A 114,467-nucleotide genomic window follows, 5' to 3' on the forward strand; every position below is an offset into this window, starting at 1 on the left:
GACCCAACCGGCTATGGGATCAGAACCTCATGGAAGTTTCGACAAAAAAATGTGGGGGCTAGTACTGATAATCCAAAATAGTTGAAAACAGCTGTAAGGAATTTTACACAATAATACGGACTTGACTAATATATTAATATTCATAGAACTTCATCAATTATTATTGCGCCAGTTTAAGAATTATTGCGCATCTTTTCGAATATTTGCGCCACTTTTTAAATAATTGCGCAAAAATCTAAATTATTGCGCCACTTGTCGAATTTTCTTGTTTCACTAACCAAAACCCCTAATTTGTCAAATCCCATTTTCTAACTAAACCCCCTACACCTTAAAAAACTCCTCACAAAAAAAAGAACCCGCCATCCCCAAGCGGGTTCTCCTCCACAAAATAAACCTTATTTCCCTTTAAACTCCGGCTTCCTCTTCTCACTGAATGCAAGCAGTGCTTCCACGCGGTCCTCGGTTGGGATAGTGATTTCGTATGCTTTTCGTTCGATTTGCAGGCCGGTCTGGAGATCGACGTTCATGCCGTTCTTCACGGCGAATTTTGCCTGTTGGAGGGCGACCGGTCCGTTCGAAAGCATAGGCTCCACAAAGGCATGGACTTCTTCAAGGAAGTTGTCTTTACTTACGACCTTTGTCACCAGTCCGATTTCGCGGGCTTCCTCCGAGGACAGCCGCTTGGCGGTGAGGATCAGTTCGAGGGCCTTTGATTCCCCGATCAGACGCGGCAGGCGCTGTGTGCCCCCTGCACCGGGGATGATGGCAAGGCTTGTTTCGGTGAGGCCCATTGATGTGCCTGCTGCCGCCAGTCTGAAATCACAGGCAAGGGCAAGCTCCATCCCACCGCCGAAAGCGTAGCCGTTCATTGCAGCAATCGTCGGCTGCGGAAGTGTGGCAACTGATTGAAAGACTTCGCCGATTTTATACACGTTCCGGAGCACTTGGGCTTCTGTCAATGTTTTGCGCTCCTTCAAGTCGGCCCCGACGCTGAAGGCTTTCCCGCCGCTCCCGGTGAAGATCACGACCCGGATGTCGGGGTTCAGGCGGAGTGAATCCACTACCTGCTGCAATTCGTTTAACGTATCATAGTTAAAGGCATTCATTGCCTCCGGCCGGTTGATCGTGACCAGGGCAGCGTGTCCTTTTTGTTCTAAAAGAATCGATTCCAAGATGGTTCTCCCCTTTGTGCGTATAGTTTCTCCATATGTATGTTTCGACAAATACCGTGAAAACCCTTCCAACAAATAAAAAAGATGTCCAGTGAACGACACTGGACACCTGGAAAGTCAAGACTGTAAGACTTGCTCTTTCAATGCGCGTCTCAGTATTTTCCCTGTTGTATTCTTAGGCAGCTCCTCGAGGAATTCGATATGTGAAGGGAGCTTATATTTAGCCAGATGTTTTTCACAATATTCTTTTACTGCATCCTCCGAGAGTGATGGATCATTTTTGACCACATAACAGCTCACCGCTTCGCCCATTTCGGGATCAGGCACGCCGATGACTGCCGCTTCAACGATCTGAGGGTGGTTATAGAGCACCTCTTCCACTTCACGTGGATAGACATTGTAGCCGCCCACGATAATCAATTCTTTTTTGCGGTCTACGATAAAGAAGTAGCCTTCTTCATCCATGCGGGCAAGGTCACCTGTATACAGCCAGCCGTCACGGATGGCTGCCGCTGTTTCCTCTTCCATTTTGTAATAGCCCTTCATGACATTCGGTCCCCTGACGATCAGTTCCCCTACCTGACCGACAGGTACTTCATCTCCAAGTTCATCGACCACTTTATTCTCGATATTCATGATGGAAGTTCCGATCGAGCCGGGTTTTCTCGGACGGTCAAGCGGGTTGAAACATGTGACCGGTGATGCTTCCGATAATCCGTATCCTTCGGAAATCATGACGTTGAACTTTTTTTCGAAGTTCTTCAGGAGGGCTACCGGTAAGGAAGCACCGCCCGAGATACAAAGACGGAGCGAAGATAAATCTTCTGGATTGCCTTCAGGAAATTGATATAGAAAGTTGTACATCGTCGGTACACCGGCAAATACAGTCGGCTGAAATTCTTTTGACAGTGCAAAAATCTCCTTCGGACTGAAGCGCGGGACGATCAAGAGCGTCGCCCCCGTCAACAATGGTGCATTCAGTACGACGGTGAGGCAGAAAACATGGAACATCGGAAGGGCGGTGATGACCCTGTCCTCTTCGTTCATCTTCAGGTAGCTGCCGACATCATGTGCATTCGTGTAAATATTCTTGTGAGTCAGCATCGCTCCTTTCGGCTTTCCGGTCGTTCCTGATGTGTAAAGGATGATTGCGACTTCTTCTTCATCGATTTCCGGTTGTCCGCTGAAGCTCACGTCCCCTTTCGACAAAACCCCTGTAAACGATTTCAATTTTGGGTTTACTGCAGCAATTTTTTCTACATCTACCCCTTTCGCACGCTCGTCACCTGATTCACAAAGAATGAAATGCTGCACATCAGGCAGTAAGTGGTGCATCTTTTCAATCAACGGAAGAAGCAGGTCCAGTGTAACAATTGCCTTTACATCCCCGTTTCTCAGGATGTAGCCGATTTCGTCCGGTGTATAGATCGGATTGACCGGTATGACCTTCAATCCAAGGCGCAGTGCCCCGTATAACCCAATGACGAAATGCGGTGAATTTCCCAGAACGAGTGCGATATGATCCCCTTTTTTCAACCCCAGCTGTTCTAATCCACTGGCAAATTTAGAGACGGCACCATTCAACTCTCCATATGTACTCGATTGATCCAGGAAATGATAGGCTGTCTTGTCTGCTTTTTCAGAAGCAATTTGCTCCAGCCGCTTTGAAATATTCATTGTAATCCCTCCCCTTTGTAAAATGAATGAATGGTCATTCATCTAATTATTAAAAGTATTCAAAATATATTTTATATAAAGAATAGTATTAATACAAGTCCCCCGCATTATAAAACCTTTGATAGAATAAGAGAAAGACTGCCCTGTATCAGGGCAGTCTTTCTTAATATGATGATTAATTTGATCCGGCAAAAATGGCGTTTGATACCAGTCGGAACAGATAATCCGTATGATCTCGGAAGGTTGGTTCCAATCCAATGAATAAGAGATTCCCGTCTTTCACTATGACCGGTTTGCCCTGCGCTTGTGCTCTGTCTTTCCAGTGACCGGCCATAAAGAAATTTTCACTATCTTTATAGCTTGATAACACTTCCTTGTTTTCGGTATTTGAATACCAGGCCGGCTGGTAGACAAACCCGATATCCGCGGCGTCATAACCGGCTGTATACGTTGAATCACCGTGTGCCAGATGAACGATGCCGTTGCTGTTTGAGCCGCCCGTTTTCACTTCTATATCACTCAGGCCAAGTTTGGTTGCTGCTTGGGAAGCGCCAGCTCCGATAGCCAGATAGTTTCCGCCTTCAGCTATAAAGCTTTTCACGTTTGCCTTAAACGCTTCATATTGAGCGGCGTCCTGCAGTCCGAACTCCTTATTTGCCGTACTGTTTTCAAAGGAAATTAAGTTTGATTTTCCATTATAGATGAATACATCACTTTCTCCCAATCCTTCTTCAGCTACCTGCACAGGAGTTTTCTCAACAACTTGGAATCCCAGACGCTCCAACGCCAATTTTGTTCCGGAATGAGATTGAGCTTTGTTGATTCCGCCATCTTTGAGGATTGTCACTTTCTTGGAGGATATTTCTTTTGCCTCCTCAGGGATGTCTGCAGTAGTAATGTTCACAGCTGAATCTTTTATGAAGGTCTGAAGCTCAGACTTAGCTGAACTGCCGGCATATAATGTGCCATCGCTGCCCCTGTATAGCGTGTGTCCTTTATTTAGTAACTGATTTGCCATAGAGAGTGATTCCACCGATGAATTCGGGATGGCATAAGGTCCCTCTCCAATCACTTCCCCTTTCGAATCAAGTACGCGTACTTCATTGGACTTCACATTCAGTTGGTCCTCACTGCTTACCTCAACTGCCTGGAATCCCCATAGTTCCGGCAGATTCCATGCGGAAATGTCATACATGCTAGGCGTGTCTTCCGTTATGTCTTCACCATCCCAAAGCATCGTATTGGCAAGCCCCGCTTTTGCCTGATCCATTGGTACAATATAGGTGCCTTTCGGATACGTCACACCCTCATACGTAAACTCTTTTTTAGCTTCTTCCACGGTTATGTCATTATCTTGAAGGTGTGCGACAGCTTTTTGAGTGGCTGTTTGATCTTGTTTGTCATTAGGCAAAATATACGCTGACGGGAAATGACCTTCTTTATGGAATGGATGATCGAATTGAACGCCGCGCTTAAACACTTCAATTTGATCCTTTACCATTTCTGCCTTGTTTTCACTGGCAAAAGTTAAGGCACCCATCACAGCATCATACGTCCATTTGACACCATCCCAATCATTTGTAGGTGCTTCAAGCGTATAACCGTATGCACCATGATACATTGCATACATCGGTGTGAAGATCGGCGGATAATCGTCCCATCCTGCCGAATCATCACGCTGCGGGATATAAGTCCCCTCCATATTCTGATAATCCACTTTGGACGTTTCTGTATTCGTATTTTCATAATCAGCCTTATTGCCTACAATGCTTGCTTCCATCGCTTCAGCTTGACTCATGGCCCATTTGGAATACAAATCATATTCATAATTGGGGTTATGCGGTGGAGTGCATGGTTCAATAAGGCCCGGTTTTGAAGGACCGCCATATCCCTTTACATATCCATGAAGATCAAGGAATACCATTGGATTCCATTCAGTGATCAAATCTACCATATGTTCTGTTTCAGGCTGTGATTGAGTGATGAAATCGCGGTTAAGATCAATCCCATTCCCGTTGAAACGGGTTGCACCAATGCGCCCGTCCGGATTCGCTGTAACATTGAAAATGAGGATATGGTCTTCTAAGATTGATTTGGTCTCCTCGTCATTGTCTGTTGCGAATCGTTCAATTAATTGGAGAACTGCATCAGTGCCTGCAAACTCGGTACCGTGGATGGAACCGTTTATCATGACCGGTACTTTTAAATCGGGGTGCTTTTCAATGAAATCCTGAGCTTTTTCAGGAGATTTGATCATTTTTTTGCGAAGGCCCTTATAATATCCGAATTTTCCTTTTGCGGAAGGGTCGGACACTGTTACGACATACATGTCCTGGCCGAGAGCAGACTTCGTTTCACTCTTTTCGACGGAAATCCGGCTGCTTTCTTTGGCAAGAGCATCCAGCTTTCCTTCTATTTGCGAGTACTTCACAAAATCATAGTGCTCACTATTGAATAAGCTTTTCTCCTTTTCCTCAAATTGAGAGTTTTGAATGACCGTTTGAGGAGAATCGGCCAATACGTTAAAGGGGGTGGAAGCCAGCAGGGTAAAACTGGCGATTCCTGCAAGTAACTTGTTTTTCATGTATGTACCTCCAAATTATGTAATACTATAATGATAGAATAATAATTCAATACGGTACATAAATATTTAGTTCTAATTTCACACTGGTAGAATACTACCAAACATACCACTGAACGGAATGCCTGGCTCACCCCCAAAAACCCATCCTATAAAAAAGCACCCCCAAAACCAGGGAGTGCTTCTTCACGCATATCAATACACCAAATCAACGAATTCTTCTTTTGTTATTTTCCCAAAATAGTGCGGGATCTCTATTCCTTCCAATGCCTGTGCAATTTCTTTTCTTTCATAGCGGGTGCCGGTGAGCTTCTCCTCTACGTCCTCTACATTGCCTACGCCAAAGAAATCTCCGTATATCTTGCAGTTTTCAATGACACCTTTATTGACTTCCAATCGGACATCGATCCCGCCAACTGGGAATCTGTGTGAGTGCTGGAGATTGAATTTCGGGGATTTCCCGTAATTCCAGTCCCAGTTCTGATAACGCTCTTTGGATAGCTCGTTAATGTTTTTCCAATCCTCTTCAGTCAAGACATATTCTTCGACTTCGCTTCCATCAAAAATATAGTCCAGGAGCGTGGAGCGGAATTCCTCGATCGTCATTTTTTCAGGAAGGAATTCCGATATGTTTGCGACACGGCTGCGGATGGATTTGATTCCCTTAGATTCAATTTTGTCCTTTTTCACTTTAAGTGCAGAAACGACATTTTCCATTTCCGAATCAAACAGCAGTGTTCCATGGCTGAACATGCGGCCTTTTGTAGAGAATTGTGCATTCCCCGAAATTTTACGTCCTTCTGCCATCAAATCATTCCGTCCGCTCAGCTCGGCATTGACTCCAAGCTTATTCAGGGCTTTGACCACCGGTTCTGTGAATTTCTTGAAGTTATGAAAACTTTCCCCGTCATCCTTCGTGATGAAGCTGAAGTTCAGGTTTCCGAGGTCGTGGTAAACGGCCCCGCCCCCTGAAAGACGCCTCACTACGTGCAGCCCTTCTTTTTCAACATATTCTGTATTGATTTCTTCTATTGTATTTTGATTCTTTCCGATAATGATGGATGGCTCATTGATATAGAACAGTAAGTAACTTTCGTTTATGTCAAGATTCTTCAATGCATACTCTTCGATTGCCAGGTTGACCCTTGGATCTGTGATCCCTTTATTATCAATAAATAACATCGTGTTCCTCCTAAATGATGATTTCCATTCCCTGTCTTGCAAGCTCCGTGTCTCCTTTAAAGAAAGTGTTTGCTTCGGAGACCAGTTGTTCAAGATTGCCAAAGTGAGGAAGATGGGTGAGTATCAGTTTCTTTGCCCCCGTTCCTCCCGCAAGCTTCCCGGCATCAAGGCTTGTCATATGCCCGGCTCCCGATGCATCCATATCCCCATAGAAATTGCATTCACAAAGCAGCAGGTCTGCATTTTTCCCAAACGGCACAAAAGATTCTTTGTAGGCTGAATCCGCTGTGTAAAAAATGGATTTCCCATCGGCTTCAATCCTCATTCCGTAACACGGAACCGGATGCTTTGTCTTTACAAATGTAACCGAGAATGGACCGATTGTTAATTTGGACTGCTCGTTATAAGCATGAGCTTTCATTAAGTCCCTATATGTAAGCGATTTGAAACCATGTGTATCTTCGTTATGGGCATAAACCGGCAGCGTACCTTTTGAGTTTCCTAAGAAATACTGTATTAATAAAGCATGCTGCAGCACACCGACATCTGCAATGTGATCCGGATGGTAATGGGAAATAAGTAAGGCATCCAAATCAGTGGGCTCGATATATTTTTGTAGTTGTGAGAGGACCCCGCTCCCGCAATCCAACAGTAATGTAAAGCCATTGTGTTCAAGCAAATACCCTGTGCTGGCTTCGCCTGCTTTCGGATATCCGCCCCAATGACCAATGATGGTCAGTTTCATGCTGCACCTCCCAGGCGAAATTAATTACAACCTTACTATACTTCATTTTGCCTATTTTTTCATTTTTCGAGCCTAATTTTGAATAAAACGTTGACGAACTCCATACTGTTATAATACAATAAAATAAATTAACACACCAGTTATATAACACGAACAAATGACGGGTGAAATTAAAATTACGGAGGGTGATGAACATGGTAAAAAATATTATGGAATTCTTTCGAAATTTGCCGCCTAAGTCTTGTGCACAGTGTGGGGAAGTCATTGAAGAGCAGCATGAATGCTACGGAATTTATTGTGAAAAATGTACAACTGATCACGAATATTAATCGCTTTATTAAGGGGTAATAAAAAAGGATGCTCTCGGTTTAAAATGAGAGCATCCTTTTTTTATCATTGGACTTCCACTGTCTGCATGGTGTGTTCGTGTATTTCTTCCCCTTTGGTGACATGTACCTGGACATTATAAGAACCTTTCTCCGGGAAGGCGTATGTAACACCGTATTCACCGGGTTCTCCAGCCTTCATATCCACCCATTCATGCTTTTCCTGGCCTTCTTTATAGATTTCCAGCCGCAGCTCGGCTCCTTTAAGTGGTTCGCCTTCATTTTCCACGTGAACCTTCCATTCGGCTTTTTCTTCCGCTTTTATAGTGTCAGGCTTCTTCAGATGAATAGAGACGGTACTTTCATGGTGGCCATGGTGGTCATCCCCGCCTTCTTCCCCGTGTGCCTCTGCCTCTGCATTGCCGACGGCAATCTCTGCTTTAGGCATGGTATGCATATCGCGGGCAGTCACATGGACCTGTACGGTGTAAATTCCATCTTCATCAAATGATTTTTCTGCTGTATACACGCCGTCCTTCTTTTTTTCTGCCTCGATCATTTCACTTTCGTCTTTATGGCCGTTTTTCCAGATTTCATATTTCACTTCATCTGCATCATCAACGTTTTCATCACCTTGAGTGACTTTTGTGGAAAGCGCCACGGCTTCTCCTTTACCGATTTTTTCCGGTACATCAAGCTTTGCCTCAATCGGTTCCATGTTGTTGTCTTTTTCAGCCGGCTCATCTCCGCTTGAATTCCCGCAAGCCGAAATAAACAGTGCAAGGATACCCCATGTTAAAAATATCAGAGTCTTTTTCATTACCATTCTCCTTCAATCTACTGAATACTAACCATTATGAACTTCTCACCACATAGTATACACCCTTTCACCCTTTAAGGGTTTGTCCATTTTATGAATGAAAACGATCTCGGGACAAAACTTAAAAACTATTCCCTTAAGACGAACAACTTGGTGTAGAGTCAAATCACCGTTATTGATTTCCGTGCAAGACTTCGCTTTCCGCGGGTAGCCCGAGAGCCTCCTCGAAGCTGCGCTCCTGCGGGGTCTCACATCAGCTACTCTTCCCGCAGGAGTCTTCGTCTTGCACTCCAATCAACCGCTGGAAAAAGCTAAAACCTTATTATCAGTACCATAAAATAAAATACCCGAACTAATTTGCATTTAATAACGCAAATTAGTTCGGGTTAATTCAAACAAAAATCCTAATGTTATAGCCTTTTTTCTATCAAGCTGCTTCTGCTGTTTTTGAATATTGTTTCTTGAACAGTCCCACAAAGAAAATGGATGTGAGGGCGATGAGCACAAGGAAATATCCCATCAGGATGAATAGATTCTGCCACATGAAACCGAAGTCTCCGCTTGAGATGACCGCTTTGAAAGCTGATACTGAGTATGTCATCGGCAGCAGGGCGCTGATTGGCTGCAGGGCGTTTGGAATCAATTCCAGCGGGAATGTACCTGCACTTGTTGTAAGTTGCAGGATCAAGATGATGATTGCAACGAAACGTCCAGGATCTCCAAGGATCGTGACGAGCATTTGAATCAATGCAAGGAACGTGAGACTTGTAATGATGGTTGAAAGCAGGAACAATGGTACGCTTTCCACTTCAAGTCCCAATCCGAACAGCAGAATTGCTGCTGCGATCAAGGATTGAATGATTCCCACTGTTGTCAAGACTGCGAATTTACCCATGAACCAGTTCATTCCACTGGACGGGCGGTCTGCAGGCTCTTTTAGTGGGTAGACAATAGAGATCAACAGTGCCCCCACGAACAACCCGAGGGATAGGAAGTACGGGGCAAACCCGGTTCCGTAGTTCGGCACATGGTTGATTTTTTCATTCTTCACATCGACCGGACCGGCCATCATGTCATACGTTTCCTTATTTGGTTCCACACTGTTTGCTTCTTTAGCCGCATCATTTAATTTCTGTTCATATTCGGTTGTTCCATCAGCCAGTTTTGTGGAACCGTCTGCTAATTGGACTGAACCGTCTGCAAGCTTCTTCGATCCATCTGTCAATTGAGCCGATCCGTCATACACTTTGTTGAGGCCAGAATTTAATTCACCGGCCCCAGACGCAAGGCGGACCGTTCCTTCATAGACATCCCTCATCTTTTCAGTTAACAGGCCGAAGTTTTTGACGATTTCAGCCTGGCCTGCCTGGAGTTGATTGGAACCCTCGTCAAGCTGGACTGAGCCGGCAACGAGCTGGTCGACACCGCCCTGAAGTTTTTTCTGACCTTCATTCAATTGGCCGATACCTCCCGCCAGTGTGCCGGCGCCTTTCTGCAGTTCACCTGCACCTGTGCTCAGCGAACCTGTGCCTGTCTCGAGGCCTGAAGCGCCTTGTTTAATCTGATTGATGGCAGCCTGCAGCTGTGCCTGCTTTTCTTCAGGAAGACTGCCCATGAACGGAGCCAGTTGTTCTTCGAGTTCAGCGGCTCCGCTTCCAATCTCTTTGGCTCCGGCCTGGGTACGATCAGCCCCAGCCTGAAGCTCTCCGATTTTCTCTGCAAGCGTTTGAGAACCGGCGTACAGTTTAGCTGTATTGTCTACAGCACTGTCAAGGCCGGCATCGACTTCTTCAAGACCGGCCCTGCTCTTGTCGATCCCGCGGGCAAGGGCGTCCACACCTGATTGAACATCCTGTGTGCCTTTATACAATTGGTTTGTTTTATCCGTCATGCCTCCTACACCGTCAGAGAGTTCCTTAGAACCGGATGCCAGTTCCGCAGCACCGGCTTTCGTTTTCGCAACGCCGTCAGTCATCTCAACATTTTTTTCAGCGAGAACCGTTAAGTTATCTTTCAGTGCCTTTGCCCCTTTGGATAAGTCAAGGGCCCCATTATTGATTTCCCCGGCTTTTTCACTTGCTGTCTCATAGCCGTCACCCATCTCCTGGATTTTATCGAACATCGTTTCGGCGTATGTTTCTGAGACCGATTTAGAAAGGCTAGCCTTGATTTCTTTCATGGCAGTATCACCGATCTGTGCCGACAGGAAGTTGAAACTTTCATTCGGTACATATTTCAGTGCAAGCTTTTTCGGGTGTTCCTCAAGAAGGGTGGTGCCGTTCTCCGAGAAATCCTCAGGAATTTCGACTAGCATGTAATAGTCCTGCTTCTCGAGGTTTTTATAGCCTTCTTCCTTATCCACAAAGTGAAAATCGAATTGTTCGCTTTCTTTCAGCTTCTCCACGAGGTCGTCGCCGATGTGGAGATTTTCTCCGTCAAACTCCGCTCCCTGGTCACTGTTTACAACCGCTACTGGTAAATCGGTAAGCTGTTCATATGGGTCCCAAAACGCCCAAAGAAACATTCCGCTGTATAATACAGGGATGAAAAGAACAGCAAGGATCGGAATAAGCAGTTTCTTATTGCGGAAAATCGCTTTGAATTCTGAACCTGTAAATGATTTCTTCATATTATCCTCCTATGTTAGATTGCTTGGAATAGAATAATTGACCATATCTCTCAAATGGTCAATTCCGTTCAAAAAAATAAATGACCATTTTGTTCTATTGGTCATTCCCGGCCAAAAATGAAGGACTATCCGGCAGATAACCCTTTAATAAGATAGAGTTCGAACAGATTGGCAATCTCATCTTTTTCCAATGGACCGTGAAGACGTTCCCAATCAAAAATCAATGAGACATAAAGCTTCAGCATGATAAAAGCAGTCATTTCCGGGTTGCATGGCTTGATCGCGCCAGAAGCAATCGCTTTTTCTATGCGGTGGCTTAAAAATTCGACTACCACTTTTTCCATACGGTCGATTACTTCCGAAACAGCAGGCGTTCCCATTTCCCTTGCCTCTTGATAGAGCTTGATTGTCAGCTGATGCTCTTTCCGGAATTCAAGCAGGCGAAACAGTGCCCGATGAACATTTGTTGAAAAAGATTCCCGGGGATCAATCACTTCCTCAGCTTCCTTTTTCATTTCATTGAGCAAGGAAGTGACAATTTCATCAAATAGTTCTTCTTTGTTTTTAAAGAACGTATAAATCGTCCCTTTCCCTACGTTCGCAAGCTTTGCGACCTGGTCCATGGTGGTGGCTTTATAACCAAATAAAGAAAATGACTTGGAGGCCGCCTCCACGATTTGTCGTTTCCGATTAACCGCCATTGCCTCACTCCTCTCTTGACTGAATGACCGAAAATGAATTTTAGTCAAAGACACATTTATTAATTTATCATATCCATAAAAAATAAACAACTCTTTTCTTTTTACATACTGGCTGTTTTCTAAAAGATTGTTGCTTTCGTAAAGGGCTTGCAGCCTGTAATATAGCTTGTGGGCGTGCTCTTTTAGAACTCCAGTTCAAAAGGACGTACTAGCCGAAAATACCCGAGTTCCGGTATTTTCTTATGTGCAAAGCAACAAAATATGCGAAAAGAGCCTACATATTAGATAAGCCCTTAAGAATAAGCTATATAGAACACTCTGACAAGGAGGTGCCCCATGAATATCTATGTTGTCAAAAGCGGTGATACGCTTTGGTCGATATCAAAGCAATTCTCTGTTGACACGTCCCAGATTTCATATGCAAATCAGTTGAAAAATAATGACATACTCATTATCGGACAGAGTCTCCTTATCCCGGAGCCAAATAAAGAATATATCGTACAGCCGGGTGATTCCCTCAATACAGTCAGCACCAGAGTCAATATCAGTCTGCGCGAGCTGATTGCCTTCAACCAGATATCGAACCCTTCCCAGCTTTACATCGGACAATTGATCGTCCTCCCGTCATTTGTTCATACAGTAAAAGCAGGGGATACTTTATACACCATTTCCTATAACTATAAAGTTGCTTTACAGGACATTTTAAATGCAAACCAAATACCTAATCCTTCACTCATTTATCCGGGTCAGAAAATCCGCATCCCAAACAAAAGAAAGACCGCTGAAATTAATGCCTATATCACACAAACCGGAAGCGAAGGGGTCGGGGAAGTAAGAGGGCTCGGGAATTACTTCACTTATTTGTCTCCATTTACTTATTCCATTACTAAAGAAGGAACCCTCACGTCCCTGAATGACGAAGGGCTGATAGCTGCTGCTTATGACACAAACGTCGATCCTCTGCTGGTCTTGACGAACTATTCAGGCTCAATGTTTGATTCTGATCTGGCAGCTGGACTTCTGCGGAATGAAACACTTCAAAATAAGCTTATTTCAAACCTGACAAATACGATGAAAACGAAGGGTTATAAGGGTGTGAATTTCGACTTCGAATATGTCTATCCCGAAGACCGGGAAAATTATAATCAGTTTCTCCGGAAAGTAACCTCGGAATTAAAGCCAAAGGGTTATTCAGTGTCCACTGCACTGGCACCTAAAATCAATGGAGACCAAAAAGGATTGTTGTACGAGGCTCATGATTATAAAGCACACGGCGAGATAGTCGATTTTGTTGTGATCATGACCTATGAATGGGGTTGGGCAGGGGGAAGACCGTGGGCGATTGCCCCAGTCAATGAAGTAAAAAAGGTACTCGATTATGCCGTTACAGTTATACCGCGCAGCAAAATTATCATGGGTGTGCCCCTTTACGGGCGGGACTGGAAGTTACCTTGGGAGGAAGGGACTTTCGCAAAGACCGTTTCACCCGTTTCTGCAGTTGACTTAGCAGGAAAATATGGAGTCCGGATCCAGTATAACAATGAATATCAGGCTCCCTTCTTCAAATATTGGGATGAATCCGGTCAGCAGCATGAAGTCTGGTTTGAAGATGCGAGAAGCATATTGGCCAAACATATGTTATTAGATGATTATAAATTGAGAGGAATGAGTTATTGGGTGCTCGGGAACGCTTTTCCCCAAAATTGGGTCTTGCAGCACGCCCGATATCGGGTCGGGAAATAGGAGAAGGACCCCTGTTTTTTCAGGAGGTCCCTTTTTTATCTTTCATGTACTTCAGTGTTTTTTCGACCACTTTTTCTCCCTGCTCTATGCATTCGGGAATGCCAAGGCCTTCATATGAACTGCCGGCGATAAACACTCCAGGAAGTCTCTCTTCCAAATTACGGTAAAGAGTTTTTGTACGTTTCTTATGTCCTACTGTATATTGCGGCATGGAATCCTTGTAGCGGGTAACGACTGTAAATTCAGGCCGTCCTTCAAGATTGACGATTTTTTCAAGGTCTTCAAGCACAATCTGCTCAATTTGATCATCGGATAAGTCCACGATTGTTTCATCACCTGATTTACCCAGATAAACGCGGATCAGCATCTTGCCGTCAGGGGCACTGTGGGGCCACTTTTTATGGGTCCATGTACAAGCCGTTATGGAATAATCGCTGTTTCTCGATACGATGAATTCGTTGCCGTCGATATTTTTCTTTATCGCTGACTGATCAAAGCCCATGGCGACGGTCGCAACTGAAGTTGCAGGCATCTCCTTTAAATAATCCATGAATGAACAGGAAGGGAACATGGATTGAAGACAATGGTGAGGTGTGGTGATCACGACACTGTCGGCGTCCAGCACTTTTCCGTTTGTGAACTCAATCGTATAACCCCGCTCCTCTTCTTTATTTATCCGTGAAACCTTCATCCCTTTTTGAACCGTTCCGGGTTCCAGGGCTTCTTCCACTCCGTCAACGAGCGTTTGAAGGCCTTTGGTAAACGTCATGAATCTTCCATTCTTTTGTTCGCCTGCGGTCTGGGCAGCGGCTTTTTTAATGCCGGCGATCAAACTGCGGTGCTTTTGTTCAATTTGATGCAGTTCAGGAAATGTCGACATGAGGCTCATTTGATCGATGTCACCTGCATAGATCCCTGTCAGTAATGGTTCGATGAGGTTATCCACTACTTCATCCCCCATCCTTCTCCTGAAGAATCTTCCGAGTGACTGATCATCAGCGACAGCTGAACGCGGAAGGATGAAATCGGCGGCTGCCCTCATTTTACCCGTGATTGAAAATAAGTTCGTTGTAATAAAAGGGGCAATCTGAGTCGGGATCCCGATTATGGACCCTCCCGGCATCGGATATAATTCCCCGCCGGCAATGACAAATGATTTTCCCCAGGTACTGCTGACGAGCATATCATCTATGCCGATCTCTTTCGCGAGATTAATAGGGCCTGCTTTGCGCGGTACAAAAGAATCAGGGCCTCTTTCAATGACATACCCGTCTTTTATAAGGGTTTGGATTTTTCCGCCCATACGGTGAGAACCCTCTACTAATGTCAATTGAATGGGAAGGTTATTTTTTTTGATCTCTTTTTGCAAGTAATAAGCAGCCGTCAGACCCGTGATCCCCCCGCCGATGACCACAACCTTTTTAACTTGCTGTCCCCTCATAAACATCGCCTTCTTTGTCTAAATAGTATCCTCTTCTTTTCCCCACAGACAGTTTGCTTATTATTCAGAAAACTGATCTTGCACCATGTCATCCCGTTTCAATAAATAGAAGGACTGAGCTCCTGAGTATGTCCTCATCAGCTGCAGTCCTTCACATCCCCATCAATCGACAGCAGGGATGATTTATTTAATCAAATGCTTTAAAATGACATCCGCCATTGCGTCAATGAATTCAGGCTTGGCATTCGGCATTTCAGGGCGATAATAGCTTGCACCAATTTCGTCCGTGACTACTTTACATTCATAGTCATTATCATATAATACCTCCAAATGATCGGCAACAAAACCTACAGGAGTGTAGACAAATGTTTTATAACCTTTCTTCTCATGGAGTTCCCGGGTCAGGTCCTGGACGTCGGGACCAAGCCAAGGATCCGGGGTATTCCCTTCACTTTGCCAGCCGACTGCATAATGCTCCACGTCTGCACCTTCCGCAATCATCTTTGCGGTTTCCTCAAGCTGCTGAGGATACGGATCTCCATATTGAAGGATTCGCTCAGGAAGACTATGTGCAGAAACGATGAGGACAGCGTTTTTGCGTTCTTCTTCACTCATGCGGGCAAATGTATCTTTTACTTTTTCAACCCAGTAATTGATGAATTTAGGTTCCTCATACCAGCTTTCCACTGATGTAATCGCCGGTCCGCCCAATTTCTCGGCAGTTTCTTTCGCTCGTCCATTATAGGATTTAACACTGAACGTCGAGAAATGCGGAGCTAGGACGATGGAAACAGCTTCTTCTATACCATCTTTATGCATTTGTTCCACTGCATCTTCTACAAATGGTTCAATATGCTTCAAACCCAGGTACATATGAAATTCAATTTCATCCTGAATGGAATTCAGATGCTCTTCCAGGCCCTTTGCCTGATCCATCGTAATCTTGGCAAGCGGTGAGATGCCGCCGATTGCTTCATACCTTCCACGGAGGTCTTCAAGCATCTCTTCTGAAGGTGTTCTGCCATGACGGATATGAGTATAGTATCGTTCGATATCTTCTTCTTTATATGGGGTCCCGTAGGCCATGACCAACAGACCCATCTTCTTTTTAGTCATTCTATTCACCTCTTATAGTGGTCGGTTATGTTACACCGTGTATTCATTACTTCGCACTGTATTCATGAACAAAAGCAGTCAAGCGTTTAAGGGTGTCGGGATTGACTGACGGAAAGACACCGTGTCCCAGGTTAAAGATATATCCAGGCAGTTCCATGCCCTGATCCAGTATGGCTTTCGCTCTTTCCTCAATCACTTCCCAAGGCGCCAGAAGGATAGCGGGATCAAGATTCCCCATAACCGTTTTTGAGATTCCCATTGTGCGTGCTTCTTTAATCTGCAGACGCCAGTCGAGACCCACTACATCAAGTGGAAGTTCATGCCATTCTTTCGCCAGATGGCTCGCCCCCACACCAAACATGATCAAAGGTACATTCTCTTCCTTGAGTTCAGTAAAGATTTTTTCCATTACCGGTTTAATGAAAGTTCTATAATCCTGTACATTCAGTGCTCCAACCCAGGAATCAAAGATTTGGAAAGCAGAAGCACCGGCTTTGATCTGGGCTTTCCCGTACGTGATGGTCATATCCGCAAGCTTATCCATCAATGCAAACCAGGCTTTCGGTTCTGAATACATGAATGATTTTGTTTTGTTATAGTTCTTGGAAGGGCCTCCCTCAATCATATAGCTTGCCATTGTGAAAGGAGCTCCTGCAAACCCGATCAACGGCACTGAAAGTTGTTCCTGTGTGAGGAGTTTAATCGTATCCAGAACATACGGAACGTCGCTTTCAGGATCGATTTCCCCAAGCTTTTCAACGTCTGCCGCAGAACGGATCGGATTATCGATTACAGGACCGATGCCGGACTTGATCTCCACGTCCACTCCGATTGACGGCAGCGGTGACATAATATCTTTATAAAGAATCGCAGCATCCACGTCATATTGTTCGACCGGAAGTCTCGTTACATACGCACAGAGTTCAGGCTGATGCGTAATTTCGAAAAGGGAATACTTTTCCTTGATCTTTCTATATTCAGGCTGTGAACGGCCGGCCTGTCTCATAAACCATACCGGTGTATAATCAGTCTGTTCACCTCTCGCAGCTTTCAAAAATGTCTCATTCAAATGTTTCATATCAAACGGCCACCTTTCACTCATCCATTGGTTCTATTGTATTATAAAAGAATAAAATTCTAAAATTGTTTAACCGTACAAACTGTAACCCTTATAAACTATAGACTTTTATGGATAAAATGTATAGTTATCAACAGTAAATGTCATAAATTTGCCGATTTTCTATTCCGAAAGAAATATTCATTAAAAATAAGGTTACAGTTTATCAGGATTAGGGAAGATATACGTATATTACTTTTACGAGGTGAAGGAAGATGAACATGTATATGACAACAGGCACCCTTGAATTCTTAAAGAAGATTTTAAATAAGCACCAGGATAAAAAGATGATCTTAATGCATGAGGGGGATGCCCTGCTCGTACATGAGACGGAAGGTGAAACGGTGTTCGAATCACCGAGGAGCTACGAAATCGTCGATCAATCCGGTGCCCTTGAAAAAAAGGGATATGCGGTTTTTAATAATATCCCCGTCTCGGATGAAGGACGTCCCCTGTTCGAATACCGTTTCAAGAATCGTGCAGGCCTGATCGAAGAGGTGCCGGGCTTCATCGCCATCCGGGTGCTCCGTCCACTCGAAAGTGATACATATGTCATCATGACATTATGGGAAGACCGCCAAAGCTTTTTGGGTTGGCAGGAATCCAGACAATATCAAAAAGCCCATGAAAAGAGGGGTACAGAAGAAGGAATCGACGCCAAGAAAGATATCTTCCCCCGTGCCTCCTACGTGACAGAATATATCGTGAGCGAAGAATAAGTCCACGGTATCAGGATTTGAAAGGCGCATGAAACTTACAAAAAGGCTGACAGGAAATCCTGTCAGCCTTTTTCCTTCTACTTCTTATAAATAATCCCGTTCCTGTTTGCATAAATCGCAGCCTGCGTCCGGTCCGCCACTCCCAATTTGCTCAGGATATTACTGACATGCGTCTTGACCGTTTTGATCCCTATGAATAGCGTATCCGATATTTCCTGGTTGGTCATCCCTTCCCCGAGGCATTCCAAAACTTCAAATTCACGTGAGGTCAATTCCTCATGCGGCTTTCTTTCCTGCGGCCTGAATCGTGTCATCATTTTATCAGCGACCTTGGAGGCGATGACGGATTCCCCTTTTGCAGCTTTATAAATAGCAGAAGTGACTTCCTCTGCACTTGCTGTTTTGAGCAAATAACTGTGTGCACCAGCCTCTATCGCCGGAAATACTTTCTCATCATCATAATAGCTTGTGAGAATGATGATTTTGCAGCCGTTTAGATGGGATAGAATTTTTTCTGTCGCTTCGATTCCGTTTCCGTCTTCCATCAGGAGGTCCATTAATATCACGTCAGGCTGATAGATTTCAGCTAGCTGGACCGCTTCATTTCCGCTCTTTGCTTCACCAAGGAAATCGATTCGTTCTTCCGTGAGCAGATAGGTTTTCATCCCTAACCTGACCATTTCGTGGTCGTCGACAATCATTACTTTAATTTTTTCCACCATGCTCTCCCCCTTCATCAGACCGGGATTCTCAAATTGATATATGTACCTTCGTTTTCTTTCGACCTGATTTGAAAGTGCCCCCCTATTTCTTCAGCCCGTTCTTTCATCGTTTGAAGTCCATAAGAAGTCATTTTGTTTTCAAAAGGATTGAACCCAATTCCGTTATCACTTATATAAAGTGTCAGGAAGCCCTCTTTTTTCTCCGTCATGATTATTACTCTGGTTGCTTTTGAGTGCCTTAGGATATTTGAAAGGCTTTCCTGGATGATTCTGAACAGATGTGTTTCTGTCCCTTTTGAGAGATCTTCCATCCCCTCGAATTTTGATTCGATTTCAAGCTGCGTCTTTTCTTTCAGTTCCCTGATGAGAGTAATCAAAGCTTCGCGAATATCCTCACCCTTTAAGTCCACCGGCCTTAAATGAAGAAGCAGCGCCCTCATTTCCCCCTGTGCCTTTGAAGCAATTTCTGCCACCTGCTTCATGATTCCTTCCGCCTTGCCTGAATCGTGCACAATGCTTTTAAGTGCTGCTGAAGAAAGCATATTGAGTGCAAACAGCTGCTGACTGACCGAATCATGTAAATCCCTGGCAAGTCTCTGGCGTTCTTCCATGACGGCTGCACCGTGAGCTTTTTCGGCCAGCTCGGATTTTTCATCTGCCAGACGCTGCAAAGACTTCACCTGTTCCTGAATATAAGTGGCAAGATGATTCATCTCATCTGCAAGCACCCCAAGCTCATCATGTTCACCTGATTCCACCCTTGCCGAGAGCTTTCCGCTTCTAAGCAGCGTGACAAACGTAGACAGATCATCGATCCGCCCTTTAAATGCATAGCTTGTACGGAATCCGAAATACACACTCAGCAGCAGGAGAATCAGCAATAAAGCAAGAGTCAGGTAAATGGAAAGACTTAATGAAACCCCGTCGTTATGGGACAAAAACAAATAGACTTGAAGGGAGACAAATGAGATCAGGCTTGCCATGACAGCCATCATAAAAAAACTTTTAATGATCATATTTCTGATAGCAGAAGTATGGTCCAATCTTCCCGCCCCCTTCTATTTCCGACTCCATCTTTTATACTTCACTCACTCGGATGGAAGCTACTTTAATGTTAATAAGCAGTTTAATTTTCTTACTCGATTCTTCATATCCCGGAGACCGGTAGTAGAAATCAGATCTGATTTCAGCAGACTTTTGATCAAACAGTTTCACTTCCCCGACTTTCACATCAATCTCGATGTCGACTGGAATATTTTCCGGGATGATGACTTTTACATCCCCAACCCACCCCTTAATGACGATCGGGGTTTCACCTTCGGGGATAAATGCTTTACTGAAATCGAAATAATAATCGCCTACCACGTTTTGAAAATTCATAGGCTCTAACGCCCAATTCGGTTCGGAATATTTGATTTCCCCTATAATGAAGTTTTTTCTATGGTTTTTTTTGACGGTTTTTAAACTGCCTTCCTCCCGCCCCTTAAATGTCTTATCTTCATTCCTATCTGAAGAGCGGTCAACCGTAACAGTCAGATTCAAAGACTTATTCATTACGGTTCGAATGGCAATTGCAATGATGAATAACGGCCAAAGTTTCCACCAGCTCCCATAGTCAAAGTTCACTTTATTCCATTTATCAAGAAAGATAAGCGATCCGTAGACGAGACTAAACAGACCGAAGAGCAATTTACCGAAACTTTTATTCGAAAAGCTGTCAACCAGCCATTTCAACCCGATCAGAACCAGCAATATTGGGATTATATTGACAAAATCCATCGTTATTTCCAAGGAAATGACACCAAGATTCAACAGTAACAGCATAACGCCGGATATTAATAACAATAGTGAAAAAAACCACCGCTTTCTTCCTCTGCTGCTCACTCCTCCACCACCTTCACTCCTATATAGTTTCTAGAAAAGGATAAAAAATCCTGTTCCTGACTACATATTAATCCTAATTGATGGTGAAGAAGAGCCGCATACGTCCGATTTCTTCTCCGTCTCAAGACTGAAAATGCGGTATCACACCTTTATTCATTTTTCATAATCTATAGTACAGATTCGGGGCTTTCACCCAATTTGAGAGAGGATATGTGAAGGGGGTAATCTTTTGGGGATCGACTTAACGGCGCTTCATTGGATCTACTTGGTGTTTATTGGATTGATAATATTATTTATGGTTTTCAGGAAGGATACTACGATTGTATGTATAATCGGGATCTTCAGTATTGCTTTGACTGCGACTGGTTCATTGAGCGGATCGATAAGCTCTGTATTTAACAGCTTCATATTTGCCATCACTGAATTGTTGTCGACAATCCTGGTCATTTCGATCATAGTGGCAATGAGCAAGGGGCTGACTGCAACCGGTGTCAATGATGTCATGATCCGGCCATTCACGAAGTTCATAAAAACTCCCGCTCTTGCATATTGGACGATCGGGATTGTCATGATGCTTATTTCATGGTTTTTCTGGCCATCACCTGCAGTGGCACTGCTTGGGGCAGTCCTTGTCCCTGTGGCATTAAGGGTCGGGCTTCCGGCACTTGGTATCGCGATGGCAATGAACCTTTTTGGGCACGGGATTGCCTTATCAGGGGATTTTGTCATCCAGGCAGCTCCCAAACTTACAGCCGATGCTGCGGGGATTCCGGTAGGAGATGTTATCGCAGCGAGTGTGCCGCTGGTAATCGTCATGGGGCTTGTCACGACAATCACTGCTTTTATCTTTATTAAACGGGATATGAAAAAAGGAATCTTAAAGGTAGAGCAATCAACTTACCTTGAGGATGAAGCCTCGCCATCAGAGCAAGACTTGCTATCTGCGGGATGGAGAAATGTGATTGCCCTTCTGATTCCCGTATTATTCGCCATGAATATTGCTGCAATGGTTTCGTTTGACCTTCAGGGCGGGGATGCGACAGCATTAATCGGTGGAACATCCATCTTTATTTTGTTGATCATTTCCCTGGCTGCTTATAAAGGAAAAGGATTGGAGCGTTCCACCAGTTTTCTGATAGACGGATTTCAATTCGGCTTCAAGGTTTTCGGTCCCGTCATTCCGATTGCTGCATTCTTCTACCTGGGGGATGCCGGGTTCGGGACCATCATCGGGGATTTCCTCCCGGAAACGTCCCACGGGATCGTCAATGACCTGGGTGCATCCCTTGCTGCAGTAGTTCCTCTCTCGAAGGCAGTCGGGGCTGTTACACTTACGGTTGTCGGTGCCATAACCGGACTTGACGGTTCAGGATTCTCAGGTATTTCACTTGCCGGTTCGGTGGCAAACTTATTTGCCCAAAGTATAGGCACGGGTGTTGCGACCCTGACAGCACTCGGCCAGATTGCAGGTATATGGGTAGGGGGCGGGACCCTTGTACCGTGGGCCATCATTCCGGTAGCTGCCATCTGTAATGTAGATCCGTTCGAGCTTGCCAGGAGGAATATGCTGCCGGTCATCATCGGACTTACCGTCACGACCATAGTGGCCATTTTTATCCTGTAAAATGAAAAGGTCCATCCTCAGTGCGTTTAGGCACCAGAAGGACGGACCTTTTTATATGGATTTTTTTCGTACAGGAAGGTGGTCAAGGTAAAGATGGAATAGCCGATGAGCAAGCCCGCAAGAACGTCCGACGGGTAATGTGCCTGCTCCGCCACCCTGCTCATCCCTGCCAGGAATGCTGTTGCCGCTGCAAGGATGTAAATGCCCCATTTCACTTTGATTGAGGAGAACTCCCTGCTGATAAAGTAAGAAGCTGTCAGCAAGAACACAATCCCGACCATAGCATGCCCGCTCGGGAAACTGAAACTCTCTTCCCCATGCGGAAAAGGCGGTCTGTCTCTTTCCATCAAGTTCTTTATGCTTTTATTCAGGACATTGCTGCCTGCAACGGCGACCACTACAGTTAAAATGCCGGGAAAATCTTTTTTGGCCCACCATAAGTACAGGATAAGCAAAATAGACCCTCCCCCGATGGCGAGTTCAGTCCCCATTACCGAAAAGATCTTAATGAATCGCATATGATTCATGTTCCCCAGCAAATAGGGATCCCATGGAATGGACAAATCATAATAAACAAAATGTGCAATCGTCATAAATAGAATGAACGTAATGATTCCGGTTATGTAAAATCCCTTTTTCATCTAATCCCTCCTTTCATTAGGATAGTCAAAGATTAAGTTATTTTTCACTCCCGTTTAATGTTATAATATTCTAAATCTTCAACATTATAAGGGGGTTTTAACTTGCTGAGTGAATTATATCAGAAATTGGAGCAGCGATGGAGGGAAATGGTAGAAATAAGAAGGCATCTGCATAAACATCCGGAACTTTCTTTCCAGGAAAAAAACACGGCCAAATATATCTCGGAATACTACCGTCAACTTGGGATCGATGTCCGGGAAAGAGTAGGCGGTAACGGTGTAGTGGCAACGATCAAAGGCCGCCTCCCGGGAAAAACGGTCGGGTTGCGCGCCGATTTTGATGCACTTCCCATCCAGGATGAGAAGGATGTGGAATACAAGTCGACCGTACCCGGAGTGATGCACGCATGCGGACATGATGGCCACACCGCTGCTCTCCTGGTTCTGGGGAAGACATTGAATGAATACCGGAGTCAACTTCAGGGAACGGTCAAACTCATTCATCAGCATGCCGAGGAATATGCTCCGGGCGGCGCCAAGCCGATGATAGAGGACGGCTGTCTAGAAGGCGTCGATGTAATCTTTGGCACACATTTGTGGGCAACGGAAAAGCTCGGGAAGATCCTGTTCAGGACAGGTCCGATCATGGCCGCAGCCGATCGATTCGAAGTCGTGATCAAAGGCTCCGGCGGTCACGGTGCACAGCCTCATAAAACAAAAGACGCAATTGTCGCGGGTGCCCAGCTGATAACTGATTTGCAGCAGATCGTAAGCAGACGGGTAAACCCGATTGATCCGGCTGTTGTAACAGTGGGGTCATTTGTCGCTGATAATGCATTCAACGTGATAGCAGACAGCGCTAAACTGATCGGTACCGTCCGAACGTTCAATCCGGAAGTAAGGGATTTCATCGAAACGGAGATCGAGCAGATCATAAAAGGGGTTGCCCTCTCCGTCGGATGTGAATACGAATACCGTTTTGAAAGGGGCTACCCTGCGGTTGTAAATCATTCGGAGGAAACTCAGCTTCTCATTGAATCTGCCGCAGAGATCGATGAAGTTCACAGTGTGGAAGAGATTGAACTTCAAATGGGAGGAGAAGACTTCGCCTATTATCTCGAAAGGGTGAAAGGGACATTCTTCTTCACGGGGGCGGCCCCTGAAAACGCCGATACCCTTTATCCCCATCACCATCCAAGGTTCGACATCAATGAGAAAGCGCTGCTGATTGCTGCCAAGACTCTGGCCTCCGCCACCCTGCACTATCAGAAAAAACATGCCGAGCCGGGAATCACTGCCAGGAAGTAATACAAAAAGATCGGCCTCGGCCGATCTTTTTTATTTCCCACTTTCATTAAAATACCTGATACGATACGCATATTTCGCCGTTTCTCCCAGCTGGTCCAAAAGCTGATAATTTGCGTAGGCACCCACTACCGCCCCTACTCCGGGAATGAGCTGGAACATCTTTACGAAATCAATATAATCACGGTACTCTTGTTGGAAAGTACGCCAGTCCATGTCCATCAGTTCTTCCTTCTTCTCATTCCAGTTTTCGATTACCATCAACGTTTCTTTTTTGTGCTCATCGCTTGAAAATGCAAGTTGAAACACATATAGGAGAAACAGTCTTTCTTCATATTTCTTTACATCCAGGCCGTGGATGGCGGAGCATTCGCTCAGGAAATTCATCTTGATGGAAAGCAGTAAAGGGAAATCCGCGAGCCCGAGAAAAATGCCTCCTGCCCCTGTCCCCGCTCCTTCGATGACAGCAGCTTTACGGTGGGCTTCCAACTTTTCTCCCATCCGCTCTTCTCTGTTTCCCAGAGAAAGATGAACCCCCGCTTTGGACGTATTCGCCCACTCACTGCCCTTTAAGGTGACTTCCACCATTTTCTTTATGCTTTCCGTGATCATCATATGGGCTTTCTCAGGAATAAATTGATTTATCTTCTTTTGAGCCTGCTTTGAAACCCGGTGAAACACCGAAGAGCGTTTAAATATTTTACGTTTCCAGGATTCCAGTTCTTCTCTTTCCTTATTCATTCTCCATCCCGCCTTTAGGTTTCCTCAACTTTCTATACCCAAGAAGCACCCCCCGAGGTTTCAAAGATATAAACTGCTGTCCATTTTTCTGAGCCTCTGAACCACATAGTATTGACTGAATAATAAAGAGAAAATGAATCCAGCCAGGAGAATGATGACTCCTTCCACCAACATACCTTTCATAAGGAGCGGAAGGGAAAAGATGACTGCCTGGATCATCATCGATTGATTTAATACTTTCTTGAACGACGATGTTTTCAACTGGGGCGGAACCGGATAGATCAGCACCCATATTTTGTAGTCAAACCGGTTATAGAGCGGTACGAGCTGAAATCCTGTCAGATACAGGAATAACAGAGCGGTCAGGATATTGACTATAAAAGACTGATTTGTATAGATCAAGATGGCACCGATCAATGTCAGCCGGATGTATAATCCCGAGAATTCACTAGTCCTGACCAAAGAGCGGAGATAAAGATTCCTAAAGGTCGATGATTGGGAAAAATCCGTTTTGACTAAGAAATCCAGCCACTTCCTTCTGTGCACCTTCCCTTTTAATTTCGGTACATCGGTGAACATATTGGCGATCCGGTAGAACATCAGCATCCTCTGCTGCTCTAGGTGAATCAGCAGATCCCATTTCAAATTTTTCTTTTTTGCAGCGTTGAAAAAATAAAATAAATAACCTGCCATGACCACGGCCACTGCCAGGATCAAGACAATGGAGGATCCGGATAACACCAGGAGCAGCAAGGAACCGGACAGCAGAAATCGAATGATGCTGTCGATCCAGTGAGCTTCTTTTTCCTGAAACCTGAGGAGGAACCATCGTACATAAAGATTCCATACCTTTATGGCGAGGACGAGTGCAAGCAGCGGAAAAAAGCTTTTAAATCCATTCCCTGTCACAGCTACATACATGGGCATCATGGCCGCAAGTATGAGGAGCTGGATATACGACTGAAACATGAAGCTGATCCATATGCACTTCCTGAAATAAGAGCCCAGCCTGTTTTCAAGGGGGAGGAGGAAAACCGCATCCGCTTCCTTCAAAAAGGTGTATACCGGGCTCCATGCAAGGACCAGCCCAAAAATCACTGCCATAATATAGGCTGCCGGAAACGAAGGATCGAGCGTCTTCACCCACTGGTTATATGTGAAGGCAGCACCGCCCAACGCAAAAATCAAAACGAAGAGCAGATGATCATTGAACATATACTTGAGATATTTCTGAAGTTCCTGATTGTATTCTAAAACACGTTTCTTCCAGATACTCTCCACGTTATTCATCATCGGTTTCTTCCTTTGTCAACTGGATGTATATATCATCAAGGGTAGCGCCTCTCATGGAGAATTCTGTTTGCAATTCTTTTAATGTCCCCCTGGCCCTGATCCTGCCTTCATGAAGGATGATGAATGAATCACAGTACCTCTCAGCTGTCGCAAGGATGTGTGTCGACATTAAAATACCGGCACCGTTCTTTTTCATTTCTTCCATCCAATCCAATAACGACTGGATGGCGAGCGGGTCCAGGCCGACAAACGGCTCATCGATAATATACAGGCTCGGTTCGATAAGAAATGCGCACATGATCATCACTTTCTGTTTCATTCCTTTGGAGAAATGGGCAGGGAACCAGCCCAGCTTCTTCTCCATCCGGAACGTCTTCAGCAGCCTTCCTATTCTTAGATTGTATTCGTCCTCGGTGAGGCCATATGCCATCGCCGTCAGCTTAAGATGTTCCTCAAGAGTCAATTCATCATAGAGAATGGGTGTTTCCGGTATGTATGAAAACTGTTTACGATATTGATCGGCATCTTTCTTTAATGTATGTCCGTTAATGGCAACCTTTCCCTGCTTCGGCTCCATCAACCCGATGATATGCTTGATTGTCGTACTTTTACCGGCACCATTCAAGCCGATAAGCCCGACAATCTCATTCGAATTAATTGAAAAACTGATATCCTTCAGAACAGGCTTTCGGGTGTAGCCTCCAACAAGATGATCTATTTCTAATAACGCCATGGGCAGCAACGTCCTTTCTCTTCTACATGGTTTGACTCTATTTTAGCAAAATTCCGTCCTAAAGGCATCGTGATTTAGTGAGCTATTCCAATAATTAGTATTCATACATATTGCCGCTTCTGCACATTCTAATTTTTGAAGGGGCCAGCAATAAGTAAAACGGGGTGGTTGTTAAAGACCAGTTTACCGATTTCACTATTGTTTGCGACTTAAAGGATAGTCGTCTTCCATAGTGAATGACACACTCACCGATTCATTTCATCACAAACTTGATAAATGAGGTGTTTGTTAAAGAACATTTTGACTAAAATCAATTATCTTGTACAGCTTTTCAGCTAGAAAAGATAAGGGGATGGTCACTTTGAACAAAGTCATTCATTTTCCAGATTGCACAAATCATGCTTAAAGCTAAATGAGGTGTTTGTCGCAGACCACATACAGTTTCTATTGTCTTAAGCTTACCAGCTGAAAGAATAGGGGATGGTCGCATTGCAAAAAGTTCATTCTTTAAATGAATGGATTCTCTGATTACGCTGACAAGCAAATGAGGTGTTTATCAAAGAAAGGAAACTTGACGTATAAACCTTTAGAAGTACCCCTTCAAAGAGAGGCAGGAAAACCGTTCCTGTCTCTTCTTTCCTTTTCTTTCTTTTTCCATTCGTGATAAAATAATCTCAACAAATCACATGATTGAAAGGTGGAAATATTGTGAGCGATTGTATTTTTTGCAAAATCATCAATGGCGATATCCCTTCAATGAAAGTATATGAAGATGATCATGTTCTGGCATTTTTGGATATCAGCCAGGTTACGAAGGGTCATACCCTGCTGATTCCAAAAGTACATAAAGAAAATATTTACGAACTGTCAGCTGAAACAGCAAGTCACCTGTTCTCCGTCGCACCGAAGATCGCAAATGCACTTAAAGCGGAATTTGAACCGGTCGGATTCAATTTATTGAATAACACTGGTGAGCAGGCCGGCCAATCCGTCTTCCATTTCCACATGCATTTCATCCCCCGCTACGGCCAGGGAGACGGCTTCGGAGCTGTCTGGAAGACACACAACGACGACTACAGCACAGATGATTTAAAAGGAATTGCAGAGTCCATTTCAAAACATATTTCATAATTAGCTGAAAAACATCCGGGAACATTTCTACGGATGTTTTGTGCTTTTTGGTAAGAACCGTGTATGAATTATTATTGGTTAATGTTTGTTGCCAGCGGTTGATTGGAGTGCAAGACGAAGACTCCTGCGGGAAGAGTAGCTTATAAGAAAAGCGGAGGCGGCTCTTTCAGAGACGACAAGCATAAGACAGGGCATCCGGAAAGGCGGGTTTTTGCCTTTTTGGATGGCATGGCTTATGTCTCGAGTCTCTAGCTGCCGGAGCTGGACAAGTGAGACCTGTCTAGCTGCGGGGCTTAGAGTCACATGTCATAAGACAAACCGACCAAGAAGGCAAAGAACGCCTTCGTGGCCGATTTGTCTTATGCCACCCGCCTCTCTTCAAAGCCCCTCCGCTTTTCTTCCCGCAGGCTTGCCGAGGAGGCTCACGGGCTACCCGCGGAAAGCGTAGTCTTGCACGGAAATCAATAGCGGTAATAAGAAAGTTAAACAAATTAATTCTTTTACACAATATCCACCTGTGTTATAATGTACCTATCTTTTCGCTGATGGCAATGAGTGCACATCAGGAGGGGACAAAAGTTAGATTAGTTGAGGAGAGATGAGAAATGAATACAAAAACATTAGTATCCCTATCATTATTAGTGGGGATCGGAGCCGTCCTGCATACGGTCATACCGGGATTCTTCCTAGGAATGAAACCTGATATGATGCTTACCATGATGTTCTTGGGCATCATCCTGTTCCCAGCCAAAAAGAATGTATTACTGCTTGGAGTGCTGACAGGAGTAATCTCAGGGTTAACGACCCAATTTCCAGGCGGATTCCTGCCAAACCTGATTGATAAACCAATCACAGCCTTTGTGTTCTACGGATTATTCCTGGCTACCCAAAAGGTCACACGTTCAGTCATAGGTGCTTCCGTGCTGACTGCTGCCGGTACCCTTGTATCCGGAAGTATATTCCTTCTTTCGGCATATGTAATCGTAGGACTTCCAGGAGCATTCTTTGCATTGTTTGCAGCTGTCGTACTGCCTGCAACACTCGTGAATGCCGGTGCCATGTTTGTCGTTTATCCAATCATTCATTCCATTTTGAAACGATCAAACCTGAAAGAAGTAAGAACTTCTGAACAACTTTCATGAAATAAAATGCCTGTGTTGCATCTGCAATACAGGCATTTTTTTGTATTATACCTTCGAATCTTATGGTCGCCGGGGCTGAACGAGCCGCCTCCGCTTTTCTTTTTGTCCAGCTCCCGCGGCTAGAGGCACATGTCATAAGCCAAACCAGCCAAGAAGGCAAAGGACGCCTTCCCGTCCGGTCCGTCTTATGCCACCCGTCTCTGAGCAAAACCCTTCCGCTTTTCTTTCACGCAGCAAACCAGAATAAGATACCGATCAAGAAAGAAATCACCCCGCCAGATCCAAGCATTGCCGCTCTCTTTTTCAACATATTCTTAGGGGGATACATACCGGGCCTCTGAATTCCGATGAAATTATAAACCATACTTAAAAATAAAACACCGCTAAGTGCAAAAAAACCGAAAATGATCCCGTCCATTTCCTCACCCCTCCTCTGCACCGCCTCTTAACATTCATTTTATGCGGCATGGAACGGGGATATGAAATTACTTGTTTCCTTTCCTTTTCATTAGGGAAAAGGATTATACATGTTTTTTGTAGAAGGTAGTATTATAGAATAACGAGGTGATTCTAATGAAAGTAAAATCTCTTACTTATGGATTAATTATCGGCGGTGTGGTCGGGGGTGTTGCTTCCCTCCTTTCAACCCCATCTTCCGGCCGGGAACTGAGAAGCCAGATCAAAAGCAAGAAAGAAGACTGGAGCCAGGTTTTTGAAGAAATGAAAGTACATCTGGGGGAACTTAAGGATTCCATAAGCACCCTTTCCCAGGAAGGCAAAGAAACGGTCCAGCAGATCTCCAAAGATCTGCAATCCTCTGTCAAACAATGGCAGGCATCAACCGAACCAAACAACCAAAAACTTCAACAGGAAATCAAGCTCATCCAAACCAAAATCGAAGAACTCGAAAATTCACTTAACACGAGCAACAAAAACTAAACCGCAATATAACCCAAAGAAAGAAGACCTTCAACGCTGCACGGTAAACCAATGCAGCCAGGGTCTTCTTTCTCATTACATAACTGAATTTTATTAGGTTGAATTTATTCTGCCTTAGAGATTACCACCCCTTATAAGTAAAAATGTTTTTCCGGATCCAGCAGTTGAATTGTAGTGGAAGACGAAGACTCCTGCGGGAGAAGTGACTGATGTGAGACGTGTCCAGCTCGGGGGGCTTAGAGGCACATGTCATAAGCCTCTGAACAAAGCCTTCCTCATTTCTAACCCGCAGGAGCGCAGCGACGAGGAGGCTCACGGGTCACCCGCGGAAAGCGAAGTCTTCCACGGAAATCAACTTCGGAATGAAAAACCGGCAAAAGAAAAACACATACTTCAAAAAATTTTGTCAATTTATCCTTTATTAATTTTTATTTTATTGGCATAATAATATAAAAGCGCTTTCTTATAATCGGTAGCTGTTAAAGTAAGAATAAGGGGCATGCGCAAACAAAGAAAAAGATTTTCTAACAAAGTGGGTGTAAGGGATGGAAGAAAGAGAATATTCATTGAAAGAGGCGATCATCTTCAGTCAACGCATGGCACAGCTGAGCAAAGCTCTGTGGAAAGCCATTGAAAAAGACTGGCAGCAATGGATCAAGCCCTATGATTTAAATATCAACGAACACCATATCCTTTGGATTGCTTATCATCTTAAGGGTGCATCGATTTCAGATGTGGCAAAATTCGGGGTCATGCATGTATCAACAGCATTCAACTTTTCAAAAAAACTTGAGGAACGGGAACTGCTACAATTCTCCAAGCGGGATAATGACAAAAGGAACACTTATATCCAGCTTACGGGTAAAGGGGAAAAAATCCTTCTCGAACTTATGAAAAACTATAAACCGGAGACACATTCGATTTTCCAGGGAGTTGCCCCATTGAAAGAACTGTATGGTAAATTTCCTGAAATGATAGAAATGATGTCTGTTGTCCGTAATATTTACGGTAATGATTTTATGGAGATCTTTGAAAAATCATTCCATAACATCGATAGTGAATTCGGTGAGGATAATTCAAAGCTAAATGAATTATTTGAAAGCAACGAAGAACTTGCTTAATTATTTGCCTGTTGTCTACTAGGTAGGTGCATATCAGTAATTGATTGATTCCCAGGGCCATGCAGCTATCCAACTTCCAGAGCCCCTGCAAAAAGATTAATCAGTCTGAACATTCAACAAAAAGCGGAGTACATATAAAAATCTTTCCGCTTTTTTGCTTTTCTCCGGCATTGTTCAACACATCACATAGACACTTCACTCATCTCCTTTTTATTTCCTTTAAAAAATCTCGAATTATGTGTTGATTTTTCACCATAATCGTAATAAAGTATGTAAAGCGTTCATATTAAACACAAAACCATCGTCTACGGAGGCGATTTTTTTATGCATTGTTGGAAATCAATCAATCTAGAGAGACAATTTGGCTTTTACCGAGTCTTTTTACTTTCATCAATAATCATGATGATGGTATTCTCATTTATATACGTACCTATTACATTAATGTATTCGAGTTCGTTTTATGATAATCATTTGCCCGGTTTTCTATTGGGACTGATAAGCATATATCCACTGCATAAGCTCATTCATTTGGTGCCAATATTCCCATATGTGAAAATGATGAGGTGGAGATGGGACCGTAAGCTGATATTTCTTCCGATCGTCACCCTGAGAGTCAATCGTCCGATTTCAAAATACTTGTATATAGCGGCTCTGTTTGCACCATTCCTGGTCATTAACGGCGTCCTGCTTTACGGGTGTATCCATTTCCCGCATTACTCTCATTACTTTGCAATTTTATTGGCATTTCACTCTGGAATTTGTGCCATTGATTTTATTTATGCAAAACAACTGCTGGACTCACCACGGAATGCTTTGATTGAAGAAAATGAAGACGGATATGAAATTCTCATTTATCAGTAAGGATGATAAAAGTCCCTTGCCTGACTGGCAAGGGCTTATGATCATCCATCACCTTTACTGATTAAACATGTTGGACCAATCTGCCGAAGCCTGCATAAATGCTCTGCACGTTTACTCATTACCAATATTCCGGCAATACTCGCTCTACCATTCTGTTTCATATTTTGGTATCGTATAATTTATAGGAGATAACGGGGAGGGGTTAGAATGATCTCCATGTTTTTAGTCTTTGCGGTGTTTATCTTGTTTTATATAAACAAGATGACAAACGCATTATGCCTGCAGAAAGAAATACCTGAAGATCGCCAGCCAAAGGTATTTAGAACCATAAACATTCTAATCACCATACTATTGGTATCTTCATACGTAGAAATACTTTATACATAATAAGAAATGCGGAAGGGCTTTGCCCAGAGGCGACAAGCATAAGATGAGCCGGCCAAAAAGGCGTTTTTTGCCTTATTGGCCGGCTTATCTTATGTCTCGAGCCTCTAAGCCCTGCAGCCGGACAATTAGAAATGCGGAGGCGGCTTGCTCAGCCCCGACAAGCATAACTGGGAAATCCCCTAAGGCGCTTTTTGCCTTCGGGGATTTTTCAGTTATGACCTCGAGGGGCTAGCCGCCGGAGCTGGACAATAAGAAATGCGGAAGGGCTTTGGTCAGAGGCGGGTGGCATAAGACGAACCGGACGGGAAGGCGCTCTTTGCCTTCTTGGCCGGTTTGGCTTATGACATGTGCCTCTAAGCCCTGCAGCCGGACAATTAGAAATGCGGAGGCGGCTTGCTCAGCCTGCGCACACTAAAAAACCAGCCCGATACCAAACCGGACTGGTTTTTATCATTAAAGATTGATTAGCAAACGTACGCTGCGCCGATGATAATCAACAAAATAAACAACACTACAAGTAAAGCAAATCCTCCGCCGTAAGCACCAGACATAATGTGCTCCTCCTTTCATTTATGGAAAGCACCGGTGAAAAGAATTAGTAAAAGGGGCTTCCTTTCTGAAAGTACGCCCCTCCTATTTGTTCTTATCCGGTGAAACACTGCACTATTCCGAGGCTAAATTATAGCCAAGCTGCACCTACAATGATTAACAAGATGAATAGTACAACAATTAACGCGAAACCTCCGCCGTATGCGTTACCCATAACTTTCCACCTCCTTTGAAGCGCTAATTTATCTTATTCAAGTTAGTCGCCTTTTGTTTTAGGCATTTGTCATATTTCTGATTTTTTTAATATAGATACGCGGCACCAACGATGATTAATAAGATGAACAGCACTACGATTAAAGCAAATCCAGAATTGTATCCACAGCTCATATTTATTACCTCCTTTTCTCTATTCGCTTTTATCATATGAAGGAACCTGGGAAATGGGTGTGTAAAATGCCCATTTTTCTAAAGTTAAATTTGGAAAAGATTTTTTTAAATGGAAAAAGTGTGATATAGTATGGGTTGTAGAATTTTGACAAGTCGTAACAATCTATATACTAGGAGATGTTCAGCATGAAAAAATGGATTATTTCAGTGACCCTTGCAACCGGGATGATCGGACTTGCAGGCTGCAGCGGAGACGGTGCAGACAACAATGACGTAGTTGCAACGACGAAAGCCGGAGATGTCACCAAAGATGAATTATACAAATCTATGAAGCAAAAATTCACCCCTCAAATGGAGCAGGCACTTCAGGAACTCGTTTACACTAAAGTCCTGTCTGATAAATACGAAGTCAGCGACAAAGAAGTCGATGAGAAATTGAATGAAGCGAAAGACCAGCTCGGACCGCAATTCGATATGTTCCTGCAGCAGTACAATCTTGATGAAAAATCATTCAAAGATTACCTGAAACTGCAGCTTCTTCAGGAAAAAGCCGCTACCTCTGACGTGAAAGTTTCTGAAAAAGAACTAAAAGAATATTATGAGAAGTGGAAACCAGAAATTGAAGTCCGGCACATCCTTGTAGATGACGAAAAAACTGCAAAGGAAGTAAAACAAAAACTGTCTGACGGCGGTAACTTTGAAGAACTTGCTAAGGAATATTCAAAAGATCCCGGTTCTGCCGAAAATGGCGGAAGCCTTGGATGGGTAGATTATGCGGGACGTCAAAATTTTGTGCCTGAATTCTCAAAAGCTCTTGATACTTTAGAAAAAGGGAAAGTCAGCGAGCCAATCAAGACGGAATACGGCTACCATATCATTGAAATCACTGATAAAAAAGAAAAGAAGTCATTTGATGAAATGAAGAAGGAGCTTGAGAAAGAACTGAAACTTTCAAAAGTGGATCCTCAAAAAATCCAGGAAGCGATGAAGCGCGAGATTGAAAAAGCTGACCTGAATATTAAAGACAAAGATCTGAAAAAATCATTTGATCAAGTATTGAATCCGCCGGCAGCACCAGAAAACGGTGAAACACCTGCTCCTGCTCCTGAGAGTGAAGAGAAGCCGGCTGCTGAATAATAATATATAAAAAAGAAGCCTGAAGGAGATATACACCCCTTCAGGCTTCTTTTTTATTTTAAGAAAATTGACGTCTCCGTTCTTTCTCATCCTGCATCCGGGAGATGTACACTTCCCCTTCTTTTTCAATCCATTCTACTTCCATCTGTTTTTCTTCCTTAGCTGATTTGATTGTCATAAAGGCGCTTGCGAAGATTCCTGCCACAACGAAGTACATCCAAATTGGTAGAGTCATTTATTTCATCTCCTTATAGTTTGTCCTCTCTTATTGATACTATATGAGCTGCCTGTCGGAAACATAACCTATTATTGAAGATTAATATGGAAGCCAGGGATATAGACCCCATATATGCCGGGAAACCAGTCCTTTTTGTTCCGGGAGTCAAGAGGTAAAGAGATAATTTAACAAGTGGCACAATTATTTGGATTCCGGCACGATTATCGAAAAGGCGGCACAATAAATCATTCGCATTGTCATACACTTGGTTATAGAGCCTCTACAGAGCTGTTCGAAGTGATTTTTCAAAAAATATTTGGACTTGTGATGTAAAGAGGTTTCCCTTTTAAAAAGCAGTATTCCATCAAAAAAATAAAGCAGTCCGGCTAGCAAGCTGGACTGCTTTTTTACACAACTATATTATTTATGAAAAGTAGGTTTGTAGAAAGAACGATTATCCAACGGGAAGATTCTTTCGGTATATTCACCCGGTTTGACGCGTTCAAGGGCACGGTCGAGCATATTCATCTTTGCATCGACGTTATCGATGTAATGAAGGATTTCTGCTTCACGAATCATCGGCGGTTTCGGGCTTCCCCACTCCGCTTTTCCATGATGGCTCAATACCATATGCTGAAGGATCATCACTTCTTCCCCTTCGATTCCTAACTCCTCAGCTGTTTTCCCGATTTCGTTGACCATAATGGAAATATGCCCGAGAAGATTCCCTTCTATCGTGTAAGTAGTGGAAGTGGCTCCTGACAGTTCCATAACCTTCCCTAAATCGTGCAGAATCACTCCTGCATACAACAGGTCGGTATCCAGTGAGGGATAAAGGCTTCCGATTGCCTTCGATAAGTCCAGCATCGAGACGACATGATAAGCAAGTCCCGATACGAATTCATGGTGATTTTTTGTGGCCGCCGGATACTCAAGGAACGGTTTTTGATATTTCTTAAGCAGGTGCCTGGTGATGCGCTGTATATTTGGATTTCTCATTTCAAAAATATATTGTGTGATTTTGCTCGTCATCTCATCGATCGACAACGGTGCAGTTTGGAGAAAATCTGAAATTTTATGTCCATCTCCCGGTGATGCAGGACGGATCTGCTTTATTTTCAGTTGATTTTTTCCCCGGTAGTTATGGACATCCCCAATTACTTTTACAATGGTTTCCGGCTGGAATGCTTTTTCATCCTGATCCGAGGCGTCCCAAAGCTTTGCCTCCATTTCCCCGCTTTTATCCTGGAGAATAAGCGTCAAAAATGGCTTTCCGGCATTTGTTGTACCTTTTGTCATCTGTTTTATGAGCAGATGCAGGTCGACCGTTTCCCCTGCATTGAATGTCATGATTCCTGTCATCGTAATCCTCCGTCCTCTTTTTAATCAGTCTCAGTATAACATATATGATAGATTCATTGTCTTCCTTGCTTAAACCACCACGGCTTTTTCTAATAGAATCACTTCATTTTCTTTAAAGTAACTTCTGATATGAGGGTGGCAAGTAAATAGGATGATTTGATGTTCTTTTTCCATTGTTCTTAACAGTTTTTGAAATGCATTCGTTCTATCACGGTCGAAATTTACCGCTCCATCATCAATCAGCAGCGGAAGTTTATAGATGTCTCTGAAGGAACGGACCAGTGCAAATCTGATGGAAATGTAAAGCTGCTCCTTCGTTCCCTGACTCAGCTCGACAGCCTGGAAACGCATGCCATCCTTTCGCTCTACTTCTATTGTTTCATCGCTGACATGAATGGTGTGATAAATCCCTTCGGTCAATACAGAGAAATTCTCTTCAGCCAGCGCGATGACATTCGGCATCTTTGTTTGCTGATAATGATCAATGGTTTTCTTGAGGCTTTCCCGGGCAAGGGTAAACTTGGACCATTTCATCACATATTCACGCAAATCAGCCTTTTTCTCTTGAAACTCCTGGAGAAGCCTCGAATAGCCCGTGCCCTCTTCCAGCAGATTGATTTCATGCTCAACCGATGCCATCCTCTTCCTGCACGAGGACACTTCTTTAATCAGTTCATTTATCCTTTGTCCCAATCCATTAAGCCTTTTGGTTACGTCTTCTTTGAATTCGAATCCAATGAATGTGTCCAACGTTTGTTGATTGACTCTTGTCTTCATTCCTTCATAGCTAGCAAGCAGCACTTTCCTCTCTTCAGACTGCAGTGAAAGTGCGCGGAATTCTTCTTCATCCCTGCATCCTGCCTCTTCCAACAACGAATGGATCTCATCATCGATTTTTTTCACCTGGGATAAAGATTGCTCTCTTCCCAGACGAAGCGATTCTATTTCACTCTGAATTTGCTCGTGAATCAATTTATTTCTTTCAATATCCTGAATGATGCTTTTCATCTTCGTGAATGCTTCTTCCACCGTTGTAAGGGTGATTGAATGCCGGATGAACCATTCTTCACATCTGGTTGAGAAGTCATCAATCTTCTCTTGAAGAATCTTTTCTTCCTCTATTAATCGCTGTAATTTTTCATGCGAATTTACCAGCTCTTTCAGTTTCCCGAATGCGTCTCTCAGCCACTCAGCAGGAAATTCAGCTGGGAGATATAACTCCGATTTCATTTTTTCAATTGATTGATGTTCTGCGGTCAATCTCGCCTTGATGGATTCTGCCTGCCTATTCAATTTTTCTATTTTCGCACCTTGTTCTTCCATCTGAAGGATTCGCTGCTTCCATTCACTTCGAATCTCCATTTGTTCCCTTATGACTTTTTCTGAAGTTTCAAGAGAAGCGTCTTCATCCATAACTTCGATGGCCCCCCCGGAGAATTCACGGATTTTCCGCCTCAAATTTGCAAGATGGGTCAGCTTTTCATTTACATACTGTCTTGTTTTCCATAGATTAATGGCCAAAAGGGCAATGACCATAATACTGAAGGTCCACATAGAAGAATCATTCAAGATGGCCCATGCACTGAAACCCGCCATTAGGAGAGTTATGATGGAGCTGTACAAGAGCTGACTGGAAAAAGATTTGCGTTTTTCCTTAACTTCTTTCTCTCCTTCCTCAAGCTGATTTTCGACCCATATTTTCTGCTGCTGGGAAACCCGGCTGTAAGACTGCTGTTTCACTTTTCTCTGCAAAGCCTGATACTCTTCTTCTTCCATAAGAAGCTCTTCAAGTTCATCACACTTTCGTTCAATGATGTACATGGCTTCTTTTTCTTCTTGAAGCTGGTTTAAGAGGGTTTCCCGTTCATTTTGACACTTTGTTTTTTCCCGCAGTGCCTTTTCGATCCGATCCCCCATCACCATGCCGGTATTGATGGTAGGAATATCCTTTTCCGCTGCATTCAAATCGAGTTCTCTCATCGATTCCTTTATTCCGCCGTGCAATGCTCTGATTTCCAGGTTTAACTCACTCAAGTCATCCTTCCACTTAATGAAGACAGGCTGCTGTGCCAGCATGGATTCGACTTGATGGCTTTCAGAAATGAATTGAGAAGACTGCTGTGTATCTTCAAGCTTTTCAGAGAGCTTCCTTTGTTTGGAATCGAGGGTTTCCAGATAGGAGGAAACCTGCCTCCACTCTGCTTTCAAAGCATTCAGTCTTTCTGCCCCCTGAGGAGGGAAATAAACATCTTCGAATGCCTCCAATTTAGTGGCTGTGGCAACTAATTCAGTAAGAGGCTCCCATTGTTCTTCAATTACTTGTAAAACTTCTTTTTCTTTTAAAAGGGCTTCTTTTTCTTCTTCCATTGAAGAAATGGCAGACTCCAATGACTGCTTTTCCTCCTGGAGCGGTCCATATTGTTTATTTTTTTCTCTGGCTTCCGCAACGTTCTTTTCCAAAACTTTCAATTCGCCCAGTTTTGTATTGATTAAAGGCTTTCTTCCCGATCTTTTGAACAATAGTTCCCGTTCTTTTTGCCAGTGTTGTTCCATTTGCAGCAGTAGGTCGGTACCGGTAGAGCCAGCACTGAATAAATAACGATTCAGTTCTTCTTTCTTCAATTTATGTATATCCTGCAGCCCATCAAGATTAAATGAAAAGATATTCCGATAAGTCGTTTTGTCCACACTGCCCAACAAATCCAGCAGTGCCTCTTCCCCTCCTGAGGTTCCATCTTCAAATTGAACGGTTACATCACCCGCTGCTTTCCCTTTTATCCGTTCAACGCTGACTTTCCCATGCTTTTCCGAGGCACATAGGATCTTTCCGCCATATTCCGTGGATTCCTTCGGTTCATAACGAAGCTCAGATTGCTGCCTGGTTGGGAACCCGAACAGGATACTATGGATGAATGACATGATGGTCGACTTCCCCGCCTCATTTTCACCAAAGAATAGTTGAAGATCCTCTATAGCATAAACCTTGTTTATCAACTTTCCATATCCGTAAATATGTAACTGAGTGATTTTCATCATGGCACCTCTTTTCTTACTGCACCCGCGGGGGGTGAAGGATTAATTCTACTGCTTCCTGAACCAAATCTGACATTTCCTCTTCTTCCAAAGGATCCATGAACCGATACAGGCCAGGATGCTCAATTAGTTCAGCTAATGCCTTCCTTCCGTCATCGGCATCCATATTTGTAATAGTATGCAGAACATCCTTAATGAATGGATCTTTACTATCGATGTCTGTTTCAGGAGGGGCTGATTTAATGGAGTGAATCCACTTGACGGTCTCTCCTGCCGCTGAATCCGCCTGCAGGGCTTGAAGGAGATCACCGTTTTCGATTGCTGCCAGTATATCTGGGGATAAGCCGCTCACGTCTCTGACGTGTATTTGAAGCAAACAATCACACTGTGTTTCATACTCCTCAGCTGCCCTTTTGATATGCTGATAAATTTCACCGAACCGCTCAAACCCGTCCAGTGACACTTCCACTTCCCCCCAAATAATTTCCTGTGTCGGTATGAACGTAAGAAAGGCATCATGTTTGTCTAACTCGACAAGGTAACATCCCTTTTCACCCGTCTCTTTGCGGTGTCTCCCTTGAATATTGCCGGGGTAGACAATAGGGGGTTCCGAGTTCAGGATCTGCCGCTGGTGGATATGGCCCAGGGCCCAGTAATGATAGTTCTTTTCTTTTAGTTCACTGATTGAAAAAGGGGCATAACTTTCGTGTTCGGAGTGGACACTCCCCTCACTCCCGTGAAGCAGGCCAATGACATAATCCGCCTCAAGCTGCTTTGGATATTCCGAGATCCGCCGGTCACGGATATGCCTGGTGCCATAGCTGAAGCCTGTTATTTTAACCACAGCACCATATTTGGTGTTCAGCTCTTTCACTTCCGTTTCATCACTGAAAACATGAATATTATCGGGCATATCAAGCCGAAGCCGGAACCCGCCCAGATAGTCATGATTTCCATGTATGATATAGACGGGAATTTCATTCTTATGTAACAAGTTAAATTGATTCAGCAATCTGGCCTGCGCCCGGATACTTCGATCTTCCTCATCAAACAGATCTCCGCTTATGACCATAAAGTCAACCTGCTCATGTATCGCTGCCTGTACCAGCTTTTCAAATGCGGCAAATGTGCTGTTCTGAATGCGTGCAAATAACTCTGCCGGCAAATGCTGCAGACCTTTGAACGGGCTGTCCAGATGCAGATCGGCACAATGAATAAATCGTATTTTCTCCATGCGATCCCTCCTCGTTTGCGAATGTACGTTCTGTATTTTCATTATATCCTAAAAGGAGCCGTTATTTCAGCCTGTATCAGGAAAAGTATAAGAAAAAATAAAAAAACTGCCTCCCTGTTCAGGAGACAGTCCACAAATTATTTATTATTTGTAAGATCAATCGCTTTCTTGATGTCCTTATAAGAATTTGATTTCCCGTAAAGCAGCACACCACCGCGATACACACGTGCTCCAAAGACTCCCAGCAGAATAATCGTTGCTACCAGGACCAGGATGCCTATGATTGGTTCATATACAGGTAAATCAAGCATTCCGGCCCGCAGGAACATGACCATTGGAGTAAAGAATGGTATATAGGATGTGATCGTGATAAAACTTGATTCAGGATTGCCAAGACCGAACATGGAGATAAAGAAACCGATCATGATGAGGAACGTCATCGGCATGATCATCTGCTGAACATCTTCGATCCTGCTGACAAGCGAACCCAGGAGAGCCGCAAGCGTAGCATAAAGGAAATAACCAAGTAAAAAATAAACGACTGCAAACAAGATCACACTTACTGACAGGGATTCAAATCCGAATGACTCAAAGAATCCCCCTGCAAAATCATCTTTTCTGTTAAGCAGAGTAACATAACCCACTGCAAGGATGACTGCCAGCTGAGTCAATCCGACAAGCCCGATCCCGATGATCTTTGCAAACATCTGCTTCACAGGCGACACACTGGAAATCAGGATTTCCATCACTCTTGAACTCTTCTCCGTCGCCACTTCCATTGCCGTCATATTGGCATAAGCGATGACAGAAAAATAAATGAAGAACAGCAGCACATAGACAATTCCCCTTGCCTGACTTAATTCTTCTTCCGATTTCGCCCCTTCAGACAATGCCTCTTTTTCAAACGTGACAGGACCGCTCAATCCTGCCAATTCCTCACTCGAAAGCTCAAGCTTATTTGCAGCGAGGGAAGATTTTATGTTTTGAAGTGCCAGCTGCAGATCAGACGACACCGTTGAATCAGATAAGGAGGCTGATTTGTAAAGAGCGCTCGGCAGACCGTCTTTCCCCTCTGTCAATATAAGCTGGCCCTTGATCTCTTCCTCTTCTATTTTCTTTTCTATTTCTTCATTTGTATCATCAGAAGGCGATAACTTAATATCTTTATTTAAAACGGTTACCTGTGCCTTCAGCATGGAATAAAGATATCCCGTTTCATCCTTTACCACAATTTTCTCTTCATCTTCCCCACCGAAACTCGACAGGATTTGATCGAAATTCGTCAACAATACGAGTGCGCCTGCAATGATAATGGTTGAAATGATAAAAGATTTGGCTTTAAGCTTGGAAAAGTAGGAATGCGCAAGCATGATAAAAAATTTATTCATAAGAAGTCCCCACCTTTTCTATGAAGATATCATTCAATGACGGGTCTTCGAGTTCAAATTTACGCAGGAAACCTTTTCGGGCTGCATGATGGAAGATTTCTTCCGCAGCTTTCTCCGATTCCACCTGCAGCAGGATTCCTTCTGTCGTTTCCCTGAATTTGGTCACACCATTGAAACTTCGCAGCTCAGCTAAATCTACATCAGCATTAATGGCCACATTCTTTTTACCAAAGGAACGCTTGATGTCCTTCAGCCCCCCGTGTACGACAGGACGGCCATGGTGCATGATGCATAAGCTCTCACACAGTTCTTCGACATGTTCCATACGGTGGCTTGAGAACACGATGGTAGTTCCTTCCCTTTTCATATCTCTGACTGCCTCTTTCAACAGTTCAACATTTACTGGATCAAGTCCGCTGAACGGTTCGTCGAGGATCAACAGCTTAGGCTTATGTATGACTGAAGAGATAAATTGAATTTTTTGCTGGTTCCCTTTCGAAAGCTCTTCTACTTTTTTATCTGCATATTGCGGTATATTGAATCGCTCCAGCCAGTAAGTTAATTCTTTTAGGATTTCCCTTTTGTCCATCCCCCGGAGCCTCGCCAGATACACGATTTGATCCTTCACTTTCATCTTGGGATAAAGGCCTCTTTCTTCGGGAAGATATCCAATCTCCCCGCTTGTAGAATAATCAATCTTTCTTCCATCCCATGTTATTTCCCCTGCAGTCGGATCCAAGAGACCAAGTGTCATCCTGAACGTGGTCGTCTTGCCGGCTCCATTCGCACCCAGGAATCCGAACATCTCGCCTGTATCAATGGTAAGGGACAAGTTGTCCACTGCCGTGAAGCTGCCAAACTTCTTGGTGACATGCCCAATAGATAAACCCATTTGAAGTTTCCCCTCTCATCTTTTCCTTTTCTCATTACATACGATTCTGCCAGAAAAAGGTTTCATTTTCCAGGCTTTTAATTATTATCACTAAATACTTTTAATTTTTTCAATAGTATGGAAAAATAATAAGAGTGAAAGATTTTTAGACAAAGGGGTATCAATTATGCCAACGTATAAGCTCACGGTCTTTGAAAAAGACGGTAAAAAGATTCTTGATGAAACATTTGAAGCATCGACTGACAACGAGGCAAAGAAAACAGGGGAATCATTATTGGAGGACAAGGGATACCTTGACCACACTCACCGATGCACTTCCCCGCTTGGCAAGCTCGTTTTATTTCATGCCTGAAAATAGCCGGTATCCCTGAAACTTTTTGCTCAGGGGTACCGGCTTTTTTTATTTCAATAGATCCAGCCTCTCTTGAATGTTTTTCTTTTGAATTTCCATTTCTGCAAGTGCATGATCCAGGTTTCTGCTGTAAACGCTCAATATACTCTGTCCGTAAGTGGTTCCGGGGACTGCCCATTTTCCGTTCAATTTAGTCCAGTAGTCCGCACTCCCCCTGCTGACGAGTGAGAACCTCGGGTCAACAAGCGGATGTGACGGAGGAAGCTTTTCCTTGGACGCATAGGCATACAGGTGCTGAATATGGGCAAGGACGCCTTCTTCCGGAGATTTAAAGGAAGCACCATCAACGCCGGGTCCTGTAGTCCCGAGCCCCGCAAAATTGTTCTGTTCCGGCTTGACCTGACCGGTGAACCTGAAATAATTGGTTTCATGGATCGCTTGTCCAAATGCTATATCCCCGCGGATTCCATAGTCCTTTCCATACTTAATATAATAGTCTCCGAGCAATGGAGCTCCCGGATTGATGATTTTGACAAACTCATTCAGCTGATGGGGCTTCAATAGAGATTCTCCCAGGATGGTCACGTCTTTTTCAGGGGGTGCAGGAGAAGGCGAAGGAGAAGGTCCATTCCCTGTCCCTTCCGTTAAAATAAATGCCTCTATCTTTTTCCTGTTTAGCTCCGCCGCTAACTTCTCGGCATTGGCCTTATCTGTAAACGCACCTGCCTGTACTCTGTAATATGTCTTACCAGAGATCACCACCGTCGTGATGAACGCATCATAGGATTTTTGCTTCAAGAGGGCAGCCCGGTCTTCGGCATTTTTCCGGTCAGTGAATGAGCCGGCTATTACCTTGTATAACTGTCCCCCTGGAGATTCCTTTTTCTCAGGAAGTGATAACGCTTTGGCGACTCCCTCAGCTATGAGCATTGCGGTGTCGTTCCTGAATCCTGTATTGTTTAGGAGCGACACGTCTTTATCATTATCGATGAATAAGATTTCCACCAGCAGTGAAGGCATTTTGGTTTCCCTCAATACGTGGAAATCCGCTCTTTTCTTCCCCCTGTCAATGACAGGATATTTCTTTTTAATTTCATTTATGAATCCATTATGAATGACAGTTTGGTATGTGAGGGTTGCGGCAGGAACGCTGCCGTTGAACGTATAACTCTCGAATCCTGTACCGCCTCCTGCATTGTGGTGAATGGATAAATAGAAATCGGCATTTGTGCTGTTCGCAAAATTGCTTCGTTCCGTAAGTGGCATGGTTTTATTCTCGCTTCTGGTCATGAGTATCCGTACTTCATACTTGTCGATCAAATATTCCCTGACTTTCAGGGCAGTCAGCAAATTGAACGTTTTTTCTTCATTCCCTTTATAAGCTGCGCCGGGATCACTTCCTCCGTGCCCGGGATCTATTATAATCGTCTTCATAGTATTCCCCCTTTATAGGATATTAATAGTCTATGCATCGAGAATATAGATTGTCTGGACAAATTCCTCTTAACTCTAGTAAATTCTCTATTTATTAGGCTCCGCCTTGAGTTATTCCTTTACCACGCGGCTCTTGATTTGTAACTGTCAAAATAAGAAAAAGATCCACTACAGCCGATGGCAGCCGTAATGAACCTTGTAAATTTGTTAGGTAATCTATGCGTTTAGTTCCCTTTGAATTCAGGTCTTCTTTTTTCAACGAATGCCCGGATGCCTTCTTGGTGATCACCTGTCTGGCGCATGAGCCATTGTCCTTCTTTTTCCAGATCAAGTGCGTGCTGCAGTCTTTCTTTATTCAGTGACACGTACACTTCCTTTGTCTTGAGCATCGCTTTGGTCGGTGCGGCCAGGCATTGTTTAATGTAGCGTTCGATACCATCTTCCAGCTTTCCGGATGGAAGTGCCTCATCGACGAGCCCTTTCATCAAAGCTTCCTGCCCTTCGAACACTTTTCCATTCCAAATCAGTCTTTTTGCTTTATGGGTTCCCAGTCTTTCTTGTAAAAGGAAGTGGCTGCCCCCATCTGGGATCAAGCCGATTCCGATGAAGTTCATCGCAAGCTTGCTGTCTTCTTCACATAAAATATAATCGGATGCAAGTGCCAGGCTGAATCCAAGACCTGCAGCAGCCCCGTGAATGCCGGTTACCACCACTTTCGGCATCGAATACAGAGTCATGACCAGTTCACTGATTGTATCCATGATCCCTGAGAATTGTTCTTCTCCGCTCAGCATGAGCATCGATTTGATATCCCCTCCTGAAGAAAACCCTTTTCCCTCCCCTGTCAGGACCAGGATGGAGACTTCAGGGTCTCCTTTGACTTCCTTTAATGCACCGAGAAGATCTTTCATAAGTCCTGCATCCAGAGCATTCAGAGATTTCGGGCGGTTCAGCTGGAGCCTCGCCACCCTTCCTTCTTTATGTAGCTTGACCGTTTCATAATGGTTTGACACTGTCAATGTAATCCCTCCCCTTCATTCTAGGATACCTCATCAAAAATGAATAGTGAATCATTTTTTTGAATAGTTTTACTATTCGATAAGTAAACTTCTTTCCAGCGCTGTTGATTTACCTAATATCATATATATCATTTAACTGCTTCACCAACGAAAAAAGAGGTCAACCTATCGAGCAGCTGACCTCTCTCATTTCACACCTGTTTGATTTTATTCTGCACTTGGTCCCTGAGTGTCCGTTTCAGGAATTTGCCGACGGATGTTTTCGGGATCTCATTCATGAACAGGACATCGTCAGGGATCCACCATTTTGCAAATTGGGGATTGAGGAAGTCGAGTATATCCTCTTTTGTCACTTTTCCCCGGGAGGATTCCTTTAAGACGACACATGCAACCGGACGCTCCTGCCATTGTTCATGCGGAACTGCCACCACGGCTGCTTCAAAGATATCTTCATGGGCCATTAATGCATTTTCCAAATCGACTGAAGAAATCCATTCACCTCCGGATTTAATCAAATCCTTCGTACGATCCACAATCTTTATATAACCCTCTTCATCGATGGTCACGACGTCACCGGTATAGAGCCATCCGTCGCGGAAAGCATCCTGGCTCCTTTCGTCCTGATAATATTCTGAAGCGATCCATGGACCTCTCAGGGCAAGCTCCCCCATTTCCTTCCCGTCCCAGGCTGCTTCTCCGTCTTTTCCGATGATTTTCATTTCCAGCCCGGGGACGAGGATCCCCTGCTTCGCTTTCAAGTCCAGCTTTTCATCGGCTGACAAATCAGCATGATAGCTTTTCGAAGAAGCGATGACGGCAAGCGGGCTTGTCTCTGTCATGCCGTATGCGTGCATGAAAGGGATGCCGAATTTTTCTTCAAAAGCTTTGATCATTCCCCTCGGTGCAGCAGATCCCCCGCATAAAATCGAACGCAGGCTGGATAAGTCGTACTCATTCTGTTCGATCTCATTCAGGAGCCCGAGCCAAATCGTAGGGACTCCGGCCGTGATGGTCACTTTCTCATCCTGCATCAGCTTTGCAAGGATGCCCGGTGTAAAATAAGGACCTGGAAGGACCTGCTTCGTTCCAAACCACACTGATGCAAAAGGAAGGCCCCATGCGTTCACGTGGAACATCGGTACAACCGGAAGGGCAGTATCCTTTTCACAAACTCCCGTGGTATCAGCAAGGCCTAGCGCCATGGCGTGAAGCACGATCCCCCGGTGGGAATATATGACTCCTTTAGGATTTCCGGTCGTCGCGGAGGTGTAACACATCCCTGCTGGAGCATTCTCATCAAGATCCGTCCGGAATGGGAATGACGGATCGCCTTCGCTCAGTAATTCTTCATAATGATAGACGTTTTTGAGCGAGGTTTTCGGTACTTCTCCATCCGTCATGACGATGAAGGCTTCAACATCCTGTATGCTGTCTTTGATCTTGTCGATGAGCGGCAGGATATCAGGATCGATAAGCAGTACTTTGTCCCCGGCATGATTGATGATATAGCTTATGTGCTGCGGGGACAGGCGTATGTTGATGGTATGCAGGACTGCTCCGCTGCATGGAATCGCAAAATAGGCTTCAAGGTGGCGGTGATGATTCCAGGCGAGTGTACCTACCTTGTCTCCTTCTCTCACTCCTAATTTATGCAGTGCACTTGCAAGGCGCCTTGTCCGTTCGCCCCATTGTTTGTAGGTTAAGCGCTGGACCCCTGATTCTGTGCGGGACACAATTTCTTTCTTTGGAAAGTATTTTTCGGCTCTTTCTATCATTTGTGTCAAAAGCAGAGGTGTTTGCATCATATTCGATCTCTCCCCTCAAATAGTAAAACGCTTTCATTTTCTGTCTATTAGTACTATTCTCCTCATCGGCTGAATTCTCCTTTAAGTAAATGAATAGTTCAGTCCATTTAGTATCAAGTTTAAACACCGCTTTTGATTTCCGTCCAAGACTTCGCTTTTGATCAGAAATGCGAAAGGGCTTTGGTCAGAGGCTTATGACATGTACCTCTAAGCCCTGCAGCTGGACTAAATTTGCCGAGAGAATGGCAAACGGGATGCCCGCGAAAAGCGGATAGTCCCAACATCTAAAATGTACTATCAAACTAAAAACCCGGACTAAATTGACTCTAGCAGGCAATTTAGTCCGGGTTTTAATTTGCCTGAGACACTTTTGTCTCAGGCTTTTTTGTTAGGAGAAGAGTTCATCCAATATCTTGATTTTCTTTTCGGTGTATTCTTTGAATCCAAGGTTATATGCGTTTGGTTCTTTGGGGTTTGCGAAGTGGGTGATCTTCCCTGTCTTCGGATCGATGAATTTGCTTGCTGCTCCGCAGCCGATTCCGATTATGGTCTGAACCTCTTCCATGATCATGATGTTATAAATGCTGTCCTGTCCGGGAAGTGCATACCCGACGTTCTCGAGGTTCCCTAGGATATTTTTCTGGCGGTAGAGATAGTATGGTTCGTATCCGTGCGCGCTCGTCCACTCCTCTGCAAGATTCATCATCCGTTCAATCTCAAGCCTGCCGGCGACCTTGTACTTTTCTTTATTTTTAGTCATTTCCGATGCGCGTTTGAATGACAAGGTGTGGACCGTCAATGATTCCGGCATGAGCTTTTCCGTTTCATCCAATGAATGTTGAAGTTCGGGAATCTCTTCATTTGGAAGCCCGATGATCAAGTCCATATTGATATTGTTCATTCCCATTTGACGGGCAAGATGGAACTTGTCGATTGTTTCTTCCACTGTATGATGACGCCCGATCGCCTTTAGGGTTTCCTGTGTATAAGACTGCGGGTTGATGGATATCCGGTCGATATTCCACTTATTCAACACTTCCAGTTTCTCCACTGAAATCGTATCCGGACGGCCCGCTTCCACCGTCACTTCCCTTACCTTGTCCACATCCGGGAAGGATCGGTACATTTCTTCGTATAAGGCATCCATCTCTTCGGCAGTAATCGACGTAGGTGTCCCGCCGCCGTAGTATATAGTTGTAATTTTGATTCCTTTTTCCTTCAGCCAGCGTCCCATTTCCTGAATTTCATAATGCAGACCTGCAAGGAACGAGTCGACACGTCCCTGTTTGCCGAGGATCGCATACGCCGGAAATGTACAGTACGCACATTTTGTCGGGCAGAATGGAATTCCGATATAAATGCTCACTTCATTCTGGACATCATAGAGATCCGGTACCACTGAGAGCTGGCGGTCGACAATGTTCTGCATAAGCTCTATTTTTTCATCCGTAATCAGATATTCTTCCTTCAGCTTTGCATGAACTTCTTCCCTTGGCGTGCCAAGCTGGTTCTGTTTATGGATAAGCTTGGTTGGGCGGATACCGGTGAGGATCCCCCATTTTTGCCTGATTCCTGTGAGATCCTGAAGCACATTCAAGTATACATGGGAGAGCGCAGTCTTCACCTGGCGGAATCCTTCTTTCTCCGTTTCATATGGTTTCCATCCCCTTGAATACTCAGAGCGGATTTCCTTTTTGGTTTCCGGATCCTCTAAAGCCGCTTTTGCTTCAATTCTATTTTCAGTATTCAAGTCTATATGAACTTTTAAATCAACGGAATTGCATTCAGTAAAATAAATGCTTGTCTCTTCAAAAAACAAATTGGCTATCAATCGCAGAGGACGTTCAAAACGTTCATCCTCAACTCCTGTTATTAAAATATTCACCCTTATAATCACCTTTCAATAAAACTAGCTTTTTCTAGTGTACAGAAAGGGATGAAAATGGTCAATGAACCTGTAACCGGCCTGTATGATGCCAGTTCACCTGCTGTAAAAGAGAACGGGCCGATAAGGCAGCATCCGCCTTATTGGCCCGTTTCCTGTTCATGACCTGATGATGTTCATTTTCTTAAGAAATGGAATCGGGTGCTGTTTCCTGAAGAGTTCTGTGATGAAGTAAGGGAGCCCTTTCAGGTCTTGACTCCTGGTAACCCAGTCCGCATGTGCCTTTACCTCCCGCGGCGCCTCACCCATCGCCACCCCGAGTCCGCAGCATCTGATGGCGTCGACATCATCTATACCCGCCCCTACCATGACAATCTGCTCTTTCCTTATGCCGAGTCTTTCAGACAGGTACAACAGCCCCCTGAGTTTTGAGACCCCTTTAGGGAGAATATCGAGGGTATGATCCGATGTAGGGACCGCATCCACTTCCTCGTACATTCCTTTCAGTGAAGCAGCAATATCCCATACATCTTCTTTATGCTGGAGCAACACTGAAATTTTCGGCACAGCAAGAGGATTTTCAAGCAGATGTTCGCTCACCACATTCACGTATTGCTTGCTGTATAAAAATCGTGAATCTCTGTCCCAGGACACAGTGGATGTCAATTTAGACTGGTTATTTGCTTTGCCGACAATGCTTTGTTTTTCATGAGACAGCTGAACCTGTCCGGGGAAGCCTTCGAGGAATTGTGTGATCTCATAAGTGAGTGCTTCAGAAATTTTCCTCACATACAGCGGCCGGTCCCGCTCAGCAGCTATATAAGCCCCGCCGTGGGTGATGATCGGACAGTCTATCTTCAAGGCTTTTGCAACCTTTCTTGCAGAAGCAAAGTTTCTGCTTGTGACAAGAGTGACCCGCACTCCTTTATTTTGGACGTACTCAATCGCTTCTTTAGTTTCTTTTGCGATTTTTCCGTTTTCATTAACAACAGAGCCGTCGATATTAAGTGCCATCATTCTATAAATCATTGGTGTCCCCCCTAAATGTTGTCTACTTCCTTTCTTAAGTTTTATGAAGAGATATAGACAAATATGACAAGAGGGTGATATTAGGCAGGAGGATAAAAGTCCGCTTCTATTGATCACATGGATTCCCACAAAATATCCGCCTGAATAAGGCGGCAAAAATTAAAAGTTGTTCAGTTATGACCTGGGAATTAGTGATTTTAACAGAGGGAGCAATCTGGCGTTCTATTGAACATTGGGGTTATCAACAAAAATTCGGATTTACCAACGTTTTTTTGAAATTACCAACAAATATGATGTCTGTTTCAACGTTTTTCAGGATTCACCAACAAAAATAAGGCACTTACCGACAATTCGACACTTCTCAACAAGTTTCACGAATGCGTATCCCGTTGTTCATCTGACTTTTAGAACAAGTAAATACAGGAGCAGGTTTTCCCTTTCAACCGAGGCATTCATATCGGGAATAATTCATATTTCAAACCCCTGGTTCCGCCCCTGATTGCCTTCAGGACGGTTTCTTTAATATCTGCCCGATAAGCTTCCAGAAAAGAGAAGCATTCAAATTCAATAACCCATCGAAATGGTCTTTAAGAATGCATTTGATAACCCCGCTGTTTGACTTCTCCATAGCGTCTCCCTAAAACAGACGAACACTCAAGTACAGTATTTTATAATTTCCTAAACAATAAAAAAATACCCGGATCAGATCCGGGTACCTTCTGTGATTATGATTATTGCTGCATGGAACCATAAAGCTCTTCAAGAGGCCTCATGATGACTTTGTTCAAGTCCTGGATGACCATGCTCATACGTTGTTCAGCTTCCATCAGCTTGCCGATTTTTTCGTGCTGCTGCACAAGCTGTGCTGTTTTTTGAGCCTGTTCCACTTCTTCCTGAGTGATTTCTTCACCGTTCATCTGCTTTTGCTGAAGTGTCATTTGAATATTTCTGAAGTTTTCAAACATCTTGTTTGCTGATTCGTCGCTGTTTACTTCGTCGTACATTTTTTTAAGTTCCAAGAATTCGTCGCTTTGTCTAAGCGCTCTTTCCAGTTCATTTGCCTGATCGTATAAGTTAATTGCCAAAATACGTACCTCCTAATATTTTCACTCTTTGTTTCCTCCACCACTATAACAAACTATGAGGAAGAATTCTAGGAAGTTCCCTTTTACGCTGCAAGCATAAATGTACCTTCAATCAGGAAACTAAGAAAATATCATCACAAATATACTTTGGATCAACCCTATGATCCCTCCCAGCAGGGCACCGAGATATGTGATCATCTTGAATTCACGCCGGGAAATGCCAAGCACTAAATCTTCGAGTCTTGCAACCGAGAAGGATTCCACCTGTTCCTGGACGATTTTCTGAAGATGCAGCTTTGTCATCAGGTTAGGAATCTTTGCCGATAAGAGGTCAGTACCTTTTTCGACCCATTTAGGAAGGAGTGTATCAGTAAATGTACCCTCATGGGGTGCAAGCCAGTATGACAATGGTTTTGAGAGATGTCCGTCGATATCGACAATCCTGATCAGGGATGTGTGCAGCTGGGACATGATGTCCTCTTCCGGAAGCTTATCGATCACTTCATCTACTTGCATGAGTTTCAGTTTTCCCCATTCCTTCCGCAGAAGATTATGAAGGATCTCCTGCGTTCCTTCATGTTTGATGAATTTGACGATTTCAGGCTGGACCTTATCAGCTATTGATGTATTTCCAAGGAACATCCCCAGCATGTTTCCAAGCCTGCCCCGCTCTTTCAGGAAATCATCGATCATGATCTTCACTTTCGCTTTTCCTTCCGGACTTGTGAAGTAGCTTTCAGCACGTCCCGCAATCATGTCGACCAGTTTCGGGATCGCATCTTCGATTTTCTCCTGCCACTTTTCAGGCAGCGCTTCTCCCACGCGTTTTGAACTGTACTCCATTTTGGATCGGGTGACTTTGTCTTCCACCCATTCTTTCAGCCACCGGTTCAATACGTCGGATGATACCGGGATGTGAAGGATCTCAAGCCATTCATTGATCGTCTTATCCGAACGGAAAACAGGGGCGGATTCCTCCTGCAGCCACTCGGTGACGTCTCTTTGAAAATCATCATTCATGATTTTCTTCTGAAGGCTTTCCGGGGTGATTAAGTGATCGACCACCATGTTCCCGAGCTGCTGAGCCAGTTCTTCCCTCCGTTTCGGGATGAGGCCCGGTGTGAAAGGAACTTTGAATCTTCCAATATAGTAAGCCTTGTAAGGCCGGAAGAGCATTTTGATGGCAAGTGAATTGGTGACGCCTCCGATGAGTGCTCCAATAACGACCATGAATACAATAAGGATGAACACATCCAGCATAATGGCACCTTCCTTTTCTGCTTTGAACATTTTGCCAATTTTCACATACAATGCAATATGTGCATTAGCCCAATAAATAATTATAGAGTTTTTCCATCTCCGTATGCAAATGAGGAATGTATGATGATGTTTAAAAGTTCCTTTTTCAATTTAGAGAATCATAGAGAAGTAAATGAATTAATAGTACCTGATTCCATCTTTCATAAATTTGACTTTACAGAACAGTGGGTCTTAAAAGCAGGGGCTTCCTTTATTCATATCGTTTGCTCTCCTTCCGGTACGAGTGATCCAAGGATCACACTGAAAAGCACCGACCCGTTATTTTCCTCTCTTCCCCGGATGGATCATGCGCTGGTAAATATAGACCAGGAACGCAAAATCATCTCAATCGGACCGATCACAGCGCTGTTAATTGATTCGTTTCAGGAAGATACAATAATTAAACACTCTTTAAAGGAATATTTTACAGAGTGTCAGCGGTGGTTTCAACAACAAGGCGGGCTTTTTTTCCTCATGACAGTTTCTTCATTCGTCAATGATGAAGCGGAGGGGTATCTATTCGATCAAGGTGATTGGCAGAAAAGGCCCCTCCCGTACCCGGATGTGATCTATAATCGGAGTCATTCACGCAAACTCGAAAACCATAAACAATTCGAGGCTGCTTTGAACAGGACCAGAGAACGATCCATACACTTGTTCAACTCTTCTTTTTTATCCAAGGATGCAGCGTATTCACACCTTAAAACACACTCCTCAATCCAGCCCCATCTGCCCCAAACCGCTTTAGGACTCGAACGACTGGAAGAAATGCTCTCTATTCATCACGTTGTTTTTGTAAAAAGAGTTAACGGAAGTAAAGGCCGATACATTATCCGCATCCAAAAAAGGGCAAAGGATTATCTTGTCTCACAAAACTCCTTTTCTTCTAAACCTACTCATGTATTCCATACTTATTCATCTCTTTACAGGCAGCTTCAGTGCTGGTGCCGCAATTCGCGGTATATCGTCCAAGAGACCATCCCTTTCTTGACTGTTAATGGACACACGCTTGACTTTCGCTTTTTATGTCACAGGAACCACCGGGGAAGCTGGTCCGTCATTTCGACTGCAGCCCGTATCGCTTCAGAAGATCAATTTGTTGCGAACATCGATCAGGGCGGGTGCATGGAACCACCCCTTGAGATATTGAGTGATCTTTTTCCCAGCGGGCACAGAGAAATTTATTCAAATATGAAGGACTTATCACTGTCCGCTTCATCTTACTTATCAGAACATCTGGAAGGGAACTTTGCCGAATTCGGCATCGACATCGGAGTGGATTCAGCAGGTAAGCCATGGATCATTGAAGTGAACTCCAAACCTTCCAAGAAGACGTTCATTGACAATGAACGCATCAGGCCTTCTGTTAAAGGCTTATACGAGTACAGCTACAACATCTGGAAAGGAAAAGGAGGAATAATATGAAACAAACACTCGGCATCATGACACTCAAACCCGATACTGCCCATTCGCATTTCAGGGAAATCGGCATCCAATCTTCCCCCTATTCAATGGATCTTTACCTATTCTCACCTGCTGATATCTCCCCTGTCGATGAGACAGTGAAAGGATTTGTTTTCAATAAGGAAAGCAGTGCGTGGGAAGAGAATACCTTTGAGATTCCCGGGTACATTTATGACCGGACCTATTATGATGCCAGCCTGCCGTCCAGGCAGGCAAAAGCGGTCGTACAGTGGCTGAAAAATCAGCCCCATATACGCTTTCTCGGCTATGGACTTCCGAACAAATGGAAAATTTATGAAGTACTGAAAGACTCCCCTCTCGCTTCATATATCCCTGAAACATTCATGATAAAAGACCACTTTCACTTATTTAACTTACTGATCAAACATAAAGATATCATAATCAAACCTGTTGACGGGGCACATGGGTTTGCTGTGTATCATTTATTGTTATCACAAAACAGAGTGACTGTCCGTACAACCAAAAACCTGCAGATCGCCGAACAATCTTTCCAATCGAAAACGACTTTCCTGAAATGGGCAGGCAGAATTCTTGATCAATATACGTTCATCGCCCAGAAAAGGATCGACAACAAAACGGAACAAGATACACCATATGACTTCAGGATCCTGATGAATAAAGATGAATACGGAGATTGGAGGGAATTCCAGCGGGCCGTCAGAGAAGGTCCTAAGGGTGCGATATTAACCAATGTAAGCAGAGGCGGAGCCTACTTCAAACAAGAAGAGTGGGAGTCAAGACACCCAGAAGCCGACTGGAATTTCGTCAAAGCCGAGATGGATGAATGCCTGGGTGAACTCCCCCATCTTATGGAGGATTATTTTTCTCCCCTTTTCGAACTTGGGATCGATATACTTCTGGCACGGGACAACTCGCTTTGGATCCTGGATATCAATTCAAAACCGGGACATAAGATCGTAGACACACTCGCGGCTGAAAGAAAGCACCATTTATACCGTGCTCCCATTGATTACTTTCATTACTTGAACACTCAATCTCTCCCATCTTTAAGGCGAGGTGAATTTTAAATGTTAAAAACGTATAAATCAGAACAAATTCAAGACACAGAACACATCCTTTACCTTCCTTCGGGATGGAAACCGGAAAAAAATGAGTACCCAAAAACAGCTGTTCTCGGGACGCACAGGCAGCCTGTCGTCTGCAAGAGGCATCCGAATGGCAGAAATGTGATTGGTATCAGTACGGCTCTTGCAAGGAGCCTTCATCTTCCTGAAAGAGTAACTGCACTGTCGCTTTTTATGAAAGAAGACAGTATATACCTTGGTGTGCTGATCGGGGTATTCACTGCAGGCTTCACAAATTTCAAACTAAGCCCTGTAGGAGAACGTTCTTATTTCTTCAGGAAACTATTGTCCGTCCAGTCTTCCCTGGGCGTGATTCCGTTTGTTTTCGGAGAAAAGCATATTGATTGGGAAAACGGGCTTGTGACAGGCTATTTTCATTTTGGGGAAAGCTGGGAAGTGGAAACGGTCCCTTTTCCAAATGTGATTTACGACCGGCTCCCAAACCGGCGCAGTGAGAAAAGAAGAACATACAAAGAGATCAAAGATAGGCTTCAAAGGGAATATGGGATTCCGTGGTACAATCCGGGATTCTTCAATAAACTTGATCTTTTCGAACGGTTGGAATCCGTTGATTCCGTCAGTCAATATCTCCCCGAGACTCATGCTTTCCAATCATTTGAAGAGATTGAGCGGATGCTTTCCCTCTATTCGTCAGTCTATATCAAACCAAAGAACGGAAGCCTCGGGAACGGGATACACAAACTTACATTCGACCGTCAGGCACAGGATTACTACTGCAGGTTTCGGGATAAGGAAGGAAAAAACAGGCTCATCAGATTCTCCTCCCTCGAACGGCTGATGAATTCCATATTTAAAAATCGCAGCCTAGATTCCTTTCTCGTACAGCAGGGCATTTCCCTTCTGTCCGAAGACAGCCGTCCGATTGACTTCCGTGTCCATACGAATAAAGATGAAGAAGGAAGCTGGCATGTAAGTGCCATTGCCGGTAAAGTATCAGGGCTCGGCAGCGTCACCTCCCATGCGAACAATGGCGGGGTTGTAAAAAGTCTTGAAGAATTGTTTCCGGATGCCTCCAGGAAAGCTGAGGCTGAACATTCATTGAAAGAAGCAGCCCTAAAGCTTTCACATGCGATCGAGCGCAATATGGAAGGTTATATCGGTGAAATCGGATTCGACCTGGGTATCGATGATGACGGCCGCGTCTGGATGTTCGAAGCAAACTCAAAACCCGGGAGAGCCATCTTTTCTCATCCGCATTTGAGGAATTTCGACATATTGACGAGGAAGCTTGCTTTATCATTCGGGGTCTTCTTATCACAGCAAGCCCTCCTTCATCCTGAGGAAATGATGCCATGAATATCTTTTATGACTTATCACGGAAGGTTTTTTTTCATAAGGAGGAAGCCCTTACGGCCGTGCCTTTTGCAAAGGACTCCTTCCTCCTATCTTCAAGGGAACCAGAAGAATCCTATCATTTCATCCTTCATTCCGATAAAAAAATCCGCTCCGTCCCCCTTGTAGGAATCGTAGCAAGTAAAGATGAAAACAAGTATAAAGGAAATTTCGAATTGTTCAGGTCGATACAGCAGGGGCTGGAGGAACAGGGAGCCTTTTGCTTCGTGTTTTCCCCTGAAGATGCCGGCGAAAAGTCGATAAATGGGATTACCTTCAACAAAAAAATGAATAAATGGGTGAAGTGCATTTTTCCGGTCCCAAATGTCATTTATAACAGGATCCCTTCCAGGGAAGCTGAACGGCATCAGGAGTATAAAGCACTTCAAACGTTTATCCGGACATTCAATATTCCGTACTTCAACCCTCATTTCTTCAATAAATGGGAAGTACATCAAATCCTTTCCAGGTGCAGCGAATTAAAAGAGCACCTCCCCCCCACTGAGCAGGTGGAAAGTGAATTGGGCTTTACCGATTTTTTAGAGAGATATAAAAAAATTTATATAAAACCGTCTTTTGCCTCACAGGGAAGGGGGATCAGGCTGATTGAGCAAGAACCTGGGGGAACAATCATATGTAAAAGTATCAAGAAGATAGAAAAGTATACATCCCTCTCCCGCTTCCTTCGTTCTTACGGGGAATGGTTTCAAACCGGGCAGAACCTGATCATGCAGCAAGCGATTCCTTGCAAGACATTAAAAGATCACCGGTATGATTATCGGATCCTGGCCGTCCATACCGGGGAGGATTACAATCTGATGGGGATCGGCGTACGGATTTCCCAGAGGCAGGAAGTGACCACCCATGTTCCTGCCGGCGGAAAAATCCTTTCACTAAAAGAAGTCGCGGCGCCGCAGACGAAAAAAGAAATCCTGAAAATTGTGAAGATGTGCGGCAAGGAGCTGATGGAGGCCTTCGGTTACGTCGGCGAATTTTCCCTCGACCTTGCACCGCGTGAAGATGGGGGATATGTCCTCTTTGAAATCAATTCAAAGCCGATGACCTTCGACGAAGAAGACATTGAATTGAAAAGACGGCAGCAGCTTGTCCGCACATTCCTCGTTCTTTCAGAACATAAAGAAGGTTGACCGATTGTGCATAGTGGTCAACCTTTCTATTAACGGAGTGAGTTATAAATCGTAGAAAAACGGGTGGCATGTTCCATCTCATCCGTCATGGCAATGAACAATGGGTTGTACGCCTGTTTATTCGGCATTTCAAGTAACAGATTCCTATAAAATTCTGCAGCCTCCAGCTCATTTTTCAATGCGCGCAGAATCCCTTCCTTGAATGTCGTATATTCAATCTTCTCTTTCTTATGTTCATAGTACTCCCCTGTATATAGATAATGAAGATATTGAAACATTTCATAATGTTCCTTCTCATCTTTTTTAGCGTGTTCGATGAATTCAACATATAAAGGATTATTTGTCCTGTCCTTCAGATCTTTATAAAAATAATAGGCTGTCCATTCATCACTGATTGCTTTCTCCAAATCGCGAATAAAGGAATTCATGCTTTGTCCCTCCTAAAATCTCTTCCATAAATTCTATTTAGCAAAAAAGAAAATTATGATTGGATAAGGCTCTTTTCGCATACCTGCCTGTTTATGCGAGTGAAATATCAAGGGATAGCATGAACTCCTACACAGCAGGCGTTGAAACGTTTACAATATAGATGAGGTGATTGATTTGATACAGCATTTCCAATACAAAAGCATGTATGAAAATAAACAGCTGCCGGGATGGACATTTTCGTTCTATTTCAGCGGAATGAAATATGAAGGGAATTATCTTAAGAACGGAAGCATCGAATGGACAAGCCACCAGCCCCCTGCAGACAAAGAAGAGGATCTGAAAAAACAATTGCATGAACTAATGCTTTTCCATGTGTATGAATAAATTGGTGCACACTTTCCATTACCCAGAAAAAAGCTGAATGAATCACAGCCTCTTTTCGAAAACTAAGCTCAGGAGGCTGATGAGAATGGAAAAAGATAATAAAGACTTTCAATTTCTTCCGGATACCAATTACGAGGGAAAAGGCAGTCTTTTCCTTGATGTTGACAGGTTTATCAACGAGGGATTATCAGGGGGTGCCGTTCATATGAGGGGTGATTCCACTAACATCGGAGAAGCGACTCTCATCACTGACCATGAGGAACCCCCGGCTCATTCTTAATGTCTTCAGGCGGGAGGCCACTCATGCAGGCCTCCCTTTTCATTTGAATGATTACTTACAAAAAGAAAAAGCTGCCCAAACGGCAGCTTTCCTGAATTTATCTGCTTTTCACCAGCATGTTAACGGCTTCCTTGATTGCATCTTCTGCACTGCCGCCCTCATCTTCCGATTCACGGATGCATGCTTCCAGATTTTTCGCAACGATTAAACCGATTGTACGGTCAACTGCAGTCCGCACTGCTGACAGCTGGGTAACAACGTCCTTGCAATGTTTTTCTTCTTCCATCATCTTAAGGACGCCGCGGACTTGTCCCTCTAAGCGTTTCATGCGGTTTGTTACTTCTTTATTGTATTCCATATTGGACACCTCTAATGATTTATTCCTTATCCCATAGTAGTAGAATCAGGAAGAATTTGCAATCCGTGACCCTTTGATTCACTGATTTTTTTCAGTACAATGGAAAGTACACATAAAAATAATTGATAGCCGGGGGATGAAATGTTAACTTCTTTACTTTTAAAATACCCAAATGCAGCCATTCAGAAACACTATCCAACAGAACGAACGTCTAAGAAAATCTGGTTTACCGATGAGCATGAAAATGAATTCATCGGAATTGAGGCCAGCGATTTATCAAGAGAGGAAATGGAATTGCTGAAGTGTCTTTTTAAAGAACTAAGCGGCAGCAAACGGTTGAATGAGTCGCCGCTTGCGAATGAATGGGTTGAATTCCTATTTGAGGATGGCACGATTCCTTCAGCTCGCCCCAGTGAATACAGGGTGATTCAGTTTACCATTCATGAGGAGACGGATGTGCATTTATTGAAAGAGGCGTTCAACCATTTACTGCCCCATCATACACTCCTGGTCCTGATGAATGAATATGAAGGTTTGATCATTGAGGAATGGAATGAGGTTCAATTAGATGAAGAACAGCTTCGATCCATTTCACACGTTATTGAATCGGATTTCTTTGCAAGCATATCTTTTTTTATCGGCCAGTTCGGCATGGTAGACCCCGGTTTCATTGCATCTTTCCATTATGAGCGTGAAATGTATAAATATTCTAATATGTCCATTCGTACAAACTCTATCCAGTCTGTTGTAACGTCCATGCCATCTTATATACTGAAACACTTGCCGAATGAATGGAAATATTATATCTTCAATAAAACATCCCAAGTATTTTCAGAAGACAAGGAACTGATTCAAACCGTCAAGGCATTTTTAGAAAATCAGTCCAATATCAGTCAAACGGCTAAAAAGTTATATATGCACCGGAACAGTGTGCAGTACCGCATCGAGAAATTCATTGAAAAAACCATGATTGATATCAAGACATTTGAAGGCGCACTTCTTGCATATTTCGCCGTACTCGTATACGAATCTGACAACCTGCCTAAAAAATGATGCAGAAATTTGTGCAAGTTTACCATACCGTTCTGAAACCGCATTCTTTAAAATGATACTCATAGAATAAAACGTTTTCATAACAGGAGGAGAAACGGGAATGGCTGAATTAAAATTAGATAATATTTATAAAATCTACGACAATAAAGTAACGGCAGTAAATGATTTCAATCTTCACATCAACGATAAAGAGTTCATCGTATTTGTCGGTCCCTCTGGCTGCGGTAAGTCAACGACACTCCGCATGATTGCAGGATTGGAAGAAATCTCAAAGGGTGACTTCTCCATAGATGGTAAACGCGTGAATGACGTGGCTCCAAAAGACCGCGATATCGCAATGGTATTCCAGAACTACGCACTATATCCCCATATGAGTGTGTATGACAATATGGCATTCGGTTTGAAGCTTCGTAAATTTGATAAAAAAGAAATCGACCGCCGGGTCCAGGAAGCTGCCAAGATCCTTGGTCTTGAAGCGTTACTGGATCGTAAACCGAAAGCATTATCAGGCGGACAGCGTCAGCGTGTCGCTTTGGGACGTGCGATCGTACGTGATGCAAAGGTGTTCCTGATGGATGAGCCTTTGTCAAACCTTGATGCAAAACTGCGTGTACAGATGCGTGCAGAAATCGCCAAGCTTCACCAGCGCCTTCAAACGACAACAATCTATGTAACGCATGATCAGACGGAAGCGATGACTATGGCTACCCGCATCGTTGTTATGAAAGACGGTCTCATCCAGCAGGTCGGATCACCAAAAGAAGTATATGATAAGCCTGAGAACGTATTTGTCGGCGGCTTCATCGGTTCCCCGGCGATGAACTTCTTCTACGGAAAAATTGAAGAAGGCTCATTTGTGATCGGTACTTCTAAGGTTTCCGTACCGGAAGGAAAGATGAAAGTACTTCGTGACCAGGGTTATGTTGGAAAAGACATCATCCTTGGGGTAAGACCTGAGGATATTCATGATGAACCTATTTTCATCGATACAGCACAGGGCGCCAAAATCAAAGCGAAAATCGAAGTATCTGAGTTAACAGGTGCCGAGACCATGCTTTACTCTCAAATCGAAGGCCAGGATTTCGTTGCCCGGGTTGATTCCCGTACAGATATCAGCGCCGGACAGACAATCGAACTAGCATTTGATATGAACAAAGCTCATTTCTTCGATTCTGAATCGGAATTAAGAATCCGTTAATGAAAATTGATAAAACCACACTCCCCGGAGTGTGGTTTTTGTTTTGATCAAAATTCCGTCAAATTGATGCTTTTCCCTTCTTCTTCCCCGCATCTTATACAAGTGAATAGATGCAGGCATGTATCCGTACAGCTGCTGTTCGGTATCCCGTCTGCGAGCTGAACATGTTTTATATCCATATAGGCACTATATTCATCGTAGTAATCATAATATCTTCCTTGGTCCAGCGTTGAATCGCCGCATTTCGGGCACAGACCCTTATATTCAACAATCCCGTTGCATAATGCACATGCTTTCATGGTGTCACCATTCTTTCCAACTTAAGTGTATAAACATATCCTTTTATGATTGACACTGTTTTATGTAGAGAAAATACAGGGAAAGAAACAGGAATAAATTCCCTTAATTTTACCCCGCATATATTTTCACGGACGAACCATAATACTTAGTAACAACAGATAAAGCAACTCATAACCTTGGGTCATACCATTACAGATGGTCGCTAATGGAATGCGTGCCGGTGCAACTCCGGTTGACCCAACCAAAAAACAACCTATTTTAAGGAGATGAAAGATTATGCAACAACAACAATCTCGCAACAATTCATCTAACCAATTGGTAGCTCCAGGAGCTCAACAAGCTATCGACCAAATGAAGTACGAAATCGCTTCTGAGTTTGGCGTACAATTAGGGCCAGACGCTACAGCTCGCGCTAACGGTTCTGTTGGTGGAGAAATCACTAAGCGTCTTGTTCAAATGGCTGAACAACAAATCGGCGGCGGACAATACTAATCCGCAGCAAAAATGAATATGTATGGATAAACCCCCGGCAGATGCCAGGGGTTTTTTATTGATAGCAGTTTTATACCGATATTGATTTACGTGCAAGACTTCGCTTTCCGCGGGCAGCCCCGGCCTCATTGAAATAGTTATCTGTCTAGCTGCAGGGCTTAGAGGCACATGTCTAAGCCAAACCGACCAAGAAGGCTAAATGCGCCTTAGTGGCCGTTTCGTCTTATGCCACACGCCTCTGACCAAAGCCCTTCCGCTTTTCGGTTAGGAGTCTTCGTCTTGCACTCCAATGAACCGCTGGAAACAGTCAAATTCTTTTATCTCACATTCAAAGGTGATTTTCCAGCTATTCACTACCTAATTCATTTGTTATTTAACCATCTTCGCCGGATTGATCCACTCATCGTATTGCTCCTCTGTCAGATATTCTGATTCTATCGCTGCTTCTTTCAGTGTCGAGCCGCTTTTATGGGCGTTCTTCGCAATTTCAGCTGCTTTTTCGTAGCCGATATGCGGATTCAGTGCTGTGACGAGCATAAGGGAACGTTGAACAAATTCTTGGATGACTTCTTCATTGGCTTCCATGCCTTTCACGCATTTATCGTTGAATGAACGTATTCCGTCGGTAAGTAATCTTATGGATTGAAGCATGTTATAAATAATCACCGGTTTGAAGACATTCAGCTCGAAATTACCCTGGCTTGCTGCAAACCCGATGCACGCATCATTTCCGAATACCTGGGTGGCGACCATGGTGACAGCCTCGCTTTGAGTAGGGTTGACCTTCCCCGGCATGATCGAACTGCCCGGTTCGTTTGCGGGGATCGTGATTTCCCCGATTCCGCTCCGAGGACCGCTTGACAGCCAGCGGACATCATTTGCGACTTTCATCAAGTCTGCGGCCAATGCCTTTAAGGCACCATGCACGTAAACAATTTCATCATGGGAAGTGAGCGCATGAAATTTATTATCGGAAGAAACGAATGGGATGCCGGTCTGATTTTCAAGTTCCTCAGCGACCTTCCCCCCAAATGACGGATGGGCATTGATCCCGGTTCCCACTGCAGTACCGCCTATTGCAAGGTGGACAAGCTGCCCCATGCTCTCTTCAATCATTTGACGTGATTTTTCCATCATCGCCCTCCAACCGCTTACCTCCTGACCCAGTGTCAGAGGGGTGGCGTCCTGCAGGTGTGTACGGCCGATTTTAATGATATCCTGAAACTTCAATTCTTTTTCGCGGAGGGTTTCAATGAATTCATCAATGACCGGCAGGAGTTTTCCGGAAATTTCTTTATAGGCAGCGATATGCATGGCAGTTGGAAAAGTATCGTTTGAACTTTGCGACATATTCACATCGTCATTTGGGTGAACCTTCTCTTCACTTCCTGCCTCTTTTAAAAGTTCATTTGCACGGTAGGCAACGACTTCATTTACATTCATATTCGATTGCGTGCCGCTCCCCGTCTGCCAGACAACCAATGGAAAATGCTCATCCCATTCAGCGTTCAGGATCTCATCGCATGCCCCGCAGATCGCTTTCATTTTCCCTTCCGAAAGTTTGCCAAGCTTTTGATTCGACATTGCCGCCGCCTTTTTCAGCTGCGCGAAAGCATATGTAACTTCGAGCGGCATTCTTTCTGTACCGATTTGGAAGTTTTCTTTACTTCTCTGTGTCTGTGCACCCCAGTATTTCTCTTTGGGTACTTTCATTTCACCAATCGTATCCCGTTCAATTCGGTAATCCATCTCTCTTCCTCCCTCAAATAATAGTCACATTACCATATTTCCACTATTTGACCTGTACTAACCACTTTCGGACAGGTTTTGTTCAAAAAGTCAGCCGGAGTAGGTTCGGTGCTTTTCCAGCATGAACTTACCCTCCTCGGGTGTTCCACCCTTTGAAAGAGGATCTGCCTTTTCATCTCTTACATCCTTTCGTCTTATTACTGCCGATTCTCCCATTATCAATACTTGAAGGGACGAGGCCATCATGTTAAAAGCCAGGACGGTAAGTGAGAGTGCAGCAAGCGGGGAAAAAATGATCCAGGGGCCCGTCATGATTTCAACCCGTGAATTACCTATGTTTCCGGCCCACTCATTGGACAGGGAAAAGATCCGGGATTCTCCTACCATTATTTCCTTTTCCACGTGTCCGCCCAGCATAACCCCTAAAATCCCCAGATGCGCAAACAAAATCAGCACGCTCACGTTGCGTTGGAAGAATATTAAAAAGAGGCGGGGCAGCAGATTCTTAAGGACATGACGACGGTATAGGTACCATCCCCGCGCCCCCAGGGTTCTCGCGCTCAATATATATTCTTCCATCAGCGTCTTTTGAATCTCTTTGGAAAGCACCACTACGATCTGCGGCACCCCTATCATAGTCAGCAAGAAGATTTGAATGCTGAGAAATTTTACCGGTTCAACTTCGGCATCCACCACAAAGCGGAGCGGAAATAGCAGCATAAAAGCAATGACAGCCATTGGAACATAAATCATGGATTCCACTGCTTCTTCAAAGACAGTCAAGAATCTTTTAGACAATCCCGTAAAGGCAATGGAAAAAAACAATGACAGGACCATCTGGAGGAAACTGATGATCAGCCCAAGCAAAATAGTGAATTTTGCCCCTTGAACAATATAAGTCCAGAGCGGGATCCCCAGCCTGTCTGATCCCAGAGGGGGGAGCTCGGCGGGAGTGAACGGGGGACCGGCAATCCCTCCATTCAGGTGCAGGAAGCTGATGCTTTCAACTCCTTTTTCGAAAAATGGTTCATACAGGAAACTGACAAGTAAAAGTACAGCGAGAAAAATGAATCCGGTCAGAAACTTCGGCTTTTTCAACAGCTGTCTAAGCATAAGTCCCGTCCTCCTTCATACCGATGCTCTTTTTCATACGCTGCTCGATTAAAGTAAAGAGAAGGAAAAACGGCAGAAAAATCAGTGTACTGATAATGACGAATGTGTAGCCGGTCGACCACATCAAAAGTCCCATCACACCGCGCATATTAAATAATTGTTCAAGAATAAATAGGTTCGAAAGCATAAAGGAAAATATCAGTTTCATTTGATAAAACAAACTGTACAGCACATTCCTGAAACTGTGTACCACCAAAATATGAACAGAACTCAACCCTTTCCCCCGGGCAAGTTCAACATAAGCCTTCTTTTCCTCCTCTTTCAAAAGCAATACGATCGTCTTGACTAAAAAAACGGCAGGCACCACGGTCAAACAAGTGACAGGCAGCAAATAGATCTCTTCACCGCCAGTCATGGCGATATCGCCGATCAGCACCCCCGTCTCCCTGAAATACATAACAACAAGCAGCTGCACGCCGATGATGATAAAGATATCCGGCAGCGATTCCGTTATATTTACTATAAAAAGAAGAAAACGTTTAATCTTCCCGCAGGGCAAAGAAATCAGCATGCTTACCAGCACAGCTGCAATGACGGCAAGCGTAAGGGAGAAAAAGAAAACTTTCATCGAATACGCGACCCTTTCAAAGAGCACGTCAACAAGGGCGTATTCCTTTCCCATCACGACAATTGACCATTGATCCGGCCTTGCCAAATAAAGAAACACATTATAAATCGCACTGACATATGAGAACGGATAAAAACCGAATGAACCGCTTTTGGCATTCATATAGACATATTGGAAATCTGCATTAAAGAACAGATTTGGCAGCGCACTGATAAAAACCAATCCTGTAAGGACAAGCAGTAATCTTCTGAATATCTTCATTGCATCCCCCTTTTCTGCTGTATTACCTTTTCTTTCCATAATAGAAGAATCCCTGCTTTTCCTCATGTTTTACAAAAAAAAAGATGAATGGTGAGTGTCCATTCATCTTTTCCTATCATCGTATCAAGTTTAAAAATTGGCGGGTGCGGTCGTGCTTCGGATTCTCGAACACTTCCTGCGGGGTTCCTTCTTCCAGGATGTAACCGCCGTCCATGAAGATCACTTTATCCGCAGCTTCCTTTGCAAATCTCATTTCGTGGGTGACGACGACCATCGTCATGCCTTCTTCAGCAAGGTCCTTCATGACCCTGAGTACTTCTCCAACCAACTCGGGGTCGAGTGCGGAGGTCGGTTCGTCAAACAGCATCACCTGCGGTTCGATTGCAAGGGCCCTTGCGATGCCGACCCTCTGCTGCTGTCCTCCGGAAAGCTGGAACGGATAATAATCGATTTTGTCGCCGAGGCCCACTTTTTCAAGGAGGCGGATGGCATTTGCCCGGACATCTGCTTTTTTCTTGCCCTGTACGACGACCGGTCCTTCCATGACATTCTCAAGAGCTGTCATATGCGGGAAGAGGTTATAAGTCTGAAAGACCATACCGGTCCTTCTTCTGAATTTCAAAAGTTCGGCAGTTGATACCTTTTCAGAAAAATCAACCGTCATATCGCCGATTGATACACTGCCTTCATTAGGGGTCTCGAGTGCGTTCAAGCATCTGAGGAACGTCGTTTTACCGGATCCAGAGGGGCCGATCAGAACGATCACTTCCCCTTTTTTGACTTTCACATCCATGCCTTTCAATACTTCCAGGTCATCAAAGCGTTTCTTCAGTCCTTTTATCGAAATCATCTTTACCCTCCTTTATTTAGCGATATATCGATCAAGCCTTGCTTCCACTCTTCCTTGTATGATCGATAGAATGAAACAAATGATCCAATATAATAATGCCGCTTCCATGTACATTAGAAGGAATTCATAGTTGGTTGCCGCAATTTCCTGGGCTTTCCTGAACATTTCTGTCACGAAAATCAGTGAAGCAAGCGACGTATCTTTTACCAGACTGATAAATGAATTGGACAATGGGGGGATGGACACCCTTGTTGCCTGCGGCAGGATGATTCTCTTAAGCGTCTGTGAATAGCTCATGCCGATGGAGTACCCTGCTTCCCACTGCCCCTTCGGAATGGACTGGATGGCAGCCCTCACAATTTCGGAAGAGTACGCTCCCATGTTCAAGGAGAATGCAATGACGGCGGCAGGAAATGGTTCCAGCTTAAGAAATTCGATGCCGAGTGAACCGAGTCCAAAGAAAATGATGAACAGCTGCACCAGCAGCGGCGTTCCCCTGATCGCGGACACATAGACTCTCGCAATACCCCGTAAAGCTGAAAACCTTGATAGTCTGGCCAGAGCAGTGAAAACAGCAATGATTAATCCTAAAGTAAACGATATGAGCGTTAGAGGGATAGAATAATACAAAGCTCCCTTGATCATCGGAAGCAGGGAGCTTTGTAAAATATCAAACATTTCTTCAGGATTTTGAAAAATACTACTTAGGAGATACATTCTCACCAAACCACTTGTTGGAGATCTCTTCGTATGTTCCGTCTTTCATCATTTCCTCTAACGCTTTATTGACTTCTTCCACCAGCTTGTCACTGCCTTTTCGGAACATCAGTCCGCTTTGGCCTGCATCTTCAGCCTCGGCTGCAATTTTGATATTGGCATTCTTTTGTTTATTCATATAATCAAGGATTGAAATCTTATCATTTACTGTCACATCAACACGACCCTGTTCAAGCAGCTGGATCGATTGGGCGAGCCCGTCGACCCCCTGGATGACAGCGCCATTCTCTTCTGCAATATCTCTGTAATTGCTTGTCAGTGATTGAGCAGAAGTGAGTCCTTTGATGTCTTCAAATGATTTCACTTCGTTGTTATCTTTTGAAACGACAACCACAGCACTTGATTCAATATACGGCTCCGAAAAGTCATACTTCTTCTGTCTGTCTTCACGGATCCCCACTTGGTTGGCGATCATATCGAAGCGATTGGAATTCAAGCCTTCGAACATCGCATCCCATTGTGTTTCCTTGAACTCTGCTTCAACACCTAGGCGTTTCGCTACTTCACGGGCGATTTCTACATCAAACCCGGTCAGCTTTCCTGATTCATCGTGGAACGTGAAAGGAGGATATGTACCTTCAGTTCCCACTAACAGCTTTCCTTCTTCTTTCACTTTATCGTAAAGGGACTGTTCTGAATCCCCGCTTGATCCTTCATTCTCCTTTGATTGTCCGCATGCGGAAAGCACCATTGAAAGTACCAGCAGCAGAACAGCTGTAAATTTCCATTTCTTCATCATCAAAACCCCCACTAATCTTATCGGAATTAATAACTACGAATGTCATCATAAAACGATACCCGTAAAAAGTCAATGACCAAAATCTTAATTTCAAGATTATTTTTTCGCAGATTCATGCTCCTTTGGTATACTTTTAATCTAACCTATTATATGAGTAGAAATGCGGATTTAAGGAGGGGTATCCATGAAAATTGCTCTCTTTGGCAGTACCGGCAGGGTCGGGGCTGTTTTTTATGAAAATGCACGGAATGATCATACGATTCACCGTTTGACGAGAAAGAATGTACAGAAAAAAAGTCTTCAAGAAATTGCAGTGACAGGCGATGTGCTCAATGAGGAAGATGTATTCAACACGATTTCCGGCTGCGATGCAGTCGTCAGCTGCCTGAATACAGACAAGGAAGATGTGTTATCGAGGAGCATGCCCATCATCTTAAAAGCAATGAGGCAATACGGCATTACCCGCATCATCACATGCGGTACGGCCGGGATATTGAATTCAAGGAAGGAACCCCATTTATACCGTTTCCAATCGATTGAATCAAAGAGGAGGAGCTCCACCGCTGCGGAAGATCATCTCAGGGCCTTCCTGATGCTTCGGGCTTCAGGACTCCAATGGACGGTCGTTTGTCCGACGTATCTTCCTGACGGTGAACGAATAGGAAAGTATCGCATAGAAAGAGACACCCTCCCTGAGGATGGCAGGAGCATCTCCATTTATGATACAGGTGATTTTATTTATCATGAGTTGATGAACCCTCAATGTATCCGGATGAGGGTGGGGATTTGTTATTAGAGCTAAATTGGAGTAATGAGTTTGGGACAGGTTTTGCGAAATTTATCTATCATTGTCGAATTGTCGGTAAGTGCGAAAAAATTGTTGGTATTCTTTAATATTAGTTGATAAAACTCATAAAACGTTGGTTAATCATTAACCTCGTTGTGCCAGGAACAATCCACCCGGCACGTTCCCGCCTCTCCCGGGCACTGGATTTCCTCCACACACCAAAAAAAGAGAGCCACAAAATGTCTTTGGCTCTCTTCCTTTTTAAACCTTGCCGCTTAATCAAGCTGCATTCCCTCTGATCAGCCTGCAAGATCTGATGATGATCCCTGCTGAAGCTGATACATTTGATAATAACGTCCTCCTGCTTTCATGAGTTCGTCATGACTTCCTTTTTCAACGATTTCTCCCCTATCCAGCACGAGGATTTGATCCGCATTCTTAATCGTGGATAGACGGTGAGCGATGATAAAAGTCGTTCTGCCCTTCTTCAAGACTTCCATCGCTTCCTGGATGACAGCTTCGGTTTCTGTATCGATGCTTGAGGTTGCTTCATCCAAAATTAAGATTGCCGGGTTGAAGGCAAGCGCCCGGGCAAAGGAAATCAGCTGACGCTGACCTGATGAAAGGGTGCTGCCCTTTTCTATCACTGGTTCGTCATAGCCTTTTTCCAGGTTTTTGAATACTTTTTCCGCCCCGACCGCCTTCAGGGCTTCTTCCACTGTTTCCCTTGAGATCCTTGGATCATCAAGACTGACATTGGATGCAATTGTACCTGTAAATAAATACGGATCTTGAAGGACGATTCCCATATGCTCCCGGATTGTCTGATATGGAATATCTTTAATATCCTGTCCGTCGATCATGATTTTTCCTTCATTGGCATCATAGAAACGGAATAAGAGGTTCATGATTGAGCTTTTTCCTGATCCCGTGTGGCCGACAAGTGCTACGGTTTCTCCTTGATTCGCTTCGAACGTGATGTCCTTTAGCACATATTCATTTTCTTTGTAGCCGAAGAAAACATGATCAAAGCTGACGTTTCCTTGGTAGCGGGGCATTTTATCATCCGCTACCTGTGTGCCGTCCTCATCAAGCAGACTGAAAACGCGTTCCCCTGCGACGAGTGCCTGTTCCAGGTTCGCCAACTGATTGACGATTCCGGTCACAGGCTGGAATAATCGGTTGATATAGTCAACGAAAGCATAGAGAACACCCAGTGTCACTACAGATCCTACACCGATCGAGCCTCCTCCGAAATACCAGATGAATGCCACGAACGTGATATTCCTCAATACTCCGACAAGATTATGAGAAGTCATGGAGTTCAAGCTTAATAGCTTATTTTGATATTTATAATGTGTACCGTTCAATTCTTCAAATTCGCCGCTTGTTTGCTTTTCTCTGCTGAAAGCTTGAATGATGTTCATCCCTTGGATCGATTCATTGATCATCGCATTGATGTCACTTACCTTCGACCGGATGATGTGATTATATTTCGATGCATAGATCCGATACAGATAAGTCCAGATAACAAGTATCGGAATCAAAATCAGGCAGATCGCAGCCAGCTTCACATCCAGGATGAAAAGGGCGATGTAAATCCCGATGATATAGATTGTACTCGTGAAGAACGTAGACAACACGGTCACATATAAATCCCGTATGGCTTCCGTATCATTTGTGATCCGGGCAACAACCTTCCCTGCCGGCAGATTATCAAAATAGCGAATCGGCAGCTTTTGGATATGCTGAAAGATATCGTCGCGCATCTTCTGGATGACTCTGTTGGCAGCTTTTTGAAGATAAAACCGCTGACCATATTGGAAGAAGGACGCAACCACCAGCAGCCCAAAATAAAAGACAAGCAGTTTAATAATCTTTGGAATTTCAGGATTATAAAAGTCTAACAGCTCATCGCCACTTAGCTTTTGAGCCGGATATGTTTCAAATTCTTCTCCTTTTGTGATAATCATTTTGCCGTCCATCACTTTACGCTCACCATTGAATGATATAGCAGCAGGGATAAAGTAAAACTCCCTTCCGACTTGAAGGACTCTCACTTCTTCCCCCTTTTCTTCACCACTGTTAAAATACTCTTCTCTTTTATACCATTCTCCTTTATACGAAACGGAGTCTTTACCTTTTTCAGTTTCAAACCATGCCGCTTCGATCCCAAGGATGTGGTCATCGATCATTTTCTTGGCGATGAAAGGGCCGGCAAGCTCTGCCGCCACTGAAACAGTCAGCATCAGCAAGGCGGCTATAATGATTTTTTTATACAAAAGCGCATAGTCTACAAGTCTTCTTCCGACTTTCATACACCCACCTCCTCATGTGAGGAATCTTCAACTTGCTGACGGTCGAATTGCTCTTTATACCAGCCGCCATTTTCAAGAAGAGTCCCGTGGACACCTTCTTCCACCACTTTCCCGTCTTCCATTACAATGATCCAGTCCGCATGCTGGACAGCAGACAGGCGATGGGTTGTGATGATCGTTGTTTTTCCTTCACGTTCATTTCGAATATTTTCAATGATCTTGGCTTCGGTTTTGGCATCGACAGCAGACAGCGAGTCATCCAGGATGAGGATTTCAGGATTCTTGATGAGTGCCCTTGCAATGGAAATCCGCTGTTTCTGACCTCCCGACAGCGCAACCCCCTTTTCCCCGACAAGCGTTGATAAACCGTCCGGAAGCATTTCCAGATCTTTTTTGAAATCGGCAAGCTCGATCGCTTTTTTCAGGTCCCTCTCGTCTGCATCCTGTCGTCCGAACATGATGTTTTCTTTTACACTTCTTGAAAACAACACATGATCCTGCGGGACGTAACCGATCCAGCTTCTGACCTGCTCGAGTGTGAGGTCATTGATCCCGATCCCGGAAATCGACAATGAACCTGTTCCTGCAGGGTATTCCCTCAAAAGCTGTTTGATGAAGGTCGTCTTCCCGCTTCCGGTTTTCCCTACTACACCGAGGGTATCCCCCCTGCTTAATTTCAGGTTTAGATTGATCAAATTTTCCACCTGTGAAGAAGGATATTTGAAATGCACATCATCGAATGCTGCATTTTCTGGCCTGCCGACCGTTCGAGGGTTCTCCGGATCTCTCACATCCTGCACATAGTCCAGCGTTTCCTGCACACGGTCAAGGGATGCATTCCCCCGCTGCATGATATTGATCAGTTCACCGATCGCAAACATCGGCCAAATCAGCATTCCCAGATACACATTGAATGACACTAGCTCCCCCAGTGTAATCGAACGGTGAAATACCAGATAGGCGCCGTATCCCAGCCCAATCAGATAACTTAAACCGACCAGCACTTTAATGGTTGGATCAAAAAGCGAATCGATCTTCGCTACTTCTATATTCTTTTTGTACACATCTTCTGTCATGTCAGAAAATCGGCCCTCATCTGCTCTTTCCTGGACATAAGCCCTGATGACCCTGACACCCGCAACCGACTCCAGAACCTTGTCGTTCAGGTCCCCGAATGAGTCCTGCGCTTCCGTAAAACGTTTATGGATTTTTGCACCATATACTTTCATCAATAGAGCCATAACCGGTAATGGAAGAATGGCTGCAAGGGTTAATTTCCAGCTGATAAGGAACCCCATTGTAAATAAGATCGTAAGCATGAAAACACTCGAGTCGATCAGTGTAAGTACACCAAATCCTGCAGTGACAGAGATCGCCTTCAAATCATTCGTGGCCCTTGCCATCAAATCACCGGTGCGGTTCTTTTCAAAGAAAGTCGGTGTCATCTTCAATAAATGCCCCATAAAGTTTGACCGGAGTTTCCGTTCAACAAGGAACGCCCCTCCAAATAATTGATACATCCATACATAAGTCAACGAGTATGAGATGATTGTGATGCCGGCTAAAAACCAAAGATATTTACTTAAGACCTCCCAGGACATCGATCCGAGATGGATATCATCAATTGCGTTCCCGACGAGCTTGGGAGGGATCACATCGAGGATTCCAACAATCGTCAACAGGGTGATTGCAACCGTGTACCTCTTCCAATTTTCTTTAAAAAACCATGATAATTTCTTAAAAATACTAAACATCGTTTTTACCCCCTCATTCTTTCATTCGTTTACTATCCGCCTTCTGTCTCTGCGATTGTCATCATCTTTTTCTTTTGTACTTTCAGCATCTTGTTTTCCTCCTGAAATTTTTTATTTATGTGAACAGGTGCTTTACCTGAGATCACCGGCAAACAAAAAAGGCGTTAAGAAGGCTGCCAGTGCAGGGCTGATTTGCATCAGCAGGCCTGCGCGTGCCTTGTTAACGCCCGGAAATTGGACATAAAAAAGCACAGGTTAGTGTACATAACCTGTGCCTGTTATTCATTTTGATTTGAATAAGAAGTTACTGGTTATGTGATGATATGAAATTAGGGAAAAATGCTCTTCCTCCGCCTTGAACTGTATAGAACTTCATCATCACAAACCCTCCATTTCTTCAATCGTTTTTATTCCATTAATAACCATACTATAGGTTTTGAATTGTGTCAATTTTATTTTTATTACCAATTTTCTATACACTATGACCGTGTTTCTATCGATGTGCACCCAATTCACTTTATGTGCCGCTGCTGGTTATTATTCCACCGTCACTGCCGTACCGTAGGCGATGATTTCAGAGGCATTCTGCATCACGGCGGATGTCTCCAATCTCACAGCAATCACTGCATTTGCCCCTTTTAGTGCAGCATCCTCTTTCATCCTTTCAATTGCCTGGTGCCTGGCTTCCTCCATCAATTCGCTGTACTCGCTGATTTCGCCTCCTAAAATTGTCTTTAAACCGGCGACAATATCTTTCCCTATATGCTTGGCCTGTACAGTACTCCCTTTTACGAATCCTCTTAGTTCTTTTACTTCTTTTCCCGGTACAAAATCTGTCGTTACAATGATCATTCCACTCTCTCCCTTTTCTTTAACTTCTTCCATATTTTCTTTGCGAAAATCAGGTAAAATATCAGCGGCATAGGGGTCTGGATCAATCCCCATAATCCCCAGAACCAATAAAGATGACCATTCTTCCTGGCGTCGAGAAATAAATAGATACTCTGTGCAAGAAGAACGGGTATGATAAGGAGCAGCAGATACATTTCTTCCTTCGTCATATCTTCTTCACCTGCTTGAAAAACGCAAGGCTGGCAAAAGTCGCCGCTCCAATAAACACTGCCCCCTGCATCATGAGGAACAGCATTGGCATTTTGACCAGTGTGAGTGAAAGGAGCAGCAGCAGACAGCCTGCTATCAGCAAAAAAAGAATGAGGTCCCGTTTCAGTCCGGCTTTTATATCTCTTTGCTGCTGAAGGACGAACTGCTGGAACCATTCCTCTGAAGGGACTGTATCTTCGATTTCTTTATCCAGCGGCTCCATCCCGGCTTTGAGGATTGTTTCCAGTTCGTGTTCTTCAGTTGGCTGTTGTTTGTTGTTCATCCAGTTTCATCTCCTTTCTTAACCTGAGTATTCCGTGATGGACCCTTGATTTTACTGTACCTGCCGGCAGTCCGATCATATCTGAAATTTCATCGTAAGAATATCCATAATAATGTTTAAGAATGACGGGTATCCTGACTCCATTCTCTAAGATCGATAAGGCCTTAAGTACATCATTCCACTCTTCATTTCTCGACTCCAGACCCCATTTTAGACTGCGGTAATTGGCTTCTTCTTTCTGCCAATCCTTCTCTTTTCCCTTTTTGCGCTGGATATCGATGTAACGGTTGGTCGCAATCGTGATCAGCCAGGAAGAAAATTTCGATTTGCCATTGTACTGGTGGATCTTTTCAACTATTTTTGACATCGTATCCTGAGCCAGCTCTTCTGCCTGATCTTTATTCATTGTCACTTTTATTAAGTATTTCACTAAAAAAGGATAGTTCTGTCTGAATAAGGAAGCGAAGGCTTCATGGTCCCCTTTTTTTGCACGTTTGATTAATTCTCTCTCTTCCATCGCATGTATCCCTTCCATCGCCTGTGCGTTCATCGATAATACGAATGATATGTAAAAACGTTCAAAATTATTTTGTTCTTTTTAAAAAATTTTTTCCCTTTCAATACCGCTAATGATTTCCGTGCAAGACTTCGCTTTCCGCGGGTAGCCCGTGAGCCTCCTCGGCAAGCCTGCGGGAAGAAAAGCGGAAGGGCTTTGTTTAGAGGCTGGTGGCATAAGGCGAATCGGCCACGAAGGCGTTCTTTGCCTTCTTGGCCGGTTTGACTTATGACATGTGCCTCTAAGCCCTGGAGCTGGACAGGTCTCACATCAGCTACTCTTCCCGCAGGAGTCTACGTCTTGCCCAATCAACCGCTGGTAAGCACTAAAACCAAATAAATTAATCTAGACGCTCCAAAAAACCGAACTAATTGATTCCAAGGATCCATAATATAGTTCGGTCTTAACCAAAGCAGATATACAATTTTTCTTATCCTTATTTAATTACCCGTTCACTGCTGCCGGCTGGATGTTTTCCAGGTTTGTAAATTTAGGCAGGATGATGGTGTAGAATGCCGCTACGATGAGGAGGCTGCCTCCGACGAGCCAGTATAGCATTTCGACCGTTACCACCGACGGGAATGTGATGGCGATGGCTCCGAGTGTGATTGATTGTGAAAGCATCATAAGGGGATTGATCCATCCCTGTACGCGCCCCATCATTTTAGAATCTATGATACTTGGCATCCAGCCTCCGATTGCAATATTTACAAGCGGAAGGCCTAATGCAGCGATGAATACAATCACCATAAATATCCATGTGCTGGGAGCAAATGAAGCTGCTATGATAAAGGTTCCAGAAATGACCAGACCGGCAACGATCAATTGATGGAATTTGAATTTCTGGGTGAGCATTGAAGAAACCACGCTTCCAATCAATACCCCGGAACCGAATGCAATCCCAAGTATGATTGAATATTCTTCATATGTTTCCGGTGCCAGTTTGTACTTAAGGATGAAGATTGGAATGACCGAGAAACCTCCGTTGACGATTCCAAAAACGACAAATCCCCCGATCAATGAAAGCAGCAGTTTATGGTGCAGGATATAGACAAGCCCGGACTTGAAGTCTTTCATTACGAAAGACACATTGAGGTCCTTCCAGGTATGTTTCCCATTAGGCTGCCGTACATCTTCAGGAATGACACACTTCTTGATTAAAATGGCACTTAAAACAAATGTGATGAAATCCACAAGGAGGGCCCCATATATCCCTGCATTCCAATAAACAAAAATTGCGATGGCGTTGCCGAGCAGCATGAACAAACTCATGACCATCTGATTCAAACCGGCTGCGGTTGAGTAGTCATCCTTAGAAAGGACCCCCTGAAGGATTGCCTGTTCAGCCGGAAAGAAAAACTTCTGTACCCCGCTTCTTATAAAAAGGACAGCAAAGATTAAAGGAAGCCAGCCGATATAAATTGCCCCGACCAGGATAACGGTTAATACTGCGCTGATTGTGTCACAGTGATAAGCGATTTTCTGCCGGTCCATCCGGTCTGCCAATACACCTACCAGGAAAAACACAACCAGAGTCGGAAGTGAATACATCATTTCCGTGATCGAAGCATACATCGGCTGGTCTGAAAAACGATCCAAAAGGTAAAACATAAATGCCGTAAGGCCGACCACACTTCCCATATGTGAAGTCAAATTAGCCATGAACAACTTCACAAAAATCGGTTTCTTGAATATTTCCATCATTTTTTTCATTGTTATCCATCCCCACCATTTTCTAGTATATGTAAATCATACATTAAGTCCGGTAGACCTTCCGAGCGACTATTGGTGGTTTTTCCCTCCGTCTGGAGTCTGATGAGGCTTCATCCTTTCACAAAACGCAAATTAAGCTCATCTTCGATTTTTGTTATGACATCCCTCCATGATGCTTGATCCCTTTCAATATGCAGCCAATCCACACCTGAATCTTTCAATATAGACTTTTCCACTGTTACGCGCTCCTCCAAAAAATTCATAATCCCATCTAAATCATTAGTAAGATTATGATTGATCCCGTATTTTTGTTTCGTGTAGTAATCTCTCACAAATGTAAACCACTGCTCTGAACGCTCTGCCATAACATGTTCCAATGCTTTTTTGATTTCTTTCGGTTCAAGGTAAACGACCAGCGGACGATATTCCTTCACCAGCATGAGGAGGTCTATGACAAAGGTTTTAATGAATTCCGCCGGCATGTCATTCTTTGCAATCAGAAACGTCAATGGATTCTGCAGCAGGCTGCAATCCAAGACATATACATCATCCGTGCCGGCAAGTAACTCTTTAAACAACCTCCATTTATGTTTTATCACCAGTATGTATGTATCTGGATCAGTATTATAAATATCAAACTGCTCAAGTTCTTTTATGAATGATTCTGAGAATGCTTCGCTTTCAGACATTCTTTCATAATGAACCAGCATCCCGTGTTCTAAGATTTCACAATAAGAGCTGACACTTCCAGCATCGATACCGTACTCTTCTTCAATTGACTTCAACTGATCTTCAGTCAAAAAAGCGGCTCTTTCGTAATCTGCAGGCTGCTCAAGGTTTCCTTCCACAACCTCTTTTACGGGAATACCCTTCCCCTTTAAAAAATGCGAAATCTTTTGAACTGTGGATGTCTTCCCCGCACCGGGGATACCCTCGACAAATATGACCCTTCCACTCATCTTCATCTCTCCTTAACCCAATATCATCCATTTTACCATGTGAAATTATCTTTCAACTATATAAATAATCAGGATAAATAAACATAATTTTTCTTAAAACGCTCACACTAATTACATGTAACGAATTTCCCGAAGATGCGAAACGGCTGAAGTTAATCACAAGGAATCCTGCATGCCGACGGATTCCCTGTAATAACTTGGATGTTTCGAGTGAAAAGCAACCGGGTAACAATACACTAACCGGTTGAAAATGAAATTTGAAATTACATTATTAGAACGATAAGTCGAGGTGAATCTCATGTTACGTACAATCCTTATGGTCATTGGTGCAATTGTAGTAATTGGCTGGATCATCAGCATGCTATAAGATCAAAAATAATCAGCAATTATACGTTTATAAAAATGCACACAAAAAGAGCAGGATAGACTTCCCCTATCCTGCTCTTTTTTCAACTTTCTTTCATGTAATGAACCTTGTCAACAGTAAATGATTAAGAATTCAAAATACGGGGTAAATACCGTATATACTACAAACGAGGTGATCATATGTATAAGCACTTACTTGTTGCTTATGATGAAACGGATGGAAGCAAAAAAGCGCTTGATGAAGCACTGAAATTAACAAAATTATCACCAGATACAAAGCTTACGGTGCTTCATGTTTCCGATGATAAAGGAACGGGACCGGATGCAACCCGCGATAACTATACTCCGACCCACGCACTCGCTGATACAGCGCCTGGATTTGATAATCAATATATGGGGAATCTATCAGCATCCCGGGATGAAAAACTAAACTCACACCGGATGGTGGATAATGATCAGGGAATCTCTGCACCCTCTTCTACTCATTCCGTGTTAAACAATGTAAAAGAAAAATTAAATCCTTACCAGCTCGACATCGACTATGTTCATCTTTCCGGTTCTGAAGCAAAGCGGATATGTGAATATGCAAAGGATCATAATGCTGACTTGGTCCTGGTCGGTAATTCCGGAAAGTCAAACCTGAAAAAATGGGTGCTGGGAAGTGTCAGTGAAAAGATTGCTCATGACTGTGAAACAAGCGTGCTTGTTGTCAAATAAACGAAAGATAAGGGGAGGAAACTTGAGAATCAAGTTTCCTCCCTTTTTATTTCATTAAACCTGCTCTCGGTTTCTTCCTTGTTAAAGCTGCTGTAGATCCGGTAGTGATTTCTATCAAGGATTCTGAAATGTTTGCTGAATAGGTTTTGCTGGAGTACGTACCCATCACTTTCCTTGATTTCCTTCCACCATACTTTCCCGCCGAGCGTTTTCTCTTTCCTGAAGTCCATTCCTTCACGAGCCAGGGTCTCAATGACTTCAAGCGGCTCTCCCCCCAGACTTGTAACCAATGTTTCACTGTCCCTGAATAGGGCGCATACAGCAATCACGGCAGTCCAGCTTGCATCGACTCTTCCTTTCTCAATCTGTACGAGTGTTTTTTTTGAGATGCCGATCACATTAGCCATTTTATCTTGTGTATATCCGGCTTCCGTTCGAATCAGTCTCAATTTATCGGATATGATGGTAATGACTTCTTCCTTCTTCATTTAAACACCTGCTTTTCTTAACTGAGTGTAATTTTACACCACCCTATAGCTTTACGCAAACAGGATATGGGTCTCCCAATTCAATCATACGCCGGAAAGAACGGATCATCTGCCAGCAGCTTAAAATTAAAAACCCGACCTGATTTTCCAGTTGAAAGGAAAAACAGATCGGGTTCACTCAGTCTGGAACACTTGTCCCATCCTGATTTTCTTAATTAAACGTCTCCTCTTTGTTCTTTGATGGTACGTTTTTTCTCGCTTTCTGAAACAAACAGGGCACATGCTGCATCCCCTGAGATATTAACTGCCGTTCTGGCCATATCAAGCAAGCGGTCGATTCCGAGGATCAGTCCGATTCCTTCGACAGGCAGTCCCACAGAACTTAATACCATCGCAAGCAAAATCAAACCGACTCCCGGAACCCCTGCAGTACCGATACTTGCAAGCACAGCTGTCAATACGACTGTGACCAATTGTTCAAGAGTCAGATCGATGCCGTATACCTGTGCTATGAAAATGGTCGCGACACCCTGCATGATGGCGGTACCATCCATATTGATGGTAGCCCCCAGAGGCTGTACGAATGAGCTCACAGGTTTGGATACATTCAATCTCTCCTGGGCCACTTCCATTGAAAGCGGCAGCGTTGCATTACTGCTGGAAGTACTGAATGCAACACTCATTGCAGGACTGAAATTCTTAAAGAACCAAAGCGGGTTTTTCTTGGCAAGCAGCAGAACGGTGCTTCCGTAAGTGATGATTGCATGAATGATCAATGCAGCCAAGACAACAACGAAATACAGCCACATCGCTTTCAGCGCACTCATTCCCTGACTTCCGATGGCCGAAGCAATAAGCCCGAAAGTTCCATACGGGGCAAATTTCATTACCAATGTCACAAGATACATCATTAAGTCATTACCTTGTTCGACTAACTTCAATATACCTTTTGTTTTATCACCAAGGGCTGTGAGTCCAAGGCCGATGAAAAGGGCAAATGCAATAATCTGCAGCATATTACCTTCTGTCATTGCCGTCATAGGATTTTTAGGAATGATATTCATGATTGTCTCCCCGACCGGCGGAGCCTTCTCAGATTTAAATTCTTCAGCCTGCGTGCGGTCGATTCCTTCTACCATTCCAGGATCAATAATATTGGCAAGCGTCAGCCCGATGACGATGGCTATGCATGTCGTTACCAAGAAGTAAACAATCGTCTTCAAGCCTATCCTTCCAAGTTTCTTCGGATCCCCGAGGCCTGCTGACCCAAGAACGATGGATAAGAATACGATCGGTACTACCAGCATGCTGATCAGATTCAAGAATATCTTTCCTAATGGAGTGAACAGGTAAGGGTCCAATATATCGAACACATCTTTAGCGAATATATTCAGGGCCAGTCCCACAATAGCCCCCAATATCAAGGCAAGGATAATCTTAGTTGTTAAGTTGAATTTCATAGATGAACCTCCTTATATAATTGAATTCTTAATAGCGAAAATAACACAAATAATTTACAGATGTTTACCCTTTTTTAAAAATCCTAAACATCAGGTTAACACATTTTTATCTGAGCATCCCCAAAAAAATTTCCCTTTACCATTATACTGATTTATTTAAAAATTAAATTAGTTCTTCGATAATTTCAATCTTTTCTACTAGATAATGAAGGATTCATTACATAAAATAAGGGATTTGTTAATCTGATTTTCCTAGTCATCAATTTCCATAAACTTTCAATAATCGTTTTGATTATATTACGGTTTATTGGGTAAATAGTAGGTACAGCATGAATACAGAAAGGAACATCGCTATGAATAAAACGGTATACTTTCTTTCAAGCAGCCAACAGCGGAGTCTGATAGCCTTGGGCTGGGCAAGGAAACTTTCTATTCCAGACTGGTCATTCCAAAGTGCCGGGTGGCTGGAAACCTCAGATCGGGAACTCTCGGTTCTTGCAATGAAGGAGCTATGTATTGATATAAGTTCATTGCCACGCACCCAATTTGAAATGCCCCGCTTAAAGCAGGCATCTGTCATCATAAAGATCCAAGATACAGAATTTGATGATGACATCATCCTGCCTTCCGATCTTGAGGATAAAGTAATCTGCTGGGATCTCCCGAATCCGCGGAAACGTTCAAGTGATAAGTTGGAAGAGTGGGCAAGATACCAGGAAATATGTGATGAAATAGCCATGAAAGTAAAAAGTCTCAGCACGATACTGCCAGGGTTCAATTGAGCGGACTGATGATCATGATTTTAAATGACATCAGTCCCTTTTTTTGTTTACGTAAAATATTCAAGCTGCGCTTTAGGGAAAAATTCCTCCATATAAGAGTACAAGCGGTCCTTCAGTTCCTGTTCTTCATCCTTTTGATAGATATACTTCCCTATTCCATACTTACCCCATTTATACCGGCGTTCTTCTTCATTAAGTTCAAGCTTGGTCATAGGATAATTTTTTTCGATTACCCGTTTCGCTGGTTTGGTGAAGCGGTGCTGAATGAATTCAAATGTCAAATCTTCCTTTGCCTCCTGAGAAAGATGCTGATTCAGATGTTCAAACATCTTCCTGTAGCCTTCTTCCCATCCTTCATGGATGTAGATAGGGGCGACAATGAATCCGAGCGGATATCCTGCCCTCGCAACTTTCCCTGCAGCTTCCAGACGTTTATCCAAAGGGGATGTGCCCGGTTCGAAATTTTTGATGACATAATCTGCATTGATGCTGAACCTGAATCTCGTTCTGCCGTTATGCTTTGCATCAAGTAAATGATCGACATGATGGAACTTCGTCACAAATCTTAACTTCCCATGCTCAGATTCTCCAAAATGTTCGATTGCACGTTTAAGAGTATGGGTAAGATGATCCACACCTACAATATCTGACGTACATGCTGCTTCAAATCTTGTCATCTCGGGTGCTCTTTCAGCTATATATTTATCTGCCGCTTCCAGGATTTCCTCCACGTTCACATACGTACGGATATAAGGTTTGCTGCCCATGGTCGTCTGCAGATAGCAATAATGACAATGACCCATGCACCCGGTTGCGAAAGGAATTGCATATTCCGCGGATGGTTTGGACGTATCGAATTTCAATGTTTTCCGGACCCCCACAACCAGGGTCGACTTTGCTATCCTGTACTTCTGGAAATGATTGTCCCCGGGGAGATTCCTCACTTGATTATGAGACGTGGTATAGCGTATTTCGATATCCATTTTTTCGAATTTTTCTTTCAGTTCTTTCCCAAGAGGATATTCAAGAGCCCCGGGTTCAAAGTATACGAGCTGAGGGATGAAAGGCTTAACCATGCCGGATCACCTAAAGCTCTCCAAATGATTGGTTGTATACCTGTTCTGCTTCTGCTTCAGAAGAGTATACAGCCAAATCATCTGTTAAGGGATAGTACGTTTCATATAAAAACAAAGCCAATTCCTCAGGGTTTTCAGGATTTTTTACCACAGCCGCTTCCTGGACATTTGCAACAGTCTGGGTATGGGGATTACGGTATATGACATATACCACATCTCCGGCATTATAATGGGGAGTTTGACTATTTAGCTCCATGTTCTTCACCTTCCATATCATTTTTTGGGTTATTAACCCCCGTCTGAATGCTTGCAAGCCTTGGATTCATTTATTTTTGCTTACAGGACCAATGCTTTCATTTTCTCTCATAATCGGAAAAAATATGATGGTAAATGATGTTTCAGGCCAGTCAGAAGTTTAATGACAGGTAGTTGCTTCAAAATAATCCTTACAGCGCATCAGATAGTCGATGCACTTTTTATGAAAAACGGCTGCCTTTACGTACCCTTGTTGTGAGTAGTACATTGTGTATTGCAGAAGAATAAGAATAACCAGATGAGGAAGGAGTACTGCTTCCTCATCACTGATCCCCAGATTGAATGTATAACCCTTAATCAGCTCCCGAATATTCCTGAGAAAGTGATGGAAATCGATTGTAGATCCGCTATACCTCAGTAGACTCGCGATGATATAGGCAAGATCACCAATACGGGGAGCTTGCCGGATCCTTTCAAAATCCACTAAACCGAGGATTTTATCTCCCATCCATAAAACATTCCTTAAATGTGCATCACTGTGGACAAGCTGCAAGGGGAGCCATTTATAAGTGCCTTCATATGATGAGATCTCTCCGTACACTTTCTCTGCCCATTCGGTCAATTCAGACTTTGATTCTGAAAGCCAGCTTTTAAAATAATTAAACACATCCCATACTTGTGTGCTATATTCATACGGGCATTTACCCAATGCCAGATGAAATCTTGCAAGATATTTCCCGAGCATGATGAATTGTCCGCAGCAATTCTCTTTATTTACCTGAATCGGATTGCCCTCCAAAGATGCATATAAAGAATAATAACTTCCATCCTCTTTTACATACGGTTCCCCGCAGATATTCAAAATTGGCGTTTCTACATTTATCCCTTTCCTGATCAAATACTGGGTGATCCGGTACTCTTCTTTACGCTCCCAGTATGAGGTACCCTTTCTTTCTTTTAAATAGAACGTGCTGCCTTCAGAAGTGATTTTCTTTATATTCTTACGATGTTCCAACAATTGGACCTTGCCTATGTTCCAATGAGATAAAAGACCTTTCATTTTCAATTCATTCCCCGTCATAGTAAGATACAATTTAGTATAGTAAATCGTCAGCAACTGCATACCACCAACTTGAAAAGGGGTTTTACACTTGGAAAGAATCACAATGAATGAGGAATTATCGTTTTCGAGGATCATCCATGGATTATGGAGACTTTCAGATTGGAATCAAACTAAAGAGGAAACATTATCCTTGATTCAATTCAACCTGGAAAAAGGAATTACGACATTTGATCATGCGGATATATATGGTTCATACACTTGTGAAGAAAAATTCGGAGAAGCACTCTCCCTGGAACCGTCTATCAGGGAACAAATGGAGATTGTGACCAAGTGCGGGATCGTCCTCCCGTCAAAAAACCGCCCTGACCACAAAACACATCACTACAATACGAGTAAAAGACATATCTTATCTTCAGTGGAGCAGTCCCTGAAAAATCTTCGTACCGATTACATCGATGTACTGCTCATCCACCGTCCTGACCCGTTCATGGATGGAGAAGAAGTGGCTGAAGCCTTCACTCAGTTGAAGGATCAAGGGAAAGTGCGTCATTTCGGAGTGTCCAATTTCAAAGAACATCAATGGAATATGCTGCAGTCATACCTGCCATTCCCGTTGGTGACCAACCAGATTGAGCTTTCAGCCTATCATCTGGAGAACTTCGAAGACGGCACCCTGAACCTTTGCCAGGAAAAACGGATTGCGCCTATGGCCTGGTCCCCGCTTGCAGGAGGGAACATATTTACAGGCGTTGATGAGAAGGCTGTACGCCTGCGTGAAACTCTCACAAAAATCCAAGATGAGACAGGTGCTGAAGGAATCGATTCCATCCTTTATGCATGGCTGTTGAACCATCCGGCCCGCATCATGCCGATTGTCGGGTCAGGTAAAAAGGAACGGATTCAAAGGGCGATCGATTCGATGAGGCTTGAACTAAACCATGATCAATGGTTTGACATCCTGCAAAGCTCGATGGGCCATGATGTTCTTTAAAATAAAGCATAATAAAAGACGATCCTTCTCGAAAGGGTCGTCTTTTTAACTGATGAGATCATGGTTGCTTACATAATACTCGATGTATACATCCTGAAGTTCACTCATCGATAGTTCATAGAGTTGTTTGCCAAAGTATTTATAAACGCCGATTCTTAACAGCTGTTGAATATAAAAGTCCTTCTTCATTTCAGGTGAACTCAAATGATTTGATTTACTTTCCTGGTGTAACATATTCATCCCTCCACTCGGAGATATACCCAGTTAAGTGATCATGTTAAACCAGCGAACTGTAAATTTCCATCATTTACAATAAGCAACAAAAAAATGCCCCGGTCCATTAAACCTGAGCATTTTCACCCTCGCTGCGCTGAAGCTGCTTTTTCTTATCACGTTTGATGAAGAAATCAAGCCCTGCCCAGAAAACGACTGATATGATTGCAAAATAAGCAATGGCGAAATAAATGTCCTCCGTCTTCCAATCGAGTCTCGGGATCATCAGACCCAATCCGCCGGAAACGACATAATAAACTCCTATTAATTGCAAAAATACTTTTCTTGGTGATTCTATATTCTCCAGATACCCTTTCCCTGCTTTCCCAAAGAAGATTGCAATGCCTCTTAAAATGATATAAGCAGAAAAGGCTATGATGATCGCAACAACGAACTCCTGATTAAATACGTCAGCCATAATCTTTCTCCTTTCCGACTTGCCGTGGATCCGTATGTACAGAATGATCCTTTTTAAAGGATAAACCCATTGAGGATGTATTTCAAGTGAAAATACTGTGTATAATTTTTTCTTTCCCTGCTGCGACATAACCCGGTCACGAACAAGAGAATATATAACAAATGTTTTTCCCGGGGTGACTTATGACTGGCATTATTATTTGCTTGATTCTTCTTATGCTAGTGGCTTATTTAGGCTGGTCGATCATTTGGATCGCACCGCTGGTCGCCGGTCAACTCGCCCAAGAAGGCAAAGAACGGCTTCTTGGGCGATTCGCCTTATGCCATCCGCCTCTAAACAAAACCCTTCCGCTTTTCTTCCCGCAGGAACACAGTGACGAGGGAGGCTCACGGGCTACCCGCGGAAAGCGCAGTCTTGCACGGAAATCAATAGCGGTGATTACAGGCTGCACTAAAATGCTCGCCTTTAATTAATTTTTCAGTTGTGATAAACAGTGAAAACTGACTGTTTCTACATAATTGATTCAGGTGTAAAATATTGTATAGTGAGATTGTTCTAATGAAAAGGAGAAGCTATGAAAATTTATTGGCAATTGGGTTATTTTATCATTGGATTGCTCATTTTCAGCTACGGCATCAGTATGTCAATCAAAGTGCAATACTTAGGGATCCACCCCTGGGATGTATTGAATATCGCCCTGTTCGAAAAAATCGGCCTTACAATCGGGTCATGGAATATCATCATCGGTGCTGCCATGATTCTCGGCACCCTTCTCTTAAAAGGAAAGTACGTCCGGCTCGGAACGATCATCAATGGAGTCATGGTGGGAGTGCTTGTGGATTTTTTCCTCCATTTCAATCTGCTCCCTCCCCAGACAAATGCAGCCGTGGATGTTTTCTTGCTCATTTCAGCAATAGTGCTGATGGGGATCGGCGGAGGATTATATTCAGCAGCCCAGTTAGGGACGGGACCGAGAGATGGGTTCATGCTGACCATTTCAGACAGGACCGGTTTCTCGATCAGTACAGTGCGGATTCTATGCGAATGCTCGGTCTTGATTATCGGACTGCTGCTCGGAGGTCCTGTTTTTATTTTTACATTCATCTATACATTCATCCAGAGTCCCATTTTCCAGAAAACATTTCTCTCCTTCACTTCCGTCCTGGACAAAAAGTTTCATGAATCCCTCCGCAGAAAGGCAGGGTAACGAAAAAGAACAGGTCATGACCTGTTCTTTTTTAATCTATGTCATTTCACATGCCACCAAACCATATTGCCGGTAAGGATCTAACTGTTTAACGAACTCGAACAGCTCCTGCACCTTGGAATTCTCCATATCCCTTTTATAGTAATCCTCAAGAAGGGCAAAGATTTCATTAGGATACATCGGGCACGTGTGACTCCCCCAGTCAGTCTGCCTGCCTTCAACCCGGTTATAGTAAATATCATCAAGCACCGAAAAGAACAACTCGTACCCTTTCGGAAAGAATTCACTTATCCGCTTTGGGTAATTGTGATTCCAGTCCCCGCCTTCATAATGGAACGCTCCATCAGATAAATCCCCAATGAATACTTCCACGTCTGCCATATCGATTCCCCCTCAACCAGAAATGGTTTACTACTATATATAGGGCTGTCCACTTGATTTAGAACCGAAAAAACCGATTCCCGGGGGAGGAATCGGTTTTCATTTTTGGCTCAGAGATATTTCCTCTGAACGCTCCTTCCGTCATAAGTGAACAGCATATCCCGGTTCTCCACATGAGTTTCGATATGGACGGGTCTGCCCCAGAGGCGGTGGATATAGGGAAGCACTTTTTCCAAATATTTGATATCAAGCTCAACATCTTCGAACCAGTGTTTAAGATAAAGTTCCCCGCTCTTCATGTAATCACCGTCGGTCACGGTAATATACGGAAAACCACCGTTTACCCGCATGCTTACAAGCTGATCCCTCACCGCGGTCCATTCTTTATCCACGATCTTATAATCCTTACCCTGCTTCTGGAATAGATACATATCTTCCCTCATCACAAGATCTTTCGTTAAATAATTTCGTAAAAAGGAAATATCCGATTCGATTTCCCTCACTTCGAACATTTTATCCCGCCCGGATCCTGGTTTCACACCCCGTTTTATCATTTCCTCTGTAGGATTATCATAACGATCTTCGATATCTTCAAAAATCTTCAATCCCAGGTAATATGGATTTATTCCCGTCCGCGATGGCTGTACCACCCCTGCATTCAGCTTGGCGAATTCAATCGCCTCTCCGCTGGTCAGGTCCATTTCACGGATGATCCGCTGATGCCAATATGAAGCCCAGCCTTCATTCATAATTTTCGTTTCCAGCTGAGGCCAGAAATAGAGCATCTCCTCTCTCATCATCGTCAGGATATCCCTTTGCCAATCCGACAGTTCCCGGCTGTATTGTTCGATGAAAAGTAGAATATCCTTCTCCGGCTGTGGCGGAAACTTCTTTTTCACTTTTTTGGTTTGACGCTTTTTCGGTTTCTCATCAAGCGACCACAGGTCATCATAAGGTGTGACCGGATTCACTTCTTCTTCCACCCATTCGACATCATCCATCGTCCATGAAAGCGTGGGTCTCATAAGGGAAGGATCGATATGTTCATCAATGGCAAGGACGGCATCGAGGAAGTTTTCCACTTCCTGTTTGCCATGTTCGATTTCATATTTTCTTACACGTTCGGCTGTCGCCGACATGCTTTCGACCATATCGCGTTTTGTATTCTGAAATCTCACATTGTTTTTAAAGAAGTCACAATGTGCGAGTACATGGGCAACGATCAACTTGTTCTGAATCAATGAGTTTGAATCAAGCAGGAATGCGTAACATGGATCTGAATTGATGACCAATTCATAAATTTTACTGAGTCCGAGATCGTATTGAAGCTTCATTTTATGAAATTGCTTTCCGAAGCTCCAATGGGAGAAGCGGGTCGGCATTCCGTACGCACCAAATGTATAAATGATGTCAGCTGGACAGATTTCATATCTCATCGGATAAAAGTCGAGTCCGAATCCGGCAGCTATTTCGGTTATTTCGCCAATTGCGTTCTGCAATTGTTTTTGTTCCTCTAGGTTCATGGTCATCCCCCTCTTTTTACTCTTATCACAATGTATGAGAGGGGATGGTGATTCATGCAGGAGTCTTCACCTTGTACATCTAACCCCTTTAAAATCACAATACAAAAAAAGACTGCATCCGTTTTTAAGAACGAACGCAGCCCTCTCCTGATTTATGCTTTTTTTAGAAATACTATCGGAATCAGGGTAATCATAAGCAGGAGTGCCGAGAAGGTAAAAATGATTTGAACGGTCGTGATCTCAAGGAGCAATCCGACTCCCATGGATGAAAGACCGAATATTAGTGTCGTCAATGCACCTTGTGCAGCATAAACTTTTCCTATTTCCTCATGGGACACAGTTTCCTGCAAGCAGGTTTGCAGGATGATGGTTTTCACTTGATCGAATGCACCGAAGATCACCGACAGGATCAGTGCAAACAAGGCAGACTGGTTCCAGGCGAAGATGAGCGTGACCAGCGAGGTCATGACCATGCATAAAGGCAGCCAGACAGATCTCCTCCGTGAAAACAAGCCGTGAAATTTAAACACGAGATATGATGCAATCACAAGGCCCACAAAAAAGCTGCTGTTGATGTACCCCCACCAAGCTTCATCACGATTGAGGACAAGGTCCACATACAGATAAAGAACTGCAGCAATCCATACCGTTCCTGCTGCTGATTCCAATCCGTAAATGAAAAAGATATTCCTTAGCCGGCCGTTCCTTATCACCTCAGACCAGCCTTCCCCGATTTGCTTCCACCAATATTTCTTTTGGTGAAGTGTAGCCGGGATGACGGGCAGCTTCAACATATAAAGTGTACTGACCAGAAACAGCAAACTGACCAGCACGAACAGAATGCTTTCATTCAAAAGGGTTAACAAGAGCCCGCCGACAGCCCAGCTGGAAAACTGAATGGATTGATCAACAGTCGATAAAAACCCATTGGCCCCCATCAATTCTTCGCGTTTAACAATGAATGGGACATAGGCGTTCCTTGCGGGAAGTGTCCAGCCGTCCAAAAAGGAAATCATGCTTGCAATCCCCATATATACCCACACATTGCCGAGGGAAAATAAAATGCCTAGCAAAAAAAGAATGAGCAGCACCGTCTTCATCAGCTGCGAATACGCAATCAAGGACTTCATTTGTGTCCGGTTCATTAAAAGCGGAGCCGCCACACTGCTGATGAATCTGGAAAACGTGATGATAAGCGGAACCGCAGTCAGAAACATAGGCGACCCGGTCATCTTATGAATAAGGGAGATCAATGCCACGATGTATAAGATATCACCCATATTCGCAAGTGCCTGGCCGACCCAAAGATGCCGAAAAGATTTAGAAGCCATGTCTTTTCCTCCTTCTATTCAATTAGTGTAAAGGTAAAAGACAAATCACATTGGATGATGGCTCCCTTCTTTTTGATTACATTCATTTTAACAAATAATTCTGACTGCGGACACCTGAATTATCCTATTATATTTACTTACCGCTGAAAACACTCCATTAAATAGAAAAACTGACTCGGTCCGCGATAGAGTCAGTCATCTGTTCATTCATTTTTTCTCTTCTACAGCAATATTTAACGTCTTTTCATTAGCCAGGTCATGAATCACCTTCACGATGACCGTTTTTTCCTGATTGTTTTCCTGTACAGTGAATTCGAAATAATCGGCAAGTCTTTTTTCATCAATTTTTTGACGCCCTTGGTATTGATAGTCCTTCAATGGCTGTCCCGGATAATCTTCCTTCATGACTGCCGTGGCTATACGGCCGAACTTCGCATAATCGGAAGGCTGCGGCTGCTGTGCCCCGACATTGCTTGAAAATAAAAGAAAGAGTACAGGCACAAGCATCATCAATAACTTTTTCATATCATCACCTCTAAAGATTTCTTTCATTTCTTAGGATGATTTAAAAAATCAAAACTCATTCACCCAATAGAAGGAAAGTCAATGAAGCAGGGAGTGCCAAGTTTTTCAGCGGAATTAATCCGGATTTCGTCACACAATAAGATTACCCCCTTCAGAAGGAGGGATATCAAAGTGAATAAAGTCGATTACGACCGGGCCCTGTACTACACACACCGCTCAGAATGGGACAACCTGCTCATCCTGATGGTAAGGACGAAAGATGACCTTCTTTCGAAGAGGATCGAACAATTCCTCCATGCCTATCACTTTTCAAAGGATTATACCGTTGTTGAACGGAGCCTTTACACATTATTGCGATATATTGAACATGCAAATTACACCTTCAGTGTCGAGCAACCACTCCAGGAAACATTTGCAGAGATGTAAAAGAGAATTCCACCTAACCGCGCTGATTCAGCATTGCTGAATCAGCTTATAGTATTTGTAAGATGAACTGGAATTATGATATTACGAAAAAAGAAACCGGCGCTGCCGGTTTCCTTCACCCCTATCGTTCCGCTGCAGTTTCAGACTTTACAACCTCCGCAGCTTTCACATAAATTCCCAATTCCCTTACCATATCATCCACCAGTTTTGCCGGATCATCCAGCAGGCCGTCATGGTCATAATCAAAACAATGAGGATCGAGGACCAGCTGTTTAGGGATGACATTTGCATAAACGCCCCTGGCAACGATTCTCAGGTTATTCAGGCAGTTGATCCCGCCTTTCCCTCCTCCTGCACATGAAAGGAGGGCCACCGGTTTATGAGCAAATTGTTCGCTGCTGAGGAAATCCAAGGCGTTTTTTAATGCTCCGCTCATGCCGCTGTGATATTCCGGGGAAGCTAAAATGACAGCATCTGCGTTTTTCACTTTTTGCTTCAAGTTTTGTACGGATTGAAGTTCAGCCTGGCCCGGTTCCCCTGTATAAAGAGGCAGCGTACCGTCACTGAGATCAATCACTTCTGCACCATATGTCCTCCCGATATAGCGGGATGCTATTCCGGTGCGCCCCTTTTTTCTGGGACTTCCGTTGATGATCACGATGTTCATGATAAATACGTCCTTTCTTTTCAAGCAAGATTATGTTTCACGGCGTAAAGTGCCGCTTGAGTTCGATCGGATACTTCAAGCTTCGAAAATATGTTGGAAATGTGGGTCTTTACTGTTTTTTCCGTAATGAACAGGCTTGAAGCAATTTCCTTATTACTTTTCCCCTTCGTCAACTCGGCCAAAACATCTTTTTCCCTTTTTGTAAGAGCATGGATTTTATGAGGGGGATCCTGTTTCGAAATCCTTGTGAGCAAATGATTGGTTGCTTTCGGGTGGAGGGAGTTTTCCCCTGACAACAGTTTCCGGATACTTTCGACGAGCTCATCAGGTTCAATATCCTTTAATTGATATCCGGCAGCACCTGCCTCGATTGCAGGGATCACATGATTCTGATCGGAAAAACTGGTAAGCATCAGGATCTGGATGTCATTTCCATGCTTCTTTTTGATTTCCTTCGTTGCTTCAATCCCATCCATGACAGGCATCATAAGATCCATCAAAATCAGATCAGGCCTCAGACTGTCTGCCAATTGAACGGCTTCAGCGCCATTTTTTGCTTCCCCTGCGATTTCTATATCCTTTTGGGTTTTTAAAAAGAAGACTAGTCCCCTTCTCACTACATGATGATCATCTGCAATCAAAATCCGAATCGTCATACCCGGTCCTCCTAATACGGAATTTTCACCGTCAATTTTGTACCTTTCCTGAGGGCACTCTCCAGGTGGAACGTCCCCCCCAGGCTTTTCACCCGTTCCTTCATGCTTTCAATCCCAATGGAAGGGAGCGGCTGTGCATCATCGTACTGAAAACCGTCCCCTTTATCCTGGATCATGAGGGAGATTCCTTTACCGTCGTTCTTCAGAAGATAGCGGATACTTTTTACGCCTGAATGCTTTTTACAATTATTCAGCGCCTCCTGACTGACCCTCCAGAGGACTTCTTCCACTTTGGAACTTAAGGAAATGACCCCTTCCACTTTTGTTTCAAGTGTCAATCCAAGCATGTCGGAATATCCTTTTACTGCTTCCACCAGCCCGTTTTCAAGACCGTGCGGACGAAGCTGCCAGATCAGGGCCCGCATCTCCGATAATGCCTCCTGCGCAAGGGTCTGGACGGTTTTAAACGTTTCCTTCACTTGTTCATCGGAGGTCATTTCCACCCCGCCTCTTGCCGTAAGTGTAAGGGAGAATAATAACTGATTGACGGAATCATGAAGATCCCTGGCCAGCCTGTTCCGCTCGGCAAGAAGCGCAATTTCCTGTTCTTTTTTTGTCAGGGCGATCCGCTTGATCGCCGACCCTATTTGAAAAGCGACGGATTCCAGTAAGGCCAATTCATCCTTGGAAAAATGGGTTTTATTCGGTGCCGCAACATTCAGCAATCCGTAAGATTCATCGCCTGACTGAAGCGGGACGGTTGCGTGATACGTGATACCGTCGGTTTCCCCCCTTTTTTCGTCGATGGCTTTTTCAATCCTTTGACATTCAATGATATTCGAAGCTTTTGTAAGCTTCCCATTACGGAATCGATTGACACACCAGCATCCGCCATTGTGCATCAGTTCGCAGCCATTATGCTCAAGCGATTCCGGAAGATCTTCATAAGAAGCAAGCTGATGCTTCCCGCCTTCCTCTATAAAAAAGATCCACCCCGTCGTAAAACTGGTGCCTTTGATCAATTTTTTCAGTGCCCCGTGGAGCATATCACACTGCTCCGTTTCATTATTCAAGAACTCGGCAATTTCTTTCAAAAGCTCGATGTTTGAAAGTGCCTCCTCATTCATCCCTGCATCGTCCTCTCTTGTCTCTTACTATCATTATACAGCTTTGTCCGGAATGCGATATTCTAAGAAAGAATGATTTTTTCTCGGACTTTTGACTGAAAACATCCGTTCGTTCCTGTTTTGACTGTTTTTTGAGTTTATGGATGTTGGCTTGAGCCATGGGGACAGGTCCCTTGACCCAGACATGGGTGATGAGGAGAGACCCATGGGGACAGGTACACTGACCCATTTCGAATTAGGTTAAAGACAAAATGAAATTGAGCAGGTCCCCGATCACCGGTATCTGCCCTTTTCAGATGCATTTATCTCGTTTACTGACAAAATTTCTCCGTTTTCGTCCGTTTTCTATCTTAATGCTCATATTTTAATGGTCGCTGCCAGGCTTTTATCGAATGAACGTGATGACCGTAACCATTTATGATCCATTTCAGGAATTTATGATCCATTCGACAAAAAATACGCGTCTGATTCAGGATTTATGATCCATTCCAGAAAAATATGATCCATTTTCCAATTATATGATCCTTTGATAATCATTCTAATCTGCTAAGGCACAGCACCACCACATAACTCTTTAGGTCAAGGTACCTGTCCCCCGACTTTTACCGGATAGAGGAAAGTCGTCCGTTTTTCATTTTATCAGCCAAATAGCTGTTTTTGTCGTCCGTTCTGCCAAATTCGAAATTTCCCGCTGCATGACAAAAAAGAGGGGAGCATCCGCTCTCCCTCTTTTCATCGTTACGCTATTGGATATTCCTGTGCAAACGGATGAATCTTGATTTCATCGATCAGCATATGCTTCGGTGCCGAAGCCATATAAATGACAGATTTAGCAATGTCCTCCACCTTCAGCCAGTCTTCTTTCTCCGGCAGTCCCTGTTTTGAGTCTGCAAAGTACGTATCGACCATTCCCGGATTGATCGTTCCGACCCTGATTCCATATTCCCTCACTTCCTGGGCAAGGGAACCGCAGAAGCCCTGTACTGCATATTTAGTGGCCACATAGGCAGAACCATTTGGGATGGTATAGCGGGCAACATCGGAAGAGATCGTAATGATTGTTCCGAATTTTTGTTCCTTCATATGCGGCAGTACAGCTTTTGAGCAAAGAAACACACCCTGTACGTTCACATCAAAAATGTTTTTCCATTCAGCTGCAGTCACTTCTTCAGTCGGTTTGAAGAACCCGACGCCTGCGTTATTGACTAAAATATCAATTCTTCCGTATGCAGAAATAGTTTCATCGACGATTTTTTTTACATCGTCTTCTTTCGACACATCCGCTTGAATGGATATCACATGTTCAAAACCGTTTTCCTTAAGCTCCCCAGCTGTTTTATGTATCTCTTCGGAACTTCCTACAAGCGAGAGCTTCGTATTTTCTTTTGAAAACTGCTGCGCGATTTCGCGTCCTATCCCTCTTGAAGCTCCTGTTATGATTGCAATTTGATCCTTTAACATCCTGCATTCTCCTTTTTATCTAAGTTGTCAGCTGTCTATATGCCTAGCATTTCTTCCAGCGGGCAATTGTACACTCACCGCCGTGAAACAGGCCCGCCCCTCACTGCTTTCGTGCAGGAAGGAGCGGGCAAAGTTATTATTGAATGAAGCTTTCTACTTTATTCATAAGATCTTCTGTGAGTGAAGCTAATTTCTTATCGCTTTCCTCTTGGGTTTTCCCGATCACACTGAAGTAGAATTTGATTTTCGGTTCTGTCCCGGATGGGCGCAGGCAGACCCAGGAACCGTCTTCAAGGTAATATTTTAAGACATTGGAAGCCGGCAGGGTAATGTCGGTTTTTGCACCTGTGGCCAATACCACTTTTTGCTGTGTTTGATAATCTTCCGCCGATACCACTTTAAGACCCGCCACTTCAGCAAGCGGCTCATCCCTGAACTTTTTCAGGATACCCTGAATTTGCTCGGCTCCTTCTTTTCCTTTCAGAGTCAGGCTCTTCAGTCCTTCCTGATAATAACCATGACGCTCATATAAATCATTTAGAACATCATATAACGACTTGCCTTGTTTCTTATAATAAGCAGCTGCTTCTGCAGCCATCAAAACAGCCTGGACCGCGTCCTTATCACGGGCGAAATCACCGATCAGGTAGCCGTAGCTTTCTTCATATCCAAACAGGAATGTATATTCCCCGGTTTCTTCATACTGTTTGATCTTCTCACCGATAAACTTGAATCCAGTGAGGACATCTTCTACGGAAGCACCGTAGTGTTCAGCCACTTCCCTCCCAAGCTCAGAGGTAACAATTGTTTTGAAAACACGCCCGTTATCAGGGATCATGCCTTTTTCCTGTTTGCGGGAAAGGATGTAATCCATGAGGACAGCCCCGGTCTGGTTCCCGGTCAGCAGCACGTATTCCCCGTCGTTTCCTTTGACGGCAACACCCAAACGGTCGGCGTCAGGGTCCGTTGCAATCAGGATATCGGCATCGATTTCCTTTCCGTCACGGATGGCCAGTTCGAATGCTTCCTTATCCTCAGGGTTCGGAGATTTAACCGTTGAAAACTCCGGATCGGGCTTAGCCTGTTCTTTGACGATATGGATGTGTTCATACCCTAGTGCAGTCAGGCCTCTTTCTGCCATCTTCAGGGCTGTCCCATGTAATGGGGAGAATACAATCTTCAAATCGACTTCCTTACTGATCTGCGGTGTTTCTGAAATGGAAATGAGGTGGTCGAGGTACGACTGATGGATTTCCTCCCCGATCATCTTGATCAACCCGTGTGACTTCAGTTCTTCTTCTGATTTCACATCGATTTCAAGTTCATTTTCCACTTCATTCACTTTTCCGATCACAGCGTCTGCGATATGAGGGGGAAGCTGAGCACCATCTTCCCCATATACCTTATAACCATTATACTCCGGCGGGTTGTGGCTCGCTGTCACCACTATACCGGAGAATGCATTTAAATACCTGAGAGCAAAGGACAGCTCCGGTGTAGGAGCAAGTTCATCGAACACATAGGTTTGAATGCCGTGGGTCGCAAGCGTCTTCGCTGCCTCCATTGCAAACTCGGGTGATTTATGACGCGAATCATAGGCGATTGTCACACCTCTTCTTTTCGCACCGTCCCCTTCCTGTTCAATAAAGCGTGCCAGGCCTTCCGAGGCTTTGCGCACCGTATAGATATTCATGCGATTGGTTCCGGGGCCGATTTCCCCTCTCATTCCGCCGGTACCAAATTCAAGGTTTTTATAGAAAGCATCTTCCAATGCCTTTTCATCATCCTTCAATGAAACTAATTGTTCGTTGATCTCATGATCGATATGTACATAGTCACTCCACTTTTTCCAAGCTGATTGCCAATTCATTGCGATCCCCTCCTAAAGCTGTATAATAAATAATTCTATGTGAGATGCCCGGATTCCTTTTAAAACCTTCCGTCACAATCCGACAGTATGTAACCGTTCTTATTTTAGCATAATATAGCTTTTGTGCATGCAGAAAAAAGAAGAGTCTTGTACAATCTTAAAAGAGCTTTAAGGTTCTGTCCTTTACTCCGCTAATGATTTCCGTGCAAGACTCCGCTTTCCGCGGGTAGCTCGGGAGCCTCCTCGTCACATTCGTTCCTGCGGGAAGAAAAGCGGAAGGGCTTTGTTTAGAGGCTGGTGGCATAAGGCGAATCGGCCACGAAGGCGTTCTTTGCATTCTTGGCCGGTTTGACTTATGACATGTGCCTCTAAGCCCTGGAGCTGGACAGGTCTCCCATTAGCTACACTTCCCGCAGGAGTCTTCGCCTTGCACTCCAATAAACCGCTTGAAACATCTGTAATTCAGGATCTTTATGCAACTTTTTTGGTTTGCACAAAGAAAATTCGTCCTTCCACTCCATCTCTTGAACTTGAGTTTAAGAATATGTCCAAAAGCTATTCTTAGGCTACAGGCCAACTTACTAAAAGACACAGCCTTTATAACAAAAAACCCGAACTAATTTGCCAGTCAGAAGGCGAATTAATTCGGGTTTCACTTAGGCTAAAACACATTTTTCCACCGATTATGTTCTATCTTATTTCTTATAATTAACCCCATATACATCGTGGCGGCGGTCTTTGAGCTGGCGGACGGTGCCGGATTGGCGCTGGCGGCGAAGGACTTCGAGATCGACGTCACCGATCATGACCATTTCGATGTTCGGGTTGGTCTCGCCGACGATTCCGTCACGGGCAAATTCAAAGTCAGACGGTGCAAAGATTCCTGATTGGGCATATTGGATATCCATATTCTCCGTCTGCGGCAGATTTCCGACCGTACCGGAAATGACCGTGTAAATCTGGTTTTCAACCGCACGCGCCTGAGCACAGTACCGTACGCGGAGATAGCCTTGGCGGTCTTCCGTACAGAACGGCGTAAAGATGATTTTGGCCCCTTTGTCCGTTGCAATACGGGCAAGCTCGGGGAATTCGATGTCATAACATATCTGAATGGCAATCTTGCCGCAGTCGGTATCAAACACCCTTACTGAATCGCCCGGGCTGATCCCCCACCATTTACGCTCATTCGGTGTAATATGGATCTTATACTGCTTCTCGATCGTCCCGTCACGGCGGAACAGATAGGCGATATTATAGATCTCGTCATCCTCTTCTTTCACAAAATGGGATCCGCCGATGATATTGACGTTGTATCGGACCGCCAAGTCTGTGAAGAGTTCGATGTACTCTTCCGTGAAATCAGTCAGCTTCCTCACCGCAAGGCTTGGTGACTTGATGTTTAAGAAAGACATGAGCTGAGTGGTGAAAATCTCAGGGAACACCACGAAATCTGACTTCGCATCCGAAGCTACGTCGGTAAAATACTCGACCTGATTCGCAAATTCTTCAAATGAATTGATCTTGCGCATCATATATTGCACGACGCAAATCCGGACAGGGTAGCTCGTTTTGAAGTGACGCTTGCTTGATGGGCGGTAATCGACATTATTCCATTCCATCAAAGTCGCATACTTTTGCGATCTCTTGTCATCAGGAAGGTAGTTCGGATTGATCCTCATCAGCGTGAATCCATTCAGCAGCTGGAAAGACAGGACAGGGTCGTAAATTTTGTGGCGTCCTACTGCATCCACATATTCCCTCGGTGACATTTCCTCCGAGTGCTTATAGTAATTCGGGATTCGTCCCCCTATGATGATGCTCTTTAAATTCCATTGACGGGCAAGGTCCTTTCGGGCTTCATAGAGGCGGTGTCCGACTTTCATCCTTCTGTAATCCGGATGGACCATCACTTCGATTCCGTAGAGATTGTAGCCGTCGGGATTATGGTTGGTTATGTACCCGTTGTCCGTAACATCATCCCATGTATGACGGTCATCATACTCATCAAAATTTATGATTAAACTTGAGCAGGAGCCGATGATATCACCATCGAGTTCCGCCACAAGCTGCCCATCGGGAAATACTTCTAAATGACTCTCTAGATGTTCAACCTTCCACGGCTCCATGCCGGGAAAACAGACCTCCTGCATCTTGATTATATGTTGAATGTCCTTATGCTCCATAGGACGTATGATCATTTTCTTCTCAAATTGGGATAAATCCAATTTTTCTGCCATATCAATCACTCCTTTAGTACGCTGTTGTTATACCCTTATCATGTGCGCGGGAAACGAAGTTCATGAGTCCCTGCAAACAAAGTTTGACTCTCATCACTTTTCATTTTACCAAAAGGCAGAATCAATATAGAAGGATTTTGAATCAAGCGCAAAAGATTTGCCCAAAAAGATCATTCAACTTACTATATAAATTGGGGGGGCTCCACCGTCACCGTAATTTCCCCAGGTACGCATATCTTTTTTCAACAGATATGGAGGATTTACCGTTATAATAATAGAAAATACGTTAAGAAAGGAAATCCTTATGAACAAGAAAGCAGATTCCCTCCTTTTCACCGGATGGGCAGCATCACTCGTCGCAACTCTGGGGAGCTTGTTTTTTTCTGAAGTGATGAAGTATGAGCCTTGTGAGTTATGCTGGTATCAGCGGATACTGATGTACCCCATGGTCATCCTATTAGGCGTGGCATATGTACGCAAAGACTTCAAGGCGGCTTTATATTCTTTGATACTTTCAGGGATCGGACTTGCATTCTCCCTTTACCATTATTCGCTGCAAAAGCTATCGTTCCTATCAGAAACCGCCCCGTCATGCGGCCGTGTACCATGTACAGGAGAATACATAAACTGGATGGGTTTCATCACGATCCCATTCCTCGCACTGACTGGGTTCATCATCATTTTCATCTCAAGCCTGTTAACGCTTAAGGCAATCAAGGAGGACCAGTAAATTGAAGAAAATCATCATATTCTTGGCCATTGTCGTCGGTCTGTTTGCGGCAATAGCAATCGTGACCAACATTCAAAACAGTCAAAAAGCAGAAGGAAATAAGTACAAAAAAGAGGACCTCGACCCTGCAACAGTAGATCTTCTGGATGACCCAAATTATCAGAACGTCATCCTTCCTGATGAGCTTGAAAAGAAGCTCGGGGATAAAGAAGATGTGACGGTGTACTTTTACAGTCCAACCTGTCCGCACTGTAAAAAGACGACCCCGATGCTTGCCCCGCTTGCCGAAGATATGGGAGTGGATATGGTTCAATACAACCTACTTGAATTCGAACAGGGCTGGAACGACTATCAGATCGAATCCACCCCTACCCTGGTCCACTTCGAAAACGGCAAAGAAGCGGACCGCCTCGTAGGAAGCCAGCCTGAAGAGGTATATAAGAGCTTCTTTGAGCAGTATGTAAAAGAATAAAAAAAATTAAAGGCACGTCCTTTTCCGCTTTAGCGATGAGGTATGTGTCTTTTTTTAAAAAAATTGGGACTGACGCCGCCGTCAGTCCCATCAATGAGGAGGAATTTCAAGAGAAGATACGCTGTATCCTCAAATAAAATTAATTACTTGATATATTCCCCGCCCAATCGTAAATAAAACGTATTTATCTAATTTTCTAAACTATCTCTAAATTAAAAGCTGATTGGCGGCCTTTGAATAAACGCTCAATGAATGCCTGCATTCAGATTCTTCAGTGAATTGATCGAACGACAATGGAAAAAAGAGCCCGAACCCCTGAAGGATCTGGACATTGTGATAGAACATTTCCTCATAGACCTCGTCCCTCACACCGCATTCAACAATCGAGATCAGCGTCTGGAGACAGGAAATCACCTGGAACGCTTCCTTCAAAGTCCCGCAGTATTCAAAGTTTCTATTCGCCGTATGTAAGATTTCCATGTCTTCAAATTGCTCAATTTCTTCGTCTGTGAAATAATCAGGGAAAATAGTACAATACATATGATTGATTAATTCCTGGATTTTCGTATCCTGTTCATGTGTTGAAGCCAGTAAAACCTTCACCATCATAACCCACCTTTGTAATGATTGTAATCTCTCTGTAATAGATACATCTAGGATAACATAGATAACTACCATCAAGTGTGGTAATTATACCCATGAATTTGGTAAAACAGGTGATGAATTGGGATAAAATACCCACAATAGTATACGATTTTTGTCAGTTAAAGGAGCTTTTTGATGAAAACAATGAGAAAAGGTTCACTCTTTCAACTGGTGATACCCGCCAATTGGAAAAATGTAACGATAGAGTACATCCTTAAGGAGGAGTGGCAGGCACCCAAAAAGCTTATACACTCCATGAGGATGAATAAGGATATCAAAATAAACGGGTCGGACTTTCCATGGAATAAACCATTGACCCCGGGCGATACTTTGGAGTTGGAGCTGTTCAAGAAGGCGGATTACGATGTCCCGGCTGTTTATGGAGATCTTCAGGTCCTATACGAAGACGACCATCTCATTGCCGTCAATAAACCTGCGGGGATGGATACCCACCCAAACGGACCCCTGGATACAGATACGCTTGCGAATCTCATCGCTTTCCATTTTCAGTCAAAAGGGGAAAGCTGCCGTGTCATGCATATACACCGGCTTGACCGTGATACGTCAGGAGCCGTCATTTTTGCCAAACACCCCCTTGCAAAAGCGATACTTGACAGGCTTTTGAATGAGCGCAAAGTGAAAAGAACCTACCTTGCACTGGTACACGGCAGGCTTAAACAAAAGAAAGGCACCATATCTGAACCAATCGGGCGCGACCGTCATCATAATACTAGAAGAAGGGTCTCCCCTTCCGGCCAAAAAGCCGTCACTCATTATAGAGTATTAGAATTCCGCGAAAATATGACTCTTGTGGAAGTGGTACTCGATACAGGACGGACCCACCAGATCCGGGTTCATATGAGTCACATCGGCCACCCTTTGGCCGGTGATTCCCTGTACGGTGGCAAGCCTGTGTTTAAGCGCCAGGCACTGCACGCCTCAAGGATATCCTTTCCGCACCCTTTGACGGGTGAATGGATAGACTGTGAGGCGGAGTGTTTGGATGATATCGGCTTGAATAGATGAATTGGTTGAACGGGCCGCTGCGTTATGCAGCGGTTTTTTTATATTGGAGTTGCCTTAAAAGTGTGGGATTCATCAGGGGGTATATCGAATTATCGATGTTTTCGGGGATTTTTCAAGAGAATAATTATTTACCAACGATTTTGGAGAGATATCAACGAGAATATTCAGTTACCAACGATTTTTAAGAGTTATCAACAAAAAATTCCCTTTACCAATGATTTTTCGTATTTATCAACAAAACCGACACCTTTGACGCAATATAGTACAGACGGCAAAAAAGCACCTCGACTGCTGCCAGCCGGGTGCTTTTCATTTTTCTTACTTCAATCCGTTCATAATCGCTTCCGCTACTTGGATGGTACGGCGTGTCTGGTGTTTTACGGCAGGTTCGACGCTCTCGACCATATTGCCTTCCTGATCAACCGTTACACTTGTTCCGTAAGGGTTGCCTCCTGTAGCAAATGATGACTCATCTGTATAACCCGGTGCTGCAATAATCGCACCCCAGTGCATCATTGTTGTATAAAGGGCTAGAACCGTCTGCTCCTGGCCGCCGTGTGAGTTGCTTGCTGAAGAGGTCGCACTGACGACTTTGTTTGCCAGCTTTCCTTGGAACCAAAGGCCGCCTGTTGTATCCAGGAAAGATTTCACCTGGGACGGGACATTGCCGAATCGGGTAGGTACATTGAAAAGAAATGCATCTGCCCATTCCAGATCATCAAGAGTTACTGTCGGCACAGTGTCTTTCGTTTCGTTGTAGTGTTTTTCCCATGCTGGATTCGAAGCGATCGCCGCCTCGGGTGCTGTCTCTTCAAAGCGAAGTAATTTTACTTCTGCTCCCGCTTCCTTCGCAGCTTCTTCAGCCCATTTCGCCATTTGATAGTTCGTCCCTGTTGAACTGTAGTACATGATTGCTAATTTTACATTTGACATACTCGAAATCTCTCCTTTTAACAAAGATATTTGTTAAGGTCATACTAAAAATTTCCTATTTACTGTCTTCCCAATGAAATCATAAATAAAACGTTTTAAATTACTTCAAGTTAATAAATCTTTAATTTGAGATATCGAACAAAAAAACATCGCGAAATATCTCAGTGATATTTATTTTGATTTCGAGATAATTGTATATTACTTTGATCTCCCCTGTCAACACACAAATGAAAATAGTCAGAAAAATGGCCCGTCTCCACATAAGCGGGGACGGGCCTTCTTATTAGAAATCGAAATTGTCCGGGTCCGGACCGAAACGTTCATTTTGATTCAAGTCATTGATTTTATTCATTTCATCTGATGAAATTTCAAAATTGAATATATCAGCGTTTTCTTTGATCCGGCTTGCATGTACCGATTTAGGGATGATCACGACATGGTTTTGAAGATGCCAGCGCAGGATGACCTGTGCGGAAGACTTTCCGTGCTTTTCAGCGATTTGCTTCAAAGCCGGTTCATTAAGCACTCTGCCTTGAGCAATCGGAGACCATGCTTCCACCGCGATTTTCTCTTCCTGACAGAAAGCTTTGAGTTGTTCCTGACTTAAACGCGGATGGCATTCGATCTGGTTGATCACAGGTTTTTCATTGCTGCTGCTCATCAGATCTTCAAGATGATGCTGATGGAAGTTGCTCACTCCGATTGATTTTACAAGTCCTTCGCTGTAAAGTCTTTCGAGTGCTTTCCACGTATCCTTGTATTTCCCTTCAACCGGCCAGTGGATCAAATACAGATCCATATAGTCCATATCCAGTTTCTTCAGGCTGGTTTCGAATGCTTTCAATGTTGTATCGTACCCTTGATCACTGTTCCAGACCTTTGAAGTGATGAATAGATCTTTTCGGTCGGCACCGCTTTCTTTTACACCTTGACCGACACTCTCTTCATTCCCGTAAACAGCTGCCGTATCGACTGAAAGATACCCTGTTTCAATAGCAGACTTGACCGCCTGGACAGTTTCACTTGGATCTTTCATTTGATACACTCCAAGTCCAACGTATGGAATTTCGATTCCATTATGTAATATTTTTTTACTTTGCAGATTTTTCAGCATAGTGCATCCCTCCTTTCTATATTTTACAAAATCCATTGGGAAAAACGCGAATATTATGATTACCCCTTCCATTTTTCAGCTAATCCTCCCCATATAAAAAAGCCCTTCCCAAAGTGTATAAAGCACCTGGGGAAAAGGCCGTCATCCCTTATCGGTTGATGAATTGATCCATCGATTTCCCTATGAAGGAAAGTCTGTGGAGGGGGCGTGTCATGGCGACGTATTGAAGCTTGATATCCAGTTCATTCACACTGCTGAATACTTCATCGATGACCGTGATCATAACGACATCGAATTCCAGTCCCTTTGATAAATAAGAAGGAACGACCACGATCCTGTCCTTTGGAATCGATTCCTGCTCTTCCAATAGCTTCATTTTCCCCGGCATTTTGTCATCGAGGGTTTTGTAGATCTGCCTGCAGTCTTTCATGCTCTTCCCGATGACTGCAAACGTTTGGAACCCTTCTTCCTTCCCCAGGGACACAATGCCGCCGATGATCTCAGCAAGCTCATCCTTCTCTTCATAAATGAATGAGCGGGGAGCATCCCCGTGTCTGACAACCGGATTCACCTTTGGGAACTCATTAGGAAGCAGGCTCAACAGCTTATTCGCTTCTTCCATTATTTCGATGGTGGTCCGATAGCTTTTTTGAAGTTCCGTATAAGTGGCTCTCGGAAACACTTCCTTGAATACGGGGTCCCAGGCCTGCAGGCCCCTGTAGGAATGGATTCCCTGTGCGAGATCTCCCACAAGGGTGAACATATCGGTCTCCAGTGCCCTTTTCAGTGCATACAGCTGCATATAACTGTAATCCTGTGCTTCGTCGATCACTATGTTTTTGGCCTTATAGAACTTATCGATCCCGAACAAGTGGGTCTGCAAGTACATAAGGGGAGCCAGATCCTCCACTTCGTATTTTTTCTTCATTAAAAGGCTCATCGTATAGAAGCACAAATCCTCCGCCTGTTGCATATCCAGCTCTCCCCGGGAGTATTCAACCAGCCGTTCAGGATCTGAAAACAGCTCGGAATAATACTGCTCCAGATTCTTCTTTTCAAATTGTTTCATGTATTGTGTAACGCTTGTTCTTACAGCCTTCTTCACTTCTTCAAGCCGCTCAGCTTTTTTATCCAGTGCCTTCGATATATATTCCTTGCGGTTTCCGGCACCTGCCCGCTGATAGAGTGCTTTCTCGATCTTCTCGTCGAAAAAAGTCTCGACCTTCTCGACCATTTGTTTCTTATTTGATCGCACATAGCCCTGCAGCAGGGATTTCAGCTTCTCAACCCGGCGGTAAATCGGCATATATGTGTACTCTTCTTTAAGAAGATGGGTGAACTTCTTTGCTGAGTAAAGTTTATATTTATCTACATAGAAATCCTGGGATGGATAAAATCGTTTCTCGATTTCTTCAATATAGGTATCCAGGATCTTTCTGAATGACTTTGAACCCTTGAATCCTGAGATCCACGAAGCTTTTTTGACCTCGGCTTCATGATTTCTCTCAATCAGCCTGATCAACTTGTCATCCTCGACAAGCTTCAATTTCTTTTCAAGGCAGGTCATCACATAATCGGAAAAGGTCGTCTGCCTCACTTTTTCAACTCCAAGCTCCGGCAGGGCTTCCGATATGTAATCGATGAACAGATTACTCGGTGCAAGGATCATCAGCTGCCTTGGGTCGAATTGCTGCTTGTAGTTATAGATGAAGTATGAGATCCGGTGAAGGGCAATCGTCGTTTTCCCGCTGCCTGCCGCGCCCTGAACGATGATCGGCCTGTTCAGATCAGCCCGGATGATCCGGTTCTGTTCTTCCTGGATGGTGGAAATGATTTCGGTCAGCCGGTTGCTTGAACTCTTTGCCAATGAATCTTGCAGGAGTTCGTCGGTTGTAGTCAGGTCGATGTCCCTGATTTCTTCAAGCCGGCCATCTTCAATCATATACTGGCGCTTTAAGGAGAGGTCACCCTCGTACGTTTCTCCCTCCGCCTCATATGAGACACCGCCGATCCGTCCCTCGTAGTAGAGATTCGCGATCGGGGAACGCCAGTCAACAATGATTTGTTCCTGGTTTTCACGCTGGTACAGGGAAGTCTTTCCAATGTAATGCTTTTCCGTCCTGCCCGACCCGTCGGTTTTAAAATCGATCCGGGCAAAATACGGCTTGTTCTTCGCTTTAAGGAGGGATTCCAGTTCTTCTTTGGACATTTCAAAAAAGCTCGAGTTGGTGAGAATGTCGATATAGGCCGCACTGGATTCCCCCCAGTCAACATCCCCGAAGGCTTTCTCCATATTCTCTTTGTACTTCTCTTTGCTTGACTGCGATGTTTCAATCACCACGTCAATATACCTTTTTGTAAATTCAAGTCGTTCTGATTCATTGGAAAAATCGGGGTGCAGTGCTGATTCCTTCGTCATAACTTTCTCCTTTCAAAAGTGGTTTTGCGCAATGGAGAAAAAAACGTCTTAATCAAACCGCCGGGGTAACGACTCCCGTGCAGTCTAACACGTTCAATGAGACACATCGAAATCTGTAAAAATTATGTAGGCGTTTGGGAGCAGAAATATATATTATCAGATAAATGGGAAAGTTTCAATAAGAAAAGCGGAAGGGCTTTGATTAGAGGCGGAGGGCATATGACGAACCGGCCAGGAAGGCGTTCTTTGTCTTCCTGGCCGGTTTGGCTTATGACATGTGAGGCGGCTCGGTCAGAGGCGGAGGGCGCGGGACGGCAGCTTGCAGGGGATCCGCTGGAATATTCGATTTCTTTATTAAAGATTAGCACCCTGGTGTTGAACAAGGAGAGCCGGTTCCCTGAAGTTTGAAAATAAGGGGAAGAATTCCGTTTAAATCGGAAAATGCCGCTATTTCACGGATAATAGCCGGAGTTTTTCCGCTTATATTAAAATAGCCGTTAAATATGGTTACATATTGAGCAGTTAAGCGGAATTTCTACTTTTATTTCAGCATCTTAATCCTCTTCCAGCTGCCTTAGACGGAAATTCTCCGCTTATAAATACCGCCAAAATGGGATCATCTAAGCAGTATGCTTCATTGGTCATTGAAAACCTTGATATATCAACAAAAATAAGCAGTCCAATTCAGTTGCGAATTGCACTGCTAATTTACGGCAACTCTATCATCAAACCTTATCCAGCTCACGGCCAAGATACTTCGCCAGCTCCAGCATCCCGTACTGACCAGCCGCCGCTTCTGCATCTTTGTTATAATTCGTGTTGGTGTTTACATCATATGTGTAAATTACACCCGCGGCGTCCTTTATGAATTCTATTCCGGCAATGTCAATCCTGTTATCACGGAGAAAAGCTTGATACTCTTCAATGATAGCTTCATCGAATCCTTCGATCACCTGGAACTTCGGTACCTCTTCCTGCTCCCCGGCAGGGCAGAACAGGTCTTCGATCTGGCAGGCATCCGCCGGGCACAGTTCGAAGCCTTCGGATGTGTCCACCCTTACAGCGTATAGAAAATTCCCTCCGATAAATTCGCATCGGGTGATGGAAGAATCGGGTGATTGGATATATTCCTGAATCAAGGTGGTACCGTCCAATGGTTCTTCAAATGAGTCACTGTAGACGTATTCCTTCAACGATTCAATTGAATGGAATAACTGTACTCCCAGACCCTTTCCTGCACGGTTATGTTTTGTGATGAAAGATGGTTTGTCCAATTTTTCGGCTGCCTGGATGATTTGGTCCTTCCCTACTGCCGCGATCGTTTTAGGCGTCCTGATTCCTGACGCATTCAAAGCCATATATTGATTCACTTTACTGACTTCCATACGGAGTGCCCGCGTACCATTCAGAACTTTGCGGTCATGCCGCTCAAGCCAGGACAGGACACTTTCCGTCAGCTCCGGTGCATAACGGTGATTACGGGTATGGGATGAAGCACTGATCCTGTTATAGAAAATCCCCTCAGGCGGTGCTTCCGTCAAGTCGACAGTTCCCTGATCAAGGAACCACTCTTCATAGGGCAGATCCAGTTCATCTAAACGACCGGTCAAATGCCTGGTCCATTCACTGTTTTCATGAATCACATGAATTTTTTTCAAAATGATTCCCTCTCTTTATGATTCCGACTTAAATACAAAGTAATCCTACTATGAAAGTAGGATTACTGTCAAAATCTTTGTTCATTTCTCATTTCTCTTGTTTTTGATTTGGATCTTCATCCCGCTTTTCGTGATGGGAGGCTGCAGGGGGGCCTTCAGCTGCAGGGGCTCATCCGTCCGCTCAATTTTCAGCAAGTCCCTTATTTCCTGAAGCACTTCCAGATTGGCCGTCTGCTTTACTTTGTATTGCTCCTCGCCTCCCCTTAGGCGGTTGAAGACTTTGATCATGAAGAAAATACTGGCAGCAACGAGGAGAAAATCGACTGTGGTTTGAATGAACTTTCCTATTTCGATCACCTCGGCTCTCACTCTCAAGTTTAGTCCTTCAAAATTCACGCCGCCAAATAAGATACCGACAATCGGCATCATGATATCCTCCACCAGAGATTCCACAATCTTACCAAATGCCGCACCGATAATAACCGCTATAGCAAGGTCAAAAACATTTCCCCTGGAAATGAACTGCTTGAATTCTCTTCACATCATCCCTTCACCTGCCGTTTCATTACTAAATCATATGGCAGAAATCAGGAAGGTATGAGGACATTTAATTTTTTCATCATTGCCTCTAATAAAAAGGCCGATCCCAAAAGGACCGGCTCGGTTCATCAAATACGCTACATAATATACTTTCTTACAATCGCAAAAAGAAGGAACAAGGCAACAACGAACATGACGATGACCAGGATTTTTTCCTCTTTATTACCAAGCATTGCGAATCGCCTCCCTGCGGTATACCAAGTGTAATATAGTTTTCCCTCTGATTCAGCCAACAACACTTTTTACACTGATTTTCGTCCATACAATGTGGTTTCAAGGATGACCGGGGAAGAGGGACCTTCTTTTAAAAACAATTTGAATGCTTCCTCACCCAGCTGTCTGATGGGCACCTCAAAAGAAGTGATGTCGAATACTTCTGATATGGGATGATTGTCAAAGCTTAAAATTGCGAGATCCCCGGGTATGGAGAGGCCTCTCCTCCCTGCTTGAGATACGATACCTGCCGAAACTTGATCGCTCGTGACAATGAGGGCGGACGGCCTCTCATCCAGGGACTCCCACTGTCCCAAGACTTCCCTTCCGTCCTGAAGGCTGATGCAGTCATTGAAAATCCATCCGTCACGTATCTTGTACCCAGCCGCTTCAGCACCATCAAAAAATCCCCGTACCCTCTCTTCGCTATTTGTCCCGAACGTACGGTGAATACACAGCCCGATGTCCTTATGGCCTTTTGAATGGAGGTGATCCATTGCTGTTCGGATCGCTTCATAATGGTTGATGAACACTTTTTTCTCCGTACCGGAAAGGTTTTCACAGAAGACGACATTGGTCCCCTCCATGAATGGATCCAGTGCTTCGAGTGAATTCGCCCTGGATGCAAGTATGAGGCCATCCACCTCCTTCATCCGCAGGCGGTGAAATGCATCAAGTTCAGCCTCTTTTTCATAATCGGTCTGAAAAATCTTGAGATGATACCCGTGTTTCAATGCTTCTCCCGCAATCCCCTGCAGTACTTCACCAAAATACGGCAGGTTCAAAAAGGGAATCACCACCCCGATGCAATATGTTTTCCCTTTTGATAAGTGGACGGCATTCGCATTCTTTATGTAGTTCAATTCTTCTACAGCGGCCAGAACCCTGCGTCTTTTTTCTTGGCGGACGTAAGGATGTTCATTCAAAACCCTCGAGACGGTTGAAACCGAGACACCGGCGAGACGGGCAATTTCACGGATATTAGTCATGACCCATTCTCCTTTAAGACTTTTTCTCTTCTAAGCGCTTGCTCTGAAACGCGTTTCACAGATTATAGTCAAGATAAGGTTAACCCATTCACAAAATGAACTGCAAGGAGGATGCGCTATGCTGGGTATTTTTTATCTTCCCATTCTTTGTCTCATCATTATCGGAGGCAGCTGGCTGGCACTTGAGCCCATTGATTTCTTTACAAGCAAGGATGCAGATGACCCTTTTGATTCATTGTTTCATTAAAATTGAAGTTTCTAACAAATAATAATCTTATGAAGCAACTTATTTTCTCGCAATGTGAAATGTGTAATGAAATTCTCATCGCTTGACGCAAAAAAGTGCGTCCGTTATAGTGGTCATGTTATCAGACACTTACAAAAAGTAAGCAGCATCCAGATTCATCCTGTATTATAGCACTTTTCTCACATCAAGGAGGCATGATCATGACAGATTTCTTTCAAGTGGCAGAAGAACGCCGCTCTACAAAAGTGTATAACCCTGAGGTGGAAATCCCGCGTGAAGAATTGGTAGAGATTCTTCAGGTTGCAGGAAAAGCACCGTCAGCCTGGAATCTTCAGCATTGGCAATTTCTTGTGTTCGATCGTAAAGAAGTCCAGGAGCGCCTGCTTCCGATTGCATACAATCAGCAGCAGGTCGTTGATGCTTCGGCAGTTGTCGCGGTACTCGGCGATCTTGAGGCAGATAAAAAGATCGATCCGGTCCTTGACCCTTCGATTGAAAGGGGAGAAATGACGCCGGAATTAAAGGAAATCCTCTCCAAACAGATCAAAGGGGCATACAGCCGTGATCTTTATCCAAGAGATGCTGCGTTCAGCAATGCCTCTCTTGCAGCCATGCAGTTGATGCTTGCAGCCAAGGCGAAAGGATGGGACACTTGTCCGATCGGTGGCTTCAACCCATCTGCACTTGTATCCCAGTTCAATGTTTCCGAACGTTACTTGCCGATCATGCTGATCACGATCGGTAAACCTCTGAAGGAAGCACGAAAAACAGACCGGCTGGATATCCGCAACCTGATTGACTGGGCGGAATAAACGACAAGGCCGCATCGCTATGGCAGCGATGCGGCTCTTTTTTATATATTCAATAAATCCTTTGTTACCCTCTGGATGATCTTCGGCAGCACCGAGAAAGTATATGGCTTATAGACACGTTCCGTCCACTGATGACCGTCTTTACCATAGACGCCGATATTGATGGAAGGAATGTTTAGCTTCCTGATTGTTTCAATCGGGACAGGGTAGAGATCGTCAATCATCGGCAGATTCTTCGTGATGACCTCGATATCTTCATCCTCCTCGTGCAGGGACAGAAAACTGCCGTCTGCAAGATAAGGGAAAAAGCGTTTTACTACGAATTCTTCCCCTGTCTCACGTGAAATTTGATTCAGACAGCCCTCCAGGATGTCCTTCACTTTCTTACCGTACTCATTTTCTTCATTTAAATAGTTATGCGGCAGAAATGGCGGAGCCAAGAAAATGATTACTCTCGGGGTCCGGTCCGGATCGAGAAGCTGAAGTGCTTCAACCATTTTGTAAGCGATCGTCCTTCGGTCCTCCCCTTCATGCCTGCGATAAACTTCCTCCATGACGGGATCAGGATCAAGCCCCCGCTCCTTCAGCCAGAAAATATATTCCCGGAGCGTCAGCACATCAACATGCCAGGACAGCTCCCGTTCAGGAAAACCGTGGTAGCTTCGGTAGTTCTCGTACTGCTCCCTGCTCTTCATTTCAAGCTGTTCCACCGCTTTTATGGCTGCTTTTTTCATGACGTATAAAACGTCCCTGGCCGTTTTTTCATAAACAAAGTAGTTGAAATAGATCGACGTACTTAGAGGTGTCTGCACATTATATGCCGTCTTATCGTCTTTAAAATAAAGACAGGACGGCGGGAGGGTGAATTCACCCGGGATTTTCTCGACAAAATCAAGATTCTGATTGATTTCCAAATTGATTTTAGATGCGATTGCCGTCGGGTCGATCGACGTCAATACGTCACCGACATGCGCTTCCCTTCCATAGATATAGAAGCCGGGCAGAAATTTACCCGCTGCCCCGGTGTATATATATCTCTTGCAATCCCCATCATAAATAGGTGAAATAAAATCGGTATTAACGGCCGCCAGATAGTCGAAGCCTTCTCCTTTAAGCCTGTCGAGTTCGGATAAAGCGGCAATAATTCCTGCATGCTCACTTTCCTCATCTCCATTGAACAGGAACAATAGATTCCCTTTAGGATGCTCCTTTTGTTCGGAAAAATATAGCAGGTTGGCGAGATGGACGGCGATCCCGCTTTGCATATCAAGTGAACCCCTTCCGAACAGCCAATTGCCTGAGCGCGCATCTTCCCTTACTTTGTCTTCCCCTTCATAGTCCATAAAAAATTTCTGGAGGAAGTCGGGATCATGGGCCATTTCCTGCAGAGCCCCGTAATCATCCGTACCGACAGTGTCATAATGGGCATGGAATAATAAAGTCTTTGCCGATTCCCCTTCGAGGAGTGCAAAGACATTCTGCCTGCCGATCCCGTCATTTGGGACCTTTTGCATCCAGACTTTATCAGGATGCTTCTGGAAATAAGGAAATGACCGGACGATATCATATATATATTGAGCTTTCCTGCTTTCTCCGGCTGTTCCGTTGTAACTTTCAAGAGCGACTAGTGATCGTGTGATGAGCTCGATCTGTTCGGAGATCGATTTGTTTTGTAATTTCATATACACGTTAACACCGCTCCTTTCCCTTCATTTTAATCTCTGTAATTGAGTACATCTTATCGAAAAAGCCATCTATTTGGAAGGGGTTTCAAAATTATTTTTTTATTCTTTTTGAAGTAAACTATTGAATTTCACCCTAATACCGAATATTATATTATTTGTGTGTTTTTAATGTTCGTTTTTTATGGAGGTATTAACATGTTTAAACTACAAGAGAACGGCACTACCCCTAAAACTGAAATACTGGCGGGGTTGACGACGTTCTTGACCATGGTATATATCGTGATCGTCAATCCGATCATTTTGGCTGATGCCGGTGTACCGTTTGATCAGGTATTCCTGGCGACGATTATTTCAGCCGTGGCAGGTACGCTGTGGATGGCGTTATTTGCAAACTACCCGATTGCAATTGCTCCGGGTATGGGATTGAATGCTTACTTTACTTATTCGGTTGTTGGAGCCAATGACGATATTTCTTATGTGGTAGCATTTTCTGCAGTATTTGTAGCAGGTATCATATTTGTCATTCTTTCTCTGACCCCATTCCGCGCTAAATTAATCGAGGCGATCCCCCAGAATCTGAAACACGGGATCACCGCCGGTATCGGTCTGTTCATTGCATTCATCGGCTTAAGACTGACAGGGCTTATTGAAGCTCATCCTACCAATCTGGTAAAGCTCGGGGATCTTCATTCACATTCAGCGCTCCTTGCCCTTGCAGGATTGGCTGTGACGCTTGTGCTTATGGTGCTGAACGTACATGGAGCACTATTCATCGGAATGATTGTGACAGCTTTCATTGCCTATTTCACAGGTGATCTTTCTTTTGACAAAGGGATATTTGCCATTCCTCATCTTCCGGAAGGACTGATCATCAGCAATCCGGTCACCGCTTTTGCAGATGTGGTTCAGTACGGTTTATATGCAGTGGTATTCTCATTCCTGCTCGTGACCATATTCGATACGACCGGCACGATGATCGGGGTTGCCCAGCAGGCTGGACTGATGAAGGGCAATCAATTGCCAAGGGCGCGTGAAGCACTGCTTGCAGACTCTGTGGCAACGACTGTCGGGGCCATGTTCGGTACAAGCCCGACTTCAGCTTATATCGAGTCTTCTGCTGGTGTTTCTGCAGGAGGAAGGACAGGTTTGACGACGTTGACGGTATCGATTCTATTCATCGTTTCCGCCTTCTTCGGCCCGCTCGTAAGCGCGCTTTCTGGAATTTCGGCCATAACGGCCCCCGCTCTCATCATTGTCGGAAGCTTGATGATGGGAAGCATTTCACACATCAAATGGGACGAACTTGATGAAGCCTTCCCTGCATTCCTGATCATCCTGAGCATGCCTCTGACATCTAGCATCGCTACGGGGATCGCGCTTGGATTCATCTCCTATCCGCTGTTGAAAGTGGTTAAAGGACAATGGAGACAGGTACATCCGCTTGTCTATGTCTTTGCGGTATTATTTTTCTATCAATTGGCGTTCCTGCCGCATTAAATAGAATCGCAGTCAATACTTTTTAAAGCTCTGCCTGAAGAAGAATTTTTACAGGGGGCTCTAAACCACGCTATTGATTTCCGTGCAAGACTCCGCTTTCCGCGGGTAGCCCGTGAGCCTCCCTCACGATAATGGCAGGTTACTTAGAATATCTTTGTTTTTCTCCGGATTTCTTAAGTGTTCAATATAAGAGACACGGCATGGTCAAACAGATACACCCAAATTTAAATATATCTGGAAACACGCGTGGCACGTTAATAGACCGGAAAGGGGTATTTCCAATAATAGGTACTAAAATATGATCGCACCTTTGGATCTCCACAAGCGACATGGTGGTGGACCCTCCCATTTCTCTCGGCGTCTATGCGCGTAAA

Annotated in this window: 111 protein-coding genes and 1 pseudogene; 35 read left to right on the forward strand and 77 right to left on the reverse strand. The window is 44.0% G+C overall.

What is annotated here, in order from left to right:
* Window positions 1-395 precede the first annotated feature (395 nt).
* The 5 genes from BHE18_RS00060 to BHE18_RS00080 form a co-directional block, all read right to left on the reverse strand.
* Window positions 396-1,172 carry an enoyl-CoA hydratase-related protein gene (locus BHE18_RS00060; RefSeq protein WP_071616738.1) on the reverse strand — a complete coding sequence of 259 codons (777 nt, stop codon included), beginning with the start codon at window positions 1,170-1,172 and terminating at the stop codon, window positions 396-398.
* Window positions 1,173-1,289: 117 nt separating this feature from the next.
* Complete coding sequence (locus BHE18_RS00065; RefSeq protein WP_071616739.1) at window positions 1,290-2,849, reverse strand: fatty acid--CoA ligase family protein; 1,560 nt, start codon at window positions 2,847-2,849, stop codon at window positions 1,290-1,292.
* Window positions 2,850-3,024: 175 nt separating this feature from the next.
* Window positions 3,025-5,433, reverse strand: coding sequence for a M14 family zinc carboxypeptidase (locus tag BHE18_RS00070; protein ID WP_071616740.1), 2,409 nt, complete (start codon window positions 5,431-5,433; stop codon window positions 3,025-3,027).
* Window positions 5,434-5,625: 192 nt separating this feature from the next.
* Window positions 5,626-6,612 carry a lipoate--protein ligase gene (locus BHE18_RS00075; protein ID WP_071616741.1) on the reverse strand — a complete coding sequence of 329 codons (987 nt, stop codon included), beginning with the start codon at window positions 6,610-6,612 and terminating at the stop codon, window positions 5,626-5,628.
* Window positions 6,613-6,622: 10 nt separating this feature from the next.
* Window positions 6,623-7,357: an MBL fold metallo-hydrolase gene (locus BHE18_RS00080; RefSeq protein ID WP_071616742.1), complete on the reverse strand. Its 735-nt coding sequence runs from the start codon at window positions 7,355-7,357 to the stop codon at window positions 6,623-6,625.
* A 194-nt stretch (window positions 7,358-7,551) separates the two neighbouring features.
* Between BHE18_RS00080 and yhfH the strand changes: the two genes are divergently transcribed.
* A complete protein-coding gene (gene yhfH, locus BHE18_RS00085; RefSeq protein ID WP_071616743.1) occupies window positions 7,552-7,686 on the forward strand; it encodes a protein YhfH in 135 nt (44 codons plus the stop codon).
* A 64-nt stretch (window positions 7,687-7,750) separates the two neighbouring features.
* Here the strand turns inward: yhfH and BHE18_RS00090 are convergent, their stop codons facing one another.
* The 3 genes from BHE18_RS00090 to BHE18_RS00100 all read right to left on the reverse strand — a co-directional run bounded on the left by BHE18_RS00090 (window position 7,751) and on the right by BHE18_RS00100 (window position 11,833).
* Window positions 7,751-8,503 (reverse strand): FixH family protein, encoded by a 753-nt coding sequence (locus tag BHE18_RS00090; protein ID WP_083573548.1) that lies wholly within the window; start codon window positions 8,501-8,503, stop codon window positions 7,751-7,753.
* Between the two features lie 427 nt (window positions 8,504-8,930).
* Window positions 8,931-11,132 carry a YhgE/Pip domain-containing protein gene (locus BHE18_RS00095; protein WP_071616745.1) on the reverse strand — a complete coding sequence of 734 codons (2,202 nt, stop codon included), beginning with the start codon at window positions 11,130-11,132 and terminating at the stop codon, window positions 8,931-8,933.
* Between the two features lie 125 nt (window positions 11,133-11,257).
* Entirely contained in the window at window positions 11,258-11,833 is a 576-nt protein-coding gene (locus tag BHE18_RS00100) for a TetR/AcrR family transcriptional regulator (RefSeq protein WP_071616746.1), read from the reverse strand.
* 336 nt (window positions 11,834-12,169) lie between these two features.
* Between BHE18_RS00100 and BHE18_RS00105 the strand changes: the two genes are divergently transcribed.
* On the forward strand, window positions 12,170-13,576 hold the full coding sequence (locus tag BHE18_RS00105; protein ID WP_071616747.1) for a LysM peptidoglycan-binding domain-containing protein: 1,407 nt from the start codon (window positions 12,170-12,172) through the stop codon (window positions 13,574-13,576).
* A gap of 19 nt (window positions 13,577-13,595) precedes the next feature.
* Here BHE18_RS00105 and hemY read toward each other — a convergent pair whose 3' ends face one another.
* The 3 genes from hemY to hemE all read right to left on the reverse strand — a co-directional run bounded on the left by hemY (window position 13,596) and on the right by hemE (window position 17,211).
* On the reverse strand, window positions 13,596-15,017 hold the full coding sequence (hemY, locus tag BHE18_RS00110; protein ID WP_071616748.1) for a protoporphyrinogen oxidase: 1,422 nt from the start codon (window positions 15,015-15,017) through the stop codon (window positions 13,596-13,598).
* Window positions 15,018-15,200: 183 nt separating this feature from the next.
* A complete protein-coding gene (gene hemH / locus BHE18_RS00115) occupies window positions 15,201-16,133 on the reverse strand; it encodes a ferrochelatase (protein ID WP_071616749.1) in 933 nt (310 codons plus the stop codon).
* A 46-nt stretch (window positions 16,134-16,179) separates the two neighbouring features.
* Entirely contained in the window at window positions 16,180-17,211 is a 1,032-nt protein-coding gene (hemE, locus tag BHE18_RS00120; RefSeq protein ID WP_071616750.1) for a uroporphyrinogen decarboxylase, read from the reverse strand.
* 254 nt (window positions 17,212-17,465) lie between these two features.
* Between hemE and BHE18_RS00125 the strand changes: the two genes are divergently transcribed.
* The gene (locus tag BHE18_RS00125; RefSeq protein WP_071616751.1) at window positions 17,466-17,969 is read left to right on the forward strand and encodes an antibiotic biosynthesis monooxygenase family protein; all 504 of its coding nucleotides are present in this window, start codon (window positions 17,466-17,468) and stop codon (window positions 17,967-17,969) included.
* Window positions 17,970-18,046: 77 nt separating this feature from the next.
* On the opposite strand, the gene BHE18_RS00130 is transcribed toward BHE18_RS00125, so the two are convergent.
* Genes BHE18_RS00130 through liaF form a run of 3 tightly spaced genes read right to left on the reverse strand, consistent with a single transcriptional unit; the run spans window position 18,047 to window position 20,575 of the window.
* Window positions 18,047-18,691: a response regulator transcription factor gene (locus BHE18_RS00130; RefSeq protein ID WP_071616752.1), complete on the reverse strand. Its 645-nt coding sequence runs from the start codon at window positions 18,689-18,691 to the stop codon at window positions 18,047-18,049.
* Window positions 18,692-18,705: 14 nt separating this feature from the next.
* Window positions 18,706-19,734 (reverse strand): sensor histidine kinase, encoded by a 1,029-nt coding sequence (locus tag BHE18_RS00135; protein ID WP_235860221.1) that lies wholly within the window; start codon window positions 19,732-19,734, stop codon window positions 18,706-18,708.
* 34 nt (window positions 19,735-19,768) lie between these two features.
* Window positions 19,769-20,575 (reverse strand): cell wall-active antibiotics response protein LiaF, encoded by an 807-nt coding sequence (gene liaF, locus BHE18_RS00140; protein WP_083573549.1) that lies wholly within the window; start codon window positions 20,573-20,575, stop codon window positions 19,769-19,771.
* Window positions 20,576-20,804: 229 nt separating this feature from the next.
* On the opposite strand from liaF, the gene BHE18_RS00145 reads away from it, so the two are divergent.
* Complete coding sequence (locus BHE18_RS00145; RefSeq protein WP_071616753.1) at window positions 20,805-22,199, forward strand: hypothetical protein; 1,395 nt, start codon at window positions 20,805-20,807, stop codon at window positions 22,197-22,199.
* Window positions 22,200-22,225: 26 nt separating this feature from the next.
* On the opposite strand, the gene BHE18_RS00150 is transcribed toward BHE18_RS00145, so the two are convergent.
* On the reverse strand, window positions 22,226-22,840 hold the full coding sequence (locus tag BHE18_RS00150) for a phosphatase PAP2 family protein (RefSeq protein WP_071616754.1): 615 nt from the start codon (window positions 22,838-22,840) through the stop codon (window positions 22,226-22,228).
* 102 nt (window positions 22,841-22,942) lie between these two features.
* Between BHE18_RS00150 and BHE18_RS00155 the strand changes: the two genes are divergently transcribed.
* Complete coding sequence (locus BHE18_RS00155; RefSeq protein WP_328585862.1) at window positions 22,943-24,148, forward strand: M20 family metallopeptidase; 1,206 nt, start codon at window positions 22,943-22,945, stop codon at window positions 24,146-24,148.
* A gap of 30 nt (window positions 24,149-24,178) precedes the next feature.
* Here the strand turns inward: BHE18_RS00155 and BHE18_RS00160 are convergent, their stop codons facing one another.
* Genes BHE18_RS00160 through BHE18_RS00170 form a run of 3 tightly spaced genes read right to left on the reverse strand, consistent with a single transcriptional unit; the run spans window position 24,179 to window position 26,912 of the window.
* Window positions 24,179-24,886 carry an EcsC family protein gene (locus tag BHE18_RS00160; protein WP_071616755.1) on the reverse strand — a complete coding sequence of 236 codons (708 nt, stop codon included), beginning with the start codon at window positions 24,884-24,886 and terminating at the stop codon, window positions 24,179-24,181.
* A 60-nt stretch (window positions 24,887-24,946) separates the two neighbouring features.
* Entirely contained in the window at window positions 24,947-26,179 is a 1,233-nt protein-coding gene (locus BHE18_RS00165; protein WP_235860222.1) for an ABC transporter permease, read from the reverse strand.
* Window positions 26,169-26,912: an ABC transporter ATP-binding protein gene (locus BHE18_RS00170; RefSeq protein WP_071616756.1), complete on the reverse strand. Its 744-nt coding sequence runs from the start codon at window positions 26,910-26,912 to the stop codon at window positions 26,169-26,171. Before BHE18_RS00170 ends, BHE18_RS00165 begins: the two co-directional genes overlap by 11 nt.
* A gap of 708 nt (window positions 26,913-27,620) precedes the next feature.
* Between BHE18_RS00170 and BHE18_RS00175 the strand changes: the two genes are divergently transcribed.
* Both BHE18_RS00175 and BHE18_RS00180 read left to right on the forward strand, forming a co-directional pair.
* Window positions 27,621-28,043 (forward strand): HIT family protein, encoded by a 423-nt coding sequence (locus BHE18_RS00175; RefSeq protein ID WP_071616757.1) that lies wholly within the window; start codon window positions 27,621-27,623, stop codon window positions 28,041-28,043.
* Window positions 28,044-28,648: 605 nt separating this feature from the next.
* A complete protein-coding gene (locus tag BHE18_RS00180; protein WP_071616758.1) occupies window positions 28,649-29,185 on the forward strand; it encodes a tryptophan transporter in 537 nt (178 codons plus the stop codon).
* A gap of 226 nt (window positions 29,186-29,411) precedes the next feature.
* Here BHE18_RS00180 and BHE18_RS00185 read toward each other — a convergent pair whose 3' ends face one another.
* The gene (locus tag BHE18_RS00185) at window positions 29,412-29,603 is read right to left on the reverse strand and encodes a hypothetical protein (protein WP_071616759.1); all 192 of its coding nucleotides are present in this window, start codon (window positions 29,601-29,603) and stop codon (window positions 29,412-29,414) included.
* A gap of 155 nt (window positions 29,604-29,758) precedes the next feature.
* On the opposite strand from BHE18_RS00185, the gene BHE18_RS00190 reads away from it, so the two are divergent.
* The 4 genes from BHE18_RS00190 to BHE18_RS23500 all read left to right on the forward strand — a co-directional run bounded on the left by BHE18_RS00190 (window position 29,759) and on the right by BHE18_RS23500 (window position 32,493).
* Complete coding sequence (locus BHE18_RS00190; RefSeq protein WP_071616760.1) at window positions 29,759-30,124, forward strand: YtxH domain-containing protein; 366 nt, start codon at window positions 29,759-29,761, stop codon at window positions 30,122-30,124.
* Between the two features lie 545 nt (window positions 30,125-30,669).
* Window positions 30,670-31,245, forward strand: coding sequence for an HTH-type transcriptional regulator Hpr (locus BHE18_RS00200; protein WP_071616762.1), 576 nt, complete (start codon window positions 30,670-30,672; stop codon window positions 31,243-31,245).
* A gap of 441 nt (window positions 31,246-31,686) precedes the next feature.
* Window positions 31,687-32,106 carry a DUF3267 domain-containing protein gene (locus BHE18_RS23495; RefSeq protein ID WP_268876281.1) on the forward strand — a complete coding sequence of 140 codons (420 nt, stop codon included), beginning with the start codon at window positions 31,687-31,689 and terminating at the stop codon, window positions 32,104-32,106.
* 207 nt (window positions 32,107-32,313) lie between these two features.
* The gene (locus BHE18_RS23500; RefSeq protein WP_032089272.1) at window positions 32,314-32,493 is read left to right on the forward strand and encodes a hypothetical protein; all 180 of its coding nucleotides are present in this window, start codon (window positions 32,314-32,316) and stop codon (window positions 32,491-32,493) included.
* Window positions 32,494-32,957: 464 nt separating this feature from the next.
* Here the strand turns inward: BHE18_RS23500 and BHE18_RS00215 are convergent, their stop codons facing one another.
* The 3 genes from BHE18_RS00215 to BHE18_RS00225 form a co-directional block, all read right to left on the reverse strand.
* Window positions 32,958-33,044, reverse strand: coding sequence for a YjcZ family sporulation protein (locus tag BHE18_RS00215; protein ID WP_032089273.1), 87 nt, complete (start codon window positions 33,042-33,044; stop codon window positions 32,958-32,960).
* A gap of 128 nt (window positions 33,045-33,172) precedes the next feature.
* A complete protein-coding gene (locus tag BHE18_RS00220) occupies window positions 33,173-33,256 on the reverse strand; it encodes a YjcZ family sporulation protein (RefSeq protein WP_032089274.1) in 84 nt (27 codons plus the stop codon).
* 86 nt (window positions 33,257-33,342) lie between these two features.
* The gene (locus BHE18_RS00225) at window positions 33,343-33,429 is read right to left on the reverse strand and encodes a YjcZ family sporulation protein (RefSeq protein WP_032089275.1); all 87 of its coding nucleotides are present in this window, start codon (window positions 33,427-33,429) and stop codon (window positions 33,343-33,345) included.
* 186 nt (window positions 33,430-33,615) lie between these two features.
* Here BHE18_RS00225 and BHE18_RS00230 point away from each other — a divergent pair, with 186 nt between their 5' ends.
* On the forward strand, window positions 33,616-34,566 hold the full coding sequence (locus BHE18_RS00230; protein ID WP_071616764.1) for a peptidylprolyl isomerase: 951 nt from the start codon (window positions 33,616-33,618) through the stop codon (window positions 34,564-34,566).
* A 58-nt stretch (window positions 34,567-34,624) separates the two neighbouring features.
* On the opposite strand, the gene BHE18_RS00235 is transcribed toward BHE18_RS00230, so the two are convergent.
* The 6 genes from BHE18_RS00235 to BHE18_RS00260 form a co-directional block, all read right to left on the reverse strand.
* The gene (locus BHE18_RS00235) at window positions 34,625-34,801 is read right to left on the reverse strand and encodes a sporulation YhaL family protein (protein WP_071616765.1); all 177 of its coding nucleotides are present in this window, start codon (window positions 34,799-34,801) and stop codon (window positions 34,625-34,627) included.
* 402 nt (window positions 34,802-35,203) lie between these two features.
* On the reverse strand, window positions 35,204-36,145 hold the full coding sequence (gene yhaM, locus BHE18_RS00240) for a 3'-5' exoribonuclease YhaM (RefSeq protein WP_071616766.1): 942 nt from the start codon (window positions 36,143-36,145) through the stop codon (window positions 35,204-35,206).
* A 69-nt stretch (window positions 36,146-36,214) separates the two neighbouring features.
* Window positions 36,215-39,181, reverse strand: a complete 2,967-nt coding sequence (locus tag BHE18_RS00245) for an ATP-binding protein (protein WP_083573550.1) — start codon at window positions 39,179-39,181, stop codon at window positions 36,215-36,217.
* Between the two features lie 13 nt (window positions 39,182-39,194).
* On the reverse strand, window positions 39,195-40,412 hold the full coding sequence (locus BHE18_RS00250; RefSeq protein ID WP_071616768.1) for a metallophosphoesterase family protein: 1,218 nt from the start codon (window positions 40,410-40,412) through the stop codon (window positions 39,195-39,197).
* Between the two features lie 137 nt (window positions 40,413-40,549).
* Window positions 40,550-41,800, reverse strand: a complete 1,251-nt coding sequence (locus tag BHE18_RS00255) for an ABC transporter permease (protein ID WP_071616769.1) — start codon at window positions 41,798-41,800, stop codon at window positions 40,550-40,552.
* On the reverse strand, window positions 41,793-42,692 hold the full coding sequence (locus tag BHE18_RS00260; RefSeq protein WP_071616770.1) for an ABC transporter ATP-binding protein: 900 nt from the start codon (window positions 42,690-42,692) through the stop codon (window positions 41,793-41,795). The genes BHE18_RS00255 and BHE18_RS00260 overlap by 8 nt, the downstream gene beginning before the upstream one ends.
* Window positions 42,693-42,858: 166 nt before the next feature.
* On the opposite strand from BHE18_RS00260, the gene BHE18_RS00265 reads away from it, so the two are divergent.
* Complete coding sequence (locus BHE18_RS00265; RefSeq protein WP_071616771.1) at window positions 42,859-43,044, forward strand: YhzD family protein; 186 nt, start codon at window positions 42,859-42,861, stop codon at window positions 43,042-43,044.
* A 48-nt stretch (window positions 43,045-43,092) separates the two neighbouring features.
* On the opposite strand, the gene BHE18_RS00270 is transcribed toward BHE18_RS00265, so the two are convergent.
* The 7 genes from BHE18_RS00270 to BHE18_RS00300 all read right to left on the reverse strand — a co-directional run bounded on the left by BHE18_RS00270 (window position 43,093) and on the right by BHE18_RS00300 (window position 52,561).
* Window positions 43,093-44,478, reverse strand: coding sequence for an N-acetylmuramoyl-L-alanine amidase (locus BHE18_RS00270; protein ID WP_071616772.1), 1,386 nt, complete (start codon window positions 44,476-44,478; stop codon window positions 43,093-43,095).
* 224 nt (window positions 44,479-44,702) lie between these two features.
* On the reverse strand, window positions 44,703-45,497 hold the full coding sequence (locus tag BHE18_RS00275) for an enoyl-CoA hydratase (RefSeq protein ID WP_071616773.1): 795 nt from the start codon (window positions 45,495-45,497) through the stop codon (window positions 44,703-44,705).
* A 191-nt stretch (window positions 45,498-45,688) separates the two neighbouring features.
* Window positions 45,689-47,302: a long-chain fatty acid--CoA ligase gene (locus BHE18_RS00280; RefSeq protein ID WP_071616774.1), complete on the reverse strand. Its 1,614-nt coding sequence runs from the start codon at window positions 47,300-47,302 to the stop codon at window positions 45,689-45,691.
* A gap of 388 nt (window positions 47,303-47,690) precedes the next feature.
* Complete coding sequence (locus BHE18_RS00285; protein WP_071616775.1) at window positions 47,691-49,187, reverse strand: coproporphyrinogen III oxidase; 1,497 nt, start codon at window positions 49,185-49,187, stop codon at window positions 47,691-47,693.
* Between the two features lie 159 nt (window positions 49,188-49,346).
* Entirely contained in the window at window positions 49,347-50,216 is an 870-nt protein-coding gene (locus tag BHE18_RS00290; RefSeq protein WP_071616776.1) for an HAD-IIB family hydrolase, read from the reverse strand.
* Between the two features lie 731 nt (window positions 50,217-50,947).
* Window positions 50,948-51,301, reverse strand: a complete 354-nt coding sequence (locus BHE18_RS00295) for a YlbF family regulator (protein WP_071616777.1) — start codon at window positions 51,299-51,301, stop codon at window positions 50,948-50,950.
* Window positions 51,302-51,421: 120 nt separating this feature from the next.
* On the reverse strand, window positions 51,422-52,561 hold the full coding sequence (locus BHE18_RS00300) for a DUF445 domain-containing protein (RefSeq protein ID WP_171910622.1): 1,140 nt from the start codon (window positions 52,559-52,561) through the stop codon (window positions 51,422-51,424).
* A 120-nt stretch (window positions 52,562-52,681) separates the two neighbouring features.
* Between BHE18_RS00300 and BHE18_RS00305 the strand changes: the two genes are divergently transcribed.
* From BHE18_RS00305 to BHE18_RS00320, 4 genes are read left to right on the forward strand one after another with little or no spacing between them, the layout of a single operon-like run.
* The gene (locus BHE18_RS00305) at window positions 52,682-54,025 is read left to right on the forward strand and encodes a YheC/YheD family endospore coat-associated protein (RefSeq protein ID WP_171910623.1); all 1,344 of its coding nucleotides are present in this window, start codon (window positions 52,682-52,684) and stop codon (window positions 54,023-54,025) included.
* Window positions 54,022-55,113 (forward strand): YheC/YheD family endospore coat-associated protein, encoded by a 1,092-nt coding sequence (locus BHE18_RS00310; protein WP_071616780.1) that lies wholly within the window; start codon window positions 54,022-54,024, stop codon window positions 55,111-55,113. The genes BHE18_RS00305 and BHE18_RS00310 overlap by 4 nt, the downstream gene beginning before the upstream one ends.
* On the forward strand, window positions 55,114-56,487 hold the full coding sequence (locus BHE18_RS00315) for a YheC/YheD family endospore coat-associated protein (RefSeq protein ID WP_071616781.1): 1,374 nt from the start codon (window positions 55,114-55,116) through the stop codon (window positions 56,485-56,487).
* Window positions 56,484-57,671, forward strand: a complete 1,188-nt coding sequence (locus BHE18_RS00320) for a YheC/YheD family endospore coat-associated protein (protein WP_071616782.1) — start codon at window positions 56,484-56,486, stop codon at window positions 57,669-57,671. The genes BHE18_RS00315 and BHE18_RS00320 overlap by 4 nt, the downstream gene beginning before the upstream one ends.
* Window positions 57,672-57,700: 29 nt before the next feature.
* On the opposite strand, the gene BHE18_RS00325 is transcribed toward BHE18_RS00320, so the two are convergent.
* Window positions 57,701-58,099, reverse strand: a complete 399-nt coding sequence (locus BHE18_RS00325; protein WP_071616783.1) for a ferritin-like domain-containing protein — start codon at window positions 58,097-58,099, stop codon at window positions 57,701-57,703.
* 175 nt (window positions 58,100-58,274) lie between these two features.
* Here BHE18_RS00325 and BHE18_RS00330 point away from each other — a divergent pair, with 175 nt between their 5' ends.
* Both BHE18_RS00330 and BHE18_RS00335 read left to right on the forward strand, forming a co-directional pair.
* Window positions 58,275-58,484, forward strand: coding sequence for a YheE family protein (locus BHE18_RS00330; protein ID WP_071616784.1), 210 nt, complete (start codon window positions 58,275-58,277; stop codon window positions 58,482-58,484).
* 85 nt (window positions 58,485-58,569) lie between these two features.
* On the forward strand, window positions 58,570-58,764 hold the full coding sequence (locus BHE18_RS00335) for a hypothetical protein (protein WP_071616785.1): 195 nt from the start codon (window positions 58,570-58,572) through the stop codon (window positions 58,762-58,764).
* Between the two features lie 97 nt (window positions 58,765-58,861).
* Here BHE18_RS00335 and BHE18_RS00340 read toward each other — a convergent pair whose 3' ends face one another.
* Window positions 58,862-59,122, reverse strand: a complete 261-nt coding sequence (locus tag BHE18_RS00340) for a metal-sensitive transcriptional regulator (protein WP_071616786.1) — start codon at window positions 59,120-59,122, stop codon at window positions 58,862-58,864.
* Window positions 59,123-59,263: 141 nt separating this feature from the next.
* Between BHE18_RS00340 and BHE18_RS00345 the strand changes: the two genes are divergently transcribed.
* Together BHE18_RS00345 and BHE18_RS00350 are read left to right on the forward strand one after the other, a co-directional pair.
* Window positions 59,264-60,175, forward strand: a complete 912-nt coding sequence (locus BHE18_RS00345) for a PucR family transcriptional regulator (RefSeq protein WP_071616787.1) — start codon at window positions 59,264-59,266, stop codon at window positions 60,173-60,175.
* Between the two features lie 100 nt (window positions 60,176-60,275).
* Window positions 60,276-61,373: an ABC transporter ATP-binding protein gene (locus tag BHE18_RS00350; RefSeq protein ID WP_071616788.1), complete on the forward strand. Its 1,098-nt coding sequence runs from the start codon at window positions 60,276-60,278 to the stop codon at window positions 61,371-61,373.
* A 47-nt stretch (window positions 61,374-61,420) separates the two neighbouring features.
* On the opposite strand, the gene BHE18_RS00355 is transcribed toward BHE18_RS00350, so the two are convergent.
* A complete protein-coding gene (locus BHE18_RS00355; protein WP_032089297.1) occupies window positions 61,421-61,672 on the reverse strand; it encodes a hypothetical protein in 252 nt (83 codons plus the stop codon).
* A 277-nt stretch (window positions 61,673-61,949) separates the two neighbouring features.
* On the opposite strand from BHE18_RS00355, the gene BHE18_RS00360 reads away from it, so the two are divergent.
* Window positions 61,950-62,165 (forward strand): alpha/beta-type small acid-soluble spore protein, encoded by a 216-nt coding sequence (locus BHE18_RS00360; RefSeq protein ID WP_071616789.1) that lies wholly within the window; start codon window positions 61,950-61,952, stop codon window positions 62,163-62,165.
* Between the two features lie 369 nt (window positions 62,166-62,534).
* On the opposite strand, the gene fumC is transcribed toward BHE18_RS00360, so the two are convergent.
* The 6 genes from fumC to BHE18_RS00390 form a co-directional block, all read right to left on the reverse strand.
* On the reverse strand, window positions 62,535-63,914 hold the full coding sequence (gene fumC, locus BHE18_RS00365) for a class II fumarate hydratase (protein ID WP_071616790.1): 1,380 nt from the start codon (window positions 63,912-63,914) through the stop codon (window positions 62,535-62,537).
* A 90-nt stretch (window positions 63,915-64,004) separates the two neighbouring features.
* Window positions 64,005-65,027, reverse strand: coding sequence for an ABC transporter permease subunit (locus BHE18_RS00370; protein WP_071616791.1), 1,023 nt, complete (start codon window positions 65,025-65,027; stop codon window positions 64,005-64,007).
* Window positions 65,020-65,916, reverse strand: a complete 897-nt coding sequence (locus BHE18_RS00375) for an ABC transporter permease subunit (protein WP_171910624.1) — start codon at window positions 65,914-65,916, stop codon at window positions 65,020-65,022. The genes BHE18_RS00370 and BHE18_RS00375 overlap by 8 nt, the downstream gene beginning before the upstream one ends.
* A gap of 115 nt (window positions 65,917-66,031) precedes the next feature.
* Complete coding sequence (locus tag BHE18_RS00380) at window positions 66,032-66,766, reverse strand: amino acid ABC transporter ATP-binding protein (protein WP_071616793.1); 735 nt, start codon at window positions 66,764-66,766, stop codon at window positions 66,032-66,034.
* 12 nt (window positions 66,767-66,778) lie between these two features.
* A complete protein-coding gene (locus tag BHE18_RS00385; protein WP_071616794.1) occupies window positions 66,779-67,483 on the reverse strand; it encodes an amino acid ABC transporter permease in 705 nt (234 codons plus the stop codon).
* A complete protein-coding gene (locus tag BHE18_RS00390) occupies window positions 67,467-68,279 on the reverse strand; it encodes an amino acid ABC transporter substrate-binding protein (RefSeq protein WP_071616795.1) in 813 nt (270 codons plus the stop codon). Before BHE18_RS00390 ends, BHE18_RS00385 begins: the two co-directional genes overlap by 17 nt.
* A 187-nt stretch (window positions 68,280-68,466) precedes the next feature.
* Between BHE18_RS00390 and BHE18_RS00395 the strand changes: the two genes are divergently transcribed.
* Window positions 68,467-69,078: an NAD(P)-dependent oxidoreductase gene (locus BHE18_RS00395; RefSeq protein ID WP_071616796.1), complete on the forward strand. Its 612-nt coding sequence runs from the start codon at window positions 68,467-68,469 to the stop codon at window positions 69,076-69,078.
* A 290-nt stretch (window positions 69,079-69,368) separates the two neighbouring features.
* Here BHE18_RS00395 and BHE18_RS00400 read toward each other — a convergent pair whose 3' ends face one another.
* The 8 genes from BHE18_RS00400 to BHE18_RS00435 all read right to left on the reverse strand — a co-directional run bounded on the left by BHE18_RS00400 (window position 69,369) and on the right by BHE18_RS00435 (window position 77,753).
* Window positions 69,369-71,387 (reverse strand): ABC transporter ATP-binding protein, encoded by a 2,019-nt coding sequence (locus tag BHE18_RS00400; protein WP_071616797.1) that lies wholly within the window; start codon window positions 71,385-71,387, stop codon window positions 69,369-69,371.
* On the reverse strand, window positions 71,384-73,141 hold the full coding sequence (locus tag BHE18_RS00405) for an ABC transporter ATP-binding protein (protein WP_071616798.1): 1,758 nt from the start codon (window positions 73,139-73,141) through the stop codon (window positions 71,384-71,386). The genes BHE18_RS00400 and BHE18_RS00405 overlap by 4 nt, the downstream gene beginning before the upstream one ends.
* A 537-nt stretch (window positions 73,142-73,678) precedes the next feature.
* Window positions 73,679-73,993 (reverse strand): YbjQ family protein, encoded by a 315-nt coding sequence (locus tag BHE18_RS00410; protein ID WP_071616799.1) that lies wholly within the window; start codon window positions 73,991-73,993, stop codon window positions 73,679-73,681.
* Window positions 73,990-74,202 carry a sigmaY antisigma factor component gene (locus BHE18_RS00415; RefSeq protein ID WP_071616800.1) on the reverse strand — a complete coding sequence of 71 codons (213 nt, stop codon included), beginning with the start codon at window positions 74,200-74,202 and terminating at the stop codon, window positions 73,990-73,992. Before BHE18_RS00415 ends, BHE18_RS00410 begins: the two co-directional genes overlap by 4 nt.
* Window positions 74,199-74,525, reverse strand: a complete 327-nt coding sequence (locus tag BHE18_RS00420; protein WP_071616801.1) for a YxlC family protein — start codon at window positions 74,523-74,525, stop codon at window positions 74,199-74,201. Before BHE18_RS00420 ends, BHE18_RS00415 begins: the two co-directional genes overlap by 4 nt.
* Entirely contained in the window at window positions 74,500-75,042 is a 543-nt protein-coding gene (gene sigY / locus BHE18_RS00425; protein WP_071616802.1) for an RNA polymerase sigma factor SigY, read from the reverse strand. The genes BHE18_RS00420 and sigY overlap by 26 nt, the downstream gene beginning before the upstream one ends.
* Window positions 75,043-75,525: 483 nt before the next feature.
* Entirely contained in the window at window positions 75,526-76,794 is a 1,269-nt protein-coding gene (locus BHE18_RS00430; RefSeq protein WP_071616803.1) for an MFS transporter, read from the reverse strand.
* Window positions 76,795-76,904: 110 nt separating this feature from the next.
* Complete coding sequence (locus BHE18_RS00435; RefSeq protein WP_071616804.1) at window positions 76,905-77,753, reverse strand: hypothetical protein; 849 nt, start codon at window positions 77,751-77,753, stop codon at window positions 76,905-76,907.
* Between the two features lie 546 nt (window positions 77,754-78,299).
* On the opposite strand from BHE18_RS00435, the gene BHE18_RS00440 reads away from it, so the two are divergent.
* A complete protein-coding gene (locus BHE18_RS00440; protein ID WP_071616805.1) occupies window positions 78,300-78,836 on the forward strand; it encodes a universal stress protein in 537 nt (178 codons plus the stop codon).
* A 29-nt stretch (window positions 78,837-78,865) separates the two neighbouring features.
* Here the strand turns inward: BHE18_RS00440 and BHE18_RS00445 are convergent, their stop codons facing one another.
* Both BHE18_RS00445 and BHE18_RS00450 read right to left on the reverse strand, forming a co-directional pair.
* The gene (locus BHE18_RS00445) at window positions 78,866-79,324 is read right to left on the reverse strand and encodes a helix-turn-helix transcriptional regulator (RefSeq protein WP_071616806.1); all 459 of its coding nucleotides are present in this window, start codon (window positions 79,322-79,324) and stop codon (window positions 78,866-78,868) included.
* A gap of 215 nt (window positions 79,325-79,539) precedes the next feature.
* Window positions 79,540-80,784 (reverse strand): dicarboxylate/amino acid:cation symporter, encoded by a 1,245-nt coding sequence (locus tag BHE18_RS00450; protein WP_071616807.1) that lies wholly within the window; start codon window positions 80,782-80,784, stop codon window positions 79,540-79,542.
* 329 nt (window positions 80,785-81,113) lie between these two features.
* On the opposite strand from BHE18_RS00450, the gene BHE18_RS00455 reads away from it, so the two are divergent.
* Window positions 81,114-81,566, forward strand: coding sequence for a hypothetical protein (locus tag BHE18_RS00455; protein WP_083573554.1), 453 nt, complete (start codon window positions 81,114-81,116; stop codon window positions 81,564-81,566).
* A 47-nt stretch (window positions 81,567-81,613) separates the two neighbouring features.
* Here BHE18_RS00455 and splB read toward each other — a convergent pair whose 3' ends face one another.
* The 3 genes from splB to BHE18_RS00470 form a co-directional block, all read right to left on the reverse strand.
* The gene (splB, locus tag BHE18_RS00460) at window positions 81,614-82,642 is read right to left on the reverse strand and encodes a spore photoproduct lyase (RefSeq protein WP_071616808.1); all 1,029 of its coding nucleotides are present in this window, start codon (window positions 82,640-82,642) and stop codon (window positions 81,614-81,616) included.
* Window positions 82,643-82,652: 10 nt separating this feature from the next.
* Window positions 82,653-82,898 carry a transcriptional regulator SplA domain-containing protein gene (locus BHE18_RS00465; protein WP_071616809.1) on the reverse strand — a complete coding sequence of 82 codons (246 nt, stop codon included), beginning with the start codon at window positions 82,896-82,898 and terminating at the stop codon, window positions 82,653-82,655.
* Window positions 82,899-83,057: 159 nt separating this feature from the next.
* Window positions 83,058-84,014 carry a phosphotransferase enzyme family protein gene (locus tag BHE18_RS00470; RefSeq protein ID WP_071616810.1) on the reverse strand — a complete coding sequence of 319 codons (957 nt, stop codon included), beginning with the start codon at window positions 84,012-84,014 and terminating at the stop codon, window positions 83,058-83,060.
* Window positions 84,015-84,048: 34 nt separating this feature from the next.
* Here BHE18_RS00470 and BHE18_RS00475 point away from each other — a divergent pair, with 34 nt between their 5' ends.
* Entirely contained in the window at window positions 84,049-84,951 is a 903-nt protein-coding gene (locus BHE18_RS00475; protein ID WP_071616811.1) for an aldo/keto reductase, read from the forward strand.
* Window positions 84,952-84,996: 45 nt separating this feature from the next.
* On the opposite strand, the gene BHE18_RS00480 is transcribed toward BHE18_RS00475, so the two are convergent.
* Together BHE18_RS00480 and BHE18_RS00485 are read right to left on the reverse strand one after the other, a co-directional pair.
* Complete coding sequence (locus BHE18_RS00480; protein WP_071616812.1) at window positions 84,997-85,185, reverse strand: Fur-regulated basic protein FbpA; 189 nt, start codon at window positions 85,183-85,185, stop codon at window positions 84,997-84,999.
* Between the two features lie 106 nt (window positions 85,186-85,291).
* A complete protein-coding gene (locus BHE18_RS00485) occupies window positions 85,292-85,642 on the reverse strand; it encodes a hypothetical protein (protein WP_071616813.1) in 351 nt (116 codons plus the stop codon).
* Window positions 85,643-85,824: 182 nt separating this feature from the next.
* Between BHE18_RS00485 and BHE18_RS00490 the strand changes: the two genes are divergently transcribed.
* Window positions 85,825-86,115, forward strand: a complete 291-nt coding sequence (locus BHE18_RS00490) for a hypothetical protein (protein ID WP_071616814.1) — start codon at window positions 85,825-85,827, stop codon at window positions 86,113-86,115.
* Between the two features lie 101 nt (window positions 86,116-86,216).
* On the forward strand, window positions 86,217-86,849 hold the full coding sequence (locus tag BHE18_RS00495; RefSeq protein ID WP_071616815.1) for a YczE/YyaS/YitT family protein: 633 nt from the start codon (window positions 86,217-86,219) through the stop codon (window positions 86,847-86,849).
* A 36-nt stretch (window positions 86,850-86,885) separates the two neighbouring features.
* Here the strand turns inward: BHE18_RS00495 and BHE18_RS00500 are convergent, their stop codons facing one another.
* From BHE18_RS00500 to BHE18_RS00515, 4 genes are all read right to left on the reverse strand, one after another.
* Window positions 86,886-87,230, reverse strand: coding sequence for a hypothetical protein (locus BHE18_RS00500; RefSeq protein ID WP_071616816.1), 345 nt, complete (start codon window positions 87,228-87,230; stop codon window positions 86,886-86,888).
* 110 nt (window positions 87,231-87,340) lie between these two features.
* Window positions 87,341-88,753: a SpoVR family protein gene (locus tag BHE18_RS00505; RefSeq protein ID WP_071616817.1), complete on the reverse strand. Its 1,413-nt coding sequence runs from the start codon at window positions 88,751-88,753 to the stop codon at window positions 87,341-87,343.
* Between the two features lie 152 nt (window positions 88,754-88,905).
* Complete coding sequence (locus BHE18_RS00510) at window positions 88,906-90,084, reverse strand: MFS transporter (protein WP_071616818.1); 1,179 nt, start codon at window positions 90,082-90,084, stop codon at window positions 88,906-88,908.
* Between the two features lie 207 nt (window positions 90,085-90,291).
* Complete coding sequence (locus BHE18_RS00515) at window positions 90,292-90,609, reverse strand: DUF3889 domain-containing protein (RefSeq protein WP_071616819.1); 318 nt, start codon at window positions 90,607-90,609, stop codon at window positions 90,292-90,294.
* A 171-nt stretch (window positions 90,610-90,780) separates the two neighbouring features.
* Between BHE18_RS00515 and BHE18_RS00520 the strand changes: the two genes are divergently transcribed.
* Window positions 90,781-91,035: a YhdB family protein gene (locus BHE18_RS00520; protein ID WP_071616843.1), complete on the forward strand. Its 255-nt coding sequence runs from the start codon at window positions 90,781-90,783 to the stop codon at window positions 91,033-91,035.
* A gap of 121 nt (window positions 91,036-91,156) precedes the next feature.
* Here BHE18_RS00520 and BHE18_RS00525 read toward each other — a convergent pair whose 3' ends face one another.
* From BHE18_RS00525 to BHE18_RS00550, 6 genes are all read right to left on the reverse strand, one after another.
* Window positions 91,157-91,702, reverse strand: a complete 546-nt coding sequence (locus tag BHE18_RS00525) for an NADPH-dependent FMN reductase (RefSeq protein ID WP_071616820.1) — start codon at window positions 91,700-91,702, stop codon at window positions 91,157-91,159.
* Between the two features lie 20 nt (window positions 91,703-91,722).
* The gene (locus tag BHE18_RS00530; protein ID WP_071616821.1) at window positions 91,723-92,358 is read right to left on the reverse strand and encodes a response regulator; all 636 of its coding nucleotides are present in this window, start codon (window positions 92,356-92,358) and stop codon (window positions 91,723-91,725) included.
* Between the two features lie 11 nt (window positions 92,359-92,369).
* Entirely contained in the window at window positions 92,370-93,485 is a 1,116-nt protein-coding gene (locus BHE18_RS00535; protein WP_071616822.1) for a GAF domain-containing sensor histidine kinase, read from the reverse strand.
* 738 nt (window positions 93,486-94,223) lie between these two features.
* The gene (locus BHE18_RS00540; RefSeq protein ID WP_071616823.1) at window positions 94,224-94,946 is read right to left on the reverse strand and encodes an SDR family oxidoreductase; all 723 of its coding nucleotides are present in this window, start codon (window positions 94,944-94,946) and stop codon (window positions 94,224-94,226) included.
* A gap of 136 nt (window positions 94,947-95,082) precedes the next feature.
* Window positions 95,083-96,816 carry a phospho-sugar mutase gene (locus BHE18_RS00545; RefSeq protein WP_071616824.1) on the reverse strand — a complete coding sequence of 578 codons (1,734 nt, stop codon included), beginning with the start codon at window positions 96,814-96,816 and terminating at the stop codon, window positions 95,083-95,085.
* Between the two features lie 695 nt (window positions 96,817-97,511).
* Entirely contained in the window at window positions 97,512-99,053 is a 1,542-nt protein-coding gene (locus tag BHE18_RS00550; RefSeq protein ID WP_071616825.1) for a bifunctional GNAT family N-acetyltransferase/carbon-nitrogen hydrolase family protein, read from the reverse strand.
* Between the two features lie 304 nt (window positions 99,054-99,357).
* Between BHE18_RS00550 and BHE18_RS00555 the strand changes: the two genes are divergently transcribed.
* Together BHE18_RS00555 and BHE18_RS00560 are read left to right on the forward strand one after the other, a co-directional pair.
* On the forward strand, window positions 99,358-99,783 hold the full coding sequence (locus BHE18_RS00555; protein ID WP_071616826.1) for a disulfide oxidoreductase: 426 nt from the start codon (window positions 99,358-99,360) through the stop codon (window positions 99,781-99,783).
* Window position 99,784: 1 nt separating this feature from the next.
* Complete coding sequence (locus BHE18_RS00560) at window positions 99,785-100,255, forward strand: thioredoxin family protein (RefSeq protein WP_071616827.1); 471 nt, start codon at window positions 99,785-99,787, stop codon at window positions 100,253-100,255.
* A 207-nt stretch (window positions 100,256-100,462) separates the two neighbouring features.
* Here the strand turns inward: BHE18_RS00560 and BHE18_RS00565 are convergent, their stop codons facing one another.
* Window positions 100,463-100,861, reverse strand: a complete 399-nt coding sequence (locus BHE18_RS00565) for a DUF5365 family protein (protein ID WP_235860224.1) — start codon at window positions 100,859-100,861, stop codon at window positions 100,463-100,465.
* A gap of 174 nt (window positions 100,862-101,035) precedes the next feature.
* Here BHE18_RS00565 and BHE18_RS00570 point away from each other — a divergent pair, with 174 nt between their 5' ends.
* On the forward strand, window positions 101,036-101,926 hold the full coding sequence (locus BHE18_RS00570; RefSeq protein WP_071616828.1) for an RluA family pseudouridine synthase: 891 nt from the start codon (window positions 101,036-101,038) through the stop codon (window positions 101,924-101,926).
* A gap of 318 nt (window positions 101,927-102,244) precedes the next feature.
* Here BHE18_RS00570 and wrbA read toward each other — a convergent pair whose 3' ends face one another.
* From wrbA to BHE18_RS00605, 6 genes and pseudogenes are all read right to left on the reverse strand, one after another.
* Window positions 102,245-102,859 (reverse strand): NAD(P)H:quinone oxidoreductase, encoded by a 615-nt coding sequence (gene wrbA, locus BHE18_RS00575; RefSeq protein WP_071616829.1) that lies wholly within the window; start codon window positions 102,857-102,859, stop codon window positions 102,245-102,247.
* A gap of 283 nt (window positions 102,860-103,142) precedes the next feature.
* On the reverse strand, window positions 103,143-103,973 hold the full coding sequence (locus BHE18_RS00580; protein ID WP_071616830.1) for an aldo/keto reductase: 831 nt from the start codon (window positions 103,971-103,973) through the stop codon (window positions 103,143-103,145).
* A 148-nt stretch (window positions 103,974-104,121) separates the two neighbouring features.
* A complete protein-coding gene (gene helD / locus BHE18_RS00585; RefSeq protein WP_071616831.1) occupies window positions 104,122-106,392 on the reverse strand; it encodes an RNA polymerase recycling motor HelD in 2,271 nt (756 codons plus the stop codon).
* 725 nt (window positions 106,393-107,117) lie between these two features.
* Entirely contained in the window at window positions 107,118-108,050 is a 933-nt protein-coding gene (locus BHE18_RS00595; RefSeq protein WP_071616833.1) for an ATP-grasp domain-containing protein, read from the reverse strand.
* 81 nt (window positions 108,051-108,131) lie between these two features.
* Window positions 108,132-108,584: pseudogene (gene mscL, locus BHE18_RS00600) on the reverse strand (large conductance mechanosensitive channel protein MscL); the annotation flags it as partial.
* A 308-nt stretch (window positions 108,585-108,892) separates the two neighbouring features.
* Complete coding sequence (locus BHE18_RS00605) at window positions 108,893-109,852, reverse strand: LacI family DNA-binding transcriptional regulator (protein WP_071616835.1); 960 nt, start codon at window positions 109,850-109,852, stop codon at window positions 108,893-108,895.
* Between the two features lie 118 nt (window positions 109,853-109,970).
* On the opposite strand from BHE18_RS00605, the gene BHE18_RS23715 reads away from it, so the two are divergent.
* Window positions 109,971-110,099 (forward strand): hypothetical protein, encoded by a 129-nt coding sequence (locus tag BHE18_RS23715; protein WP_268876280.1) that lies wholly within the window; start codon window positions 109,971-109,973, stop codon window positions 110,097-110,099.
* A 194-nt stretch (window positions 110,100-110,293) separates the two neighbouring features.
* Window positions 110,294-110,911 carry a nitroreductase family protein gene (locus tag BHE18_RS00610; RefSeq protein WP_071616836.1) on the forward strand — a complete coding sequence of 206 codons (618 nt, stop codon included), beginning with the start codon at window positions 110,294-110,296 and terminating at the stop codon, window positions 110,909-110,911.
* Window positions 110,912-110,952: 41 nt separating this feature from the next.
* Here the strand turns inward: BHE18_RS00610 and BHE18_RS00615 are convergent, their stop codons facing one another.
* Window positions 110,953-112,599, reverse strand: coding sequence for a M20/M25/M40 family metallo-hydrolase (locus BHE18_RS00615; protein WP_440480372.1), 1,647 nt, complete (start codon window positions 112,597-112,599; stop codon window positions 110,953-110,955).
* 192 nt (window positions 112,600-112,791) lie between these two features.
* Between BHE18_RS00615 and BHE18_RS00620 the strand changes: the two genes are divergently transcribed.
* Window positions 112,792-114,093, forward strand: coding sequence for an NCS2 family permease (locus BHE18_RS00620; protein WP_071616837.1), 1,302 nt, complete (start codon window positions 112,792-112,794; stop codon window positions 114,091-114,093).
* Window positions 114,094-114,467: the final 374 nt, after the last annotated feature.

The sequence above is a fragment of the Rossellomorea aquimaris genome, assembly GCF_001877785.1.
GTDB classification, from domain to species: domain Bacteria; phylum Bacillota; class Bacilli; order Bacillales; family Bacillaceae_B; genus Rossellomorea; species Rossellomorea aquimaris_A.

What these genes read in the sequence shown, in the direction of transcription:
- BHE18_RS00065 (WP_071616739.1), bottom strand. Translation starts at nt 2,849, where the DNA reads ATGAATATTTCAAAGCGGCTGGAGCAAATTGCTTCTGAAAAAGCAGAC.
- BHE18_RS00070 (WP_071616740.1), bottom strand. Translation starts at nt 5,433, where the DNA reads ATGAAAAACAAGTTACTTGCAGGAATCGCCAGTTTTACCCTGCTGGCT.
- BHE18_RS00075 (WP_071616741.1), bottom strand. Translation starts at nt 6,612, where the DNA reads ATGTTATTTATTGATAATAAAGGGATCACAGATCCAAGGGTCAACCTG.
- BHE18_RS00080 (WP_071616742.1), bottom strand. Translation starts at nt 7,357, where the DNA reads ATGAAACTGACCATCATTGGTCATTGGGGCGGATATCCGAAAGCAGGC.
- yhfH (WP_071616743.1), top strand. Translation starts at nt 7,552, where the DNA reads ATGGTAAAAAATATTATGGAATTCTTTCGAAATTTGCCGCCTAAGTCT.
- BHE18_RS00090 (WP_083573548.1), bottom strand. Translation starts at nt 8,503, where the DNA reads ATGAAAAAGACTCTGATATTTTTAACATGGGGTATCCTTGCACTGTTT.
- BHE18_RS00095 (WP_071616745.1), bottom strand. Translation starts at nt 11,132, where the DNA reads ATGAAGAAATCATTTACAGGTTCAGAATTCAAAGCGATTTTCCGCAAT.
- BHE18_RS00100 (WP_071616746.1), bottom strand. Translation starts at nt 11,833, where the DNA reads ATGGCGGTTAATCGGAAACGACAAATCGTGGAGGCGGCCTCCAAGTCA.
- BHE18_RS00105 (WP_071616747.1), top strand. Translation starts at nt 12,170, where the DNA reads ATGAATATCTATGTTGTCAAAAGCGGTGATACGCTTTGGTCGATATCA.
- hemY (WP_071616748.1), bottom strand. Translation starts at nt 15,017, where the DNA reads ATGAGGGGACAGCAAGTTAAAAAGGTTGTGGTCATCGGCGGGGGGATC.
- hemH (WP_071616749.1), bottom strand. Translation starts at nt 16,133, where the DNA reads ATGACTAAAAAGAAGATGGGTCTGTTGGTCATGGCCTACGGGACCCCA.
- hemE (WP_071616750.1), bottom strand. Translation starts at nt 17,211, where the DNA reads ATGAAACATTTGAATGAGACATTTTTGAAAGCTGCGAGAGGTGAACAG.
- BHE18_RS00125 (WP_071616751.1), top strand. Translation starts at nt 17,466, where the DNA reads ATGAACATGTATATGACAACAGGCACCCTTGAATTCTTAAAGAAGATT.
- BHE18_RS00130 (WP_071616752.1), bottom strand. Translation starts at nt 18,691, where the DNA reads ATGGTGGAAAAAATTAAAGTAATGATTGTCGACGACCACGAAATGGTC.
- BHE18_RS00150 (WP_071616754.1), bottom strand. Translation starts at nt 22,840, where the DNA reads ATGAAAAAGGGATTTTACATAACCGGAATCATTACGTTCATTCTATTT.
- BHE18_RS00160 (WP_071616755.1), bottom strand. Translation starts at nt 24,886, where the DNA reads ATGAATAAGGAAAGAGAAGAACTGGAATCCTGGAAACGTAAAATATTT.
- BHE18_RS00165 (WP_235860222.1), bottom strand. Translation starts at nt 26,179, where the DNA reads ATGATGAATAACGTGGAGAGTATCTGGAAGAAACGTGTTTTAGAATAC.
- BHE18_RS00170 (WP_071616756.1), bottom strand. Translation starts at nt 26,912, where the DNA reads ATGGCGTTATTAGAAATAGATCATCTTGTTGGAGGCTACACCCGAAAG.
- BHE18_RS00180 (WP_071616758.1), top strand. Translation starts at nt 28,649, where the DNA reads ATGAATACAAAAACATTAGTATCCCTATCATTATTAGTGGGGATCGGA.
- BHE18_RS00185 (WP_071616759.1), bottom strand. Translation starts at nt 29,603, where the DNA reads ATGGACGGGATCATTTTCGGTTTTTTTGCACTTAGCGGTGTTTTATTT.
- BHE18_RS00190 (WP_071616760.1), top strand. Translation starts at nt 29,759, where the DNA reads ATGAAAGTAAAATCTCTTACTTATGGATTAATTATCGGCGGTGTGGTC.
- BHE18_RS00200 (WP_071616762.1), top strand. Translation starts at nt 30,670, where the DNA reads ATGGAAGAAAGAGAATATTCATTGAAAGAGGCGATCATCTTCAGTCAA.
- BHE18_RS23495 (WP_268876281.1), top strand. Translation starts at nt 31,687, where the DNA reads ATGTATTCGAGTTCGTTTTATGATAATCATTTGCCCGGTTTTCTATTG.
- BHE18_RS23500 (WP_032089272.1), top strand. Translation starts at nt 32,314, where the DNA reads ATGATCTCCATGTTTTTAGTCTTTGCGGTGTTTATCTTGTTTTATATA.
- BHE18_RS00215 (WP_032089273.1), bottom strand. Translation starts at nt 33,044, where the DNA reads ATGTCTGGTGCTTACGGCGGAGGATTTGCTTTACTTGTAGTGTTGTTT.
- BHE18_RS00220 (WP_032089274.1), bottom strand. Translation starts at nt 33,256, where the DNA reads ATGGGTAACGCATACGGCGGAGGTTTCGCGTTAATTGTTGTACTATTC.
- BHE18_RS00225 (WP_032089275.1), bottom strand. Translation starts at nt 33,429, where the DNA reads ATGAGCTGTGGATACAATTCTGGATTTGCTTTAATCGTAGTGCTGTTC.
- BHE18_RS00230 (WP_071616764.1), top strand. Translation starts at nt 33,616, where the DNA reads ATGAAAAAATGGATTATTTCAGTGACCCTTGCAACCGGGATGATCGGA.
- BHE18_RS00235 (WP_071616765.1), bottom strand. Translation starts at nt 34,801, where the DNA reads ATGACTCTACCAATTTGGATGTACTTCGTTGTGGCAGGAATCTTCGCA.
- yhaM (WP_071616766.1), bottom strand. Translation starts at nt 36,145, where the DNA reads ATGACAGGAATCATGACATTCAATGCAGGGGAAACGGTCGACCTGCAT.
- BHE18_RS00245 (WP_083573550.1), bottom strand. Translation starts at nt 39,181, where the DNA reads ATGATGAAAATCACTCAGTTACATATTTACGGATATGGAAAGTTGATA.
- BHE18_RS00250 (WP_071616768.1), bottom strand. Translation starts at nt 40,412, where the DNA reads ATGGAGAAAATACGATTTATTCATTGTGCCGATCTGCATCTGGACAGC.
- BHE18_RS00255 (WP_071616769.1), bottom strand. Translation starts at nt 41,800, where the DNA reads ATGAATAAATTTTTTATCATGCTTGCGCATTCCTACTTTTCCAAGCTT.
- BHE18_RS00260 (WP_071616770.1), bottom strand. Translation starts at nt 42,692, where the DNA reads ATGGGTTTATCTATTGGGCATGTCACCAAGAAGTTTGGCAGCTTCACG.
- BHE18_RS00265 (WP_071616771.1), top strand. Translation starts at nt 42,859, where the DNA reads ATGCCAACGTATAAGCTCACGGTCTTTGAAAAAGACGGTAAAAAGATT.
- BHE18_RS00270 (WP_071616772.1), bottom strand. Translation starts at nt 44,478, where the DNA reads ATGAAGACGATTATAATAGATCCCGGGCACGGAGGAAGTGATCCCGGC.
- BHE18_RS00280 (WP_071616774.1), bottom strand. Translation starts at nt 47,302, where the DNA reads ATGATGCAAACACCTCTGCTTTTGACACAAATGATAGAAAGAGCCGAA.
- BHE18_RS00290 (WP_071616776.1), bottom strand. Translation starts at nt 50,216, where the DNA reads ATGATTTATAGAATGATGGCACTTAATATCGACGGCTCTGTTGTTAAT.
- BHE18_RS00300 (WP_171910622.1), bottom strand. Translation starts at nt 52,561, where the DNA reads ATGCTGGATGTGTTCATCCTTATTGTATTCATGGTCGTTATTGGAGCA.
- BHE18_RS00305 (WP_171910623.1), top strand. Translation starts at nt 52,682, where the DNA reads ATGATGATGTTTAAAAGTTCCTTTTTCAATTTAGAGAATCATAGAGAA.
- BHE18_RS00310 (WP_071616780.1), top strand. Translation starts at nt 54,022, where the DNA reads ATGAAACAAACACTCGGCATCATGACACTCAAACCCGATACTGCCCAT.
- BHE18_RS00315 (WP_071616781.1), top strand. Translation starts at nt 55,114, where the DNA reads ATGTTAAAAACGTATAAATCAGAACAAATTCAAGACACAGAACACATC.
- BHE18_RS00320 (WP_071616782.1), top strand. Translation starts at nt 56,484, where the DNA reads ATGAATATCTTTTATGACTTATCACGGAAGGTTTTTTTTCATAAGGAG.
- BHE18_RS00325 (WP_071616783.1), bottom strand. Translation starts at nt 58,099, where the DNA reads ATGAATTCCTTTATTCGCGATTTGGAGAAAGCAATCAGTGATGAATGG.
- BHE18_RS00335 (WP_071616785.1), top strand. Translation starts at nt 58,570, where the DNA reads ATGGAAAAAGATAATAAAGACTTTCAATTTCTTCCGGATACCAATTAC.
- BHE18_RS00340 (WP_071616786.1), bottom strand. Translation starts at nt 59,122, where the DNA reads ATGGAATACAATAAAGAAGTAACAAACCGCATGAAACGCTTAGAGGGA.
- BHE18_RS00345 (WP_071616787.1), top strand. Translation starts at nt 59,264, where the DNA reads ATGTTAACTTCTTTACTTTTAAAATACCCAAATGCAGCCATTCAGAAA.
- BHE18_RS00350 (WP_071616788.1), top strand. Translation starts at nt 60,276, where the DNA reads ATGGCTGAATTAAAATTAGATAATATTTATAAAATCTACGACAATAAA.
- BHE18_RS00355 (WP_032089297.1), bottom strand. Translation starts at nt 61,672, where the DNA reads ATGAAAGCATGTGCATTATGCAACGGGATTGTTGAATATAAGGGTCTG.
- BHE18_RS00360 (WP_071616789.1), top strand. Translation starts at nt 61,950, where the DNA reads ATGCAACAACAACAATCTCGCAACAATTCATCTAACCAATTGGTAGCT.
- fumC (WP_071616790.1), bottom strand. Translation starts at nt 63,914, where the DNA reads ATGGATTACCGAATTGAACGGGATACGATTGGTGAAATGAAAGTACCC.
- BHE18_RS00370 (WP_071616791.1), bottom strand. Translation starts at nt 65,027, where the DNA reads ATGCTTAGACAGCTGTTGAAAAAGCCGAAGTTTCTGACCGGATTCATT.
- BHE18_RS00375 (WP_171910624.1), bottom strand. Translation starts at nt 65,916, where the DNA reads ATGAAGATATTCAGAAGATTACTGCTTGTCCTTACAGGATTGGTTTTT.
- BHE18_RS00380 (WP_071616793.1), bottom strand. Translation starts at nt 66,766, where the DNA reads ATGATTTCGATAAAAGGACTGAAGAAACGCTTTGATGACCTGGAAGTA.
- BHE18_RS00385 (WP_071616794.1), bottom strand. Translation starts at nt 67,483, where the DNA reads ATGTATCTCCTAAGTAGTATTTTTCAAAATCCTGAAGAAATGTTTGAT.
- BHE18_RS00390 (WP_071616795.1), bottom strand. Translation starts at nt 68,279, where the DNA reads ATGAAGAAATGGAAATTTACAGCTGTTCTGCTGCTGGTACTTTCAATG.
- BHE18_RS00395 (WP_071616796.1), top strand. Translation starts at nt 68,467, where the DNA reads ATGAAAATTGCTCTCTTTGGCAGTACCGGCAGGGTCGGGGCTGTTTTT.
- BHE18_RS00400 (WP_071616797.1), bottom strand. Translation starts at nt 71,387, where the DNA reads ATGAAAGTCGGAAGAAGACTTGTAGACTATGCGCTTTTGTATAAAAAA.
- BHE18_RS00405 (WP_071616798.1), bottom strand. Translation starts at nt 73,141, where the DNA reads ATGTTTAGTATTTTTAAGAAATTATCATGGTTTTTTAAAGAAAATTGG.
- BHE18_RS00410 (WP_071616799.1), bottom strand. Translation starts at nt 73,993, where the DNA reads ATGATCATTGTAACGACAGATTTTGTACCGGGAAAAGAAGTAAAAGAA.
- BHE18_RS00415 (WP_071616800.1), bottom strand. Translation starts at nt 74,202, where the DNA reads ATGACGAAGGAAGAAATGTATCTGCTGCTCCTTATCATACCCGTTCTT.
- BHE18_RS00420 (WP_071616801.1), bottom strand. Translation starts at nt 74,525, where the DNA reads ATGAACAACAAACAACAGCCAACTGAAGAACACGAACTGGAAACAATC.
- sigY (WP_071616802.1), bottom strand. Translation starts at nt 75,042, where the DNA reads ATGGAAGAGAGAGAATTAATCAAACGTGCAAAAAAAGGGGACCATGAA.
- BHE18_RS00430 (WP_071616803.1), bottom strand. Translation starts at nt 76,794, where the DNA reads ATGAAAAAAATGATGGAAATATTCAAGAAACCGATTTTTGTGAAGTTG.
- BHE18_RS00435 (WP_071616804.1), bottom strand. Translation starts at nt 77,753, where the DNA reads ATGAGTGGAAGGGTCATATTTGTCGAGGGTATCCCCGGTGCGGGGAAG.
- BHE18_RS00440 (WP_071616805.1), top strand. Translation starts at nt 78,300, where the DNA reads ATGTATAAGCACTTACTTGTTGCTTATGATGAAACGGATGGAAGCAAA.
- BHE18_RS00445 (WP_071616806.1), bottom strand. Translation starts at nt 79,324, where the DNA reads ATGAAGAAGGAAGAAGTCATTACCATCATATCCGATAAATTGAGACTG.
- BHE18_RS00450 (WP_071616807.1), bottom strand. Translation starts at nt 80,784, where the DNA reads ATGAAATTCAACTTAACAACTAAGATTATCCTTGCCTTGATATTGGGG.
- BHE18_RS00455 (WP_083573554.1), top strand. Translation starts at nt 81,114, where the DNA reads ATGAATACAGAAAGGAACATCGCTATGAATAAAACGGTATACTTTCTT.
- splB (WP_071616808.1), bottom strand. Translation starts at nt 82,642, where the DNA reads ATGGTTAAGCCTTTCATCCCTCAGCTCGTATACTTTGAACCCGGGGCT.
- BHE18_RS00465 (WP_071616809.1), bottom strand. Translation starts at nt 82,898, where the DNA reads ATGGAGCTAAATAGTCAAACTCCCCATTATAATGCCGGAGATGTGGTA.
- BHE18_RS00480 (WP_071616812.1), bottom strand. Translation starts at nt 85,185, where the DNA reads ATGTTACACCAGGAAAGTAAATCAAATCATTTGAGTTCACCTGAAATG.
- BHE18_RS00485 (WP_071616813.1), bottom strand. Translation starts at nt 85,642, where the DNA reads ATGGCTGACGTATTTAATCAGGAGTTCGTTGTTGCGATCATCATAGCC.
- BHE18_RS00490 (WP_071616814.1), top strand. Translation starts at nt 85,825, where the DNA reads ATGACTGGCATTATTATTTGCTTGATTCTTCTTATGCTAGTGGCTTAT.
- BHE18_RS00495 (WP_071616815.1), top strand. Translation starts at nt 86,217, where the DNA reads ATGAAAATTTATTGGCAATTGGGTTATTTTATCATTGGATTGCTCATT.
- BHE18_RS00500 (WP_071616816.1), bottom strand. Translation starts at nt 87,230, where the DNA reads ATGGCAGACGTGGAAGTATTCATTGGGGATTTATCTGATGGAGCGTTC.
- BHE18_RS00505 (WP_071616817.1), bottom strand. Translation starts at nt 88,753, where the DNA reads ATGAACCTAGAGGAACAAAAACAATTGCAGAACGCAATTGGCGAAATA.
- BHE18_RS00510 (WP_071616818.1), bottom strand. Translation starts at nt 90,084, where the DNA reads ATGGCTTCTAAATCTTTTCGGCATCTTTGGGTCGGCCAGGCACTTGCG.
- BHE18_RS00515 (WP_071616819.1), bottom strand. Translation starts at nt 90,609, where the DNA reads ATGAAAAAGTTATTGATGATGCTTGTGCCTGTACTCTTTCTTTTATTT.
- BHE18_RS00525 (WP_071616820.1), bottom strand. Translation starts at nt 91,702, where the DNA reads ATGAACATCGTGATCATCAACGGAAGTCCCAGAAAAAAGGGGCGCACC.
- BHE18_RS00530 (WP_071616821.1), bottom strand. Translation starts at nt 92,358, where the DNA reads ATGACGATTCGGATTTTGATTGCAGATGATCATCATGTAGTGAGAAGG.
- BHE18_RS00535 (WP_071616822.1), bottom strand. Translation starts at nt 93,485, where the DNA reads ATGAATGAGGAGGCACTTTCAAACATCGAGCTTTTGAAAGAAATTGCC.
- BHE18_RS00540 (WP_071616823.1), bottom strand. Translation starts at nt 94,946, where the DNA reads ATGTTAAAGGATCAAATTGCAATCATAACAGGAGCTTCAAGAGGGATA.
- BHE18_RS00545 (WP_071616824.1), bottom strand. Translation starts at nt 96,816, where the DNA reads ATGAATTGGCAATCAGCTTGGAAAAAGTGGAGTGACTATGTACATATC.
- BHE18_RS00550 (WP_071616825.1), bottom strand. Translation starts at nt 99,053, where the DNA reads ATGGCAGAAAAATTGGATTTATCCCAATTTGAGAAGAAAATGATCATA.
- BHE18_RS00555 (WP_071616826.1), top strand. Translation starts at nt 99,358, where the DNA reads ATGAACAAGAAAGCAGATTCCCTCCTTTTCACCGGATGGGCAGCATCA.
- BHE18_RS00565 (WP_235860224.1), bottom strand. Translation starts at nt 100,861, where the DNA reads ATGGTGAAGGTTTTACTGGCTTCAACACATGAACAGGATACGAAAATC.
- BHE18_RS00570 (WP_071616828.1), top strand. Translation starts at nt 101,036, where the DNA reads ATGAAAACAATGAGAAAAGGTTCACTCTTTCAACTGGTGATACCCGCC.
- wrbA (WP_071616829.1), bottom strand. Translation starts at nt 102,859, where the DNA reads ATGTCAAATGTAAAATTAGCAATCATGTACTACAGTTCAACAGGGACG.
- BHE18_RS00580 (WP_071616830.1), bottom strand. Translation starts at nt 103,973, where the DNA reads ATGCTGAAAAATCTGCAAAGTAAAAAAATATTACATAATGGAATCGAA.
- helD (WP_071616831.1), bottom strand. Translation starts at nt 106,392, where the DNA reads ATGACGAAGGAATCAGCACTGCACCCCGATTTTTCCAATGAATCAGAA.
- BHE18_RS00605 (WP_071616835.1), bottom strand. Translation starts at nt 109,852, where the DNA reads ATGACTAATATCCGTGAAATTGCCCGTCTCGCCGGTGTCTCGGTTTCA.
- BHE18_RS23715 (WP_268876280.1), top strand. Translation starts at nt 109,971, where the DNA reads ATGCTGGGTATTTTTTATCTTCCCATTCTTTGTCTCATCATTATCGGA.
- BHE18_RS00610 (WP_071616836.1), top strand. Translation starts at nt 110,294, where the DNA reads ATGATCATGACAGATTTCTTTCAAGTGGCAGAAGAACGCCGCTCTACA.
- BHE18_RS00620 (WP_071616837.1), top strand. Translation starts at nt 112,792, where the DNA reads ATGTTTAAACTACAAGAGAACGGCACTACCCCTAAAACTGAAATACTG.